Source organism: Salicibibacter cibi (assembly GCF_016495865.1).
GTDB lineage: Bacteria > Bacillota > Bacilli > Bacillales > Marinococcaceae > Salicibibacter > Salicibibacter cibi.
Genome location: NZ_CP054706.1, coordinates 230,686 through 346,028, shown reverse-complemented (window position 1 = coordinate 346,028; position 115,343 = coordinate 230,686). Strand labels below are relative to the sequence as shown.

General features: G+C 45.4%; 111 protein-coding genes, 2 tRNA genes and 8 pseudogenes (1 of these 121 running past the window's edge). 33 read left to right on the top strand and 88 right to left on the bottom strand.

What is annotated here, in order from left to right:
* Positions 1–304 precede the first annotated feature (304 nt).
* Positions 305–2,251, bottom strand: coding sequence for an aconitate hydratase (locus tag HUG20_RS01760; RefSeq protein ID WP_200087352.1), 1,947 nt, complete (start codon positions 2,249–2,251; stop codon positions 305–307).
* Between the two features lie 240 nt (positions 2,252–2,491).
* Here HUG20_RS01760 and HUG20_RS01755 point away from each other — a divergent pair.
* From HUG20_RS01755 to HUG20_RS01745, 3 genes and pseudogenes are all read left to right on the top strand, one after another.
* A pseudogene (locus HUG20_RS01755) lies at positions 2,492–3,581 on the top strand (IS4 family transposase).
* A gap of 166 nt (positions 3,582–3,747) precedes the next feature.
* Positions 3,748–4,017, top strand: a complete 270-nt coding sequence (locus tag HUG20_RS01750) for a helix-turn-helix domain-containing protein (RefSeq protein ID WP_200087350.1) — start codon at positions 3,748–3,750, stop codon at positions 4,015–4,017.
* 182 nt (positions 4,018–4,199) lie between these two features.
* On the top strand, positions 4,200–5,042 hold the full coding sequence (locus tag HUG20_RS01745) for an RpnC/YadD family protein (protein WP_200087348.1): 843 nt from the start codon (positions 4,200–4,202) through the stop codon (positions 5,040–5,042).
* 471 nt (positions 5,043–5,513) lie between these two features.
* Here the strand turns inward: HUG20_RS01745 and HUG20_RS01740 are convergent, their stop codons facing one another.
* Complete coding sequence (locus tag HUG20_RS01740; protein WP_200087346.1) at positions 5,514–6,524, bottom strand: hypothetical protein; 1,011 nt, start codon at positions 6,522–6,524, stop codon at positions 5,514–5,516.
* Between the two features lie 194 nt (positions 6,525–6,718).
* Here HUG20_RS01740 and HUG20_RS01735 point away from each other — a divergent pair, with 194 nt between their 5' ends.
* Positions 6,719–7,006 carry a UPF0175 family protein gene (locus tag HUG20_RS01735; protein WP_200087344.1) on the top strand — a complete coding sequence of 96 codons (288 nt, stop codon included), beginning with the start codon at positions 6,719–6,721 and terminating at the stop codon, positions 7,004–7,006.
* Positions 7,007–7,334: 328 nt separating this feature from the next.
* Here HUG20_RS01735 and HUG20_RS01730 read toward each other — a convergent pair whose 3' ends face one another.
* The 4 genes from HUG20_RS01730 to HUG20_RS01715 all read right to left on the bottom strand — a co-directional run bounded on the left by HUG20_RS01730 (position 7,335) and on the right by HUG20_RS01715 (position 10,236).
* Positions 7,335–8,327 (bottom strand): ABC transporter substrate-binding protein, encoded by a 993-nt coding sequence (locus HUG20_RS01730; protein WP_200087342.1) that lies wholly within the window; start codon positions 8,325–8,327, stop codon positions 7,335–7,337.
* A 17-nt stretch (positions 8,328–8,344) separates the two neighbouring features.
* Complete coding sequence (locus tag HUG20_RS01725) at positions 8,345–9,124, bottom strand: ABC transporter permease (RefSeq protein ID WP_200087340.1); 780 nt, start codon at positions 9,122–9,124, stop codon at positions 8,345–8,347.
* Complete coding sequence (locus HUG20_RS01720; protein ID WP_200087338.1) at positions 9,057–9,899, bottom strand: ABC transporter ATP-binding protein; 843 nt, start codon at positions 9,897–9,899, stop codon at positions 9,057–9,059. The genes HUG20_RS01725 and HUG20_RS01720 overlap by 68 nt, the downstream gene beginning before the upstream one ends.
* 145 nt (positions 9,900–10,044) lie before the next feature.
* A complete protein-coding gene (locus HUG20_RS01715; protein WP_200087336.1) occupies positions 10,045–10,236 on the bottom strand; it encodes a hypothetical protein in 192 nt (63 codons plus the stop codon).
* 371 nt (positions 10,237–10,607) lie between these two features.
* Between HUG20_RS01715 and HUG20_RS01710 the strand changes: the two genes are divergently transcribed.
* On the top strand, positions 10,608–11,795 hold the full coding sequence (locus HUG20_RS01710; protein WP_200087334.1) for a M24 family metallopeptidase: 1,188 nt from the start codon (positions 10,608–10,610) through the stop codon (positions 11,793–11,795).
* A 133-nt stretch (positions 11,796–11,928) separates the two neighbouring features.
* Positions 11,929–12,519: a Uma2 family endonuclease gene (locus HUG20_RS01705; protein ID WP_200087332.1), complete on the top strand. Its 591-nt coding sequence runs from the start codon at positions 11,929–11,931 to the stop codon at positions 12,517–12,519.
* A gap of 79 nt (positions 12,520–12,598) precedes the next feature.
* On the opposite strand, the gene HUG20_RS01700 is transcribed toward HUG20_RS01705, so the two are convergent.
* The 4 genes from HUG20_RS01700 to HUG20_RS01685 all read right to left on the bottom strand — a co-directional run bounded on the left by HUG20_RS01700 (position 12,599) and on the right by HUG20_RS01685 (position 17,277).
* Positions 12,599–14,077, bottom strand: coding sequence for an amidase (locus HUG20_RS01700; protein ID WP_200087330.1), 1,479 nt, complete (start codon positions 14,075–14,077; stop codon positions 12,599–12,601).
* A 23-nt stretch (positions 14,078–14,100) separates the two neighbouring features.
* A complete protein-coding gene (locus tag HUG20_RS01695; RefSeq protein WP_200087328.1) occupies positions 14,101–14,913 on the bottom strand; it encodes a serine/threonine protein kinase in 813 nt (270 codons plus the stop codon).
* Positions 14,914–15,105: 192 nt separating this feature from the next.
* Positions 15,106–16,314 carry a M20 metallopeptidase family protein gene (locus HUG20_RS01690; RefSeq protein ID WP_200087326.1) on the bottom strand — a complete coding sequence of 403 codons (1,209 nt, stop codon included), beginning with the start codon at positions 16,312–16,314 and terminating at the stop codon, positions 15,106–15,108.
* A 33-nt stretch (positions 16,315–16,347) separates the two neighbouring features.
* Positions 16,348–17,277, bottom strand: coding sequence for a bile acid:sodium symporter family protein (locus tag HUG20_RS01685; RefSeq protein ID WP_200087324.1), 930 nt, complete (start codon positions 17,275–17,277; stop codon positions 16,348–16,350).
* Positions 17,278–17,406: 129 nt separating this feature from the next.
* On the opposite strand from HUG20_RS01685, the gene HUG20_RS01680 reads away from it, so the two are divergent.
* Positions 17,407–17,655 carry a NifU N-terminal domain-containing protein gene (locus HUG20_RS01680; protein ID WP_200087322.1) on the top strand — a complete coding sequence of 83 codons (249 nt, stop codon included), beginning with the start codon at positions 17,407–17,409 and terminating at the stop codon, positions 17,653–17,655.
* Positions 17,656–17,690: 35 nt separating this feature from the next.
* Here HUG20_RS01680 and HUG20_RS01675 read toward each other — a convergent pair whose 3' ends face one another.
* On the bottom strand, positions 17,691–18,014 hold the full coding sequence (locus tag HUG20_RS01675; RefSeq protein WP_200087315.1) for a 2Fe-2S iron-sulfur cluster-binding protein: 324 nt from the start codon (positions 18,012–18,014) through the stop codon (positions 17,691–17,693).
* A gap of 91 nt (positions 18,015–18,105) precedes the next feature.
* On the opposite strand from HUG20_RS01675, the gene HUG20_RS01670 reads away from it, so the two are divergent.
* Both HUG20_RS01670 and HUG20_RS19320 read left to right on the top strand, forming a co-directional pair.
* Positions 18,106–18,666 (top strand): beta-class carbonic anhydrase, encoded by a 561-nt coding sequence (locus HUG20_RS01670; protein WP_200087313.1) that lies wholly within the window; start codon positions 18,106–18,108, stop codon positions 18,664–18,666.
* A gap of 185 nt (positions 18,667–18,851) precedes the next feature.
* On the top strand, positions 18,852–18,983 hold the full coding sequence (locus HUG20_RS19320) for a hypothetical protein (protein ID WP_281392491.1): 132 nt from the start codon (positions 18,852–18,854) through the stop codon (positions 18,981–18,983).
* A 94-nt stretch (positions 18,984–19,077) separates the two neighbouring features.
* On the opposite strand, the gene HUG20_RS01665 is transcribed toward HUG20_RS19320, so the two are convergent.
* Complete coding sequence (locus tag HUG20_RS01665) at positions 19,078–20,328, bottom strand: mechanosensitive ion channel (RefSeq protein ID WP_200087311.1); 1,251 nt, start codon at positions 20,326–20,328, stop codon at positions 19,078–19,080.
* A 143-nt stretch (positions 20,329–20,471) separates the two neighbouring features.
* Here HUG20_RS01665 and HUG20_RS01660 point away from each other — a divergent pair, with 143 nt between their 5' ends.
* The 7 genes from HUG20_RS01660 (at position 20,472) to HUG20_RS01630 (ending at position 27,484) form a co-directional block, all read left to right on the top strand.
* Positions 20,472–21,437: an MBL fold metallo-hydrolase gene (locus tag HUG20_RS01660; RefSeq protein ID WP_200087309.1), complete on the top strand. Its 966-nt coding sequence runs from the start codon at positions 20,472–20,474 to the stop codon at positions 21,435–21,437.
* 87 nt (positions 21,438–21,524) lie between these two features.
* On the top strand, positions 21,525–21,776 hold the full coding sequence (locus HUG20_RS01655) for a YkuS family protein (protein ID WP_200087301.1): 252 nt from the start codon (positions 21,525–21,527) through the stop codon (positions 21,774–21,776).
* A gap of 570 nt (positions 21,777–22,346) precedes the next feature.
* Positions 22,347–23,249 carry an LCP family glycopolymer transferase gene (locus HUG20_RS01650; protein ID WP_200087298.1) on the top strand — a complete coding sequence of 301 codons (903 nt, stop codon included), beginning with the start codon at positions 22,347–22,349 and terminating at the stop codon, positions 23,247–23,249.
* Positions 23,250–23,359: 110 nt separating this feature from the next.
* Positions 23,360–24,664: a hemolysin family protein gene (locus tag HUG20_RS01645; protein ID WP_200087291.1), complete on the top strand. Its 1,305-nt coding sequence runs from the start codon at positions 23,360–23,362 to the stop codon at positions 24,662–24,664.
* Between the two features lie 86 nt (positions 24,665–24,750).
* Positions 24,751–26,358, top strand: coding sequence for a gamma-glutamyltransferase family protein (locus HUG20_RS01640; RefSeq protein WP_200087283.1), 1,608 nt, complete (start codon positions 24,751–24,753; stop codon positions 26,356–26,358).
* A 12-nt stretch (positions 26,359–26,370) separates the two neighbouring features.
* Entirely contained in the window at positions 26,371–26,946 is a 576-nt protein-coding gene (locus HUG20_RS01635; RefSeq protein WP_200087281.1) for a chromate transporter, read from the top strand.
* Positions 26,947–26,953: 7 nt separating this feature from the next.
* Positions 26,954–27,484, top strand: a complete 531-nt coding sequence (locus HUG20_RS01630; protein ID WP_200087279.1) for a chromate transporter — start codon at positions 26,954–26,956, stop codon at positions 27,482–27,484.
* Between the two features lie 106 nt (positions 27,485–27,590).
* Here HUG20_RS01630 and HUG20_RS01625 read toward each other — a convergent pair whose 3' ends face one another.
* From HUG20_RS01625 to HUG20_RS01415, 43 genes and pseudogenes are all read right to left on the bottom strand, one after another.
* Positions 27,591–28,085: a DinB family protein gene (locus tag HUG20_RS01625; protein WP_200087278.1), complete on the bottom strand. Its 495-nt coding sequence runs from the start codon at positions 28,083–28,085 to the stop codon at positions 27,591–27,593.
* 18 nt (positions 28,086–28,103) lie between these two features.
* Positions 28,104–29,042, bottom strand: coding sequence for an MBL fold metallo-hydrolase (locus tag HUG20_RS01620; RefSeq protein ID WP_200087276.1), 939 nt, complete (start codon positions 29,040–29,042; stop codon positions 28,104–28,106).
* A 105-nt stretch (positions 29,043–29,147) separates the two neighbouring features.
* Complete coding sequence (locus HUG20_RS01615; RefSeq protein WP_200087274.1) at positions 29,148–29,513, bottom strand: DUF779 domain-containing protein; 366 nt, start codon at positions 29,511–29,513, stop codon at positions 29,148–29,150.
* A gap of 16 nt (positions 29,514–29,529) precedes the next feature.
* Complete coding sequence (gene exaC / locus HUG20_RS01610) at positions 29,530–31,050, bottom strand: acetaldehyde dehydrogenase ExaC (RefSeq protein ID WP_200087272.1); 1,521 nt, start codon at positions 31,048–31,050, stop codon at positions 29,530–29,532.
* A gap of 184 nt (positions 31,051–31,234) precedes the next feature.
* Positions 31,235–31,693, bottom strand: coding sequence for a GNAT family N-acetyltransferase (locus HUG20_RS01605; RefSeq protein WP_200087270.1), 459 nt, complete (start codon positions 31,691–31,693; stop codon positions 31,235–31,237).
* Positions 31,683–32,393, bottom strand: coding sequence for a type 1 glutamine amidotransferase (locus tag HUG20_RS01600; RefSeq protein WP_200087268.1), 711 nt, complete (start codon positions 32,391–32,393; stop codon positions 31,683–31,685). The genes HUG20_RS01605 and HUG20_RS01600 overlap by 11 nt, the downstream gene beginning before the upstream one ends.
* A 4-nt stretch (positions 32,394–32,397) precedes the next feature.
* The gene (locus HUG20_RS01595) at positions 32,398–33,144 is read right to left on the bottom strand and encodes an MBL fold metallo-hydrolase (RefSeq protein ID WP_200087266.1); all 747 of its coding nucleotides are present in this window, start codon (positions 33,142–33,144) and stop codon (positions 32,398–32,400) included.
* A 159-nt stretch (positions 33,145–33,303) separates the two neighbouring features.
* Positions 33,304–33,538: pseudogene (locus tag HUG20_RS01590) on the bottom strand (aldehyde dehydrogenase family protein).
* Positions 33,539–33,668: 130 nt separating this feature from the next.
* Positions 33,669–34,769: a Zn-dependent alcohol dehydrogenase gene (locus HUG20_RS01585; protein ID WP_200087264.1), complete on the bottom strand. Its 1,101-nt coding sequence runs from the start codon at positions 34,767–34,769 to the stop codon at positions 33,669–33,671.
* A gap of 412 nt (positions 34,770–35,181) precedes the next feature.
* Positions 35,182–35,517, bottom strand: a complete 336-nt coding sequence (locus HUG20_RS01580; protein WP_200087262.1) for a hypothetical protein — start codon at positions 35,515–35,517, stop codon at positions 35,182–35,184.
* A gap of 26 nt (positions 35,518–35,543) precedes the next feature.
* Positions 35,544–37,313: an ABC1 kinase family protein gene (locus HUG20_RS01575; protein WP_200087260.1), complete on the bottom strand. Its 1,770-nt coding sequence runs from the start codon at positions 37,311–37,313 to the stop codon at positions 35,544–35,546.
* Positions 37,314–37,513: 200 nt separating this feature from the next.
* On the bottom strand, positions 37,514–39,259 hold the full coding sequence (locus tag HUG20_RS01570) for an AarF/UbiB family protein (RefSeq protein WP_200087258.1): 1,746 nt from the start codon (positions 39,257–39,259) through the stop codon (positions 37,514–37,516).
* 31 nt (positions 39,260–39,290) lie between these two features.
* Positions 39,291–41,132, bottom strand: coding sequence for an AMP-dependent synthetase/ligase (locus tag HUG20_RS01565; RefSeq protein ID WP_200087256.1), 1,842 nt, complete (start codon positions 41,130–41,132; stop codon positions 39,291–39,293).
* 109 nt (positions 41,133–41,241) lie between these two features.
* The gene (locus HUG20_RS01560) at positions 41,242–41,472 is read right to left on the bottom strand and encodes a ferredoxin family protein (RefSeq protein ID WP_200087254.1); all 231 of its coding nucleotides are present in this window, start codon (positions 41,470–41,472) and stop codon (positions 41,242–41,244) included.
* Positions 41,473–41,542: 70 nt separating this feature from the next.
* Entirely contained in the window at positions 41,543–42,535 is a 993-nt protein-coding gene (locus HUG20_RS01555; protein ID WP_246476493.1) for an NAD(P)/FAD-dependent oxidoreductase, read from the bottom strand.
* Between the two features lie 628 nt (positions 42,536–43,163).
* Entirely contained in the window at positions 43,164–44,072 is a 909-nt protein-coding gene (locus HUG20_RS01550) for a R2-like ligand-binding oxidase (protein WP_200087252.1), read from the bottom strand.
* A gap of 101 nt (positions 44,073–44,173) precedes the next feature.
* On the bottom strand, positions 44,174–44,521 hold the full coding sequence (locus tag HUG20_RS01545) for an SCP2 sterol-binding domain-containing protein (RefSeq protein WP_246476492.1): 348 nt from the start codon (positions 44,519–44,521) through the stop codon (positions 44,174–44,176).
* A gap of 28 nt (positions 44,522–44,549) precedes the next feature.
* Positions 44,550–45,692, bottom strand: a complete 1,143-nt coding sequence (locus HUG20_RS01540; protein WP_200087250.1) for a thiolase family protein — start codon at positions 45,690–45,692, stop codon at positions 44,550–44,552.
* A gap of 51 nt (positions 45,693–45,743) precedes the next feature.
* Positions 45,744–46,586 (bottom strand): SDR family NAD(P)-dependent oxidoreductase, encoded by an 843-nt coding sequence (locus HUG20_RS01535; RefSeq protein ID WP_200087248.1) that lies wholly within the window; start codon positions 46,584–46,586, stop codon positions 45,744–45,746.
* A gap of 31 nt (positions 46,587–46,617) precedes the next feature.
* Positions 46,618–47,397, bottom strand: coding sequence for an enoyl-CoA hydratase/isomerase family protein (locus HUG20_RS01530; protein WP_200087246.1), 780 nt, complete (start codon positions 47,395–47,397; stop codon positions 46,618–46,620).
* Positions 47,398–47,409: 12 nt separating this feature from the next.
* Positions 47,410–48,624, bottom strand: a complete 1,215-nt coding sequence (locus HUG20_RS01525) for an acyl-CoA dehydrogenase family protein (RefSeq protein WP_200087244.1) — start codon at positions 48,622–48,624, stop codon at positions 47,410–47,412.
* Entirely contained in the window at positions 48,621–49,787 is a 1,167-nt protein-coding gene (locus HUG20_RS01520; RefSeq protein ID WP_200087236.1) for an acyl-CoA dehydrogenase family protein, read from the bottom strand. The genes HUG20_RS01525 and HUG20_RS01520 overlap by 4 nt, the downstream gene beginning before the upstream one ends.
* Before the next feature lie 39 nt (positions 49,788–49,826).
* On the bottom strand, positions 49,827–51,359 hold the full coding sequence (locus HUG20_RS01515) for a class I adenylate-forming enzyme family protein (protein ID WP_200087234.1): 1,533 nt from the start codon (positions 51,357–51,359) through the stop codon (positions 49,827–49,829).
* 164 nt (positions 51,360–51,523) lie between these two features.
* Positions 51,524–51,868, bottom strand: coding sequence for an SCP2 sterol-binding domain-containing protein (locus HUG20_RS01510; RefSeq protein ID WP_200087226.1), 345 nt, complete (start codon positions 51,866–51,868; stop codon positions 51,524–51,526).
* A gap of 75 nt (positions 51,869–51,943) precedes the next feature.
* Positions 51,944–52,588 (bottom strand): TetR/AcrR family transcriptional regulator, encoded by a 645-nt coding sequence (locus tag HUG20_RS01505; RefSeq protein WP_200087224.1) that lies wholly within the window; start codon positions 52,586–52,588, stop codon positions 51,944–51,946.
* 202 nt (positions 52,589–52,790) lie between these two features.
* Entirely contained in the window at positions 52,791–53,612 is an 822-nt protein-coding gene (locus tag HUG20_RS01500; protein WP_200087222.1) for an MBL fold metallo-hydrolase, read from the bottom strand.
* 26 nt (positions 53,613–53,638) lie between these two features.
* On the bottom strand, positions 53,639–54,145 hold the full coding sequence (locus tag HUG20_RS01495) for a hypothetical protein (protein ID WP_200087215.1): 507 nt from the start codon (positions 54,143–54,145) through the stop codon (positions 53,639–53,641).
* A gap of 990 nt (positions 54,146–55,135) precedes the next feature.
* The gene (locus HUG20_RS01490) at positions 55,136–57,007 is read right to left on the bottom strand and encodes a coiled-coil domain-containing protein (protein WP_200087213.1); all 1,872 of its coding nucleotides are present in this window, start codon (positions 57,005–57,007) and stop codon (positions 55,136–55,138) included.
* A gap of 33 nt (positions 57,008–57,040) precedes the next feature.
* Positions 57,041–57,379, bottom strand: coding sequence for a DUF6114 domain-containing protein (locus tag HUG20_RS19035; RefSeq protein ID WP_246476491.1), 339 nt, complete (start codon positions 57,377–57,379; stop codon positions 57,041–57,043).
* Positions 57,264–58,166 (bottom strand): hypothetical protein, encoded by a 903-nt coding sequence (locus tag HUG20_RS01480; protein ID WP_200087209.1) that lies wholly within the window; start codon positions 58,164–58,166, stop codon positions 57,264–57,266. The genes HUG20_RS19035 and HUG20_RS01480 overlap by 116 nt, the downstream gene beginning before the upstream one ends.
* A gap of 72 nt (positions 58,167–58,238) precedes the next feature.
* The gene (locus HUG20_RS01475; protein ID WP_200087207.1) at positions 58,239–58,844 is read right to left on the bottom strand and encodes a DUF6230 family protein; all 606 of its coding nucleotides are present in this window, start codon (positions 58,842–58,844) and stop codon (positions 58,239–58,241) included.
* A gap of 321 nt (positions 58,845–59,165) precedes the next feature.
* Positions 59,166–59,771: a DUF6230 family protein gene (locus HUG20_RS01470; RefSeq protein WP_200087205.1), complete on the bottom strand. Its 606-nt coding sequence runs from the start codon at positions 59,769–59,771 to the stop codon at positions 59,166–59,168.
* Between the two features lie 795 nt (positions 59,772–60,566).
* Positions 60,567–62,129, bottom strand: coding sequence for an AMP-binding protein (locus HUG20_RS01465; RefSeq protein ID WP_200087202.1), 1,563 nt, complete (start codon positions 62,127–62,129; stop codon positions 60,567–60,569).
* Positions 62,130–62,179: 50 nt separating this feature from the next.
* Positions 62,180–63,331, bottom strand: a complete 1,152-nt coding sequence (locus tag HUG20_RS01460) for an acyl-CoA dehydrogenase family protein (protein WP_200087200.1) — start codon at positions 63,329–63,331, stop codon at positions 62,180–62,182.
* 14 nt (positions 63,332–63,345) lie between these two features.
* Entirely contained in the window at positions 63,346–64,557 is a 1,212-nt protein-coding gene (locus HUG20_RS01455) for an acyl-CoA dehydrogenase family protein (RefSeq protein ID WP_246476490.1), read from the bottom strand.
* The gene (locus tag HUG20_RS01450) at positions 64,511–64,873 is read right to left on the bottom strand and encodes an AtuA-related protein (protein ID WP_200087192.1); all 363 of its coding nucleotides are present in this window, start codon (positions 64,871–64,873) and stop codon (positions 64,511–64,513) included. Before HUG20_RS01450 ends, HUG20_RS01455 begins: the two co-directional genes overlap by 47 nt.
* A gap of 22 nt (positions 64,874–64,895) precedes the next feature.
* On the bottom strand, positions 64,896–66,428 hold the full coding sequence (gene menE / locus HUG20_RS01445; RefSeq protein WP_200087190.1) for an o-succinylbenzoate--CoA ligase: 1,533 nt from the start codon (positions 66,426–66,428) through the stop codon (positions 64,896–64,898).
* A gap of 35 nt (positions 66,429–66,463) precedes the next feature.
* Complete coding sequence (locus tag HUG20_RS01440) at positions 66,464–68,032, bottom strand: class I adenylate-forming enzyme family protein (protein WP_200087188.1); 1,569 nt, start codon at positions 68,030–68,032, stop codon at positions 66,464–66,466.
* A 94-nt stretch (positions 68,033–68,126) separates the two neighbouring features.
* Entirely contained in the window at positions 68,127–69,479 is a 1,353-nt protein-coding gene (locus HUG20_RS01435) for an acetyl-CoA carboxylase biotin carboxylase subunit (protein ID WP_200087186.1), read from the bottom strand.
* Between the two features lie 14 nt (positions 69,480–69,493).
* The gene (locus HUG20_RS01430; RefSeq protein WP_343073194.1) at positions 69,494–71,029 is read right to left on the bottom strand and encodes an acyl-CoA carboxylase subunit beta; all 1,536 of its coding nucleotides are present in this window, start codon (positions 71,027–71,029) and stop codon (positions 69,494–69,496) included.
* An 18-nt stretch (positions 71,030–71,047) separates the two neighbouring features.
* Positions 71,048–72,412 carry an acyclic terpene utilization AtuA family protein gene (locus HUG20_RS01425; RefSeq protein WP_200087184.1) on the bottom strand — a complete coding sequence of 455 codons (1,365 nt, stop codon included), beginning with the start codon at positions 72,410–72,412 and terminating at the stop codon, positions 71,048–71,050.
* A 22-nt stretch (positions 72,413–72,434) separates the two neighbouring features.
* Positions 72,435–72,647 carry a biotin/lipoyl-binding carrier protein gene (locus HUG20_RS01420; RefSeq protein ID WP_200087182.1) on the bottom strand — a complete coding sequence of 71 codons (213 nt, stop codon included), beginning with the start codon at positions 72,645–72,647 and terminating at the stop codon, positions 72,435–72,437.
* A gap of 52 nt (positions 72,648–72,699) precedes the next feature.
* Positions 72,700–73,485, bottom strand: a complete 786-nt coding sequence (locus HUG20_RS01415) for an enoyl-CoA hydratase/isomerase family protein (protein WP_200087180.1) — start codon at positions 73,483–73,485, stop codon at positions 72,700–72,702.
* A 181-nt stretch (positions 73,486–73,666) separates the two neighbouring features.
* Between HUG20_RS01415 and HUG20_RS01410 the strand changes: the two genes are divergently transcribed.
* From HUG20_RS01410 to HUG20_RS19315, 4 genes are all read left to right on the top strand, one after another.
* Positions 73,667–75,793 carry a sigma-54-dependent Fis family transcriptional regulator gene (locus tag HUG20_RS01410; RefSeq protein WP_211199998.1) on the top strand — a complete coding sequence of 709 codons (2,127 nt, stop codon included), beginning with the start codon at positions 73,667–73,669 and terminating at the stop codon, positions 75,791–75,793.
* A gap of 58 nt (positions 75,794–75,851) precedes the next feature.
* Positions 75,852–76,424 carry an FAS1-like dehydratase domain-containing protein gene (locus tag HUG20_RS01405; protein WP_200087170.1) on the top strand — a complete coding sequence of 191 codons (573 nt, stop codon included), beginning with the start codon at positions 75,852–75,854 and terminating at the stop codon, positions 76,422–76,424.
* Between the two features lie 2 nt (positions 76,425–76,426).
* Positions 76,427–76,870, top strand: coding sequence for a hotdog family protein (locus HUG20_RS01400; RefSeq protein WP_200087168.1), 444 nt, complete (start codon positions 76,427–76,429; stop codon positions 76,868–76,870).
* Between the two features lie 175 nt (positions 76,871–77,045).
* Positions 77,046–77,177, top strand: a complete 132-nt coding sequence (locus HUG20_RS19315) for a hypothetical protein (protein WP_281392490.1) — start codon at positions 77,046–77,048, stop codon at positions 77,175–77,177.
* Positions 77,178–77,201: 24 nt separating this feature from the next.
* Here the strand turns inward: HUG20_RS19315 and HUG20_RS01395 are convergent, their stop codons facing one another.
* Positions 77,202–78,770, bottom strand: coding sequence for a LuxR C-terminal-related transcriptional regulator (locus HUG20_RS01395; protein WP_200087166.1), 1,569 nt, complete (start codon positions 78,768–78,770; stop codon positions 77,202–77,204).
* A 267-nt stretch (positions 78,771–79,037) separates the two neighbouring features.
* Here HUG20_RS01395 and HUG20_RS01390 point away from each other — a divergent pair.
* Both HUG20_RS01390 and HUG20_RS01385 read left to right on the top strand, forming a co-directional pair.
* A tRNA-Asn gene (locus HUG20_RS01390) sits at positions 79,038–79,112 on the top strand.
* A gap of 1 nt (position 79,113) precedes the next feature.
* Positions 79,114–79,189: transfer RNA gene (locus tag HUG20_RS01385), tRNA-Thr, on the top strand.
* A 92-nt stretch (positions 79,190–79,281) separates the two neighbouring features.
* On the opposite strand, the gene HUG20_RS19870 is transcribed toward HUG20_RS01385, so the two are convergent.
* From HUG20_RS19870 to HUG20_RS01375, 3 genes and pseudogenes are all read right to left on the bottom strand, one after another.
* Positions 79,282–79,419, bottom strand: coding sequence for a hypothetical protein (locus HUG20_RS19870; RefSeq protein ID WP_425504087.1), 138 nt, complete (start codon positions 79,417–79,419; stop codon positions 79,282–79,284).
* Between the two features lie 234 nt (positions 79,420–79,653).
* Positions 79,654–80,439: an aminoglycoside nucleotidyltransferase ANT(9) gene (gene ant(9) / locus HUG20_RS01380; protein WP_200087164.1), complete on the bottom strand. Its 786-nt coding sequence runs from the start codon at positions 80,437–80,439 to the stop codon at positions 79,654–79,656.
* Positions 80,429–81,070: pseudogene (locus HUG20_RS01375) on the bottom strand (GrpB family protein). Before HUG20_RS01375 ends, ant(9) begins: the two are co-directional and overlap by 11 nt.
* 287 nt (positions 81,071–81,357) lie before the next feature.
* Between HUG20_RS01375 and HUG20_RS19310 the strand changes: the two are divergent.
* Positions 81,358–81,492, top strand: a complete 135-nt coding sequence (locus tag HUG20_RS19310; protein WP_281392489.1) for a hypothetical protein — start codon at positions 81,358–81,360, stop codon at positions 81,490–81,492.
* 191 nt (positions 81,493–81,683) lie between these two features.
* Here HUG20_RS19310 and HUG20_RS01370 read toward each other — a convergent pair whose 3' ends face one another.
* The gene (locus HUG20_RS01370; protein WP_200087162.1) at positions 81,684–82,292 is read right to left on the bottom strand and encodes a hypothetical protein; all 609 of its coding nucleotides are present in this window, start codon (positions 82,290–82,292) and stop codon (positions 81,684–81,686) included.
* A gap of 413 nt (positions 82,293–82,705) precedes the next feature.
* On the opposite strand from HUG20_RS01370, the gene HUG20_RS19865 reads away from it, so the two are divergent.
* Together HUG20_RS19865 and HUG20_RS01365 are read left to right on the top strand one after the other, a co-directional pair.
* Entirely contained in the window at positions 82,706–83,026 is a 321-nt protein-coding gene (locus HUG20_RS19865) for a transposase (RefSeq protein ID WP_425504086.1), read from the top strand.
* Positions 83,005–83,853 carry an IS3 family transposase gene (locus HUG20_RS01365; RefSeq protein ID WP_425504085.1) on the top strand — a complete coding sequence of 283 codons (849 nt, stop codon included), beginning with the start codon at positions 83,005–83,007 and terminating at the stop codon, positions 83,851–83,853. Before HUG20_RS19865 ends, HUG20_RS01365 begins: the two co-directional genes overlap by 22 nt.
* 353 nt (positions 83,854–84,206) lie before the next feature.
* Here the strand turns inward: HUG20_RS01365 and HUG20_RS01360 are convergent, their stop codons facing one another.
* From HUG20_RS01360 to HUG20_RS01325, 8 genes and pseudogenes are all read right to left on the bottom strand, one after another.
* Positions 84,207–84,566 (bottom strand): hypothetical protein, encoded by a 360-nt coding sequence (locus HUG20_RS01360; RefSeq protein ID WP_200087158.1) that lies wholly within the window; start codon positions 84,564–84,566, stop codon positions 84,207–84,209.
* Between the two features lie 240 nt (positions 84,567–84,806).
* Entirely contained in the window at positions 84,807–86,105 is a 1,299-nt protein-coding gene (gene ltrA, locus HUG20_RS01355) for a group II intron reverse transcriptase/maturase (protein ID WP_200087156.1), read from the bottom strand.
* A 782-nt stretch (positions 86,106–86,887) separates the two neighbouring features.
* On the bottom strand, positions 86,888–87,091 hold the full coding sequence (locus HUG20_RS01350) for a hypothetical protein (RefSeq protein WP_200087154.1): 204 nt from the start codon (positions 87,089–87,091) through the stop codon (positions 86,888–86,890).
* Between the two features lie 118 nt (positions 87,092–87,209).
* The gene (locus HUG20_RS01345; protein ID WP_200087152.1) at positions 87,210–87,509 is read right to left on the bottom strand and encodes a type II toxin-antitoxin system RelE family toxin; all 300 of its coding nucleotides are present in this window, start codon (positions 87,507–87,509) and stop codon (positions 87,210–87,212) included.
* A complete protein-coding gene (locus HUG20_RS01340) occupies positions 87,509–87,835 on the bottom strand; it encodes a hypothetical protein (RefSeq protein WP_200087145.1) in 327 nt (108 codons plus the stop codon). The genes HUG20_RS01345 and HUG20_RS01340 overlap by 1 nt, the downstream gene beginning before the upstream one ends.
* Before the next feature lie 117 nt (positions 87,836–87,952).
* Positions 87,953–88,084, bottom strand: a pseudogene (locus HUG20_RS01335) (AbrB/MazE/SpoVT family DNA-binding domain-containing protein); the annotation flags it as partial.
* On the bottom strand, positions 88,085–88,462 hold the full coding sequence (locus HUG20_RS01330; protein WP_200087143.1) for a hypothetical protein: 378 nt from the start codon (positions 88,460–88,462) through the stop codon (positions 88,085–88,087).
* A gap of 271 nt (positions 88,463–88,733) precedes the next feature.
* Positions 88,734–89,024: pseudogene (locus HUG20_RS01325) on the bottom strand (Uma2 family endonuclease); the annotation flags it as partial.
* A 300-nt stretch (positions 89,025–89,324) separates the two neighbouring features.
* Between HUG20_RS01325 and HUG20_RS01320 the strand changes: the two are divergent.
* Positions 89,325–90,865: pseudogene (locus HUG20_RS01320) on the top strand (AbgT family transporter).
* 131 nt (positions 90,866–90,996) lie between these two features.
* Here the strand turns inward: HUG20_RS01320 and HUG20_RS01315 are convergent.
* From HUG20_RS01315 to HUG20_RS01250, 14 genes and pseudogenes are all read right to left on the bottom strand, one after another.
* A pseudogene (locus HUG20_RS01315) lies at positions 90,997–92,111 on the bottom strand (NAD(P)/FAD-dependent oxidoreductase).
* Between the two features lie 74 nt (positions 92,112–92,185).
* A complete protein-coding gene (locus HUG20_RS01310) occupies positions 92,186–92,923 on the bottom strand; it encodes an ATP-binding cassette domain-containing protein (protein ID WP_200087141.1) in 738 nt (245 codons plus the stop codon).
* Between the two features lie 11 nt (positions 92,924–92,934).
* Positions 92,935–93,702: an ABC transporter permease subunit gene (locus HUG20_RS01305; RefSeq protein ID WP_200087134.1), complete on the bottom strand. Its 768-nt coding sequence runs from the start codon at positions 93,700–93,702 to the stop codon at positions 92,935–92,937.
* 18 nt (positions 93,703–93,720) lie between these two features.
* Positions 93,721–94,716, bottom strand: a complete 996-nt coding sequence (locus tag HUG20_RS01300) for an aliphatic sulfonate ABC transporter substrate-binding protein (protein WP_246476488.1) — start codon at positions 94,714–94,716, stop codon at positions 93,721–93,723.
* A 71-nt stretch (positions 94,717–94,787) separates the two neighbouring features.
* Positions 94,788–95,603 (bottom strand): VOC family protein, encoded by an 816-nt coding sequence (locus HUG20_RS01295; protein WP_200087130.1) that lies wholly within the window; start codon positions 95,601–95,603, stop codon positions 94,788–94,790.
* Positions 95,604–96,271: 668 nt separating this feature from the next.
* Positions 96,272–97,390 carry a DUF418 domain-containing protein gene (locus HUG20_RS01290; protein WP_200087128.1) on the bottom strand — a complete coding sequence of 373 codons (1,119 nt, stop codon included), beginning with the start codon at positions 97,388–97,390 and terminating at the stop codon, positions 96,272–96,274.
* A gap of 120 nt (positions 97,391–97,510) precedes the next feature.
* Positions 97,511–99,229 (bottom strand): gamma-glutamyltransferase, encoded by a 1,719-nt coding sequence (locus HUG20_RS01285; protein WP_200087126.1) that lies wholly within the window; start codon positions 99,227–99,229, stop codon positions 97,511–97,513.
* 494 nt (positions 99,230–99,723) lie between these two features.
* Positions 99,724–100,404: a CAP domain-containing protein gene (locus HUG20_RS01280; RefSeq protein WP_200087125.1), complete on the bottom strand. Its 681-nt coding sequence runs from the start codon at positions 100,402–100,404 to the stop codon at positions 99,724–99,726.
* 265 nt (positions 100,405–100,669) lie between these two features.
* The gene (locus HUG20_RS19030) at positions 100,670–100,990 is read right to left on the bottom strand and encodes an HNH endonuclease signature motif containing protein (RefSeq protein WP_246476613.1); all 321 of its coding nucleotides are present in this window, start codon (positions 100,988–100,990) and stop codon (positions 100,670–100,672) included.
* A 76-nt stretch (positions 100,991–101,066) separates the two neighbouring features.
* On the bottom strand, positions 101,067–101,471 hold the full coding sequence (gene spx / locus HUG20_RS01270) for a transcriptional regulator Spx (protein ID WP_200087122.1): 405 nt from the start codon (positions 101,469–101,471) through the stop codon (positions 101,067–101,069).
* 37 nt (positions 101,472–101,508) lie between these two features.
* Positions 101,509–101,904 (bottom strand): hypothetical protein, encoded by a 396-nt coding sequence (locus HUG20_RS01265; RefSeq protein ID WP_200087120.1) that lies wholly within the window; start codon positions 101,902–101,904, stop codon positions 101,509–101,511.
* A gap of 74 nt (positions 101,905–101,978) precedes the next feature.
* Positions 101,979–102,338 carry a BlaI/MecI/CopY family transcriptional regulator gene (locus HUG20_RS01260; RefSeq protein ID WP_246476487.1) on the bottom strand — a complete coding sequence of 120 codons (360 nt, stop codon included), beginning with the start codon at positions 102,336–102,338 and terminating at the stop codon, positions 101,979–101,981.
* A gap of 20 nt (positions 102,339–102,358) precedes the next feature.
* Positions 102,359–103,471, bottom strand: coding sequence for a M56 family metallopeptidase (locus HUG20_RS01255; protein ID WP_246476612.1), 1,113 nt, complete (start codon positions 103,469–103,471; stop codon positions 102,359–102,361).
* A gap of 544 nt (positions 103,472–104,015) precedes the next feature.
* The gene (locus HUG20_RS01250) at positions 104,016–104,330 is read right to left on the bottom strand and encodes a phage holin, LLH family (RefSeq protein WP_200087116.1); all 315 of its coding nucleotides are present in this window, start codon (positions 104,328–104,330) and stop codon (positions 104,016–104,018) included.
* Between the two features lie 171 nt (positions 104,331–104,501).
* Here HUG20_RS01250 and HUG20_RS01245 point away from each other — a divergent pair, with 171 nt between their 5' ends.
* On the top strand, positions 104,502–105,335 hold the full coding sequence (locus HUG20_RS01245) for a DUF5067 domain-containing protein (RefSeq protein ID WP_200087114.1): 834 nt from the start codon (positions 104,502–104,504) through the stop codon (positions 105,333–105,335).
* A 128-nt stretch (positions 105,336–105,463) separates the two neighbouring features.
* Here the strand turns inward: HUG20_RS01245 and HUG20_RS01240 are convergent.
* From HUG20_RS01240 to HUG20_RS01225, 4 genes and pseudogenes are all read right to left on the bottom strand, one after another.
* Positions 105,464–105,676, bottom strand: a pseudogene (locus tag HUG20_RS01240) (Rieske (2Fe-2S) protein); the annotation flags it as partial.
* A gap of 32 nt (positions 105,677–105,708) precedes the next feature.
* Positions 105,709–106,812 carry a PQQ-dependent sugar dehydrogenase gene (locus HUG20_RS01235; RefSeq protein WP_246476486.1) on the bottom strand — a complete coding sequence of 368 codons (1,104 nt, stop codon included), beginning with the start codon at positions 106,810–106,812 and terminating at the stop codon, positions 105,709–105,711.
* Positions 106,813–106,977: 165 nt separating this feature from the next.
* Positions 106,978–107,490 carry a type 1 glutamine amidotransferase domain-containing protein gene (locus tag HUG20_RS01230; protein WP_200087110.1) on the bottom strand — a complete coding sequence of 171 codons (513 nt, stop codon included), beginning with the start codon at positions 107,488–107,490 and terminating at the stop codon, positions 106,978–106,980.
* 93 nt (positions 107,491–107,583) lie between these two features.
* Positions 107,584–108,483, bottom strand: a complete 900-nt coding sequence (locus HUG20_RS01225; protein ID WP_200087108.1) for a cation diffusion facilitator family transporter — start codon at positions 108,481–108,483, stop codon at positions 107,584–107,586.
* Between the two features lie 247 nt (positions 108,484–108,730).
* Here HUG20_RS01225 and HUG20_RS01220 point away from each other — a divergent pair, with 247 nt between their 5' ends.
* The gene (locus tag HUG20_RS01220) at positions 108,731–108,886 is read left to right on the top strand and encodes a hypothetical protein (RefSeq protein WP_200087106.1); all 156 of its coding nucleotides are present in this window, start codon (positions 108,731–108,733) and stop codon (positions 108,884–108,886) included.
* Positions 108,887–108,989: 103 nt separating this feature from the next.
* Here HUG20_RS01220 and HUG20_RS01215 read toward each other — a convergent pair whose 3' ends face one another.
* Positions 108,990–110,003, bottom strand: coding sequence for an aromatic acid exporter family protein (locus HUG20_RS01215; RefSeq protein WP_200087104.1), 1,014 nt, complete (start codon positions 110,001–110,003; stop codon positions 108,990–108,992).
* Between the two features lie 282 nt (positions 110,004–110,285).
* On the opposite strand from HUG20_RS01215, the gene HUG20_RS01210 reads away from it, so the two are divergent.
* The 5 genes from HUG20_RS01210 to HUG20_RS01190 all read left to right on the top strand — a co-directional run bounded on the left by HUG20_RS01210 (position 110,286) and on the right by HUG20_RS01190 (position 115,125).
* Positions 110,286–110,990 (top strand): GntR family transcriptional regulator, encoded by a 705-nt coding sequence (locus tag HUG20_RS01210; RefSeq protein ID WP_200087102.1) that lies wholly within the window; start codon positions 110,286–110,288, stop codon positions 110,988–110,990.
* Between the two features lie 6 nt (positions 110,991–110,996).
* Positions 110,997–112,193 carry a CaiB/BaiF CoA transferase family protein gene (locus tag HUG20_RS01205; RefSeq protein WP_200087100.1) on the top strand — a complete coding sequence of 399 codons (1,197 nt, stop codon included), beginning with the start codon at positions 110,997–110,999 and terminating at the stop codon, positions 112,191–112,193.
* 213 nt (positions 112,194–112,406) lie between these two features.
* Positions 112,407–112,646 carry a hypothetical protein gene (locus HUG20_RS01200; protein ID WP_246476485.1) on the top strand — a complete coding sequence of 80 codons (240 nt, stop codon included), beginning with the start codon at positions 112,407–112,409 and terminating at the stop codon, positions 112,644–112,646.
* A 2-nt stretch (positions 112,647–112,648) separates the two neighbouring features.
* On the top strand, positions 112,649–114,172 hold the full coding sequence (locus tag HUG20_RS01195) for a sodium:solute symporter family protein (protein ID WP_200087098.1): 1,524 nt from the start codon (positions 112,649–112,651) through the stop codon (positions 114,170–114,172).
* Between the two features lie 23 nt (positions 114,173–114,195).
* Positions 114,196–115,125, top strand: coding sequence for a hydroxymethylglutaryl-CoA lyase (locus HUG20_RS01190; protein WP_200087096.1), 930 nt, complete (start codon positions 114,196–114,198; stop codon positions 115,123–115,125).
* A 123-nt stretch (positions 115,126–115,248) separates the two neighbouring features.
* Here HUG20_RS01190 and HUG20_RS01185 read toward each other — a convergent pair whose 3' ends face one another.
* On the bottom strand, positions 115,249–115,343 hold the final stretch of the coding sequence (locus HUG20_RS01185; RefSeq protein WP_200087094.1) for an efflux RND transporter permease subunit. It continues 3,184 nt past the right edge of the window; the window shows 95 of its 3,279 coding nt (coding positions 3,185–3,279); its start codon lies off the right edge, out of view; the stop codon is at positions 115,249–115,251.

The following is a 115,343-nucleotide window of genomic DNA, read 5'->3' as shown; positions in this document are numbered from 1 at the left end:
ATACAGTTTTTAAGCCCGATCAGTCCTCAGTAGCGGGTTTGGAGGACTCAATATACAGTTTTTGTGCCCGATCAGTCCTCAGAAGCGGGTTTGGAGGTGTCTCATGATCACCGTTACGGAAAAACACGACACTTTTCTTGGGACCCAAGCTTTCCCACAGGCATCTCCGTGCTTTTCTTCCGCTAGTTAATGTCATTACCAATATTATTCACTTATATCAACCATAGATTTTGGTGAAGAACCATTGATTTAACGTGAAAAAACCAACCCCGCTCGGAGTTGGTTTTTGTACTCTCTATACATTTTAACTCGGCACTTCACCCTTCTTCACCCAGTTGATCAAACCGCCTTCGAGCAAAATTTCGATTTGGCGTTCGGACAAGCCGTGTTGGGCTTCAATCGTTTTTTTGCCGTTGACTTCGACGTTCATTTTATTGGATTGCTGGATGGATTCCCGCAAGTTTGTCAGCTTGATCACGTCGCCTTGCTGGATTTTGTCGTGATCGGCTTCGTTGACAAATGTGAGCGGCAACACACCGAAATTGGGGAGGTTTTGCCAATGGATACGGGCGATATCCTTCGCGATGACGACTCGCAGCCCTAAAAACCGTGGTGCGAGGGCGGCGTGTTCACGGCTGGACCCTTGCCCGTAGTTGCTGCCTCCAATGATGGCGTGACCGCCTTGTTCTTTTAGTTCCATTGCCCGGTCATAATAAGTTTCATCGACTTTTTCGAAGGTGAACTTACTAATTTCCGGAAGGTTGCTTCGATAAGGGAGCACCCGTCCACCACCGGCAAGAATTTCGTCCGTGGAAATATTGTCGCCGACTTTAAGGCCGACCGGAATTTCCAGTTCATCCGGGAGGCGGTCAAAATCCGGGATCGAAGCGATGTTCGGTCCTTTTTCGATCGTAACTTGCCGCGCTTGTTCGAGCGGAAGTGGTTCATCAAGCAAGTCATTGTTAATGGTCGGCTCCGGCATATCGACAGTTGGATAATCCATATCAAGATCACGCGGATCGGTGATTTTTCCGGTTAAAGCTGCCGCTGCTGCTACTTCGGGGCTGCATAAAAAGACGCTGTCTTCTCTCGTCCCCGAACGGCCGGGGAAATTCCGCGGCACCGTACGCAAACTGTTTTTCCCGGATGCAGGCGCTTGCCCCATACCGATACAACCGTTGCAACCGGCCTGATGCAAGCGTCCGCCGGCATCAATCAAATGAAACAGATTTTCCGTTTTGATGAGATCCGACAACGTCTGCCGCGATGACGGGTTCACGTCGAGGGATACGCCCTCGGCGATCGTGCGGCCTTTAACAATTTGCGCCACAATCGCGAAATCGCGGTAACCCGGGTTAGCGGATGAACCGATATACGTTTGGTAGACAGGTTCACCCGCGACTTCGCGAACCGGCACGACGTTGCCGGGGCTGGACGGCTTCGCAATGAGCGGCTCCAATTCGGACATGTTAATCTCTTCATTAATATCATACGTGGCATCCGCGTCTGCCTCCAACGCAGTCCAATCACCCCCGCGTTGTTCAGCTGTCAAAAAGTCTTTCACGTTTTCATCCGACGGGAAAACAGACGTCGTTGCCCCGAGTTCCGCCCCCATGTTGGCGATCACGTGACGATCCATCGCCGAAAGCTTTTTCACGCCGGGACCGTAATATTCAATGATTTTGCCGCTGCCGCCTTTAACATCGTGACGGCGCAACAATTCCAGAATCACATCTTTTGCGCTCACCCAATCCGGCAAATCGCCGGTCAGCTTCACGCCCCATACTTGCGGCATTTTTACATAAAAAGGTTTTCCGGCGGCCGCCATGGCAACTTCCATTCCGCCGGCACCGATGGCTAGCATTCCGAGAGAACCGGCCGCACACGTATGGCTGTCCGAACCTACGAGCGTTTTCCCCGGCTTGCCGAGTCGTTGCATATGGACCGGATGGCTCACCCCATTCCCGGCTTTGCTAAAATGGATGCCGAATCGTTGCGTCGCGCTTTGCAAAAACAAATGATCATCGGGATTTTTATGATCTTCCTGAATTAAATTGTGATCGACATACTGCGCGGAAACTTCCGTTTTCACCTGATCGATGCCCATCGCCTCAAGCTCAAGCATCACAAGTGTTCCGGTTGCATCTTGCGTTAACGTCTGATCAATTTTCAAGCCGATCTCTTCACCTTGTTTCATTTCTCCGGAAACAAGGTGATCGCTGATCAATTTCTGTGTAACATTCATTCCCATGAAAAAACCTCCTTGGGCTATGTCATCTCATAATTTTCCCTTTCCCTTATCGTGCTTATTTCAATCATATTTCATGCTTTTTTTGGGAAATTGATTGGGGACATACGAAAAAATATAAAAAGTTTACTAAGTTTAATCATGTGACACGCCTGTTGATTTCCCAATAAAACCCAAGGAAATCTATACAAAAAGAGACATCCTTTCGTAGAATGTAGGTAGGAAAACAACACTCAAGAAAGGATGTCTCTCTTGAATAAGTCTACCACATTCCCAAATCTACTCCAAAACCTTCATATTGATGATGAGTTGAAACCCTTGTTAGAAAAGGTTGGTTATAACGACACAGCACGAAAAGTGGATGTGTTCACGCTCCTCCAATATTTGACCAGTGCCTCCGTCCATGAATGGAGCGGTTATCGCCAGTCCGCCACGGAAGGCGGATCATACGGCTTGGCGGAGGTCGATCACACGGCTCTGTCTAAAAAAGCCAGACATGTTCCGTATACGATTTTCAAAAAGCTTTTCCACAGGGTCGTATCCATGTGCAATCGCACCACTCGCCGAGCCTTAAATTTGGACAAAGATCTTTTGGTCATTGATTCCACGACGATTACCGTAGGAGAGGGGCGTCTTCCTTGGGCGGTTTATCATGGGAAACGTTCGGGTGTTAAGCTCCACGTGGCTCATAAACCTTCAACCGGTAGCCCTTTCCAAGTCGAAGAGACCGGTGGCTTAAAACATGATGGACCGGTTGGCGAACAACTGGTCAACGCCGATTATACGCTCGTCGAAGACCGGGCCTATTTCAAGATTAAGCGTATCGATCGATTCATTGATGACGAGCAATCGTTTGTCATCCGAATGAAGGAAAATGTAGCGATCGTTCGACCTCAATCATTAAAACGCTTGCCACATGAAGAATCGCGTGTGACCCGTGATATCACTTGTCAACTCGGCTCTTCCCAAGTTCGATCCCAGAAAAGGCATCGTGTCGTGTTTTTCAATGATGACCACGGGAATGATCCGAGTCGTCACCGATCTCAAGGATGTCGCTGCGGAAAAAATTGCGGACATCTATCGCGAACGCTGGGCTGTGGAGTCCTTTTTTCGATGGATCAAACAATATTTGCATGTGCCCACACTGTTTGGAACCACCCCCAATGCGGTGTTTAATCAGCTTTATGCAGCCCTCATCGCATACGTCTTTTACGTTGGTTGTTCCAATGGACGGCGAAAATGCATGTATTCAAGCGTTTGTCATTTATTACGTTTACTAGACACCTTCTTGCTCAAAATTTGCCGGTGGATTGGGCCTCGGAGATGGCTGTGATGTTGAACAATTGGAAACGATTCTATAAGTTAGGTGTGTTAAATTATGGATAATCAACAGGCGTGATCATGTGATATAATAAAGATGGAGGTGACTGTGAATGGTTGACTCAACAAAAATTGCCCATGACATTATTCTTAAATTGGCTGAATAAACTGAAAAATAAATGGATTTGGCTGATCCCTATATTCAAAAACTGATTCTAGAACTGAATACGGCCGCACGCGTTCACTTATCCAAAATGAATATTAATTCAGAATATTATTCAGTCAAAGATGTCGCGGAACTTTTTGATGTGAATAAACAAACCGTCTATAAATGGATTGCAGAAGAGAAAATTGATTACAGCATCGATAACAGCCCCGGTAAAACACTGCGAAAAGGATACCGGATTCCGAAAAGGCAATTTCACGGAAAAAGACATGCAAGCCATTGACCCCACATTCAGAGATAGACGTAAAGAAGATATGAAGGAGATTCCTAGCAACGATTTTGATCAATGTGATATATCCCTTCCGGAAAGTGGCCATAAGGGTATCAGTTACGACCAAAACAGACGCAGAAACGACAAATGAAAATCAACCATGAATTTTGAGCTCAAAAAAGGAGAGAAAAAATATGTCGGAAGGGATCACGTATCACAATAAGGATGTACTATTTAAATTCCTGAGCGAACTCTACAAAGATGCTACATTTGATGCTTTTGGCATCGAGGCTATGCTTAAAATCAAACAATTGCTCCCCAACAACATGCCTAAGGTTCAGGCCGATGAAAGACGCACGGATACACAGTTTCTGCTCGAAGATGATTCCATTCTTATGTTGGAGTATGAAAGTAATAACCGCATCGCTGAAAATCACATCAAATACCTGAACTATGCCCATAGAGTATTGGATCGGGTATATCGTGAAGAGAAACTCATCAAGCCCATCCGGCTCATTGTCATATATACTAGTGATGTAGCGACGGTCGGAAACCAATTGAACGCCGGAGATGTAGGCATTCATTCAAGAGCTATTCTACTCAGTGAGCATAATGGGGATGTGATTTTGAAACAAATAAGTGCTAAAATAAGAAAGGGAGAACCCTTAACTCAAGAAGATCTCATGAAGTTGAGTATTCTCCCGTTAATGCACAGTACAAAGACGCGCGAAGAAATGGCGTGGGAATCCGTCAATTTGGCAAAAAATATACCCGACGAAAGAGAACAAGTCCAAGTGATTGCAGGCATACTAACAGCAACCGATAAGTTTGTTGATGATGAATTCGCGACCAAAATAAGGGAGTGGTTAAGCATGACAAAGGTCGGAAGAATCTTCGAGAAGGAAATAGAAGAAGCTGCACAACAAAAAGCGAAAGAAATAGCAAGAGAACTGCTGAAATCAACACCCCCTGACAAAGTTGCTAAAATAACAGGTCTTGATCTCGATGAAGTAAAGAAATTAAGGGATGAAGATTAGAAGCGTTGATCAGATTCTATTTTACAATCAGGTTGTCAAAATGAGACAACCTGTTTTTATATTTGATCAGGGTAGGTATGAAACAGCCATGCTTTGTGTGGCCGTGGCCACGTTAGTGGTCTTGATGATGAAACATGACGATAAAAAAAAGAAGTAACCACCCCTGGGCCGCAATCCAAGAGGGTGGCTACTTCATCTAAACAATAGGTGAACAAATCCCATGGTAAGGGTTGCTCTATTGGGAGACTGTCGGTGCAACCACACCGCGCAGTCTTTTTAACTATATACCTTTTCTAACTTCAGAATACAATAACATCTTTCTGATAGCAAATTAACGAGGTGTGATTGCTCAAACGTCATGGTCTTTCGATCATCTTGGACTACTCGAAAAAAGACATTTTAAAAAAACACACGCAGTGAATTGTAAATGGTTTATTTTGTTATCTTTGTATATTCGCATCTTGTCCTGATTTAAAACATATATTTCGGAAATTTGTTTCCCCGTTTGATATAGCGAGCCATGTCTTGCAGTGATTTCCTTGGCTGAATGCCCTTTTGGACAGCGGATTCATATTCACGCACCCAATCCTCCACCCGCTGATAAGCCATGACTTGCTTCAGCAAAATGTATAATTTCACTTCGTCATTTCTGGCCATGTGGTGCTTTTTGAAAAATGTACGAGCTTCTTCGTATTCGCCAAGCGCGCTTTGTGTCATCACGATCATCTCTACTAAATCGTTGATATACCGTTCATCGCGATACTTGACATGCTTACCCTCTTTCTTGCTGATATCCGCTTCTTTTTCCCGCACTAGATTTTCGGCTATATTTACCGCTTTTTCCTTGAGTGGGGCATTATCAAGAATCTCCAATAACTCTTCCGATAACGATCCTGTTAACGTTTCGAAGTCAATATCGTTTTCCATAATCAACAACAATGATTCCCGAATCCATCGGTCCGGATTCTCTTCTATCTGCTTTTTCAAAGAGATAACTCGTTTAAAAAAATCCGGCTGTGGAATTTTAATCGTATGGAATGGTTCGTCACTTGCAAATGTATAATAGCCGCAAGCATAACACAATAATTTATACAATTCTTCTAAATAGGCTGTACTCGCTTTGGCATTTTGCGGCTGAGCGGCAAGTGTTGTCAACTGATCAACGAGTCTTTTGGCGGTAAAACGCCATTGTGAACGTTCTTTTTTGGGGACAATCCGATTGGGAGCCACATAATTTTGTTTGTAGGCATTGTTAATAAAATTTTTCACTTCATCCTCGACGGTCGCAAAATCCGGCATTTGTACGGTTTTCTTGGCGTTTTGCTTCCTGGTTTTAAATAAATCGGGATTGTCGATCAGTTCGTCAATTTCCTTTGTTTCGCGCATCTTTTTGGGTATCTGTTTATACATTTCCACAATCAGTTCTTGTAACTCATCTTTCTTGCGGTTTTGCAGTTTTTGCCGTATCTCATTTACTTTCATAGATGATTATCCTTTCACCAAAATTCATAAAACGCTGTATGGGACAAGCGTATCACACCCTTCGCATTTAATGAATGAATCTGGGACTTTTAATACCTCCCGATCTTAAGCCAGGACCCTCCAAGTGTATACTTGCAAACCGGAAAAGTTGTATAATAAACAAAAGTAACTTATGCCTAAAAGAGGTGTTTTACATGTCATTAAACAAAAATGATGGCTTTCAGGTTACCATCCCCAACGATTTTTTACCAATACTGCAATTTCTTGATCATTCGGAGTCCTTAAATGATAAAGTTCGTGTTTCTTTAGCCATTTCACTCTTTATTGAAAGAGCAATATCTATGGAACGAGCTGCTGAATTGTCAGCCCTATCCATTGGAGGTTTCATGCAGGTTTTGCAAGACAAAGAGATACCATGGGGGGAATACACAGATGAACATCTCAAACAAGACCAAGTTTTTATCGAAAAGGGTCAACACTAAAATCAATGGTTGATATTCGTGATTAAATATGGTGATAACACTAGCGAGCGAAGGAAAAACACGTAGACGCCTGTGGGAAAGCGCAGGGCGAAGACCCCGCAGGAAAAAAGCGAACGTCTTTTTTCCGGGGAGACTGAGCTTGGGGCCCACGGAAAGCGTCGTGTTTTTCCGTAGCGGTCCCTGCCAATCATCATTTTTTTACAAAAATTATATAAACAGGTATTATGGTTTGTTGATGAACTTTAAGTTGGTAAATACGCGCTCGATTATTCTATAAGTTCCCAAAAACGACGAACCCCCGACCTTACGCCGGGGGCCTTCTCATTCATCATTCCTCTTCCAACACTGTATCTAAAAACTCTGTATTTACCAATCCGTCGATGTCGTCCGATTGCATGTATTCTGCTTCGTAGCTGATGGTGGCCATATCTTGGAGAACGTCTTCATTAATTTCGTACGTAGGATTTAGCCGGTCGCTGGCTTCCAGTGTTTCATCATAATCCAGCGAATCGCCGGTAATCTCTTCAATATGTTCAATGAATATTTCAACGGCTTCTTCTTGGTTTTCTTCAATAAAATCTACGGCTTGGATATGGGCGCGCATATAATCTTCGGTTAAATCCGGATTCCCTTCCGTAAATGCATTGCGAGCCGTAACGACCGTTGTTGTTGATTCGGTTCCCCAAGCGAATTCTTCTTCATCGAGGAGGATGTCAGCATCTGCTTGATTTTCCAAGTACACACCCCATGGTTCTTGAGTAGCAGCGGCATCCACATCATCCTGCAGGAAAAGCGTTGATGTATCCGCCGGCGCTTGCGGAACCATGCTTACCGTCCCTCCGGCATCCTCAACCTCCAATCCTGCATCGCTTAACGCTTCCCGCAACATAATGTCTTGTGTGGAACCGATCGTCGGAATGGCGACACTCATGCCATCAAGGTCTTCGACACTTTCAATGTTCGCACCTTCCCGCGTGGCAAGAACTGCACCCCCGTTCACGGCTCCGGCAACGATTTCATGCTCCGGATTCCGCTGATACGTCGTCGTTGCCGGTGACGGGCCAACCGTCCCAATGTCAAAATCCTCTGTGGACATGGCTTCCATAAACGCACTGCCGTCTGGGAATGTCGACGTTTCAATATTGATATCGTCTCCGAATTCTTCTTCAAAGTAACCATTTTCAAGAGCCACAACCGTTGTAATATGCGTGAAATTCGGGAAATAGCCTATGTGAACTTCCTCGGCATTTTCTTCTGAACCGCCGCATCCGGCAACTCCCAATAAAAGAAAAGCACCGGCGCCGGCCATTATTTTTTTCATGTCATTCATCCTCTCCATTAAGTTCCAAGTCCCCATTTTCTGGCGACGGAGCGCTCCATTCTTAAAAATACTTGATTATCCATAATCGTCCCAATGATTCCGATCACGATCATGATCGACAGCACGAGATCCATCGATTGCAACGAACGACCCATATCTAATAGATAGCCAAGCCCTCCGGCTCCCCCGAGCAGTTCACCGGCCATAATCGCTCGCCACGCAAACGCCCAAGCGACACGAAGACCGGAAATGATGTGCGGCACCGAAGCCGGCAAAATCACCGTCCGTGCCAAATGCGTCCCCGATGACCCCAACGTGCGGGCAGCATTTAAGTAAATGCTCGGTACGTTTTTAAAACCGGCACTGGAGTTCACCGTCATCGTCCACGTCGCGCCAATGGCGACAATAAATAAAATCGCCACATTCCCGAGTCCAAACCAGACGATTGCAAGCGGAAACCAGACAATGCTCGGAATCGACTGCAAGGCAGTGACAAAAAAACCAAGCGTGTCATTGACCCATTTAAAACGAGCAATCAAAAAGCCAAACGTAAGACCGAGCACTACCGCAATGGCAAAACCGATCAATAAACGCCCAAGCGTCACCCCTGTCGCTTCAAGAATCTGCCCCGTGATGAGGCCGTCGACGAGTGTGCCCAATACAGTAATCCCGCCCGGATCATTTGGGATCAGCAAAGGAGGAAACATGAATGTTGGGAATAGATTGGTTTTAGATATAATCTCCCATATGGTCACGATCACGATCACGAACAGCACTCGTCTTAAGGCGGTAATCATCCCCAAACTCCTCCTTCAACACTTTCTCCATCTCTTCTTCCAATTCGCTCATGATGCGTTTTTCCAAGTTTACCAGTACGCTATCGGCAGGATCCCTCGGCCGCGCCGCCTGCACGGTAAACGATTGTTTGATTTCCCCCGGACGCGTGCTCATTAATAATACTCGTTCCGAAAGCGTCAATGCTTCACGAATATTATGGGTAATAAACAAAATTGTGTTTCCGGTCTTTTGCCAAATCTCCTGAAGCTCTTGATGCAAAATAATACGTGTTTGTTCATCAAGCGCGGCAAAAGGTTCATCCATTAAAAGCACGTCAGGATCCATGACGAGCGAACGCGCAATCGCTACCCGTTGTTTCATTCCGCCTGAGAGCTCATGAGGGAAAGCTTTTGTGAAATTGCCGAGATGTACCATCCGTAACCCTTCCATTGCTTTCTCTTCCGCTTCTTTTTTGCTCATTTTTTTCAAATGCAAGCCATATGTAACGTTATCCAGCACATTCATCCACGGAAACAGCCCGCCCTGTTGAAAGACGACTACCCGATCCGTTCCGGGCCCTTTTACTTTTTTATCATTTACCAGTACCTCGCCGGAAGTGGGACTGTCCAAACCGGCGATTAGGTTCAAGATCGTGGATTTCCCGCAGCCCGAAGGGCCTAACAAAGAAACGAACTCCCCTGCTTCAATCTTGAGATCTATATCATGGAGGACGTGGAGCGAATCATCTTTGCCTTTGGGAAACGTTTTATTTACCTGCTCCAAATTCACCTTCATCGGTAATCTTTCCTCCTTTATCACTTATAATCACAAGCATTCTTATAAGGATTATATATTAAATGCGAAAAAGGCGTCAAGGGTAACTTTTTTAGCATAAAAAAGAGCATGGGCATTCAAGATACCGTCATACTCATTTGTTACGCTATTCATTTGTATTCCGGTCCAGAAAAAACTTTACGATGAAAAGAAGAACATAAACCCCGAAGATGATGATCGCGAACCAGTTCATCGCGGTCATATTATTAAAATCCATTGTAATGACCAAAAAGATGAGCAATACAATCACGACGATATCGACCCAGGAAAACAATTTATTTTTTTGTTTCTCTGCCATACGTACCCTCCTTGCGAAACGTCCTGCCACAATTATAATGTTGATCGATGGATTTGCAAACGTTTGGTATAATCTTGGTAAAACCACGAAGGACTGATGCCTGATCGACCCTTTACTTCGAAATGGTATGCTTTTAATGTTTTCCGGCTTCGTTTTACTCTTCCTTTTACTCTGGTTCCCCGACATGAGTATGTTACTGTGGCTGATGATTTTAGCCGCAAGCATTGTCGCGAACGTTGCCGGCGTGATTCGTTTGATCAAATTCGTACGGAAATCCTGAAACGTGCATTTGCGCGATACTGGTTTATTTTTTCGGTATAAGACGACAATCAGATCATATAGCTGTTTTATACAGTCACATCGAGGAGTGGATGTTTATTACCAAAAGAACATTCCGGTTCCATCTGTCCGAGTACAGGGAAAGGCTTTATCATACGAAGAAAAAGATGCAGGATAAAGGGATGGATGTCTTGCTCATTACCGATCCGGCTAATATGAATTATCTCACCGGCTATGATGCCTGGACATTTTATGTCGGTCAAATCGTAGTGGTGAGTGTGGATGAAGAAGAACCGATGTGGATCGGGCGAGATCAAGATGCCAATGGCGCGCATATAACGGCGTGGATGAATGAAAAAAACATTATTCCTTGCCCCGAGGAGTATTATCATTCCGATCAAAAACATCCGATGGATTTTTTTGCTAAGCTCGTTCATCTTATGGGGAAATCCAACCGGACGATCGGCGTGGAAATGGATATGTATTATTTCACGGCTGCAACCTATGAAGCATTAAAACGAGCGTTGCCAAGCGCCAAACTCAGGAACGCAAATGCGCTCGTAAATTGGGTTCGCCTCGTGAAATCCGATCAAGAAATTGCCTACATGAGAATGGCGGCAACATTGGCAGAAAATGCGATGAGCGTAGGCATTGAAAAAATAGAGGCCGACGTACGCGAAAATGATGTCATTGCCGAAGTATACCATGAATTGATCGCCGGCACCGATGCATTTGGCGGCGACTATCCGGCGGTGGCACCGTTAATTCCATCGGGAGATGATACGAGCTCCCTCCACGTCTCGTGGAGCGACCGAAAATTCCATGCGAATGATTTCGCCATTTTGAAACTATCCGGCTGTTCTGCCAGGTATCACGCACCACTGTCGCGAACCATCGCCATCGGTGAAACGCCGGAGAAAATAAAAGAAGCCGGAAAACACTGTGTAGAAGGATTACACGCAGCGCTTGATACGGTCAAACCAGGAGTAACATGTGAAGAAATTGAATACGCTTGGCGACAAACGGCGGAAAAACACGGCGTTTTAAAAGATACCTTCCTTGGTTATTCCATCGGCTCTAATTACCCGCCCGATTGGGGAAGCCATACCGCGAATTTACGGCAAGGGGACCGAACAGTGTTGCAACCGAACATGACCTTTCACATGATCCCTAGACTCTGGATCGATGGTTCAGGCATCGAAGTAAGCGAAACGTTTCAAGTGACCGAAACAGGGTGTGAAACGTTGACGGATTTTGAACGGAGGTTGTTTGTGAAATAATCAAAGATCAAACTGGTTCGGACACTTTCAGGTATGCGAAGAGAAAGTGTCCGACGTGCATCCCATCCTATCAATTCCCACACCACAACCCGGGTGAAAATCCTATGATATACTATGGATGGAGGTGAAATAAATGAAGAAGCCGCAAGATAAAAAATCGACCATCCAAGAACAACCCGCGACTTATGATGATTATGCACAACTTCCCGATGACGGTCGTCGTTACGAATTAGCCGCCGGTGCTTTAGAATTGATGTCACCCGCTCCCACGCCCAAGCATCAAGTGATTTGCTCCAGGTTGCTATCCACCCTAATGGGAAGTTGTGAAAATGAATACATCTCAGTTGTCTCGCCCATCGACCTTATTTTAGCAAACACGGAAGTTCGTCAGCCTGACCTTATTATGATCCACCGTAACAATAAGGAAATCATCACACAGCGAGGCATTGAGGGCACGCCTGATTTGGTGGCTGAAATCTTATCCCCGCATTCCATCAAAAGAGACAAGCAAGATAAACTTTACACATATGAAGACTACCAAATCCCCGAGTATTGGATTGTCGATCCTGCCAACGAAACATTGGAACAGTATGTTCTGACCGAACAGCATTATAAACTTGAAAATATCTTCGAAAAGAAAGATAATGTCCATTCCGAGCGTATTCCATGCGTCTTTTTTGCCATGGAGCAAATTTTAGATGCAGCGGGTGATTTGCCGGGTTAAGGCGAATTATCGCATTACCGAGTGAACCTTGTGAACGAACACCTCTGAAAATTTTTCCATTTCCCTAACTTAATTACGGTCACTCCCCAAAACACACACGACTTTCCCAAAGATCTGATTGTTCCAATTGATGAGCAAGGCGCAAAAGAAGATCCTCATTGCCTTTCGCCGCCATCGCCTGCACACCGATCGGCAATCCATTTCGTCCGACATGAACAGGCATCGATGCTGTCGGTTGTCCGGTTAAATTCGCGAGCTGGGAAAATGGCGAATACTTAAGACTTGGCAAAAACATATCATAAAGCACCGGCAGCGGATCGTGTTTTTCATGTTCGATGGCTTGGATGAGTTTCTGACGTTCAGCTTCAGAATGCGTGAGCTCACCGACACTCGGTGCTGTAAATGCGGTTGCCGGTGTTAGATAAAGATCGTATGATTCGTGGAGTTCCGCCATTTTCGCCGCAGCCGTATCCCAGGCTGCCAAGCTGCGCGTGAACGTTGCCGCGCTCACCGCTTGTCCCGCTTCACTGAGCACCCACGTCTCGATTTCAATATCATCGGGCGTAAGCGCACGTCCGAGCGATTCTTCGATACTCACCCTCAGCGCGGCCATTTCACCGCTGTTCATAAGGTAATACTGTTCCATTAGCGCAACACCATCAATCCCATTATCAACGTCTTCAATCTCATGCCCTTCCGTCTCCAGAAACGTTACGACTTTTTGGAGCGCTTCCTTCGCATCTTCTGAGACTTCGGTTCCCACAGGCGAGCGGTTTGAAAAAGCAATCCGCAGCGGCTTCGCAAAGGGATTGGACATATCGTCTGCATAAACCCCTTCATATCGAGGCCAATGAAAAGCAGCTTCCGGTTGTAGGACTTGCAGACCATCAAGGAGTGCGGCACTGTCACGAACTGTCCTCGAAAGTACGAAATCAATGGCCGCACCCTGCCATTGCCTTCCCGTGCCTGGCCCGACCGGCATACGCCCTCTCGTTGGTTTCAAGCCGAATAGTCCTGTCAAAGAAGCGGGAATTCGAATGGATCCGCCGCCATCGCTTGCACCTGCAACCGGCACAATCCCAGAAGCAACAGCAGCCGCTGACCCGCCGCTTGATCCTCCCGGAGAATGGTTTACGTTCCAAGGATTCCGCGTAGGACCATAGAGCCCAGGCTCCGTAATATTTTTCAACCCAAACTCTGGCGTATTCGTATAACCTGTGAAAACAAACCCTTGCTCACGCAACTTTTGGACCAAGTAGCTGTCCTGCTTCGCAATATTGTTTTTCATTACCTTCGCCCCTGCTGTCATCGGCTCCCCCTCGATCGATTGGGAAATATTTTTTAAAAGAAGGGGCACACCGGAAAAAGGACCACGCAAATGCTGTTGCTCTTTCGCGCGATTGCTTCGGTCATAAATGACGGCGTTCAACGCCGGATTCACTTTTTCTTTCCGATTCGTGCTAGCATCAACGAGTTCAGCCTGGGTGACATCTCTATTTTTGACCATTTTCGCCATTTCCGTGGCATCCAAGGATAAGTATTCATTTTGAGCGAGCATAGCGGCACCTCTTTTAAAAAATATTAATACCCCCACACCTCCATCGTAACGTCGAGGGCTTTTTTCCACACTTCGTGGAACGTTTTAACCGTTTGGAACCGTTGTTCTTTTTGTTTGCTTGTGGCTCTTTTCGCGACTTTGTGGATGGGGCTTCCGGCTAAGTTTTGGTCCTTCCCCAAGAATGCGAAAGCGGCTGCGCCCATTCTATAGACATTCGTTCGCTCATCGAGAATTTCGCCAATGTGGAGCTCCTCCGGTGCCAGGAAACGCCTTGAGCCGGGCGGGCGTTCCAAGTCATTGGTGAACGGTACTCTTTCGTAATGATCAATATCACAAATTTTCACCTTTCCGGCGTCCTTATCATAAATGAGGCTCTCATCGTGGAAACCGATCGATACAAAATTCTTTTTCTCGACAAATGCGTGAAAAGTATAGATCGTATCCAATATGTTCAATCTTTCTTGAAAAGACAAATGATCAATGTTCAGATGTCGCATATTCTCTCCCTGTGCCCAATCAAATTGGAGAACATAGCCGTCTTTTAATTCTTCATGATGAACGAGCCTGATGAGAGAAGGGTGTTTCAAAAATTCATAGTTTAATTTCGCCCGTTTTAACCGTTCAACTGCATCTTCCGGTTTTCCGGAATACCTCAGCGGCTGAGCGCCGGCATACTTAATAAACCGTTGCACACCGGTCGATTTAATACCAAAACAGAGGTTGCCGGAAGCTTGATCATCAAACACGGTAAAAACTTTCCCGAACTTCTTTAACCAGCGAAAATCATGTTTTTCTGTCAATGCGAAAGTGACACCGTCCGTTTCATGCCAAATCACATTAGCCCCTCCTCGCCATTTTCTTCGACTATACCATATTGAACAAAAATTACGCCGCATTTCCCTTCAAAATCTTCGATTTAGGTGGAGAGGTTCACAACAATTGATAATGCATCTTTCGTTGCACTCTACACATAATATGCTGACTTCCATAATATAGAAGCCAGCAATATAGACCTTCTGTGCACTTAGTCAGGGAAACTTCGGAAATGACGACTCACTATCTCCATCTCTATTATACTTCTCCACAATCCCCAAAAACAGCTTTCCAATATTCAGCAACCCTTCTTCATCAAAATTAAAGCGCGGGTGATGGTGGGGATAATGAGTGCTTTCATCGTTCGTTCGCGCCCCTACGTGGAAAAACACCCCCGGTCGTTCTTGCAAATAAAAAGCGAAGTCTTCGCCGCCGAGATGAGCAGGCCTGGAAATCAGGGCTTCTTCGCCAAGCGCCTCTTCCACCACTTCGCCAAGCATGCCCGTTTCCTGCTCATGATTCACAAGCGGCGGATAGCCATTCAAATAATCCACCGTACAGTTTACATGCGTCGATGTTTCCACACCCTTTACGATCGAACGGAGTTCCTCCTCGATTTGCTCACGTGTTTCTTGGTTGAACGTCCGCACGGTTCCCTCGATATGCGCCGAATCTGCAATGACGTTAAACGCCGTTCCCGCTTGAAAAACACCAACGGTTACGACCGCTGTATCCATCGGATCTACACGCCGGGCGACGATTTGCTGGAGTTCAGTGACAAGCTGCGTCCCCGCGACCACAGCATCTTTCGTATGATGCGGTCGCGCACCGTGACCGCCTGTACCCTGAACATGAATGGTAAATGCATCTACCGCCGCCATGATCGGCCCGCTCGTGACGTTGACTTGCCCAAGAGGAATGTCGGAAGCAACATGGGCGCCAAAGACAGCATCTACCCCGTCAAGGCAGTTATCATTAATCATTTCACGCGCCCCACCCGGCGGCTGTTCTTCCGCATGCTGAAAAAGAAACACGATCGTCCCATTTATTTCCGGGTTTTTTTCCGCCAAAACACTTGCCACGCCGAGCAGTGCCGCCGTATGGCCATCATGGCCGCACGCATGCATAACGCCGGGGTTTTGCGACTTATAGCTGACATCGTTTTCCTCTTCAATCGGCAGCGCGTCAAAGTCTGCGCGAAGGGCAATCGTCGGACCCGGGTTTTCACCACGTAAGTAAGCCACCACGCCACGGCCACCGACGTTTCGTTTCACGTCCAACCCTAACGTCTCCAGTTTCTCAGCGATAAACACCGGTGTCTCTACTTCGTGAAACGATAACTCCGGATAGGTGTGCAAATAGCGTCTCCACTGCACAATATCTGAAAATAAAGCTTCCAGTTTTTCAATGTCGGTTACGGTCATTTTTATGCCCCCTTATTCATAACGTTTCCGTGATCAATGATCGGAATTTTTTCGGTTCCAATAGTTTGCAAGAATTGGACCTGAAATATTGTGCCATACGCTAAATATTGCTCCGGGCAAAGCGGTCAAAGGGCTAAAGTGAGCAGCACCGAGGCCGGAAGCGAGCCCGGAGTTTTGCATGCCGACCTCGATGGAAACGGCTCGGCATTGCGCGGGATCAACCTTTAACAGTTTCGCAATCCAATAGCCCAACAAGTAGCCTCCGCAATTGTGAAGAAATGCTGCAGCGAAGATCGGCAGGCCAACTTCAATGATTTGTTCCGCATTTGCCGCCACAACCCCCATCACGATAAGAATGATCGCTGTCACGGATACAAGCGGAAGTGCCGCTGTCACCTTTTGAACGCCCCTGCTAAAGAAGGAATTAAAGATAACACCGAGAATAATCGGAATAAGGACAATATGTGTAATGGAAAGAAAAAGATCAAATGGATCCACAGGCAGCCAGTTATTCGCAAGCCCGTACATGATCAACGGAGTGGCCACCGGCGCGAGCAATGTGGAGAGCGTCGTCATCGTTACCGATAACGGAACATCCCCTTTTGCCAAATAAACCATCACGTTAGAGGCAGTTCCGCCGGGCACCGATCCCAAAAGAATAATTCCGATCGCTATTTCAGGCGGAAAACCAAATAACCAGACGATCAACAATGCAAGCAGCGGCATCACCGTAAATTGCAATAAGACACCAATAATGACATGAGCGGGTTTTTTAAAAATCATCGAGAAATCCGTCGCCTTTAACGTTAGACCCATGCCAAACATAACGATCCCGAGAAGAATATTTACCGCATTGGACAAGACAGCTAATTCCGTAAAAAAATAAGCAAAAACTGCGGCCACGATGACAAGGGGGGCAAAGTATTTGCCGGTCCAGTGGCTAATGTTTGTAAGTGTGCGCAATGCAGTGTCGCTCCTTGTGATATAGTAGATAAGGCACCTAAATCAAGCGTCCGACGTATGCTTCGTTTAATTTTCTTTCACAATAATGTTATGATGGGTTCAGGATAAAATAAGGAGGGACAACCCCTGATGAATGTACAAGCCGAACCAACCCCGAATCCGAATGCGATGAAGTTTACTGCTGACCAAACGATTTTTGAACAGAGCACATCACTGAAAAAAGGGGAAGAAACGGAGCATCCGTTCGCAAAAAAATTGCTCGTTATCGAAGGTGTCGACAACATTTTCGGCATCAATGATTTCGTTACCGTCAATAAAACCGATGATGCCAACTGGGATGATTTGTTGCCCGAAATTGAAAAAGCATTCGAAGACTAATTAAAAAACGGGAGAGCCGCAGTGGCTCTCCTTTTTTAATCTTCCGGACGCTTGCCCGGTTCCAAACCCGTCGTGGCCGTTGTTTTCACCGGTTTCACCGTAAGGTTGGAATAAACACGGTTTTGGCAAGAAAGTCGAATCTTCGGATCAATGATTCCCTTATCGTCAAGAATCGCCGCTTCTGCTTCCCCCTTCGAGGCTAACTCTCCTTCCAACACCTCACACCGGCATGTTGTACACTTTGCATTCCCACCGCATCGGTGCAAAATATCAATGCCGTTGTCCTCCAACGCAAGTACAAGTTTTTTTCCTTCTTCCACTTCAAACGAATGCTTTCCATCTACATGAACCGTTGGCATAACTTCTATCGCTCCTTTATGTATGTTATATAAATCCTAACACATTCTTGTAATTTTTGATAAAATATAGCTAAAGGAGTTGAGATCCCGCATGTACCTAGACACTATTCTTGATTACAATCAGCAATTTGTCGGTTCAAATCAACACGAACCTTATAAAACAAGCAAACTGCCAAACCATAAATGTGTGGTATTGACGTGCATGGATACACGACTGGTTGAATTATTGCCGGCAGCCATGAACATCAAAAATGGCGATGTGAAAATGATCAAAAATGCCGGAGGAATGATTACAAGCCCTTATGGCAGTGGCGTTCGCAGCCTACTTATCGCGATTCATGTCTTACAGGCGGAGGAAGTGCTGATCATTGGGCATAAAGATTGCGGGATGCAACAACTTGATCCTTCATTCGTGATGAAACAAATGAAAGCAAAAGGGATTACAGAAGAAGAAATTCAATCCGTTACAGACGATGGCATAGATGTAGAAGAATGGCTGGCGGGTTTTGAAACAGTGGAAGAAGCAGTAACAAACAGTGTGGATATTCTCAGAACGCATCCTTTATTTCCGACAGCGATCCCGGTGCACGGCCTCGTCATTCATCCGGAAAGCGGGGAGCTTTCCATCGTAACGCGCGGATACAGGCAATGAACGCGGGGGCGGAACCGGGATTTGCGGGTCAACTATGAAATGGCTGATATTTTGTTAGGGACTGCTGAATAACGGAAAAAGATTGGCACATAAGCATTTTCCGTTGATGTTGTCAAAACTGGATGCAAGAAAATCTATCCTAAAAGCAGAAAACCCTTGCACGTCTGGCAACACACGGAGGGACGGTGCTGCAATGGCGAGACTCCAGCGGAAAAACGGACGCGTCAAGACCCCGCAGCGCCGGTTTTGCGCGAGGAGGCTTGACCGTTCGTCCGCGGAAAGCGAAGCCATGGAAGCGGCATCCCGACTCCAACTAATATATGTAAGTTGTTCAGCAATCCCTTGTTAGTTTTGGCTAATAAAACCGAAAAAAGACGCGCATAGGAGATTTACTCCAGCGCGTCCTTTTCATTATGAATCCCGGTCTTCTTCCTCAGCATCTTTTTTCTTCAAACGGTTCTCAAACTTGTCCAACTGTCTCGTTGCGAAGTCGCGTCCGCCAATCCCGAAGGAAATCGCGAAGGCGATGGCCAAGCCGCCGAGAATCAAAAGGAAGGCAATGTTTACGATTGAGCTTGCAAACCCGAGCTGCTCCAATGTCATAAATACGGCGAAGAGCAGGATGGTATATTTTACGATCAGCCCCGAAAACGAGCTGCGCGTATAGCGAACAATAGCTTTTTCAAGGAAATTACCGGCGATAAGGCCAAGCCCGATGATCAACAGTGCACTGATGAGCATTGGCAGGTAGATGATGATGGCATTTCCTATCTGATTGAGCACATTTAAATCAATGACTTCCAAAGCTTGAACGGTGAAGAACAGGATGATCAACACTTGGACAATTTTGCCCAGAACATCCGGAAGATCAAATTTCTGGTCCTCCCGTGGACCGAAGCCGATCGCTTCGTACACGCGATTAATATTCGTGCGATTTAATAAACCAGTTAACAGACGAGCGACAAAGGTAGCAATATAATAACCGGCAATTACAAGAATAATTGCGACAAACAAACTCGGAATGATGTTCACTATCGTGCTCAACACAACAACAACCGGTTCGGAAATCGTTTCTATGCTTAACGCTTCCAAGGCAATGATGATAATTGGAATTAAAACGATCACCATGACGATATTTGCCAGTGTCGTGGAAAGCTTCGCTGCGTCCGGTCTCTCCGCTTGATTGGATTGCAATTTATCGAAAAAACGATCAAAATTAACGGTATCCAGTGCACTTTGCACAAGATTGCGGACCAAACGGGCGATTAAAATGCCAACGATTAAAATAATCGCCGCCAGTAACAGATTAGGTAAAAATAGAAGCAACGACTCCATCATATTTGAGATTGGCTGTGCCACGGATGTCATATTCAATGCATCCAAAATACTGGGCACAAACAGGATGAAGACTAAATAATAGCCGATCGATCCGGCGGACACCGCCAATTGTTCACGACTGTCTTTATTTTCATTTCGCTCGCTCCTGCTTCCATTTGCTTCTTGTTCCTTAAACTCCGGCAATTTTATTTTCCGGATCACAGTTGAAATAATGCCCTTTACAATTTTGGCGATCACCCACGCCAACAATAATAACAAGAGTGCCGTTATAATATTAGGCACGGCTTGCAAAAGTTGTGAAAGCATATTTTCCATTTCATTCATTTCCATTCACTCCCATTATAATATGTAATATAATATAGAGTTACCCCAGTACTATATTTGATAAACATAAATAATGCGTTTCAAATAAAATTTTTTATGATAAGATGAATTGAAATGATTTTTTTAGAAAGTTGTGTTTAATCTTGAAGATAGAGAAAAGAAACCATACGGTCTATCCCATTATCGTTCCCGTGAACTATAATCTAAAAAGCATTAATTTTTACTTATACCAATCAGATAACACGCTCACCTTGATCGACGCAGGGTTAAACAATGAAGAATGTTGGAATGCCTTAGCGGAAACTTTGAAGGCAAATGAATTTTCGCTACAAGACATAGCGCAAATCTATTTAACCCATCATCATGTTGACCACGTCGGCCTCGTCGATCGAATTGTAAGCGAGCATCCGATTCCTGTATATGCCCACCCCTTTTCCATTCCCCGTTTGAAAAGAGAACGGGATTTCATGGAGCGAAGGGTGAAATTCTTTGAAACATTATACAAGGAAGCCGATTGCGGTGAAGCCGGTCAAACCCAAGTTCGTTACTTAAAGAATGCCTTGCAAAAAAATGAAAAGAAGGCGATGCAGACGGACATTATTCCCTTCGACCAAGCGCAATTAGATCTGGAAATCATGGAAGTCCCCGGCCACGCTCCCGACCAAGTTTCATTTTTCCACGAGGAAACAGGTTGGCTGTTCGGCGGAGATTTGCTCATTCAACATATCTCCAGCAACGCGTTGGCCGAACCCGATTTCGAAGGACGAAGGCAATACCCGTTATTGCAACATATGGATTCGATGAAAGCGGCAGATTCCTTGCAACCGACGACTGTTTATTCGGGTCATGGCGAAGTCATCCAAAGCACTTCCAATTTAGTGCAAAAACGATTCCAAGAAATCGAGGACAAAGCGGATAAACTCGCGAACCTTATCGCCGAAGGATTAACGACGGCTGCTACCCTCGCAAAAAGCTATTATGAAAAAAGGTATGACAGTCAGTTTCCGCTGGTGATGTCGGAAATTCTCGGACATTTGGATTATTTGGAAGCAAAAGAACGGATTGAAAAAGAACAAAAGTCAGGGGTATGGCATTATCATTTGACGTGAACCCATTGAATTCTCCCCATTGTTAAAAGAAAAAGCATAATGAGACGGAACCAGGGAAAGCTGAGCCGGTAAGGGGGTGTGGAAATTATGGCCAGAATCGGAGTGGAAGCCTCACTATCGGATATACAGGCTGCCCTGGAAGAGAAGGGGCACGACGTCGTCCCTCTTCAACAAGAACAAGACGCCATGGATTGCGACTGCTGCGTGACCACCGGGATGGACAGCAATGTCATGGGGATGAGCGATACGGTTTCGCAAGCCCCTGTCGTTGAAACTCAAGGGTTAAACGCCGAGCAAGTATGCAATGAGGTGGAAGATCGCTTAAATCGCGAAGAATAGGGAACCCGAGCCAGGGTTCCCTATTCTTGGTAGATAGGAAAGTTATCTACATAGGGACTGCTGAATAACGGAAAAAGCATGGCACATAAGCATTTTCCGTTGGTGTTGTCAAAGCTGGATGCAAGGAAATCCATCCTAATAAACAAAAAACCCTTGCACTTCTAACAATATACGGAGGGATGATGCTGCTAATGGCGTAGACATCAAAACGGACGCGTCAAGCCTCCGCAGCGCCGGTTTTGCGCGAGGAGGATTGACCGTTCGTCCGCCATGGAAGCGGCATCCCGGCTTCAGCTGATAGCTGCATGTTGTTCAGCAATTCCTACATAAGTTGGGCGAAGGCTTTCGCCATAAAAGCTTGGCGAAAAGCCAAGTTTTCCAACCCTCCCTTTCCGGTGCATGATAGCTTATTTGTCGATTTTGATTTATTTTGCGCTTCCCACCCTTTACCCAGGACCGCTAATTTGACATTGCCCCTTCCCATAATGACGAATCTTCCAATCAAATATCGGCATACATCGCCTCAGACAAGCATATCATTGTGCAGACTATGAATTGGGGAGTTCTATTATGAAAAAAGCGCTGATCATCGCTCTGATCGTTGTTTCCGCTCTTATTTTGGTTGTAGGCGGCTTCGCGCTTTATCTTTATGTTTCGTTTTCATCGACAGCTGATGATATGCTTGCGCCGATTGACCGTGAAGGTTCAAGTATCCGCTCCGAAGAGATTAATTTTGAAGATAACGATCCTGTTTCTTTTTTATTGCTCGGCTTGGACGCTGAAGAGGTGGATTACGGACGAGCGGATACAATCATCGTTGTAACCGTGAACCCCGGCGAGCAGTCCATTAAGATGCTCAGCATTCCTCGCGATACAAATACAGAACTCGCCGGAAAAGGTTGGAATGATAAAATCAACCATGCCTATTATTACGGCGGAGAAAAGATGGCGATGGACACGGTAGAACATTTTTTGAAGGTGCCCATCGATTATATCGTTACGGTCAATATGGATGGATTTGCAGAAATGGTCGACGCGATTGGCGGCATTACCGTCAACAATAATCTGGGATTCGAATATGACGGAGAAACGTTTAAAAAAGGAGAATTGGAATTAAGCGGAAAAGAAGCCCTTGCATTCGTACGCATGCGACAAGACGACCCTCTCGGGGACTCGGGGAGGAATGACCGCCAACGCCAAGTCATCGAAGGCATCCTGCACGAAGGGGCCAACCTGTCATCCGTCACAAGCATCGGATCCATTCTTGATGCGATTGGCAAAAATGTACAGACAAACATGGAGTTTCAGGATATGATCGACATGCAAAGCTATGAATCCGGCATTCACGATCTTGAACAACTTACCCTAAGCGGCGAACATGGACGTTTGGACGGTGTGTACTATTATGTCGTCGATGAGCTGGATAAGGAACGTGTATCAAATACGCTACAGAGACATTTGGAACTTGAATAGCAGTGACTTGTTCGTTTTTTATTGACGGATACAAGCACATTGACTCCCTTCTTCTCTTTATTCGTGATATACTCTTCGTAACACATGCGATTATAGGGGAGAATGTACCGTTGAATATTGGTGTTAGTGTCGTCTTGTTTGTTTTTTTACTCGTTGCAACAGCGTTTTTTGTGGCTGCGGAACATTCCATCTCGCGAATGCGCAACACCCATCTCGACGCACTCGCTGCTGAAGGCCACAAAAAAGCTACACTCCTAAAAAAAATGACCGCACATCCCGAAGGATATCGCTCGGCTGCTCAACTCGGAATTGCGATGACGACGATCGGCTTGGGCTGGCTAGGCGCACCTATGACCGAAACGATTTTGGCGCCGCTCCTTACCTCCTTAAACGTGCCGACGGAAACAAGCACCCTTATATCTTTTATTATCGCCTTCGTCTTTATCACTTTTTTTTACATCGTGATCGGGTTGCTGACACCCAAAACAGCTGCGATGCAACACTCGGAGACGATTAGTTTTGCTGTCGCGCGATTGCTTCGTTTTTTTTATTTCATTGCTTATCCGGCAATCGTTGTCCTTAACGGGGTGGCTAACGCTTTTGTGCAATTGTTCGGCCTGACGCCGGCGAAACATCTGGATGAAGCCCACACGGAGGAAGAATTGCAAGCACTGCTCACGGAAAGTTTGCGACACGGAGAAATCAATCAAGCCGAGTTCGGCTACGTCAATAACATTTTCGCATTCGATGAACGAAAAGCGAATGAAGTCATGGTTCCGCGTACGGATATGGTTTGCATCTATCGGGACGAACCCTTAGAAGCGGCAATAAAAAAAATTACAGATAAGCGGTTCACACGTTACCCGATGGTTGGCGAAAATAAGGATGATGTTATCGGCTTTATTAATACAAAAGAGTTTTTGCTGGTTAATTTGGAAAGAGAACAAATAAACATCGATGAGATCACACGCCCCGTCCTCACCGTTTCCGACCAAACCCCGATCAAACGGCTGTTGAAAAAAATGCAAACCGAGGGCGCACACTTAAGTATTTTAATCGATGAATACGGCGGAACGGCCGGAATGGTAACGATTGAAGACATTCTCGAAGAAATCGTCGGTGATATCCGCGATGAATTCGACGAAGGGGGAATGCGCGAAATTGAAGAGATCGCCGAAGGCCATTTCCTCGTCGACGGGATTGTACTCATCGACGATATCAACACATATCTCCCCGAGAAAATCGAGGAAGACGACTTTGATACGATCGGCGGTTGGTTGTTTTCCATGAACCCGAACATCCACGAAGGTGAAAAATGGGAAATAGGAACGATGAAAATACGCGTCATCAAGCGGGATGCGTATCGCTACCGAAAACTGGAAATTGTTATGGAAGAAAAGGAAGAGAAAGCATAGCGAAGGTTGTCCAACAGGACAGCCTTCTTTCTTTCATGATAGAATGGTAGACAATATTTTTAAAATAAAGAGGTGGCGATCCCATTATGTTGCAGTTTGATCCGTGGTATCATCCTTATCCTTCAAAACGAAGCCCCATATATAGCCAGCGCGGAATGGTTGCCACTTCGCAGCCGCTCGCATCCGAGGCCGGACTTGAAATGCTAAAAAAAGGCGGGAATGCCGTGGACGCCGCAATAGCAACGGCCGCAGCATTAACCGTCGTTGAACCTACATCCAACGGAATTGGCAGCGATTTATTCGCCATTGTCTGGCTGGACGGAAAAATGCATGGCATGAATGCCAGCGGTCGGTCCCCAGGCGGCATTTCAATTGATGCTGTGAAAGCGCGCGGGCACGAAAGCGTTCCCAGAAACGGTTTGATTCCGGTGAACGTCCCCGGTGCTCCCGGAGGTTGGAGTGCGCTATCGGAACAATTTGGGAGATTATCCTTGAGGGAAGTGCTTGCTCCGGCCATTCGGCTGGCTGAGGAAGGTTTTCCGGTGAGTCCTATCGTATCGAAACATTGGAAAGCAGCGGTTCATTTATATCCGGCTGACGAGCCGGCGTTCAAACCTTGGTTTGATACGTTTACCCATCAAGGGAATGCGCCCGATCCCGGAGATGTTTGGCATTTCCCCGACCACGGCGCTACATTGCGAAAAATCGCAAAAACAAACGGAAAAGCTTTTTATGAAGGAGAAATTGCCGAACGTATCGATCATTTTTCGCGTGAACATAACGGCTTTCTACGTGGAGAGGATATGGCTCGTTTTCGTACAGATTGGGCTCAACCGCTATCGGTACATTATAAAGGCTATGATATTTGGGAACTTCCACCGAATGGTCAAGGGCTTGTGCCCCTCATGGCAATGAATATTTTGAACGGGTTTGATTTGCCGGCAAAGGAAAATACGGAGGCATACCACGTGCAAATGGAAGCACTTAAGCTGGCTTTTAGGGAGGGATATGAACACATTACCGATCCGGCGCACATGCGCGTAACTCCGGAAACGTTGCTCGCTTCGGAATACGCAGCTGAACAGCGAGCGCTGATCGGCGAAAAAGCCATCGATCCGTATGTCGGCACGCCACCACGCGGAGGAACGGTTTATTTAGCCACTGCCGACGGAGACGGCAACATGGTTTCCATGATCCAGAGCAATTATGCTGGGTTCGGCTCCGGCATCGTTATTCCCGGCACCGGCATCAGCATGCAAAACCGCGGCTGGGAATTTAAGTTGGATGAAAATGCCGTAAATGCATTGGCACCGAATAAACGGACATATCATACAATTATCCCGGGATTTTTAACAAAAGGCGGCGAGCCTGTGGGACCGTTTGGCGTTATGGGCGGATACATGATGCCGCAAGGCCATTTGCAAGTGCTCGTCAATGCTATCGATTACGGGCTAAACCCACAAGCCGCCCTGGACGCGCCACGTTGGAAATGGATCGGAGGCAAAAGCCTTGAAGTGGAACCCCATTTCCCTGCGGAGATCGCACGGAAACTCGTACGCAAAGGCCATCATATCCGGCCGACGTTGGAAGCCGGAGGATTTGGCCGTGGGCAAGTCATTTGGCGAAACCAGGAAACCGGCGTACTCGTAGGCGGAACCGAACCCCGGGCGGACGGACATCTTGCGATTTGGTGAGGGGTGATTAAGATGGATTTTCGAAAACAGGGGCATATTTTCGTCGCCATGTTACGGGCGAATTTGCTCGGCTATGGCGGAGGTCCGCCAACCATCCCACTGCTCCATAAAGAAATCGTGGGGACATACAAATGGATGGACGATGAAGAATTCAGCGATATCGTTGCCCTGGCGAATACATTACCCGGACCGATTGTCACAAAGTTAAGCGGCTACATCGGCCATTACGTCGGAGGCGTCACCGGTATGATTAACGCCATTATCGCGGCTGTTTTTCCGACGGCGATTCTGACTATTCTTTTGGTCGGGACGCTTGTTTCTTTTCAAGATATCCCTGCCGTGCAAGGAATGACCCAAGCGATCGCACCGGTGGTAGGCGTCTTGCTCATCGTAATGACCTATAATTTTTTAAAACAATCCAAACAGAAAGTCGGGTTTTGGGGCACGTTTATTTTAACGATTGTAAGTTTAGCCGTGCTTGAATGGCTTAATGTCCATCCTGCCATATTGATCGTTCTCTTAATGGCCATTGCGCTTAGCCGAAAGCCAAAGGCTGCACCCGAACGGAAACAAGAACAGAAAGGATAGCCCACCCATGGTTTATTGGCATTTATTCGTCGCATTTTTAATCCCCGGTGTCGTTGGCTATGGCGGGGGACCCGCTTCCATTCCCTTGATCGAACATGAAGTCGTCCATCGGTACGACTGGATGAGCACGCAGGAATTCGGCGAGGTTCTTGCGCTCGGAAACGCCCTCCCTGGTCCAATCGCAACGAAAATGGCCGGCTTCATCGGCTTCGAAATCGCAGGAATTCCGGGCGCACTCATCGCGATTTTTGCCACGGTGGCACCCAGTCTGGCTGCCATGCTTTTGCTGATGAAATTTTTATTAAAATACAAACATCATCCACGCGTCCAACAAATGACCGCGCTCATCCGCGCTCCCATCGCCGTGTTGCTCGGGGTGCTAGCGTTTCAGTTTTTCACCATGTCATGGGAAGACTCCGGAATGGTGCAAACCGTGATACTCGTCGGCGCAAGCCTGCTGCTTTTGGAAAAATTCAAGGTGCACCCAGTAATCGTAATTGGGGGGGCGCTCGTGTACGGAGCGGTGGTGTTGGGTTAGAGACATGGGCGGTGGCGTTATTCTGTCGGATTGGCGTTAGAATCTGGTGGTTTCTCTCGTTATTCTGGCGAATCTGGCACTTCCAGCTCTGAACGATTAACGTAACTTATAGCTCCACCTTCAATTCTTCAATTTGCAGCAAATGTCGGCGTTCGTGTAAACCGATGAATTCAACCCATTGTGCCAGATCCATCGTTCCGAACGCCGGGTGCTTGGCTGACTTTTGCGACAAAATCGCTTCATCTTCGACCGTTTCCAAAGCCTTCAACAATATTGCTCGCGATTGGCTAAGCCTTTCTTTTATTTCCTCGAATGTCATAAATTCATTTGATGGTTGAAATGGCTCCGTTGCCTCTACCTTCTGAACGGAGCGATCCACCGTGAGTTCGATCGGTTTCTTTTTGCGGGCGGGTTGGCTATCATCATTCTCCAGTTCTTTCTGAATAATGGGAGCTGCTAATCCCCGTTCTATTAAATAAAGATGCTCCAACACTTGCGCGATCGTCCAGCGTCCTTCCTCCACTTCACGGTTCAATTGGTCATCAGTCAAATTTTCCGCGCTAGCCAGCACTTCTTTTCTCGCCTCTTCAATTCCTAACATTTTGTACCCCTCCACTTCTTAACGCGAATAATACCAAACACCATGCACTACTTCTCGCTTACAATCTCCTCCATAGCGAAGATACTCGAGGTGCGCGAGTGTTTCGCCAATAGCAAATCTTGTTTCATGAACCGTCAACACTTTTGGAAACAAATGCTGACAGAGATCGTAAACCGTAGACGGTTCGCCCAAATGGCTATGCAACGTTTCCAGGCGCTCGCTATGGTGGTCACGAATTTCTTTCGCTCTTGCATTGGCGCCGGTAAAAGGTTTGCCGTGGGAAGGAATGACATATTCAGCATCTAACGTCTCGATTTTTTTCAATGAATGCAAATACGATTTCAACGGATTTTGATCGCCATGAAACCAATAGGAAATGTTGGGCGTGATTTTCGGCAGCAAGTGATCGGTCGAGAGCAAAACACTTTTTTCGCGATTAAAAAAAACAATGAGGCCGTCGGAGTGACCGGGCGTAAACATCACTTCATATTCGTATTTCCCTATTTGTACTTTTTCCCCTTCTCGGAAAAAGTGATCGATCGTCGGTAACGGTTCCACGCGCGGCACGAACTCTGCCGTATTCGCACGCATCTCATCGGCTTGATGATCAGGAATTCCGGCGCGGTTGTAATATGCGCGCATCTCATCCAAAAATTCACTCGTCCATGCATGTTTCCCCGCTTCAGCGTCGGTTTCCGTCATAAATACACGGGCGCCGGTCTTCTTCTGCATGGCACCGACGTAACCGAAATGGTCGGGATGATAATGGGTCACGAAAATACGATCCACTTTTTTATCCCGTAAAATAGGATCCCAAGCAGCCACCGTTTCATCATTATGTAGGCCGGCGTCGATCACCGTCCAACCGTTATCTCCTTCGGCATAAAATACATTCACGTGATTCAATCGAAATGGCAAGTTCAATCGTAGTGTCTCAATTCCAAGTTCTGGCTGCATGTTTGTTCGTCCTTTCTAAGATGTAAAATAAAGTGTCACTCCCTGAGCGTCGGCCCGAAACACCGGTATAACACCCGGGAGCCTGCTCCCGGGCGGGCAAACATTCTAATTCGCTGTTAGTTGCAGTTCCGCTCGTTCTTCTTCCGTAAACACGCGGGATCGAAGCAGAAAACGCACACCTTCCGGCCCCTCGACGGAAAACATGCCGCCGCGCCCTTTTACAACATCGATGATGAGCTGCGTATGCTTCCAATACTCATATTGATCCTTTGCAATATAAAACGGCGTGCCGCCGATCTCGCCGAGATAACGATCGCTTTTGCCGACCCTGAATTCATCTTTTGGAAAACACATCGGGGAGCTGCCGTCACAGCAACCGCCCGATTGGTGAAAAATAAGCGGGCCGTGTTTCTTTTCCAGTTTTCGAATGAGGGCAATCGTTTCATCGGTGGCTCGGACTTTTTCCACCATATACGGATGCCTCCTTTTAAAACAATCCTTGTGGTTCCTCGCTATAGCTTACGAGCAGATTCTTCGTTTGTTGATAATGATCGAGCATCATTAAATGATTCTCGCGCCCGATACCGGATTTTTTATAACCGCCGAATGCTGCGTGCGCCGGATATACGTGGAAACAATTCGTCCAGACGCGTCCGGATTGAATGGCACGCCCGAAACGGTAAGCCGTATTCATGTTGCGCGACCACACACCTGCACCTAGGCCGTACAACGTATCGTTCGCGATATCTAAAGCTTCATCGTGGCCGTTAAACGTCGTAACCGAAACAACGGGGCCGAAAATTTCTTCCTGAAAAACACGCATTTTATTGTGTCCTTTGAATATCGTCGGCTCAACGTAATATCCTTCGGTCTGATCGCCTTCATATTTTTTACGGTTGCCGCCGGTAATCACTTCCGCGCCTTCTTGCTTGGCGATGTCAAAATAAGAAAGGATTTTTTCCAATTGTTCTTCAGACGCTTGCGCTCCGATCATCGTATTCGTATCGAGGGGATCGCCGCCCTTAATTTCTTTGACTTTTTTCAAGGCACGATCCATAAATTCATCATAAATGGATTCATCGATGAGCGCCCGTGATGGACACGTGCAAACTTCCCCTTGGTTAAGAGCAAACATAACGAAACCTTCCAACGCTTTCTCAAGATAACCGTCATCTTTATCCATGACGTCGGCAAAAAAGATATTCGGCGACTTCCCGCCAAGTTCAAGGGTTACCGGGATAATGTTCTCGGAGGCGTACTGCATAATCATTCGACCTGTGGTCGTCTCACCGGTAAAGGCTACTTTATCGACTTTATCGCTTTGAGCCAATGGTTTCCCGGCCTCCAAGCCAAATCCTTGCACGACATTGAGAACACCCGGCGGCAACAGGTCTTGCACCAACTCCATCCAAATGTTGATCGATGCCGGTGTCTGTTCCGCCGGCTTCAAAACCGTGCAATTCCCGGCTGCCAGCGCGGGTGCCACTTTCCAGGACATCATGAGGAGCGGAAAGTTCCAAGGGATAATCTGCCCGGTCACCCCGAGCGGTTCATGAAAATGATAGGCAACGGTATCTTCATCAATTTGCGATATCCCGCCTTCTTGGGCACGAATGACACTGGCAAAATAGCGAAAATGGTCAATCGCGAGCGGAATGTCGGCCGCTAGTGCTTCGCGCACCGGCTTGCCGTTATCCCATGTTTCCGCAACAGCAAGTTTTTCCAAATTCTCTTCCATGCGATCGGCAATTTTGTTTAAAATACGGGCGCGATCAGCGACAGGCGTCGCTCCCCAAGCTGCTTTCGCCTTTTGAGCGGCATCCAATGCCCTGTCCACGTCCTCCTCTTTTGAACGGGCAATTTCCGTGAACACCCGGCCGTCAACCGGACTTACATTCTCAAAATATTCCCCATCGGCGGGGGCTACCCACTCCCCTCCGATAAAATTACCGTAACGGGATTCGAAATGGACGATTGCGTTCGTTGTTCCCGGTTTTGCGTAATGCATTCATGTTCCCTCCTTCTCATTTATTGAATGCGCTTACATTGATTGCAAGCATAGGTTTATATGTTTATTACCCGATTTCTATGAATGTTAAACATCGGACAAACGCGGAGGAGATCGGGGCGACGAGGAATGCGCACGATGATTATAAACCCAATCCGGCCAGAGAAAGCGAGCGACCTCCTTCCTACAGCGTTTGTGACAACCGTACCATATCCCGGATGCGAAGACCGTTTTCATAAAGTGGCATGTCATAATTTCGCAGAAAATAATCCACTTCCACACCGACCATGCGAAAGCCGCATTTCTGATACAAGTAAAGTTGACTCGTCCCCGTGCTGCCCGTGCCAATCTCTACGGTCTTATAGCCGAGATTTCGGGTTGTCTCGAGGGCATGACGCAGCAGTTTTTCGCCCAAGCCTTTCCCTTGCATCGTTTGCGTGAGCGCAATGTTCATAATTTCCACTGTATTCGGGCGTGTTGCCAAGAGCACATAAACGCCGATAATGTTGCCGTCGTGCGTCATCAGAAAACTGCGGCTGCGATGGATGTAGCTTTCGATCATTTTTTCTTCAGGATCGGCAATTAACAGCAATCGCATCGGCACATCTTCAGTTTTTTCGCATTCAAAAATTTCATATTCCATGCGGGATACCATCCTTATGGCGGGCAAGCCAACGGTCGAGGAGCTCAAACAGGTGCGATTGGTTGGCTGCATAGTGTTGGTCCATGCCCTTCATGGTCTCGAAATCAATCACCGGCTCTTTTTCACTTTGAAAAATAAAGTCGTCAACGCTGTGTTTCGTCATTTCGGGGTGAAAGTGCAGCCCGATGTGTCGGCTATCTTCGCTAATGAATGCCTGCTGTCCGTATTCTTCACTGCACGCTAAGGAAATGACGTTTCGCGGAGACTCGAATGCTTCCCCGCGGCGGTGAAGGGCAATCATTTCAGCAGGAAATATGGAAAAAAAGGGATGTGAATGCGCACTTTCATTGAATGTCACCGGGAACCAGCCGATTTCACTTTCAGCTTCCCGATAGACGCGTGCGCCATATTGCTCGGCGAGCAGCCGGGCACCGAGACCTATGCCGAGAATGGCTGTTTTTTTATTAGCGATGGCTTTTTTCAAAAAATTTTTTTCGTCCGCGAGCCAAGGGTGTTTTTTTTCATCATGGACGCTCATCGGGCCGCCTAATAGAATGAGCAGATCGATATCTTGAAGATTTGGAAACCCTGTATTTTCCGGGAGAAACGTGCTTGTTAATGTATGTTCTTTTTCTTCTGCCCATTGGAAAATAATGCCTGGTGTCTCGAACGGAGCATGTTGCAAATAATGGGTGTTCATGCATTCAGCCCTTTCCTATACGATAAGTTTTCGCCGGATCAGCAAGCGTGACTTCACCTGAAAATACATCTTTAGCTTCGGTCACGAGATCGTCTACATTTCCATATTGGGGCAAATGCGTAAGCAACAAATGCTCAACATCCGTTTCATGCGCCAATTGGCCCGCCTGCCGGCCACTTAAATGGCCCGGAATTTGATCAATCATAGACTGATAGGTACTCGCTTCGCTGACCAGTAGCTCACTTCCATTTATAAAGGGAAAGAGATCGGACGTCCAGGCTGTATCAGCGGTAAATACGACCGATGCATCGTGTTTATCCGTGAATTTTAACGCCAAACAATGAACAGGGTGGTCCGTCTTACAAAAATCGACGTTCCACGGCCCAATCGTCTGTGTTTGCTGCGGAGAGACAGCGGTTGCGCTCATGTATTTTCCGTACTGCAGGTTGGAAAATTGATCTTCGTCGTCGGCATGAGCGTAGACTTGAAGCGGTTGGCTACGCTTATCCAACAACGTTTCAATCATCACCCCGTGCTGCAGGACGCCGACATCCGCGATATGATCGGGATGATAATGGGTGATGACGAGCGCGTCAAGGTCGTGGAGGGCGATACGGGTTTGCAAGGCAGACAACACGCCGCTACCGCAATCAACGAGGCACCGGAAACCTTCTTCTTCTACTAGAAACGCAGATGTTGCTCCATTTGCTTTCGGGTATGCGCCCCAAATACCCAATGGTGTTATTTTCATTAAGGATCATCCTTTTTGGGGCATTATACCATTTGTGGGGCGTAGGGGGTTAAATTTTTCTTTTTTGAAGCACGCGTGGGTGCCGGATTCTGGCACTTTTCCGCATTAATCTGTCACATCTTCTGTATGAGAGAGCCGAATCCCCGGCTCTCATCCTATTTAAAATAATGTCATCGGCCGTTCATTTAGATCCGCGATCACCGATTTCGTTTCGAGATAAGCATTCAATGACTCGATACCCAAATCACGGCCGATGCCGCTTTGTTTGAATCCGCCGAACGGTGCTGTCGGGGGTAAGCACTTGATAGGTGTTAATCCAGAGTGTTCCGCTTTTTTCCCGTTGCGCCATTCGCAAACCTCGTTTGATATCACGCGTCCATACCGCAGCTGCCAAACCGTAGATCGTGTCGTTGGCGATGCAGACGGCTTCGTCGTCATCATCGAATGCTTTCAACGGATGCAGCCATCTCCGTCAATGAACAATGCTGTTTCTTTTGTTTCAGCTGAAATCAAGCCAGTCCCCCTTAATCAAAGCGAATAACACCGCGAATGTTTTGGCCTGATTTTAACTGGGCAAGACCTTCATTCACATCTTCAAGCGTATATGTTTGGCTGACCAACGCTTCCATCTTCAATTTTCCGGCTGCATTCAAATCAAGCAGTTTCGGATAGTCCACGTGCGGATTCCCTTGACCGAGCCATGAGCCTGCCAACGTTTTGGATTGGGAAGGTAAAGAAAATGCATTAAAGGAAACGCTTTCATTTGGAGCCGCAATACCGACGACAACAGCCATCCCTGTTTTTCGCGTCATGTTATATGCATTTTGAATGGTTTCTGGACGACCAATCACTTCGAATGCGTAGTCGACACCGAGCCCTTCTGTCATCGAAAGGACGGCTTTGACAGGATCTTCTTCTTTAGCATTGATCGTATGGGTAGCACCAAACTCTTTCGTCATTTCCAATTTTTCATCCAACACATCAATGGCAATAACTTGTTTTGCTCCGACCAATGCGGCGCCCTGGATCGCATTAAAGCCAACGCCTCCAGCACCGATTACCGCAACCGTGCTTCCCGGCTCAACCTTTGCCGTATTCATGACCGCACCAACGCCGGTGATAACGCAACAGCCGACGAGTGCCGCCAATTCGAACGGAACATCTTTATTGACGGGAACAGCCGCGTTTTCCGGTACGACTGTGTACTCGCTGAACGTGCCTGTCAACGGAAATTGGTGCACTTTCTTTCCATCGACAGAAAATCGGGTCGTCCCATCGAGCATCGTTCCCATTAAGGCCGTTTTCGAAGCTTCGTCACACACATCCGGTCGTCCGATGCGGCAATAATGACATTTCCCGCAAGAAGGCACCCAGTTTAATGCCACGTGATCTCCTTCTTTGACGCCGGTGACTCCTTCTCCGACGGCATCAACAATCCCCGCGCCTTCATGGCCGAGCACGATCGGTACCGGTAGCGGCAGGTGGGCATCAATGACGTGTTGGTCACTGTGGCAAATGCCGGCCGCTTTCATTTTCACCCGCACTTCCCCTTTGCGCGGTTCTTCCAAATCAACATCCTGAACTTTTAGGTCTTGTCCATAATTGTGTAATACAGCTGCTTTCATCTGCTCTCCCCCTCAAATTATTATCTTTCTATTTTATCATTTTCTTTAATAAAAAATAGTACGATATTTATAGGAAAGGTGAAAAATCAATCCCCGACAAATGACGGGGGCCTCTTTACGTGCCCGTTTTTGCCTCTGCCTCAAGCAACGCGATTGGTGCTCTTTTCGCAACCAAGAACTTAACGACTAAATCAAGATGATCACATTCGGAAAAATCACCGACATGCTCCGCACCATCGATAATCGCGGAATTATGGGGGACGAGCCCATCGTTCAGAAAACGAAGGTCCAGCCAGCCAAAATAACCTCGCCCAACGTCCCCAATTATCCCGGAGTTTCCCTTCGGCGTTTCTGCGGTTCGTATACATTTTCCATTAAATATTATGGATGAGAACGATATCCTGTGCGCCTCTCATTTTGTCATCTCTTCTTCTTTTTTTAACGCTTCGATGAGTTGCTGGACGTCGTCTTGCTTTTGAGCGTTTAAATATTCCTCCCAGCGATCCTTTAGGTCAAACCTCATTCTCAAAAGCCACATGGCAATCGGTTTCGTCGAATGATCATTCAGAAACGCTTCTATAAACGCGTCTTTCGGTTCTTCTTTTTCCCCCGGCGCCCCGTGGTCTTTGCCATTCTTCAAATGCTCATCCAGGATTCGTTCAATGTCCGGGTTTCCGGGACCACCGCTTTGCCTGTAAAAGTAATCACTTCGTTCTTGCATGCTCATGTTTTCATTTTTTTCAGACATTATGAATGCCTCCTCCATCGATTTTTTCATAATAACGATCGGTGTTTTCGTGTTCGCACTAAGCGCCAAAGGATGAAAAGGACGAAAATAAGCGAAGTCACCAATCCGATATTGGCTACCGTCACCGCGCTCATACCCAAAAAGGTTCCTCCCGGCACACTCGCAATAATGAAGCCGCTCGCTACGATAATGCCGAATGTGATCAATGCCAAAGACAGACGGTTGATGACTTGGTTGAGCGTATTGCGCATAACCGTGTCCGGTTGCAATTGCATGTTCATGCGAAACTTGTTTTCCGCGAGATTTTCCATCACTTTTGTTGCCCGGCGCGGAAATGTGGCCACCATTTTTGAGGATTCAGCTACTAAACTTGCATTTGACCGATAGTTGAACCGCGATCGAAGGATATTTTTTAAAATCGGGATTTCATAGGCTTCCACAACTCTCCCGTAAGAGATTTCCGGTGCAACCCAGCGGGCTGCCCCTTCGGTTGCGGAAAAGCCTTTTGCCCACAGCGCCAAACTGTTCGGGACTTTACAATAATTACTGATGCCAATGGCTGTCGACTGCATGACTAGCTGACCGTAATTGTAACGATCGCTTCCCTGCGCGGAGTTAACGTAATGAAGGGCCAGGCTTTGTATTTCGTCTTTCAGTTTAACCGGATCGGTATAAATCGTCGGATTCATCAGCTCCATAAACACTTCAGCAACGTCTTCAGCCTGGTTGGACTGAATAAGCATAATCACTCGCATGAGCACAAATGCCGAGACACTGTCCATCCGTCCGGTCATTCCCCAGTCGATGACGATGGCTTTTTTTCTGTGTTTATCGATCATGATGTTCGAACCGTGCGCATCCGCGTGATAATGCCCATCCATGAGTTGTTGAACATAAAGGTGGACAAGGTCGATCATAATCTTCGTTCGTTCTTCAAATGTAAGGAAGTCAACCGGAAAATCTTTTAGCATCCAACCATCGATGTGTTCCATAATCAAGACATTCTTCGTCGCCTCGTAAACCGCCGGAACGTCTACATACGACGTACTTTTCCGGTATTTTGTCATTTCCCTCATTTTTCCTGCTTCTTCTATCATGTCCAATTCGTCCATCGCGCTGCTGTAATAATCCTGAATCAATGATCCTATATCGATGGCTGCCGCCAACTCCGGAGACAGGCGATTTTGCAGTAACCCACTCATTTTCTTAATGACGGAAATATCGGTTTGAAACAATTTTTCCACTGTCGGCCGTACAATTTTCAAGGCAACTGTCGTTTTGTCTTTTCGTTTTGCTTTGTAGACTTGCGCCAATGATGCAGAACCAAGCGGTTCTTCGTCAATCCACTCAAACAGGTCCACGCCCTCCTGAAACTCCTCTTCAATGATACACTCCATGTAGTTATATCCAATCGGAGGGACTTGATCAAGCAGCTTCTCGAGTTCCTGCGTGATCGGAGCCGGCAAGAGATCCTGGCGGGTGACCAATACCTGCCCCAGCTTAATAAAAGTCGGTCCCAGTTCTTCAAAAGCTGTACGTATCCGTGCGCCGATTTGACGAAGGTGTTCATTTTCCTGCTGGCTTCGTCTTTGCTTCCCCATCATTTTCCATAGCACAGTGTCTTTCAGTAAAAACGTCAACCCGTGCTTGGCAAAAACGGATACGATTGTTCTGCGGCGTTTCCCTTTTGTGATCTTCGCCTTTTCCTTCTCAACGTCCTGACGGACAGCTTTCACTCTCGCTCCCCGTTCTTCCCGGCTCTCTTTTTCTGCAGTTTGTTCTTTTGCAATTCCCATTGCCTTTATTTCTCCCCTCCCATTTCAGCGAGATACCATGGTCCGCTCTTCATTTGTTAACGCTTTCATTTTCTGATGCCCCACTCGAAGGAGCATGAATCCCCTTGTTCTTGTTCATAACATATCACTAACGACGATAGATGAACACCCTACATATGACGTATCTATTACTATAGGACCCCAACATATGACGGGGGTCACTATAAAAGAGATCGGTGTTTTCGCGTGCGAATGAATCGCACAAACATAAAAACGACCATTACGATGGACGTGCCTAACCCTATATTCGCGATCGCTTCCATTGACAATCCCAGAAATGTGCCCTCCGGCACACTGCTCATCACAATGCTGCTCGCTATAATAAGCGCAAACGTAACGAAAGCAAGTGCCAATCGGTTGGCCATTTGATTGAGGGTATTGCGCATCACGGGATCAGGCTGCAGTTGGGTGTTCATATGAACATTGTTGTCTGCAAGGTTTTCCAGCACTCGATTTGCACGGCGCGGAAGCGTGGATGCCAATTTGGACGATTCCGCCACAAAGCTTGCGTTCGTACGGTAATTGAACCGTTTTCCAAGGATGCTTTTTAAAATGGGAACTTCATACGCTTCCACAACTTGTCCATACGAGATCTCCGGACAGATCCAACGTGCTGCACCTTCTGTTGCGGAAAAGCCTTTCGCCCATAGCGCCAAAGCATTTGGCACTTTGCAATAGTTTCTAATTCCGATCCCCGTCGATTCCATCACGAGCCTTCCATAATTGTAGCGGTCACTTCCTTGCGCAGTGTTCACATAATGAAGCGCATTGCTTCTCAACTCGTCCTTCAGATTCGTAGGATCGGTATAAATCGTCGGGGACATGAGCTCCATAAACACTTCCGCAACGTCTTCGGTCTGGTTGGATTGAATATGCATAATCACCCTCATCAACACATGGGCCATGACGCTGTCCATCCGTCCGGTCATACCCCAGTCGATGACAATCGCTTTTTTCCGGTGCTTATCGATCATGATGTTCGAACCATGGGCATCGGCGTGGTAATGCCCGTCCATCATTTGCTGAATATAAAGGTGGATGAGGTCAATCATGATGTTCATCCGTTCCTCAAAGGTCAAAAAATCTACCGGATAATCTTTAATGAGCCAACCATCAATGTGTTCCATCATCAAGACGTTTTTCGTCGCATCATAAACACACGGATAGTCTACGTGAGAAGTGGTATTACGGTATTTCGCCATTTCATTCATTTTGCGGGATTCTTCCACCATATCGAGTTCATCCATCGCACTGCTGTAATAATCCCGAACCAATGCGCCGAGGTCAAGAGCGGCAGCCAATTCCGGGGACAATCGCTTTTGCATAAGAGCGGTTATTTTTTTAATCACAGTGATATCGGTTTGAAATAATTTTTCCACAGTCGGACGCACAACTTTCAAAGCAACTGTCGTCCCGTCATTTAGTCCGGCCTTATATACTTGCCCCAGCGAAGCGGATCCAAGCGGTGTCTCATCAATCCATGCGAATCGATCCACCCCTTCGGGTAATTCTTCTTCGACGATACATTGAATATAATCGTATCCAATTGGAGGTACCTTGTCGAGTAGTTTTTCCAATTCCTGTGTGATCGGAGCAGGAAGCAAATCTTGGCGGGTAACCAAAACTTGGCCAAGTTTAATAAATGTTGGGCCAAGTTCCTCAAACGCGGTGCGCATGCGCGCACCGATCTGTCTGAGGTGTTCATCTTCTTGTTGGCTACGCTTTTGCTTTCCTGCCAGCTTCCAACTTAAAGTATCTTTGAACAGATATGTTAATCCGTGTTTTGCAAATACGGAAAAGATTTTTCTGCGTCGATTCCCAATGGTTATTTTCGCTTTTTCTTTTTCGATTTCGGCACGGATGTCAGCTGTTTTCGCTTTTCTTTCTCTCTCCTTTAAAACAGCCATGGCGTGTTTCTCCCCCTCCTCGTGTTATCGCCTATTGTGCTTCTGCAGCTACTTCTTTTGCAGAGGTGGACGCTTCATCGTACGCTCTTTCAATGTGTTCGCTATATTTCTCCTCTATATTTTTCATTCTCAGTGATAATTTCGGGGTCAATTCTCCGCCATCGACGGTCCACTCATCACCAATGGTGACCACCTTCTTAGGCCTTTCGTAATCAGCGTAAGATTGCGTTTGACGCGCAACTTCATCCATCAACAGTTGTTGCACGTCGTCACGTGCGCACAGTTCCACTCTCGATACGGTTTGAATTCCTTGTTGTTTCGCCCACGGAAGCAGGTTTTCCATATCCGGAGTGACAAGCGCGGATACATATTTACGGCCGTCCCCGATCACAGCGGCAAATTCGATATAACGGCTTTCATTGATCGCGCTTTCAATCGGAGCCGGGGCTACATTTTTCCCGGTGGACAATACGAGAATCCGTTTCTTTCGGTCGATGATTTTCAAATAGCCTTCTTCATCGAATGTTCCGATGTCTCCGGTATAAAGCCAACCGTCCACGATGTCTTGGTCCGTTGCTTCCTTATTTTTATAATAGCCTTGCATGACGTTGGGCCCCTTTACGAGTACCTCTCCATCGGGAGCGATACGCACTCTGCAACCAGGAATTGGTTTTCCCGTCGTCCCAATTTTGGCTCTTGTCATCGGGTTTGTCGTCACAACCGGGGATGTCTCGGTTAAGCCGTATCCTTCCAGTATTGGAATATCAAGTGACCAAAAAAACTTGGCAATGTCAGGATTCAGGCTTCCGCCGCCCACGACCATCCCGCGCATTTTGCCGCCAAGCCGTTCTTTAATTGTTTGATACACCAAGCGGTCGGCGCGAGCCATTTTGCTTTGGAGCTTTTTCGGCATTGGTTGAAGCACCAACTCATGCACGGGCGTATTTACATAGTAATCATATCTTTCTTTCCCGACATCAACCGCCCAATTGAAAATTTTTCGTTTCATCGGTGAACCGCTTTCAATCTGATCGACCACTTTCGCGTACACTTTCTCAAACAGACGCGGCACGCTCGTCATGATCGTCGGCTTCACTTCTTGCAAATTATCCTGAATCGTATCAATGCTTTCGGCGTAAGCAATTGTCGTTCCGGCCATAAGAGGCATAAAATGTCCTGCCATTCGTTCGAACACGTGCGATAGCGGAAGGTACGAGAGGTGAATATCTTCCGCTCTTAATTCGATCACCCAAAATTGAATGGCTTTCATTTGACTCAGGAAATTGTCGTGGGTAAGCATAACCCCTTTGGGAGGACCAGTCGTACCGGACGTATGAATGATTGTCATTAACTGGTCACCCTTAATCGCCTTCCACTGCTCTTCCCAATCTTTCAAAGGATGATTGGCACCGTCTCCTTCCAGAGAAGAAAAAGAGGAAATGTTGTCAGTGGAGGTGAAACCTGAGCCGGGTTTCATTACAATCGAATGTTGGACTTTTGTGTTCTCATCCTTGAATTTTTGCAACTGTTCATCATCTTCGGCAATGACAACCGTGCAGTCCCCGTTGTTCAGAACATATGAAACCTGGTTGGATGGAAGTGTCGGATAAACCGGAACGCTAATCGCCCCTATACTGGCAATGGCAAAGTCGGAAATCGCCCAGCTCTGACTGCTTTTTGACAAAATGGCCACTTTGTCCTCCGGCTTCACGCCAAGCCGATGCAAACCGGACGCTACATTGCGGATTGTCTTCCAGAATTCCCGGTACGTCATACTCGTGTAACTGCCGCTCTGTTTCCACATTAATGCCTCTTCGTCCGGATAACGATTAACGGTTTGACTTAACATCTCCACTAAATTATTCGGGTCCATCGAAAGCCCTCCTGTATATTGTGTCGGGCTTCTCTCCAATCCATTTCTTCATCTTTTTAGAAAACTTGGCTTTTCGACAAGCTTTTATGGCGAAGACCTCCCTTATCTGCTAAAAGTAGTTTCGATTGATTTCGATGTACTTTGCTTCTTGTTCAGGCACTTCGTCTTCAGGATAAATAGCCTCCACCGGACAAACCGTCTCGCACGCACCACAATCTATACAAATATCCGGATCAATATAGAACATCTCTTCTCCTTCTTCGATGCAATCGACCGGACATACATCAACACAAGAGCTATTTTTTTCATTTTCGCACGGGGATGTAATGACAAATGCCATCTTTTTCTCACCTCAACCATACGTTCCTTAAGGAATAAATTACAAATAAATGCTGCATTTTTCACACCGACTAAAACATATGCGTACTATGCCCGGGTTGCAAGCGAGCGTTAGGGTCAATATAGGCTTTGGCGTTACTAACAGCCATCGGAGCTTCGCCAAATCCGGTAGCAATCAGCTTTACCTTGCCATCAAAGGAGGTAATATCCCCGACTGCGTAAATCCCCTCGATATTTGTCTCCATGCGAGAATTTACGATGATAGAGTTCTTTGTCGTATCGAGTCCCCACGTTTTAATGGGACCGAGAGATGAAATAAAGCCATAGTTTACAATTACATTGTCAACGTTAACTACTTTTTGATCCGTCCCCTTTACTTCTTGTAGGACGACTTGTTTAATTTTTTCACCATTGCCTCGAAGTTCGCTCACTTCAAAAGGCGTGTGCAAGTTGACGGGAGCCGATTGTAATTCGGCGACGCTATGCTCATGCGCGCGAAATTTATCACGACGATGCGTAAGCGTAACATTTGCTTCATTGGCAAGCATTAGCGTCCAATCAACAGCAGAATCTCCACCTCCGCAAATAAGGACTTCTTTGTCTTTGAAAGCGCCCAGATTTTCAACAAAATAGTGGAGATTTCTGTTTTCATATTGTTCGGCTTCTTCGATTTTGAGTTTGCGAGGTTGGAAGGCGCCGACACCGGCGGCAATAATAACCGTCCGCGAGTAATGCGTCTCTTTATCGGTTTCAATTTGGAATGTCTGATCGTCCAGCTTATTGACGTTCTCTACGGATTGATCAAGCGCAACGGTTTGTTCAAACATTTGCATTTGTTCAACCAAATGGTCGACAAGGTCTTGAGCGCGAACCTTCGGAAAACCGGCAACATCGTATATATACTTCTCGGGATAGAGAGCAGAAAGTTGCCCGCCCAGTTGTGGCATACTCTCAATAATCTTCACTTTTGCCTGGCGCATTCCCCCGTAGAACGCGGTAAACAAACCTGCAGGTCCTCCGCCAATAATGGTTATATCATAGAGGTCAATGGCATTATCGTTCAAGATGCGGCACCTCCTAACTTTATAACTTTTTTCGGTGCTGCCTGAATGTTGATGATGGGGCTTCTCTCCACTCCATTTTTTAATTTTTTATGGCTAAAACGTCTTCTCTGCCGTTTCTCTCTAAATACGCCCTGAACATGGGGTGCATTTCTCAATTTGCGGCAATGCTTTAAGCGCTTTCGCAAGCGGTCCTTCTGCTTTGATCTGTTGGCGGGCCATTGCTTGTTGCAAATTCAACTCCCCGAGCCAAAATTGCAGCCCAATATCCGCATCTTGCGTGAACTTGAGTTCCGCACTTTAGTCTGTTTCTCCCAATTCCATTTCGAATGGATGATTTTCCCTTTCGTAAAAGGTTACTTTTCCTTCGGGACCAGTGTACACGAACTGGCAATAAGCATCGTATCCATCATCCGGGGAAAGCATTTGCATCATTTCCCGAATCGGTCCACTGTTCTTGATTTCTTTTAGAAAACTTGGCTTTTCGCCAAGCTTTTATAAAAGAAAGCCTTAGTTGCACTTATGCAGGTAAGAAAGTTGATTTATACTTCCTTACCTGCCAAAAAACCCCGATAAGTTCATAGATCTCTTCTTCATTATTGAATACAGCCACTTTGAGCCTCCTCCCGTTTTATTGTTTTGTCGCCGCTGCTTCCAATTCGGCACCGCTTTCATATTTTCGTGCCCGTTCGATTTTGCTTTTGCGAGTGTCAAATTGACTGCGCGCATACTCTTTCATCAAGTTCGGATCCACTTTTAATGTCATATCGACCCATTCATGCTTTCTCGTCTCCTCAAACAAACCGGTTAAATAATCAACAAACCCAAACGCGTAAGGGGATAATTCATCCATATAATCGTGAAAGACTCTAAACAGCTTGTCGTTGCCGGCCACAAGGCGTTGAATAGTGAAAATGCCAAATTGAAGATGGCGGCCTTCATCGCGGTTCAACAAGTCGATGCCTTCCAAAATGCCTGGCATCAAACCCGCTTCTTTAAAGATTTGCCGGAACGCGTGATACCCCGATTCCGCAAGGGTGCCTTCCACAATCATGTTATAGACTGTCGCGGCGCGAATCACAGCCTCCGGAGAGTCATCGGTCTTCAAACGATCCATCTTCTCCGGTAACTCTTGATAAAAAACGCGTTTGTAATCATCATTATGGAAGTTGTGTAGATCCAAGTCCGCGACGCCAACCGCTGTTTGCCAGCGAGAAAACATTTCCGTGTGCTTTGCTTCATCATGCAAGAAAGTGGTTAAAAACATCGTGTCTTCGAGACGACCTTGTCGAGCCATGACTTCGAGCATCGGCAAAATGTCAAGGGTGACTGCTTCTTCTCCCGCGGCAAAAGCACCTACAAGCGGCAAGGCAAACATTCGATCCATGGAGGACATGCTCTGATAATCTTCTTGGTCTTGGCTAAAATCAATTTTGGCTGGGTCCCAGTAATTATTTTTGGCCTTTTCATACAATTTGTACATTGGTGCATTCCAATTCAATTGGCTTTCTACCGTTTGGAATTTTTCGTGTTGTGCCATTTTTTCCCCTCATTTCTATAAGGTTATGAAACATTTTTTCTAAAAAATACTCATGCTTTTTAAATAATTGGGAAGGAAGTCGACCTTCCCACCTTTTGGCCTTAAAAAGAGAACGTGTTGAGCACGGTTTGCAGTTTCATCGCCATGCCCATGTCACCGTCAATCGTCAGCTGCCCGCCCATAAAAGCTTCGGTCGGGTTGAGCGTACCCGCGACCATTCTCTTATAATCATCTGCTGTTATCTCCAGCGTACAGTCCGGTTCTTTTTCTTCGCCTTTCACGGCACGGGCACTGTCACTTTCGATAATCATTTGATACGTCCCGCCGTCATCACCGGTGAGGTTGAACTGGTACACGCCTTCGGCGTCTTCGGTTGCCGAAGGATCTGTTTTCAACGCCGCGTCAATCATTTGAAAAACTTTTTCCGTGCTTTGCGTCATCTCTGCCATTGTCAATGCCTCCTTAAGGTTTTTTGATTTACAGTCGCTCAATAATCGTTGCCGTCGCCATACCAAAACCGATACACATCACTTGCAGCCCATATTTTCCATCTGTATCTTCCAAGTAATTGAGTAGAGTCGCTGTCAATTTCGTGCCACTGGCGCCGAGCGGATGCCCAAGAGCAATCGCGCCCCCGCGAGGATTCACCTTACTCATCTCCGGTTCAAATTCCCGTTCCCACGCTTTTACGACAGAGGCAAACGCTTCGTTGACTTCGATGCCATCCATATCATTCAGACTCAATCCCGCTTTTTTTAATACTTTTCGTGTCGCCGGAATAATCCCGGTCAACATGATCACCGGATCCTCACCGACAACCGCCCGAGCAATAACTCTGGCACGAGGCTTCAAGCCGGATGCTTTGGCTTTTTCCCTCGACATGAGCAAGACACCTGACGCGCCGTCGCTGACCTGACTTGCATTACCGGCGGTGACGACCCCATCTTTCGGCTTGAAGGAGGGCGTGAGACCGGCGAGTTTTTCCATGGATGTTTCCCTGCGGATCCCTTCATCCTGGTCAAGGGTTTGCTTGCCATCTTCCGTTTTCACTTCCAGCGGAATGATTTCCCGTTTGAATGCCCCGTTATCAGTCGCTTTGGCAGCCCGTTGATGGCTTTCCAGCGAGAATTCATCGAGTTCTTCACGTTCCAGGTTCCATTTTTCCGCGATCATTTCCGCGGACAATCCTTGAGGAACGATGTTGAACCGTTTCGTCAAATCCTTGCTGAATTTGCCCATGTCCGTCCCCATTTTAATACTCGTCATATTTTCAACTCCACACGCGATGGCGACATCAGCGTCTCCGGCGATAATTTCCTGAGCCGCGGAATTGAGCGATTGTTGACTTGAACCACACATGCGGTTCAAGGAGTAGGCCGGCACTTCAACCGGAAAGCCGGCTGCCAATACAGCCTGGCGTCCGATATTACCGCCTTGCTCTTTGATCATGGTGACACAGCCAGTGGCGACATCCTCGACTTCACCGGCTTCAATGTTGTTCCGATTTACTAGTTCCTGAAGCACCGGTACGAGTATATCGACAGGATGCATTTGCGACAGTGACCCTTTTTTGCGCCCGACGGGTGTTCGTAACGCATCGACGATGACTGCTTCTGTCATGAAGAACCCTCCTTTGTATACGGAAAAACAAACGTATTTCGTATGCTCGAATTAGAATGTAAACAGGTCAATTCCGCCGGTCACGTTCAGGCCGACACCGGTGATGTACTTGGCTTTGTCCGAGACGAGGAAGGTGATGGCATTGGCGATGTCATTCGGTTCGCCCGGGCGTTTAAACGCCGTACGTTCAACCATGCGGTCGTTCATTTTTTTATTGCCCATTTTGAAGGCTTCCGTTCCGATAATTCCGGGGACAATGGCGTTGACGTTAATGCCGTGTTTCGCACCTTCCAAAGCCATGCTTTTCGAGAAGCTGAGCAGCCCGCCTTTTGTGGCCGCATAGCTGGCCTGGCCGAATCCTCCATTTATTCCGACGATCGAAGCCATATTAATGATGCGACCGTATTCCTGCTCTTTCATGTACGGCCAGACCGCTTTCGTACAGTTATAAGAGCCGGTCAAGTTCACCTGGAGGTCCCGTTGCCATAAATCATCATTTTGTTTTTCAATTTTTGAAACATGATCAACCGTTCCCGCGTTGTTAACGAGAATATCGATTTTGCCGAAATCCTCATAGATCTTTTTAAAAACTTCATTAATTTCATCAACATCTGTAACATCCATTTTCATCGCTACGGAACGACGTCCCATATCACGAATTTCCTCGGAGGTTTTTTCGGAATACACCACTTTCGTACTTTGCATGACTTGTGCAATCGCTCCGTATTCCTTTGCTTTTGATGAGCTTTCCTCATCTGACTCCATAAGAATGTCGGTGATCACGACATCGGCCCCGGCTTCGGCCAAAGCCAATGCATCTGCTCGCCCAAGTCCCCGGGAAGCGCCTGTTACGACCGCTACTTTCCCTTCCAATAAGTTATCCCAAGAAGACATGCAAATCCCACCTTTATGCTAAGTTGCTACATCATTTAATAAAATTAGGTTTTTTCTTTTGAAAAAAAGCTTGAATTCCAACGCCTGGTTCCCCTGTATTCAATGTTTCCGCAAACGCTTCTGCTTCGACTTTCAGCCCATCTCCGATCGGGCCTTCAGCTACATTGATGGCGCGTTTCGCCAACCCCATTGCTTGAATTGCACCTTCGGCCAAGTGTTCGGCAAACACCGTCGTTTCCGTCTTAAGGTTTTCCGGAGCAGCCGCTTGGTTGATCAATCCGACTTCAAGCGCTTCTTCAGGCTCGAGCCGCTTGGCGTTAAAAATCAAATCCGTTGCTTTTGCACGACCCAACAAGCGAGTCATCCGTTGTGTGCCACCGGCTCCCGGGAGCAAGCCGAGGTTGGTTTCCGTTAAACCGATCTTCCCTTTGGACATGACCCGGAAATCACATGCAAGTGCCAATTCGCAACCTCCGCCCAGGGCGTGACCATTAATGGCGGCGACAACCGGTTTCTCGAGTGTAGCAAATCGGTCAAAACAGGCTTGCATTCTTCCGCTTTTTTCTGCGACACTTTCTCCTTTGCCGCTGCCTTGCATCATCCCTTTTAAGTCTGCGCCTGCAAGAAACGTTTTTTCATGTGCAGACGTAAGGACGACAACGCGAGCGTCTTTGTCTTTTTCCAGTGCATCGGCCACATTCACGAGTTCTTCCATCAATTGATCCCCGATAGCATTGGCGGGAGGATTATCGATGGTAATCCACGTGACACCTTTGTTTTTTTTCTCCACTTGAATGGTTTCGTAAGCCATATTGTTCACTCCCTAAACCCTGACGCCATAAGGTTGATATTGACGTCGGGCGGTTACGAGATGTTGGATTTCATTGGTTCCTTCGAAAATATCGAAAACTTTCACATCGCGGAAAAGCTTCTCGACAATGTGCCCATCCAAACCGACAGGACCCAGAAGTTCCAGGCATTTCACGGTGACATCATGTGCCATTTGCCCGGCGTACGCTTTACACATGGCTGCTTCTTTGGCGTTTTCTTTTCCAACGTCCGCTTTCCAGGCCGCTTCCCATGTGAGTAATCTTGCGGCATCAATATCCTGCTCTGTTTCTGCCAACGTTTCCGCTGCCAAGTGATAGTAACGGCCTTGTTTCGGGTATTCCCTTTGCACAATATCGACCGTATATTCATAAGCGGCACGGGCAATGCCAACAGCCATTGACGCAACAATTGGACGGGTACTGTCGAACGTTTTCATCGCCACTTGAAACCCGGACGGACTTGAACTGCTGCTGCTTTGCTCATACAGTTCTTCTCCGCCGAGAAGGTTTTCATAAGGGACAAAGCAATCTTCCAATAACAATTCCGCTGTCTCATTTGCCCGAAGCCCCATTTTATGGACCAATCGTGTGCACGAGAATCCCGGCGTTCCTTTTTCAACAACGAACGCCCGCTGCCCGGAACGGCCAAGGCTTGGATCAACAGTGGCGAACACGACGACCCAGGACGCGCGTCCTCCATTGGTAATGAAGATTTTTTGGCCATTTAACACGTATCCGCCATCCACTTTCTCGGCAGATGTGCGTACGCCCGATGCATCCGAGCCGGCTTCCGGCTCCGTCAATGCGTAGGCACCCCAGCGTGGCTCATCTTTTGTGAAAATGGTCAAGAAGCGTTCCTTTTGTTCAGGAGTGCCGCTGCTTTGCACGGGCGGCCCTCCAAGACCGGCACCGGGAAGCGAAAGGGCGATTGCCGGACAGCCCCATGCCATCTCCTCAGTCGCGAGGACACCCATGCGGTTGCCTTCTTTTTCTTTTTTCTTTTTGGAGGATTTGTCTTTTCCGCCGCCACCGCCGAACGATGACGTGTTCAAGTGAATTCCCATTTTATTCACTTTATCCAGCCAATCATCCGGGACACGTTCAAGGCGATCCGCTTCCATCGCAATGGGCCGAATTTCATTTTTTGCGAACCAATGGGTCATTTGCTGAATTTGCTTTTGTTGTGGTGATAACTCAAACGAGATCATTGCAAAACTCCCTTCTTCGCCCCTGTTGCTCCATTTACAATCTGTTCGCCGCGGCGAGTAAGCAAATCATGCTCCCTGCCATACAGACTGGCTTGTGCCTGGGCGTCACGTGCCCATTTCTCCACCGGGAATTCATCGACAAATCCATGGCCACCGAGGAGTTGCACAGCTGCGTCCGTAACGAAAAGCGAGGAACGATGGGCGCGATATAATGCCCGCAATGACATCTCAACGGCATCGTTCTTGTCTGCGTCCGCTTTTGTTGCCGCTTCCAAAACGAGGTGATTTGCAATTTTCGTTTCAATCGCCATTTCCGCGATTTTAAATGAAACCCCTTGAAATTGCGCGATCGTTTTGCCGAACGCCTTGCGCTCCGCTGTGTATTCCGTGGCATACTCGAGCGCGGCTTGCATTAAGCCAACAGCTTTTGCTGCCTGTAATATCCGAATGCGCGTTTGCGCCCCGGTAATCAATCTTCGGGCTTCATCGCCTGTGGCGATAACTTCATTAGCGTGCGCCTCGGCATGATTAAATTGAAGCCTGGCAAGGCCTGCGCTCAGCAGTCCGAGGCGATAATCTCCTTCTGCTGCCGTCCAACGGTCACCTCCCAGCGTATTATGGAGCCATAACACTACCGGTTCATTGTCTGTATCAACAGCGGCCACAACCACATATTCGGCGCCTACGCCCAAACGTACAGGGCGGGAAACACCGTATAACGTATAACCATCGCCATTTTTGCTGATTTGTAACTCCTCGGCCCACGGTTGTCCGAGATCAAAGGCATCAATGAACGCAACATTCGGCCAAGACCTTCCCCGTCCTGCTTCCTTATAAGTTTCAAGCACTGGGTTTTTTTCCGCAATCCGAATGATAGAGGCCGCATCGCCGGCGCCCGGCAAGCCTTGCACAATTCCCAAGTCCCCGTAACTGAGGGTTTGAAACATTTGCACCTGGGAAATTAAAGGCAATTCAAGTCCATCCCAACTTTCGGGAAATTCAAGGGAGGCTACGCCAATCTCCTCCGCTTTCGCGATAATCGCTTCATCAACTGCTCGATGTTTTTCACACTCCCTTGCCTTGGGGCGAATAACGTCTTTCGCAAATCCTTCGGCAACATCAACGAATGCTGTTTCATCTTCGGTAGGCGAAAATGAGATCAATGGGTATTCCTCCTTTTTCGGTTTCACAGATAATATCGTTTATTTTGATGTGGCATGAAAATCCTTCGCCCATTCGCGAAGTTGCTTTTTATCTATTTTTCCGATCACATTTTTAGGAAGGTAGCCGACGATTTTCAAAAATCTAGGCGTTTTGTACTTCGCCAAATGTTCTTGGCAAAAAGCGATAAGCTCCTCATCTTTTATGTCAGATCCTCGTTTTTTCACTACATAGGCGCCAACTTCTTCACCCATTTTTTCAGAGGGAATACCGATCACACCCGCCTCAGACACCTCGGAATGGCTCAATAACAGCTCTTCCAGATCTTTCGGATAGATATTGAAGCCTCCGCGAATAATGACATCCTTTTTGCGGTCGACAATGAAAACATAGTTTTCCTCATCGATCCTGGCCATATCCCCTGTGTATAACCAGCCGTCTTTCAGGATTTTTTCGGTTTCTTCCGGTTTTCCGTGGTACCCTTTCAGTACGTTGGGACCAGAAACAATCAACTCTCCGACTTCATTGGCAGGCAACCGCTGGTCATGTTCATCTACGACCGCAACTTCAATATCCGGTAGTGGCTGCCCGACGGATCCCGGCTTGATTTTCTGCCTTGGATCGGTAGCCGTCACGATTGGCGCCGCTTCCGATAATCCATACCCTTCCAAAACGAGGCAGCCAAATTTCTTTTGAAATCCTTCGGCGATAGGCTTCGGAAGTGCTGCCGAACCGGAAATACAGGCAAAAAATGTCGACGTATCATATTTGTCTGCGTCAGGATGATTGTATAAGGCATGAAACATAGCGGGCACCATCGCTGAATGGGTGACTTTGTATTTTTCAATTGCTTCCAGCACTTTCACAGGTTCAAAATAAGGCAAGAGGACATTTTTATCCCCGAGCATGAACGCGACATTCATCATCGTATACCCGAATGCGTGTGAAAAAGGCAAGATACTTAGGCTAACCCGTCCCGTTTTAAGTTTAAGAATTTCTGCTTTTTTTGAAGCAGCCACCGCGTTGGAATACAAATTTTTATGCGACAGCATAACCCCTTTCGGAGCACCGGTTGTTCCTGCGGTGTACAAAAGTGCGGCATCGTCATCTTCATGAATGTGCCCATCGGGTGCCGTTGCCGGCGCTTTTTGCATGGCTGCTTGCAGAGCGTTTTCTTGTTCCGATTCTTCCAATGTAAAAATTTGCGGCGGTGATGCGAGATCTTTGCTTGCTTCCTGCACTTTGGAAAAAAGCGTGTTTGTCGTCAAAACAACTTTGGGCGTGCAGTCATCCAATATATAACGAAGTTCTTGTGTCTGCAAAAGCGGCATTACCGGGACAACCGCCGATCCGTTTTTTATGACACCGCCAAATGCGACAACAACTTCGGGGCAATTCGGCATCGTGACAACGACTTGGTCGCCCTTTTCCACACCCATGTCCCTTAACGCGTGCGCCAATTGCGAAGAAGCTTCATCCAAGTGCACATTTGTATACGCTTCCCCTTCATAGATAAGAATTGGATACTCTCCGTACTCATCAATGTTATCACGCCATATTTTGCTTAAATTCATCCACGTAGCCACCTCCTTGTTTTAGAAAAACTTGGCTTATCGCCAAGAATAGCGAAAGTTAAAAATCTTTTCTTATTCATCCGAACAATTTATACATTCTGATAGTGTAAAAACAAGTCGGCTAAACATGTGGCTGCTTCGCCGACTTATGAAAATCATGAAACTTATTTTTGCTCGGCGTTGTACGCTTCCAACACTTCTTGGAGACGCAATGCCAATCCCATGTCTCCGTCGATTTGCAACTGCCCGCTCATAAACGCTTCCGTTCCGTTCAGTTCTCCTTCCGCCATTTTTCCGAAATCCTCGGAATCGAGTGTTAGCGTGCAATCCGGTGTTTCTTGTTCCCCTTCTTGTGCGTATCCTTCTCCGGATTTCAGAACGACCTGATAGGTCCCGGCTTCATCTCCACTCAAGTTAAACTGGTAAACAGCTTCTACGCCTCCTGCCCGAGATGGATCATCCTTAAGACCTGCGTTTATTTGATCAAAAATCTCTTTTACTTTTGCCATTTTGGAAAACTCCCCTTCTTTTAAATGTAAATAAATATTTAATTAAACGTACCTTCATCATCATTTCACCGTAATTTACAACCGCATCCCCCCTTTAAATGACATTTGATTTTCCGCGAGCATCGTAAACGCTCCGATGGCAATATGGTTTAACAAATGCGCCAATTCATCGATGTTTTTTTTATTCTCAACGATAATTTTGTGAATCACGACTTCATTAATGGCGCCTACCATTGCTTGCGCTGCGGTATGGATTTGGTCGTCGGAAACCAATCCTTCCTGCTCAATTTCTACTCGCACACTTTCATAGATAAAAATGGCGAATTCAACGTGTGCTTTGTGTCGCACCTCTTCGACTGCCGAACTCAACCCTGCGGATGAAACCAGTAAAAGACGGGCGACGGGACGATGATCGTTGCAAATTTCCAGGTAACGGCGAATACCGGCAAATGATTTATGAGCGATGTGCGTCTCTAGTTCTGCTGTTCGTCTTACCTCTTGCAAAACTTCTTCAAGCAAAGACTGAAACAATTGGACGAGCAAATCTTCTTTGCTGTTGAAAAAATGATAAAATGTCGTTTTCGACACCCGTGCCCGTTCAACAACTTCCAACACCGACGTTTCTCTAAACCCTTTTCCGGTGTATAAATGCAATGCAGCATCAAGTAGTTTATTTTGCGGATCTTTATAGGATTGATGATGGAACAGCAGAGAAATCATCGGTATTCACTCCTGCAATACTGATACGTATCCGTACTTTTTTAATCGCAGTATTCGAAATTCAACGAATGTAAGCGGTTAATTATAATTGTAAGGGGTCAGTCACTCGCTGCCTATTCCCCTAAATGTCGGGTTTTTATTGTTTTCAGCGTGTGACCATACGTAAAATATAGGGGGTACATTTTTTTTCGGAGGAGGATATTTATTGTTCTCGAATACAAGAACGGATCATATTCAACCGTGAAAATGTGCCGAAAGACCGTTGTTCCAGCTTCACTTTGTCGGGAAACAGTTTCTTCATGATCGTTCGGTCTCTCCATCCCATTCGATGCATGCGTACAACCTCATCTCGGGTTTTCTCTAAATACTCCAGTTTGCGATTCATCATTTCTTTTCCGTTGCGGATGACACCCTCATGAGCACAAAACACGGTCTGATATTCGAAACGATTCAATTTGTGCAATGTTTCGATGTATGCAGAGATCGATTCTTCCTTCAAAAAAACCTTTGGATAGGGGGTGATATAGAGATCGCCGGTAAACAGCCAACCATTTTTCGGTTCAAATATACAGACGTGATCATTGGTATGACCGGGCGTCTCCATCGGGTAAAAGCGGTATTTGGACGTTTCAATCACATTCGGGTAGGCTTTGGCACTGAATGGGAGGCGGCGTCCGGTGAAAAATTCTTGATACCATGGCACTTGTGCTGTCTCCTGCGCGATCGGAATCGTTTTTTCATGTACGAATATCTCCGCTGTCGTGTTACGCGCGATCCATGATGCCATCCCCGAGTGATCCTCATGGTAATGGGTTATCGCTACCCGCTCGAGCTCCCATGAACGGAAAAGGGGGATCAAACGCTTCCGTCTTTTGCTTGGCCCGGTATCAATAAGCAGTCCGTCAATATAGTAGAGATAGACAGATATTAAAGGAAAATATGGATTGACCGATATTTTTATGATTTCAACTTGATCGTGCTTACTTTTTTTTATTGCTTTATCGTTATGCATCGCCGACGCCACTTGCCTTCCCTCCGATGTTTTGCTTTTTATAACATTCTAAGCAACCGTTCTTCGCCTATAAGCTCCAAATAACGAGGATAAAGGGCAAATGCCGGCGCAATTCGCGGCAACAACTTTAATGCCTTTTGTTTAGAACCCTTTGTTTTGATCTTGCCTGTCATTATTGCAGCCGTGACACTTACGTTCCCGGCCCAAAATTGATGAGCCATATCCCCCGTGGTTTTTACGCTTAATGTCACGGGAATAGGGGAATGCCCCAAATAAATGCTGAATTGTTCTCCCTTTTTTGGGTTTTGGGCATCCATACAAATAAGGGCTTCCGGCTCCGAGAACACAAACTCTGCACTCATTTTTGTCTTGGCAACCTTTCGCCCGATATCGTTGATGAGATCAATTTCATCCCCTTCCTCATGATACGCCGAATTCGCTCCCCACCATTGCCGCAAATCTTCATATGTTCTCGGGTGCGTCGGAACTTGCAAAAACTCACCAACCACTCTGTACAAATGTTCCGAATCACTGAAAGCCTGCATATGGCCCATCTCCTTTATCCCATTATCTTTTTATCATAAACAGCAATAGGATGCCAATCAATTCCGTTAGATTGCAGCGCATGCGAGATACCCCCCACAAATGTTGGGGGGGAGCCTGGATAATGGGCACCGCACTACAAAAAAAGGGGGGTGGGTGGCTCAGAAATTTTTTCTCCCTTTGTTTGCCATACCCGTATTTCATCCTGAGTGCCAATGCCAAAATCATAAATCCCAGCCATGACAGTTTAAAACCTAATGACATTTATCGTCCTTTTTTCCGTTAAAGCAAAATGATGGACATGTGTCTTCATCTGTCAATGATCAAATTCGGTGATTGGCCGTCATTTGGCGTGGTTTTCTTCTGAGCAGGGCACGCGTAATTTCATGGAAATATATGGTGAACGAAAGCCTTTGTCTTTTCATTATTGACGCCATCATAATCAAGCGTAGGAACTTTCATGGTGTCATTGTTGCCCATGGTGGACGCCATTCAATGTACACATGCGTTGTTTTATGGCGTCATAACTATCCAGATGACGCCATTATATAATGGATTCTGTCGATTCATGGCGTCAAACGTTTGTACTCTGACATCATTTGTAAACACGCTTTTCATTAACGTTTCGCTACTCTAAAGCTTCATTTTAATTTTGGCAGAGGCTCCGATGGTACTCAAACCCATTCTGAGAGGAATGGGGATTAAAAATTACTTCTCTTGTTCCTCTCGGAGCAGCTCGACCTCCGTTTGAGGGATTACTTTGCTTAGTTCGCTTTCCCCCCGTTTGAGAGACTCGCGCTGCCGCACCTGGATAGGTAGCGATACCATTTAAGAGAAACAATTTCTAAAATACACCACTAGCTTCCGCTCCTTATAATGGCATTTCTGGTCATCCTCATCCTTATGTCCGACGTCAACGTCGCACACCATTCATATACCATTTCCATTTTTCTCCGCTATGCGATGTGAAAAAACCGGAAAGGCGGTCGTCATCACCCTTCCGATTTAAGCTCTTCGTAATCCTCTGAGAGGGATTCGAAATCTTCCCGCACCGCCTCAAGCATTTCCAAAAACGCTTCATCATCTTCTTCAAGGTCTTCAAGGTCTTCAAGGTCTTCACTTACACTGACATTTTCCTGTTCATCCTGCAGCTTTTCTTTTGCCTCACTGAAGCGTTCTTCTAATGCTTCCTCGACATCATCAATTCTGCCTTGCATCTCTTCATACTGTTCTACGCCAATCGCTAGATGATCTTCAATCTCATAGCTATCTATCTCTTCATCCTCGTATTCTTGCTGTTTCTTTTCAAGATCTTCTGCATCCGATGCATCGTTATCCAATGTTTCTTCTATTCGGTAGAGTTCCGTCACTGCGTTTACAAACGTGTCATCTTCCTTCGCTTCCTCTGTTTTTTCTTGTAACAACTCCAAAGTCTCTTCCTCTAATGGATGTTCGAAAGCCTCCTCAACGGGCTCGATCCACTCATCCTGAAGATCACTTTCCAACTCGGTGAACTCCTCCTCCGTTTCTCCCATGTCCTGAAGCCATTCTTCTGCATCTGATTCCAAAGCCTTCAGCTCGTCTTCATTGTCGTCAGAACGAGGCTCCATATCTTGATCTTCAGCATCGTCATCTTCGGAACGAGGCTCCATGTCTTGATCTTCAGCATCGTCATCTTCGGAACGACGCTCCGTGTCTTGATCTTCAGCATCGTCATCTTCGGAATCAGACGCTTCTTCCGAATCTTCCTCCCGCTCGAAGTCCAGATCCTCCATTTCTTCTCGAAGGACATCCAGCCGGTCACGCACATCTTCATTCTCATCTTTTAGCGTCTCCACTTGTTCACTTGCTTCTTGAATCCTATCTTCGACCGCTTGCAGCTCGCCCTCGGTTTCCTCCAGTTCTTCATAGCTCTCCGACCATCCGTCCAGTTCCAAGTCCTCTAAATACTCATGCCTGTCCTCAACGGTTTCACGGAAGGATCCCAAACCATCTTGCACGTGCTGCAGTTGCTCGTCAACTTGCTCAACGACTGCAGAAAACGATTCCGATTCCGTCGTCAATTCATCGTGTTGTTCACTCATATTTTCCTGCATTTCTTCAAAATCAGCTTCATCAACCAACGCATTGGCTTCATCGATCATTGCTTCCAAGCTGTTTATTTGCCCATCCGTTTCTTCATGCTGATCTTGCGCTTCTTCAATCAAGTCATCCAGCTGATCCATTTCTGCTTGCAAATCAGAAACGTTGTCGATTTCGTTGGACAACTCTCCATCTTCAGCATCATCCACGGCCGTAATGAGTTTTTCCAGTTGTTCTTCATCATCCTGATCTTCCAGCATTTGCTTTTGTGCTTCCACTTCCGCTACATCGTCCGGATCAAAGCTCGTCCGCATCGTTAAATTCGGAAGCCCGGCACTGCTCGATTCTAATTCTTTGGCGTCAATGATCACATCTGACAAACAGACATCCAGGAGTCGTTCCGGAAAGCATAAACCTCCAATATTTAATGAGTTGACAGTGACGTCCATCCAGCTAACATCAACAGGCACTTCCGGCGTCTCCGATTCAATCGTCAGCACCATCGTGCCTTGATCCGTTTCCTTCAATGTTGATAAAGATAATCCTTCTGCCACTGCACTTGTAAAAGATACCTGTGTATCAACAATAATTCCGGGTCTCAATCCGAGCAAATTTATTCTTCCCGAAATTTGATCTACCGTCAGCACAAAACCATCGAAATCCCCGTATTCTTCCTCTTCTATTTCCGCGTCAGCTTGATCCGTTCCTCCCGGAGGATGGCTATAGGCAACGATAAGTACGATAATAAGGCCCAATATCTTCACTTTTTTCCATAGTTTCATAGTAATGCCTCCACTGACCGATCACGGTTGTTATTACCCATTTACTGTATGCGGGGAAGCAGAGGAGATATCTTGTGATCCTTCTTCCATTTCGTCATAATCATCCTTTTTCGGAACAGAACCATTCCAGGCCGCAATTAGTATACCGCCTGCGATGCCAAGCAGCCCTCCGATGATTAATCCCCCGGCCGCACCGATAAAGGACAGAATGGAGAAAATAATGATCGAGGACCCTGTAAACACATTCAACTCCGGCTTAGTCAAACTTACAAAAGATAACATGACCATGAACAAACCAAAAATCAGCCCGGCCCACATTAAACCGCTTCCCGGCAACAATAGCATAGGAGCTACACTGATGCCGAAAGCCAATACGGCCAGACCGCCGACGAGGGAAAAGACCGAACCCATTACCGGGCGATTTGAATTTTGAGCCGCCAAATATCCAAACGAAAGCGGCACCGGCCACCAAAGTTTCTGACAAAACGATGCCATGATGAACGAAAGTGATTACTCCCGTTATCGCAATACCCAAACCTACCGACATGATCAGCAACAACCTCCTCGCCTTAAATGCCATACGCCAACTTTCCAATTGTCTTTTTTTCACTGCTAATCCAACAAAACAAATGGCTAAAACGGTTCCAAAAACGATGACGCTCGTCATTAACAAGGGGAGTGCGGAAACAACCGCCTCGAAATCCACCATCCGGCTTGTGATTCCGACCACTTGAATCATTATAAATGCGCTAATCGTACCGAGGAAAAACACCACTAAATAATGCCCCGGATACAATACGTAGCGTTCTTTTTTGACATAGTTTTGAATGATGGGGTCAAGAACAGCAGCAAAAATAATGGCGTTTACCGTTCCAAAGGTAATCGCGCCGAGGATGCCAAAACCCATAAGTTGGGTACCTCCGATTAACACTCCGGGCAAAATTCCAATGCTGGCATATTTTACTTTTCTGTTTGCCACCTCCCATTCCAAAAAATGAAACGTCAGTGTAAATAACACAAGAAAAGCTGCTGCCATTATTCCTCCGGCAATTCCTCCCGGCATGCCCAGCCCCAGAACGAGCCCTCCAACAAAAAAACCGGTAAGCAGACCTATAATCGCCATGCCCAGAGCATCTAAAATCAATCCCAATTTTGCCATAAGAGTTCCCTCCCGATCGTTTTGGTAAGGTCATTCATTTCGGGGGAAATAGGAGGCTAAGCCATGTTAGCCTTAAAAACCTCCAATGCTTCCATCTTCCGTGTTAGAAATGACCTGAACCTGCAAGCCAGGTATGCCGATGCTGTCAGCGGACAAGAAATGCGTGTTTAATTCTGCATCCTCAAGCAGTAAATCCGGTGCAGATAAGTCAAAGGAATCCATCGGATCGTCGGTGTAGTATTCCGCGACCTCCAGGCCTCCAAATTGAGAATCAACAGCATCTATGCCGGATACCATCAGATTTAGATTATCCCCTTCAACGACACCTGAAGATGTCACTTGCACATCAACGCTATTGACCCCATAAGCGCCAAGCGCATCTTCCGTATCAATGTTCTTGGAAAGGACTAGGCCGTCAATGTCAGCGGTCCCCAGATCAACACCCGCTTGTGCCCATTCTTGGTTTTGCTCCGTTTCACCAATTGTCGGATACAGCGAGAAATCTGTCCCATCAATTTCATCGGCACTAATCGTAAAACCGCCAATCCCGGCTAACGGAAATGCAGCGAATAACGACCCTGAGATGAACAACGACAATAACACTGCGATCAGCCCTGTACCTGCCGCAGCCCCAATCATTCCCAAACGCTTCTTGCTAACGTTCAGCGCGTTTGCCATAAATGCTCCCTCCTCATAATGCCTTAGCCCAACTTATGCAGATAAGAAAGTTGAGTTATACTTTCTTATCTGCCAAAAAGACCATCCTATTTCCCCCAAGATAAATACCTTCACGCAAAGAAAAGGATTAACATAAAATTGTGAAATGTTTTCGCTTACATTTTTTTTAAAATTTTTGGTTTAAGTTAAAGCTTTTACATGACTGGTCGATATAAGAGATAGGTAAAAAGGATTGCAATTTCCATCGATATAAAGTCCCTTTAATAGAAGTGAAACCCATCAGTCATTTTGGGGGAAATAGAAGGCTAATCGCGCCTTACTTTAAAAGCCCCCGATGCTCCCATCATCCGTGTTAGAGATGACTTGAACTTGCAAGCCCGGGATTCCGATGCTTTGCGCAGACAAGAAATGCGTATTTAATTCCGGATTGTCAAGGGTTAGTTCGGGCGCTTCCAAATCAATGACATTGAGAGGATTATCGGTGTAATGCTCCTGTACTTGCAATCCTGCAAATTGCGAGTCTTCGGAGTCAATGCCCGATACGCGCAGACTTAATTCATCCCCTTCGACAACGCCTGAAGATGTCACTTGCACATCCACACTATTGACCCCATAAGCCCCAAGCGCATCTTCGGTGTTAATGTTTTTCGATAATACTAATCCATCGATGGCAGCCGTTCCCAATTCAACAGCGGCTTGAGCCCACACCGGGTTCTCCTCCGTTTCACCGAGGACCGGGTACAGTTCGAAATCCGCTCCTTCAATTTCATCAGCGCTGATCGTAAAGCCACCAACCCCCGCGATTGGAAATGCGGCAAATAACGAACCAGACAGGAACAACGAAAGCAACAACGCCGTGAGCCCCGCTCCTGCCGCACTCGCTATAATCCCTAAACGTTTTTTGCTAATCTGTAATGCGTTCCCCATATGTTCCCTCCTTATTCCTCTCATACCTCCTATTTCCCCCAAAATAAATACCTTCGCCCACACGTTTCGATTTAGAAACTTGGGAAGATATACTAGCATCATAAGCCTAGTTCTATTTAACCACAATCCCCCAAAATGTCGGTATTTTTAAAAATAACTGTAAAAAACCTACCTACACACCCCCTATATATACTTCCCAGGCCCTCCACAATTTGAAGAGTTACGAAAATTATATCGTTTTAATCATGTTGTAATAACCCCGTAAAATGTAGGTTTTTTTCATTCTGCTTTCACACAATTACGGGATAATAGCAAGACTCCGACAATGAAGCTGGCTAAAGCCAATGCCGTGACGTTTGTTCAGGGTTATTTTTTCGGCGCGTTGCAGACTTTGTCACACATCGTCCATGGCTCGCATCGATCCTCTCTTGTCAAAGGACACTGCGATATACAGGATGGATTACTTATGCATGTATTCCATTACAAAGGTAGGTAAACACATGCGAACGTTTGATTCCCCCGCAAATGTAGGGGATGCACCTAGTAGTCACTGTTCAAGAAGACGTTTTGCCGAACATCAACATAATGCTTGATTAATAAATCAAGATGGATGTGGATCATTACCACCGTGAAATAGGGGCGGAAAAAGCAGTTCAGGCATAACATTTACCAACTGCGGAAACATTTTTTGAAACGACGGGAACGGAATGGATGAGTCATGCGCAAACGACATCATTCGGGAGGAAATCGCTCTCGAATGATGTCGTTACGCGCCACACTGTATAGATAGTGATTTTAATGCGAAGGGGCTTGGAGATAGTGATTTTTATATTCTTCGCGCAATACATTCTTTTTCACTTTTCCCGTTGTTGTCGCGGGCAACTGCTGTAAAAAAATCACGGATTTGGGGACCTGAAAAAAACCCAAATGTTCAGCGCAATGGTCGATAATCTCCCGCTCGGTAACGCTTTCGCCCGGCTTTGGAGTGACAAAAGCGGTAATCGCTTCGATCCAATGCTCATGGGGCAGACCGGCAACAGACGCATTGGCCACTTTTGGATATAAAAAGAGTGTTTCTTCCACTTTTATCGATGCAACGTTTTCTCCGCCGGTTTTGATCATATCTTTTTTACGATCGACAAACACCATTTGTCCGTCCGGATCCCAGTAACCGAGGTCACCTGTGTGGTGCCAATCAAATTCCCGGCTTTTTTCCGTTGCTTCTTCCTTATTAAAATACCCATTCATCACCGTCGGGCCGCGGTGGACGATTTCGCCAACTTCCCCATCGGGAACAACGCTTCCATTATCATCCATAATAGCTGTGTCGACAAGCAGAGAAGATTCGCCCCAATAAGAACCGAATCGCCTCAATTGCTCTTCAGGTTTGAACATCATGGTCGCGGGATACATTTCCGTTTGTCCTGTTCCAAGGAAGAAATCTGCATCAAAGGCTTCAATGAGCCGCTCAAGTGTCGTCTTATCCATCGGTGCCATGGCATACATGCATTTTTCCAATGAGCTTAAATCATATTGCGCCCGTTTCGGATGATCGAGCAACACCCGATACATGAGGGGCAGGGCAAGCATTCCCGTCACCCTGTGTTTCTCCACTGTTTGCATAAACACTTCCGGGTCAAATCCCTTTAAAATGACAATCGTATTGCCGTGATGCAATGACGTCGTCAGCATCGCATGTTGGGCACAATGGAACATAGGCATCATAGCAAGAGCTACGGAATTCTGCTTATAACCGCTTTCAATAATGTTTCCCAAGCTGGAAATATAAACCGATAAGTGACTGATCATCACCCCTTTGGGGTTGCCGGTCGTTCCACTCGTGTACATGATTTGCGCCACATCCCGGTCTTCGATATGGACATCGGGTTCTGATTGATCCTGATGTTCCAAAACATATTGAACGGTATTTCCCGCACCATGGGAATCTTCATCAGCGAACAGAATGAATGGGCAAAGTTTGGATAATTCATTAAACGAACGTTTGATGAATGCGGCATCACCGATCAATAGTTTCGGCTCTGTTTCGTTTAGGATATACGTTTTCTCGTCCAGTCCAACGCCTGGGTTGATCGGCACCCAAATCATCCCTGCTTTAGCCGTGGCATAAGAGACAACGGCGTGTTCAATGGAGTTGCCGCAAATCGTGGCAACCTTATCCCCTTTCACCAAGTCACTATCAAGCAAATAATTGGCAAACCGATTACACATCTCATCGAGTTCTTTAAAAGTCAAGATCCGTTCATCTTCTATCAGAGACGGCTTTTCCGGAAAACGGCGCGCGCTCCTGCGGATAATATCTCCAATCGCCACGCGATTCACAACAGAAATGTCCATCATCCCTGCACCTCCAAGAAATATTCGCGCGTCTCCCACCCCATATTTCTATATCAATTTATGATCCCTAACCGTTTTACCAAAATTTCATTCATGACTTGTGTCGTTCCGCCGCCGATTGATTGGATTCTTCCGTCACGCCAATAACGTTGCACCGGGTATTCCATCATATAACCGGCACCCCCATGAATTTGCACGGCTTGATCCGTCACGCGATTAATCATTTCCGAGGCATACTTTTTCGCCATGGTTGTTTCTTTAAGTGCATCTTCGCCATTTTCATAGAGATAAAGCGCGCGGTAGGTTAAATGTTTCGTTTTTTCAATTTCCACGGCCATGTCTGCCATTTTATGGCTTAACACTTGAAATTTGCCGATGGGGCGACCAAATTGTGTCCGCTCTTTGCTGTATTTGACCGCAGCTTCCAACGTTATATCCGCTAAGCCGATACAGCCGAGCGCCATAACGAGACGTTCCCATTGAAAATTAGTCATAATATAGCGAAAACCTTTGTTTTCCTCGCCTATCAAATTCTCAGCAGGCACGTTCACATGGTCAAAAAACAACTCGCCTGTGTCTGAAGACCGCCAACCTAATTTTTTTAACTTTTTTCCGGTTGTAAAGCCTTCCGTTCCTTTTTCCACAATAAAAAAACTGATATTTTTATGCTGCGGTTCTTCTTTTGTTTTTGCAGCAATGACTGCGAAATCCGAATTGACCCCATTAGTAATAAATGTTTTGGATCCATTTAGCACATAATAATCCCCTTCCCGTGTTGCGGTCGTCTTCATGGAAGCAACATCAGAACCTGCTTCTGGCTCGCTAATGCCAAGGGCTGCGATCTTTTCACCTTTAATGCCCGGGGCTAGATATTTTTCTTTTTGTTCATGACTTCCAAAATTGGCGATGACAGGTAACGCGATGTTCGTGTGCGCCCCGATGGATGCCCCGACACCGCCCGCACCCGCTCGAGCCATTTCCTCGGTAAGAACCGCTGCCGTCACGAGATCCATATCGCCTCCACCGTATGCTTCAGGAAATTTAATCCCGAGATAACCGAGTTCACCGAAACGGTGAAATAAGCTTCTTGGAACCTCCCCATCTTCTTCCCATTGTTCGACGTTAGGCGTCATTTCGTTGGCAACAAATTTTCGCACCGTTTTACGAAACAATTCATGTTCGTCTGTAAAAATCCAGTGTCTCATCGTATCCCCCCATTTTATAAACCGATTTGTTTCGCTATAATTTGTTTCATGACTTCATCGGTGCCGGCTCCGATTCGAGCCAGGCGGGAATCACGCCAGGAACGTGCGGCCGGATATTCTTCCATGTAACCGTTTCCACCGTAGATTTGCAAGGCACGATCCGCGACCCAGTGAGCCATTTGTGAACAAGCCAGTTTTGTGATCGATATTTCTTTCGTTGGCACTTCTCCCTGTTGAAATCGATAGGCGGTGGCATAGGTCATTTCACGGCACAGCTCGATTTCCGTTGCCATTTCTGCGAACAGATGGGCGATCACTTGATTGTCTACGATCGGACGACCGAATTGCTTGCGATTTTTCGCATAGTCAAGCACCTGGTTATAGGTATGTTCGGCTCCGGCAACAGCTCCCGCGGCGCTGATTAAACGCTCTCCTTGCAGTTCCCACATAATCTGATAAAACCCTTGACCTTCCACGCCCAACAAATTTTCATGGGGAACTCTGACATCTTCGAAAATCAGTTCTGCCGTGTCCGATGCGCGCATGCCGACCTTATCCAATTTTTTGCTGACAGAAAAACCTGGGCGATCCGATTCAACGAGAAATAAACTGATGCCCTTATAACCCGGTTCATCCGATGTTCGGGTGACCAATGTAATAAAGTCAGCGCGCGGTCCGTTTGTAATGTACGTCTTCGCACCATTAATGACCCATTCATCGCCTTCTCTTCTTGCCCGAGTCTCAATGGACGCCACATCCGATCCGTGGTTCGGCTCCGATATACCGATGGATGCCATTTTTTCGCCTTTCAAAGCCGGTTTCAAAAACCGCTCATGCTGATCTTTCGTCCCGAATTTAAGGATCGGCGGTGTCGCCATATCGGTCTGTACGGCCGTTGCCATGGAAACACCGCCGCTTCCGCAGGCATGCATCTCCTCGGCAAAAACAAGCGCCATAAAATAATCGCCGCCCTGGCCGCCGACTTCCTCAGGGTAGTATAAGCCGAGAAAACCTAAGTCCCCCATTCTCTTAAAGATATCGCGGGGGAACTCACCTGCTTCCTCCCATTCATCCGCATGGGGCCTGAGTTCCTCTTTTACGAATTTTCGTATTGTTTTTCGCATTTTTTCATGCTCTTCTGTAAAATATGGTTGACGTGTGATCGCGCTCATCTCCTTTTTAGTTGAATACTTTTGCGTTTGCTTGCAATTTTTCCAATAACTCATCTGAAACCTCGATGTTCATGCGCAAGAGAGCGGACCCAAATGTTTTCCCCAAATTATCGATTCGTAGCGACGCTGAGCCTCCCCCATTCAATGCGTCTTCACACACAAATTTTAACGCTAAAATGTTGGGCAGCTCATAACGGTAAACATCACCAAAGACCAGTCCTTGGAAATGATCTTTTACTTTTTCTACAGTGACCTGTTGAAGCAATACATCGTAAAGTTCTTTATCATTAACGAAAAGTCCGAGATCAACTTTATTACCTTTGTCTCCAGACCTAGCTTGCGCAACATTTTTTAACTGGATGGTCGACATTTTTTCACCTCTTTTTAAATCATTACTTCACTTGATCCTTTACGCCTTTGCGTAACGCCGTTTTCAACACTTTTCCCGTAGCATTGCGCGGTAACGCCTCGATGATTTCAATGACTTTCGGAATTTTAAAGCGTGCGAGTTTGCCTTCACAAAAGGATTCAATGTCTTCCAAGGTCATTGTCTGATTCTTATCTTTCAACACGACAAAAGCTTTCGGCGTTTCTCCCCATTTTTCGTCCGGAACCCCAACAACACCCGCCTCCTTAATATTCGGATGTCGAAATAACACCTGTTCGACTTCAATGGGATACACATTTTCCCCACCGGAGATGACCATGTCTTTTTTCCGGTCCACAATATAGAGAAACCCTTCGTCATCCAACGTTGCCAAGTCTCCACTATAAAACCATCCATTTTGCAATGCTTCTTTTGTTTTCTCCGGCTTATTCCAATAGCCGACAAATACATTCGGTCCTTTAATCAACAGTTCACCTACTGCTCCCGTCGGTACTTGTTGGCCATGCTCATCAACAATTTTGACGTCCACATGGAATAACGGTTTCCCTATAGAGCCATTTTTTCGAAAACTATTTTCCGGATCTAATAAACTAACGCTCGGGGCGGTTTCCGTAAGGCCGAACCCTTCATAAAATGGTATATTTCTTTGTTGGAAAAATTCAATGACCGTTACGGGACACGGGGCACCACCGGAAATATTGTACTTTATTGAGCTTAAGTCATAGTCGTCAAAGTTGGGCACCTGGGTCATTGCCATCCACATGGCCGGCACCATGAATAAACTCGATAATTTTTCTGTTTGCACCAATTCCAGCACAGTACGAGGATCGAATTGATCTTCCAATACAACGGTCCCGCCTTTATACAAGAGGGGCGTTGCCGACACACCCATGGCGCCGATATGAAACATGGGAGCAACGGCCAACGTTGTATCTTCGGCATCTATAGACCTAAAATGGATGCTATTGATTGCATTCCATAAAGTATTGCCATGGCTGATCATGGCACCTTTTGGATTCCCCGTCGTCCCTGATGTGTACATCATCATATGGACGTCATCCAAGCCAATGTCAAAACCCGGTTCTTCATCTTTCGCCCCAGCCAAAAGTTGATCATATTGTAAGTCACGCTTATGAGGATGCTGTCCGACGTGAATCCAGTCGCTAATGAACGTCGTTCTTTCCCGTAATTGATCAACCAACGGTTTCATTCTCTCATCATAAATAAAGTGGCGCGGGGAGGAATCCCGAACAATATATTCCACCTCATCCACACTTAAACGATAATTAATAGGCACATAAATAGCCCCTATTTTCGCACAAGCAAACATCGCTTCCAACATCTCATTCGTATTGAACAAGAGGGCGTCGACACGGTCTCCCTTTCTTACCCCTATATCCGACAATGTGTTTGCCAGTCGGTTTACCCTGACATTGAGCTGTTCATAGTTGAATTGCTTTTCTTTGTAAACAATCGCTGTCTTATCCGCAAAACGATCACAATGCTTAACAATCCATGAACCAACACCGTTTGTCATGATTCCAGCCCCTTTATCAAAATTTACGGATATAGCTATTGAAGGGATGCAAAATATTGTTCTTTCAAAAGTGATTTTTGAATCTTACCTGCTGGAGTCAGAGGGACGTCATCCACAAAAACGAACTGTCTCGGAATTTTATAATCAGCCATCACGCCTGCACAATAGTTTTTTAATTCTTCCTCTGAAAGCCTCGCGCCGGGAGCGAGAACAATATAAAACCGTCCGACTTCCCCTAGAAAATCATCCGGGACTCCGAATCCGGCAGCCATTGAAACTTCGGGATGCTCCACTAATATATTTTCCACTTCCACCGGATAGACATTATAGCCGCCTTGAACGATCATTTCTTTTTTCCGTCCCTTATAATAGATATAACCCTCGTCATCCATATAGGCCATGTCCCCTGTATACAACCAACCCTTATGCCCAAAACTTTCCTTCGTCTCATCTATCATATTGTCATAACCTTTTGCTACGCAGGCACCTTTAACAGCTAATTCACCGATTTCTCCGTTAAAAAGTGTCTTTTTCTCCTCGCTTACAACTTTTATGTCGAAATCACCAATAGCTACACCGATACTAGCCTGCACTTTCTCTATATCATCCGTTGACTTTGAAAGCACACAAGCACCTGATGTTTCACTTAATCCGTATAAGTTTGAAAGCCTCGCATTCGGTAAGGCGCCCGTTATGAGTTCACAAAGCTCCGGCTCAACGTTCGATCCGCCGGCAAAGCATAGGCGGAGGGAGTCTAAACGGTAGACCTTACGTTTGTCATTGTTCAATAACATTCTGTACATCGTTGGAACTCCGCCAAAAATTGTCGCTTTATGATGATGGATAGCTTCAAGTACTTCATCAGGATCAAAGGCCGGGACCAAAACCACACTACTATGACTTAATAGCACCACTGTTACGCAACAGGAAATACCACCAACATGGTTCAAGGGCATGCTACCGATGGTCACATCTTCTTCCATAATCCCAAAATGATCCATTTGTGCTTTTGCAGAAGCGATGACACTATTATGGGAAATCATCGCTCCTTTCGGTTTTCCGGTTGTTCCTGAGGTATAGATAACGAGCGCGGTATCCGTCGGACGTACGCGTGCCTTTGCTTCGTTTAACAATTGATTGGCCGCTGGTTCATCTAGCATTTTTACAAATGATCGACTGCCATTAAATCCCTCCCCCATGAAAATATAATGTTCAACACTAGGAATCTTATTTTTAAATCCTTCAAAAAAATCACTGTAGCTAAAATCTCCCAACTCATTTAAGGATACAATCGCTTTTACTTCTGATTGGTTAAGCATGTACTCAAACTCGGCAGCACGATACCGAACATTTAAAGCTACAACACCTACACCAATTTTCATTGCCGCAAAATATGTGTACAACCATTCCAACTGGTTTAACGCGATAATCCCGAGCTTATCCCCCTTTCGAAGCCCATCCTTTATAAAAGCTGTTGCCAATTGATCCGTAACATTATCCAATTCCCGAAAAGTAACATTTTTTGGTCCTTCGTGAAGAAAAACGCTATCCGGTACCGCCGAAACCGCATTTTCTAACATATGAGCAACAGTCGGTTTTTCCATGTTCATCGCCCCCCTAAATGATAAACGCAGAAGTTTCTCCATCGGCATTTACGACCGGGTCATTCACAACCAAGAACTTTACCTATACCCTCCATTATGCTTTAACCCCTATTTGCAAGTGTTGTTTCAAAAAATTTGTTGTGGTATCCCCGTCTTTAAAAGCCGCGTGGGCGAATACATTCTGTAACATGGGAACGTTCGTCTTAATTCCATCCACTTCATATTCGTCAAGCGCCCGCGTCATATAATCGATTGCCTCTTCCCTCGTATTGCCTTTTACAATTAACTTAGCAATCATCGGGTCATAAAAAGGCGTGACCTTGGATTGTCCGGTGACGGCAAGTTCATGACGTATATGCGATCCATGCGGTATGCTCAATTTCGTGATTTGACCGGGTGACGGGAAAAATGTCTTTGGATCTTCGGCATAGATTCGCACTTCGATGGCGTGGCCCATTCGTTTAATCCCCGGTTGCTTAAAGGGCAACGTTTCTCCTGCCGCAATGTTTATTTGCTGTGCAACGATATCCAAACCGGTGATTTCTTCGGTCACCGGGTGTTCCACTTGCAAGCGCGTGTTCATTTCCAGAAAATAAAAGTATTTCTCTTCATCCACGATAAATTCAATCGTCCCTGCATTACTGTATCCAATGGCATCTGCTGCTTTAACAGCCAATTCCCCCATTTTCTTTCTCGTCTCTTCATCAAGAAATGGGGAAGGCGCTTCTTCCACAACTTTTTGGTGGCGGCGCTGAATGGAGCATTCTCTTTCCCATAAATAAACGGAGTTCCCTTGATGATCCCCTAAAATTTGAATTTCAATGTGGCGTGGATGTTCGATAAATTTTTCAACATACATGGACCCATCGCCAAAAAAGTCATTCGCCCGCTTTTGATTCCCTTCAAAAGCCTTTAAAATGTCCTCATTGTTATGAGCCACCTGCATGCCAATGCCACCGCCCCCGGAGGAAGCTTTCAACATGACCGGATAGCCGATTTCTTCTGCAACCGCGGCCGCTTCATCGGCATCTTTCAACGCGTGGTTAATCCCGGGCACCAATGGTACACCTGCATGATGCATCGTTTTCCTCGCTTCTATTTTGCTTCCCATCTGCGCGATGACGTCTGGTGAAGGTCCGATAAACGTAAGTCCCGCTTCTTCACATCGACGGGCAAAGTCAGGATTCTCCGATAACAAGCCATAACCCGGGTGGACGGCTTCTGCACCTGATGTTTTTGCGACCTCCATAATTTTATCGATATTCATGTAACTTTCATTGACAGGTGGTTTCCCGACTAAATATGATTCATCAGCCATCACTACATGGGGAGCATCAGCGTCCGCCTCCGAATAAACGGCCACGGTTGCAATTCCCATTTTTCCACACGTTCGAATAATTCTTGCCGCTATTTCTCCGCGATTTGCGATTAAAATTTTATTGAACAACATCTTCACTCCCTTTAGTCAATAATCGTACCATGTTTTTTTCTCGGGAGAGGGAACTCTTTGTTTTCAAATGTATCGTAACGGGAGATAAGTTCATTCCGCAGCTCGCTCGGCACGATTAAATCATCAACGACAAGGTCACCGGATAACTTATAAACATCATAACCGGCACGGTATTCATCGCGGAGTTTCTGCATCGTTTCCGCCCGCTCTTTCGGATCCTCAATCGCTTGCAATTTGTTGGCATAAACAGCATTGATGGCCGCTTCCGGACCCATGATGGCAATTTCTGCCGATGGCAGGGCGATCGTCGTATCCGGTTCATACGCCGGGCCGGCCATCGCGTAAATGCCTGCCCCGTATGCTTTTCGCACGATGACACACATCTTCGGAACATTGGCATTCGAGCTCGCGTAAATAAAGTTGCGTCCGCGTCTGAGAATGCCTTCTTGCTCTACTTTGGTACCGACCATAAACCCGGGCGTGTCGCATAGATACAGCAACGGAATGTCATACGCGTCGCACGTCCATACGAATTTTGCCCCTTTGTCGGCCGATTCGGGGAAAATAGTCCCGCCTTTCACTTTCGGCTGATTGGCGACAACGCCGATTGTTTTTCCATCAAGCCGGCCAAAACCGACGACGAGTTCTTTTGCGTACTCTTTTTTCACTTCCATGAAGCTGTCGCCGTCGACGATCGATTCAATTAACTCCAAAACATCATACGATTTGTTGGGGTCTTGCGGGATCAAATCATCAATGTCACGCGAATCACGGCTTGGTTCAACAGCGGGTTGTTCCGGCACCTTCGCTTCAAAATGATCGGGCAGATAAGACAATAATCGCTTCGTAACCGCTGCTGCCTCCTCTTCGGATTCAACGACAAAATCCGCCGAGCCACTTTTCGTCGCGTGCATCCTAGCACCGCCCAACTCTTCCACGTCCACCTGTTGACCGGTCGCCATCTGCACCATGCGCGGGGAGGCGATCGCCATCCCCGCTATTTTGTTCACCATGATATTAAAATCGGAGAACACCGGCATATAAGCGGTACCGGCAAAACACGGACCATACATAACAGCGATTTGCGGAACGCGCCCGGAAAGCACGCTGTGATTATAGAAAATTTTGCCCCCGGAATATTTTTCGACATGATAGCCACCAGACTCATCGATCCGACCGCCGGATGAATCAATTAAATAAAGAATCGGCCTTCGACCGCGAATGGCAGCTTCTTGCATACGTAATATTTTTTCCCCGTGGAATTTTCCGATTGATCCGGCTTTTACGGTGTAGTCACTGGCGATAAAGAATGCTTTTCGTTCATCGATTTTCCCGGTGCCGGCGACAACGCCGTCAGAAGGAAGTTTTTCTTTCATCGCATTCGCAAATAATCCTGTTTCGTAATATGGTTTATTTTCATCAAAAAATAGTTCAAGTCGATCTCTGACAAACAGTTTACCGATTTGTTTATTTTTTTTATGGTTTTTTTCCGGACCGCCTTGTTTGATGCGTTCCATTTCTGCAAGCACTTTATTTTCCCTTTCCACATGCCTCACCTTCCTTGTTTAAACTTCATTCATTTGAATTTCGATGTCTTTTTCAATTAACTCACGCGGGATAAGGCTTGACCACATCCCGATAAGCTTACGAGGGGGGATATTTCCGACCGCTCCTCCCATCGATGGTGGACCATCCAGAGCTAAAGGCGGGAACATGCGACTTAACTTTGCCGCATCTTTTTTCGTTTTCGCCCGCACCGCCATCCGTAAATACACTTCATTCAACGGTTCGTTCGGTTCCTCTGCCACCGGTCCGAGAAGGGAATTATAGCCAACGTAATCCGTACGGATTTCGTCATATTCCCACCCGTACCGCTTCATTTGCGCGCGAACGATTTCATCTGCTTTTTGCGCCTTGTTCAATGCATCGGGCCACGAATAACCAATCATCACTTGCCCCATGTATCCGTTTTCATAACCGGCGACCATTTTCAATTCGTCCGGTTTCGGTTTGCCTTTTGTTCCGGTCACCTTCACTTCATTTTCAGCAATGGTTTCCAACTTCACATCGGTTAAATCAACGACCACATCCGGGGTAACATACGCGGACGGATCGTGAATTTCATACAACATCTGTTCCTTGACCGTATCGACCGTTACCAACCCGCCGCGGTTTTCAACTTTACTGACAACGAAATCGCCATTTTCCGAAACCTCCGCGATCGGATAACCAATCTGCTCCATCCCCTCAACATTCCACCATTCGCCACTGAAATTTCCGCCGGTGGACTGGGCTGAACATTCCAACAAATGCCCCATAAAAATGCCGGAAGCCAAGTGATCCCATTCTTCTTCGCCCCAGCCAAATTCGTAAATCAAAGGGGCTAAAAATTGGGCAGTATCCGTCGTTCGCCCTGTGATAACAACATCGGCCCCTTGTTCCAACGCTTCAACGATAGGGCGCGCGCCAAGGTAAGCATTTGCGAAGAGTAAATCATCCTTCACCGTGTCGATCGCTTCTTCCGTCTCCAAATGATCGAGGGAAGCGCCATTATCGATCAGTTCATCGATGCGGTTTACGACGTTATCCCCGGTAATAACGGCGATTTTTAACCCTTTAATACCTAGCTCCTTCGCCACAGCCATGACAGCTTCTCCGGCGGCCACCGGGTTGATACCGCCGGCGTTCGTCAATATTTTCATCCCTTTTGAATTCACAAAAGGCAGCAAATATTTCATGTTCATCGGCGTATCTTTCGTATATCCCATAGTTGGATCCTTTTCTTTGTCCTTCGTAAGGATGGACATCGTCAATTCAGCGAGCGCGTCAAAACATAAATATTGAACATTTCCTGCTTGTGCCGTAGCGACCGCAGGTTCAATGGTATCCCCGTAGAAACCTTGCGCCGCCCCGATCCGTACTGTTTTCATGACGTGTGCACCTCCCCCGATGTTATTCTTCAATCTTCATAACGATGTCGTCTTCCTGTATAAAATCACCTTCGCTGGCCGTTATGCTGCTAACGGTTCCGTCTTTTTCCGCCTCCACCGGAATTTCCATCTTCATCGATTCCAGGATGGCAACAACCTGTCCGACTTCCACCTTGTCGCCTTCCTTGACTTCTATTTTCCACATGTTTCCTCCCATTGGTGACTTGATTTCCATGTCATCAACCTTCTTTCCATAAGATAATCTGGCACTTTGGTATGCACAGCCTTTATTTCCCTTTCCATTCCGGTTTTCGTTTTTCCAAAAAAGCCGTCGCCCCTTCCTTCAAATCTTCGCTGCGAAAGGACACGAGGCGTAATGTTGACAAATAATCGAACGATTTCTGCAAGTCCATTTGTTCTGTCGTATAAAAAGCATCAAGGGCGAGACTCGCCGCAAGCGGGCTGTTGGAAGCTACTTTTTGTGCCAGTTCCCATGTTTCTTTTTCCAAATCTTCATGTTCAACGACACGGTGGACAAGATTCCGTTCCGCTGCCTCGTCAGCACTCAAAATATCGGCACTTAACATCATCTCCATCGCTTTTCGATCCCCGACCGCGCGCCGCACCCACGGAAGAATGACATAAGGCACGATGCCAAGTTTGAGTTCGGTTAACCCTAGTTTTGCTGTTCTTGAAGCGATCGCAATGTGAGACATGGCGACAAGCCCGGTACCACCGCCAAGTGCCGCACCGTTCACGGAAGCAATCAGAGGGGTTCGGAGCGTTTCCCCCATCTTGAATAATTCCGTGCTTTTTCTCCCATCAAAATGGAGCTCCGGTATCGGCTTTGTGAAGTTGCTTTTGAATTCCTCCAAGTTTCCGCCAGCCGAAAACGATTTTCCGGCTCCCGTGAGGATCATCACTCTTACGTCTTCATCCTCATCCGCCCGTTGCATCGCATCCATCAATTCCGTCGTGAGCTGGGCCGTTAGCGGATTTCTTTTATCCGGTACATTAAGCGTGATCGTTGCAATATGTTCGTTAACTTCATAAACAATCGTTTCGTAACTCATCGGTTCCCTCCCTCCCCCTTTAAAAATGCAATTTTTATTCCACTTTTTAAAGCAGGGAATTGTCTCTTGCGCTCCTAAACTATGTTCAGAAAATCAAACAGTTGGTTATCCATCCGCACAACTGTATTGACTTGATTTCTTCATTGGCTTAATATTTAGTTAATTAAAAGGGGGTGACATGGTGCAAGTTGGAGAACTCTCAGCGACAACGTTCGTAAAACTTCAGCCGGACACAACCGCACGTGAAACGATGGAACTATTTTTACAAAACCGCCAGGATATCGGCTGTGTCATGGAACAGCATCATTTTCTTGGAATTGTGACAAAGTATTCTCTATACCGTCTCCTATTGGAAAGCACTTCGATGGATGTAACAATACAACCGGCGATCAAAACAAACATCATTTCTCTGCAAGAAAACGAAAGCGTTTACCATGCAAGAGATATCCTTTTGGAGAAAGGTGTCGGACATGCAGTTGTGCTAAATGTCAACGAAGATGTCGTTGGTGTTTTGGCCACTTCAGATTTAATCTACGGATTACTTGCCGGCACGGACCATTTAATGACCCGATTGCAATCGCTTGTCGATAATTTGCAAGAATCCGTTATTTCCGTGGATACCGAACGAAACATCACCGCCATCAACGCCTCTGCACAAAAACTTTTCAGGCTTGAAGATACCGAAATAGTGGGGAAGTCCTCGGAAACATGGTTCCCCACGTTAGATGACGATTTATCGAACGCCGTCCTGCATGGCAAACGAACGGAAGTTAAAAAAATCAGCTTAAGCGCAACCATTGTGATTGCTTCGATTATCCCCATCCAAGAATGGGGAAAGGTTAACGGAGCCATGGCTGTGTTAAAAGACATTACGGAGCTCGAAAAAATTGCAAATGAATTGGAATCAACAAAACGAATTGAAAAAATACTGGACAGCGCATTGGCAGTTGCCTACGACGGAGTCATCATTACCGATCATGTCGGCCACATCACGAAAGCTAATCACGGTTTCATGGAACTGTACGGAGTCACTTCTTTTTCCAAAATCGAACATCAGCCTCTACAAAACATAGCTCCCGAAATCCACAAACAGCAAAGCAAAAATAGAAAAGGTGAATTAGAAGCGGAAATTATTCAAATCAACCAATACAAAGCCATCGTCAGCCAAACGCCAATCGTACAAAACAATAAAACCATCGGTTCTATCTATAAAATTATTTACCAGCACTTACACTTATGGAAAGATTTATTTAATCAAATAGAGAAATTAGAGCGAGAAATTTCTTACTATCGCGGTGAATTAAATAAAAATAATGATCCATTCACACCGCTCATTTCCAATAACAGAAAGATAGAGCAATTGAAAGCAGATGCAACAACGGTTGCCCCTTCGTTATCCAACCTATTGATTAACGGTGAAAGCGGGACCGGGAAAGAATTGCTTGCAAATGGCATCCACCTTGCATCCAACCGTCAAGGGGCATTCATTAAAATTAATTGCGCAGCCGTCCCGGAAAATTTAATTGAATCGGAACTGTTCGGATACGCGGACGGGGCTTTTACAGGAGCAAAAAAAGGCGGGCGCCCGGGAAAATTTGAACAGGCGGATAAAGGAACATTGTTTCTGGACGAAATTGGCGACATGGCTTTACCTTTGCAAGCCAAATTGTTAAGAGCAGTCCAGGAAAAAGAAATCGAAAAAATCGGGGATACCCAAACCCGAAAAGTGGACGTTCGCATCCTTGCTGCGTCCAACAAAGACATAGGAAAGCTCGTTCAAGAAGGCGCCTTCAGGGAAGACCTTTACTATCGGATAAACGTCATTCAATTGGAGATCCCGCCCCTTCGTGACCGTCTGGACGACATTCCGCTGCTGACGAACCATTTTATGAAAAAAATGCAAACGAAACTTGATAAACCGGGCATTACCGACATAAGCGCCGAAGCAATCGAAAAACTCCGGAATTATCATTGGCCCGGAAATGTCCGCCAAATGGAAAATGTGATGGAGAGAGCCTTTTTATACGCGCAAACGAACCGCATCGAAACCAATCATATTCTTATCGACGCCAAAGATCCGACCCCAACAGAGCATTCCAGCTTACATGTAGCAAACGAACATATTCCCGTAAAAGCAAACCGCAAAAAACGTATGGAAGAAACCGATAAAGTTACCATTCTGGATGCGCTGAAACAGGCGGGCGGGAACCGTACAATTGCCGCCAAAGCACTTGGGATCAGCCGCTCAACCTTATACCAAAAGTTAAAAAAATACGGGATCAAAGAAAAATCAGAGTTTTTTCTTTGATTTGGCATAAACGTTGCATGATTAAAGGGGGAAGAACTTGTTAGAAAGGAGCACTACTATGGAGGGTTGGAAAAAAGATTGGCAGCCAATGATGAACGCGATTGGGAAGGATTTTAGTGACGGAGAAAAAATATGGGGAGCAGATCCGGTGGAAAAAGGGGCAATTCGTCGATTTCTTGAACCTTTGGAATTTGACTGCCCCCTTCATTATGATAAAACCGTCGCCGATGAATATGGTTACTCGGATGTGATCGCTCCATACAGCAGCCTGTTAACATGGACCATCTCTGCTCATTGGAATCCAGGAGAAAAGATATTTACCAGTTCCGAACGAAATGCACAACCTGCCCACAATCCTGTAGGAGGAGTGCAAACAGATTTGGAACCGCAAACGGCTGGCTTTTTTGCCACGGATATCGAGTTCGATTATTTACAACCGGTTAAAGTCGGAGATTGGCTCTGCAACAACGGGAATGTATTGCTTTCGTGTGTTCCTAAAGAAACAACAGTGGGACGCGGGGCATTTTTGGTTTGGGAATCAAGCATTTGCAACCAACACGGGGAAGAAGTAGCAAAGATGCGCATCGGAACCTATAAGTACAATCCGCATACAACGAAAATGGAGGCATAATAATGAAACCACGCTATTGGGAAGATGTTTCTGAAGGGGATAAAATCCCAGCTGTTGACTTTCCGCTTACAGCTTACAGGCTCGTTATGGAAGCCGGCGCAAACCGCGATTTCAATTCCATTCACCATAATTCGGAGTATGCCCGTGAAACCGGAGCACCGGAAATGTACGCAAATAATATTTTTCTGCAAGGCATGTGGGAGAAGACCGCCCGCGCATACATTGGCCTGGCAGGAACAATCAGAAATTTGAAAGGATTTCGGATGAAACGCTTTAACACTGTTGGAGACACAGTTTCCACAGGAGGACGGGTCAAGAAGAAATGGCAAGAAGGAACCGATCATTTTCTCGAACTGGAAATGTGGTCGGAAAATTCAGAAGGAATATCTGTGGGGCCCGGAACAATGGTTGTCACCTTGCCAAGCCACACAGGAGAAAACAATTGAAAGCGGAAAGGGAACTATACCCCTTCCGCTTTCTTCTCTTTAGATGGAGATTGTTTAATAACAGAAAAAGACTGGCACATAAGCATTTTCCGTTGGTGTTGTCGAAACTGGATGCAAGGAAATCTATCCTATAAACAAAAAAACCCTTGCACTTCTGACAACGTACGGAGGGACAGTGCTGCAATGGCGAGCCTCCAGCGGAAAAACGGACGCGTCAAGCCCCCGCAGCGCCGGTTTTGCGCGAGGAGATTTTGCCGTTCGTCCGCGGAAAGCGAAGCCATGGAAGCGGCATCCCGGCTTCAGCTGATAGCTGCAAGTTGTTCAGCAATCCCTAGATAAACCCTTGTTGAATAGCGATGGCTACGGCGTGAGTACGGTTCCTCCCATTCACTTTTTTTATGGAGCTGGAAATATAATCTCTTACGGTGTATTGGCTGAGATGCAAAGCAATGGAAATTTCGCTGATGGATCTCCCGTTTTTGACAAAATTCATCACCTCAATCTCTCGCGGCGAGAGGCGAGATGAAATTGTATTTTGTAAATTATCGTACTGAGAGTCTTGATATTGCATCAACATCTCCCCGACATGGTGGCCCATTTTCACCAACACATTCATCAATTCATCGTTAACCGAAAATTCCTGTCCTTCCCCTTGATCCAAAAAGACAGCCCCTATGTATTCTTTTTTCGACAGTGAATAAATGGGAGACACGACCAAAGAATTCAGTTTAAATTTGTTGATATAGTACTCCGGAAGGGCATCAGATGCATCATCGATAAAAATGGGGCGGTACGTTCGCATCTTATTCAAAAATTCCCGAACCGCAGAGGAACTCGAGAAATGCTCCGTGATATTCTTGATCTCCTCGACGTTCAGATTATATCCCGTCATGCCAACACCCTTTTTTTCCTTCGGCAAATATAAAAAAAGCGCACAACGTTCAAATGGCAAGTAACGCACGTACCCGGAGGCAATGTGCTCAAAGGCATCTTCCAACCGCCGCCCTCGCATCACCCATTCAAAGAAAAGAGCCACCAATGCATTCCAATTTATTTGATTTTCAGCATTGGAAGCGGCCTCCCGAATGTCTTCGTACATATGGAAAGCAAGCTTTAAAAACCATTTTGTACGTGAAATATTCTTTTGGGGAACGTAAAACAAAAGCAGTTCATTTCGGATTTCTTGTGTGATAAATACATGTTTTCCAGTTGCTTCATCCTCACTCCCCATCAAACGTAATACGGCTTTTTTTAAAAGTTCGATTGATTCCGTCCGAATACTTTGCAACATGTTTAGCCATCCAGGATCCATGGAGTCCCCGTGTTTCTCCATGACATCTTTCACCTGAAAAATGGAGTTTTCCGTGCGAGCACTCACGATAAATTGCACGGAAAACTCGGGAAGTGAAAACAAATAATTTACATACGATTTCAAATTTATTGCATCTAAACGGTAAGGCGTCAAATATTGGCTCAGCACTGTAAAAAAATGATGAACCGCCTGATGATTTCGGAATGTAATTCCGGAACCGTCCGGTGTATGTATGGCTTTATGGGTAGCATTCTCCAATAAATGACAAATAAAAGTAATTTCATGTTTATCAATGTGAATGTCCTCTGCGCGCCACGCCATTTTTACTTCATTTAAGATCATTTTTCCATAGATATCTTCTTCAATATCCTTTTTTTCACCTAAAAATAATTGAGATTTCAGGCATTTTATCATCGTTTCCAGATGTGACTTCAATATTTCTTCATTCCATTGCATTACTTGCCCCTCTTTAATAATTTGGCGACGAAGCAATTGCTCCCATTCCTTAGCAATGGAACGTTCATTCATTTGGAGGATCGCAATACCTTCATATGTTAACTCATCGATCCGTTTATACACCTGCATCATCGATCCCTCCTCGGTGATTGAATATTCATTCATTATATAAAATAACATTACTTCTAAAGAAAAGGCTATTTTTATTATTATAACAGGAAAGGAGCAATTATAAAATTATAAATAATCCTAAAGTTGAAATCTGCGTTATCAGGGGAGACCAAAAATGTATAAACCAAACCATCTCCTGAAACAATAGAAAAGCGGCTGTTTATGTCACTTGCTACAAGCAGGACAATATGATAATATACTATCCGTGACCAACGATATAATACATATTCCACAGTAGCTCAGTGGTAGAGCAACCGGCTGTTAACCGGTAGGTCGCTGGTTCGAATCCGGCCTGTGGAGCCACGCTTCCTTAGCTCAGTAGGTAGAGCGCATCCATGGTAAGGATGAGGTCGCCGGTTCGAGTCCGGCAGGAAGCTCCAGTTATGCCAACGGTTACAGCCGTTTTGCTCTGGTGACATTTGCAATCGCAGTGACGAGACAGTGACGACATGACCCGCTTACCCTTACCTTTTCACGCATTAAAGAAGTTCGAGAAACGTTCCGCAGAATCTTGATGCACCTGTGGGCGGACGTGTGAATAAATGTCCATCGTGGTTTCAGCTTTAACGTGCCCTAAACGTTGCTGAACGATTTTTACATGTTCGTTCATTTCTAGCATTAAAGTAGCGTGCGTGTGCCTGCTTCATCATCAATTTGAATATTTACAAAAGGCGTATTACTCATTGTAATGACCTCTCTTTTCATTTTCCAAAATGATTCACACTCCTTCATTCATAAATTTATTACATTTATTTTGACATATTGGAAGCTTCTTTAGTAATGCTTTTTTAGGTCAAGACATATTCTGCTTATGCCATTAATGCGCTTCGAGGAAGATCGTGGCTCAGGTACTAAAATAAGCCTCTATTTTCTCTTTCATATGACTGACCAACGACATGACTTCGGCTTCCATTCCGTCCCAATCATCATCATACTCGCCAAGATAAGCTTTTCTAGCGATATCGAGCACTTCCAATTGTTGCTTCGGTAACTTAGGGATCGCCCATTGTGCAGCCACATCTTTTGGAGAAATTGTACCTTCAGCCATTGTTTGCCACATGCGAGCGAGCGTTAATAGCACATTACGTTCGTCACCCTTAATATCATCAATTAACTCTGGCAAAGACGCCTCTATTGCTTTTTGAATATCTGTGATCGGAATGGGGTCAAGTATCGTTGACAGATCAGACCCAAAAAGTGAAACGCTATGCTCTCGTGCTTGTGCTAAAACAATAGCTAAATCAGGATCAACCGTTGGTTCTGGAATTTGACCATCCTCAAATTCAGACCTAAGCCATTCTCCATAGACCAATTCCTTCCTTGGTGGATATTGCCAAGGTACGTTATCTTCTTCATTAATAACGATTAATTCAAGGTACCGTATCCCCTTTTCATTTCCTATTTTTCCCGATATCGGTATTAAGCGTTCTATTAGTTTTCTTCGAGTAGCTTCAGATAATCGCTGATTCACGACAACGAGGACATCGACATCACTATTGATGCGTAACCCGCCGCTTACTGCCGAACCATAAAGAGACACACCAACTAACTTGCTTCCGAATACATTCTCCGCAATTTTTAATGCGTCAAATGCTTCCTTTGGTATTTCTTCATTAGTCCTATTGCTCATCAGCGACAAACCCCTCTGCTCGCTCCATGATTTCCTGGACGACTGAATCTTTGGCATCCGCATAGTGCTGTACATGTCGCCATTCACGCTGAGACAGACGACGTTTGACAGATGCATATTGATCTCGATCAGACGCATTAGCTCGAAGCTAATCCCGAAATCTCAACATTCTTTGAACTTCAGATACACCTTTGCTAAATACGTGTAAATGAATATCTGTACCGGGACCTTTGAACATACGGTGCTCAAACCACTCGGGTTCCCGAATACGTAGCGTGTAGCCTGCTTCCTCCAAGTCCGATACATAGGTCGCCTCGTCAGCAGTGTCATTTACAACTAATAAAATATCTATAATTGGCTTGGCACACAATCCCGGCACTGACGTTGAGCCAACATGTTCCACTTGCAAGGCCGTGTTGCCAAGTACAGAACGTATCCGATTGGCCTCTCGTTCAAATAGCTCTGGCCACCGGGAATCATATTCATGGAGGGTGATGGGCGCATTGTGAGGTTTACGTTCTCCAACTGTAGCCTTCTGAAGATCTTCATCACTTTTAGGTGTTGAATTTGAACCATCCTGCCTCGAGGGCAATTCATCCACCTCCTCGTTATTATTTTTATTTCTTAGCATTTGTACATACCACAGCTGTTTGTAAAGTTACAACAGTCAGCTTTTTATTTTTCTTGACCAATTTATCCTTGACCTCAGGTTAGCTGGCTTTTTTGTGTTCTGTGCGAACGGTGAGCAATCACCCCTGGATAAGCTGTTTATTGTATATCTATTTTATCATAGGGACTGCTGAATAACGGAAAAAGACTGACACATAAGCATTTTCCGTTGCTGTTGTCAAAGCTGGATGCAAGGAAATCCATCCTATAAGCAAAAAAACCCTTGCACTTCTGGCAACGTAAGGAGGGATGAAGCTGCAATGGCGAGACTCCAACGGAAAAACGGACGCGTCAAGACCCCGCAGCGCCGGTTTTGCGCGAGGAGGCTTGACCGTTCGTCTGCGGAAAGCGAAGCCATGGAAGCGGCATCCCGGCTTCAACTAATATATGTAAGTTGTTCAGCAATCCCTATCATAGTTCAGAGCATTGACGCTTACCATTCAATATTGATGCATCAAATGCTACAAAGGTAAAGGAAGTTTTGAAACCAGATGACGTTGAATGTCTCAATGCGTCTTCGATCTTTACGATTTCAGCCTTTTTTTCTAAGACATGATCCAATCCCACCATAAAGTTCAGGATTGTTCTTCCGCGTAATTGGTGACATTGGGCGGATCAAAATTGTCATTATCTCTTAGGTAATAATCAATGTCACGGTACATATCTCTCAATTCTTTAACCAACTCATCCCTTTTTTCATCATTATCAATGTTATCTTTTAAATCCAATGTCAATGCCTTAATGTCTTCAAAATCTTTTTTTAAGTTGTCATTATCTACGATATCCATTAAATCAGGAATGCAGTCCTCAACCATTCTCTCTCGGTCTTGTACTGGTTCACAATCCAAATCCCTATGAACATCATCTTCTAATCTTCCCAATGTGTAATTTTCATCATCATATCCATAGGAATCATAAGCCGTCATATCCATGTGATTATCTCTCACAAAATAAGAGATGGCGGGGTTCTCAATATTATTTTTGTCTATACTAGGATCATAATCCTCTGATTCTTGTTCTGGTTGATTTTCAACATCCTTTAATTTCTCTTTTTGTTCTTCAACTGCTTGCGCTGACTCTTTTTCCTGATAACTTAAACTATCAGATTCTTCCGTTTCTTCAGAGCAAGCTGATAATAAAAATACAGTTGTTACCATTACCACATACGTAATTATATTTTTCACCGTAATCAACCCTCCTACTCAAAAACCTATTTTACATATATTGAGAAGAATTACAAGTGGGTTTTTCGAAATCACTAATGAAACAAAAAGGACACCGTCATGTCGCCCTTTTTGTTTACCCCGGCTCAGAATGTGTGAATTGAGTGGAAGAAAACATACCATACGGAGTGTAAAAATGAATTGAAAGTCACTTCACCACAACATTCAGTATTAAAGGTAAAAGCATCATATACCCATTGCTGTACCATTCATTTTGGTTTCCCATCATCACCACCCTTAAAAAACAAAAAAATACGCCAAAAACAACGGCGTAAAAGATCATCATTTTATTTTGCTGTTATTTAGCATGTGGAAACTATACTGTAACCAGGGTGTTGGACACAAAATGAGAAAAAATAAGATAAACTATAGCTATGAGTAAACAAAGAAGAACATACAGCCCAGAAGAAAAAGCCAAGATAGTTTTGGAAGTTTTGAGAGAGGAAAGCACCCTCAAAGAGATATCCCAAAAATATGGGGTGAGCCAACAGTTGATCAGTCGATGGCGGACGGAATTCTTGGATAATATGCCAACCGTCTTTGATAAAAAAGCTGCCAAAACCGAAAAGCTTAAACAGGAGCATGAAGCTGAAAAGGAGGAGCTCATCAATCAAATCGGAGAGCTTACGGTAGAAATGAACTGGCTCAAAAAAAAACAAGAACAGGTCTCGGATTGGAGGAGAAAAAAGCATTAATCGAGTTTGATCATAGCAAGATATCCGTAAAGCGTCAGTGTCAACTCTTGAAACTATCCAGGTCGACGGCTTATTATCCGATCAACGTTAAGCAGCCTGATCAGAGGGAAATTGCAATTAAAAATGCCATCGACCGAATTCACTATGATGAGCCTGCATTTGGCTGTCGCCGCATTCGCGGAGAGCTGCATAAACGTGGCTTCAGCGATGTTGGGTTCAAACGTACACGCCGATACATGGAGGAGATGGGCATTGTCGCCTTTTATCCCGGTCCGAATTTAAGCAAACGGGATTTACAAGCTCGAACCTATCCCTACTTGCTTCGGGGTGTGAGCATCACTCGTCCCAATCAGGTCTGGGGGATTGACATCACGTATTGCGGCACACCTACAGGCTTTATGTACCTTGTGGCCACCATCGATTGGTTCTCACGGCTCGTTGTGGGTTGGGCCTTGAGCAACACGATGCATACCGATTTTATCATACGCGCCGTAGAGGAGGCGATCCAAGCGTACGGTAAACCTGACATCATCAACAATGACCAAGGAAGCCAGTTTACGTCCAACGATTACATTAACTTCATCAAAAACTATGAAACCGTGAAAATTAGCATGGACGGGAGGGGGCGCGCGACAGACAATGCCCGGACAGAGCGGTTTTTCCGGAGTTACAAATGGGAAAGACTCTATCTTCTCTGCCCGGAAACGGTCTCGGAATTAAAGCAAATGACCAAGCTTTATATGACTCATTACAACTGGAACCGGCCTCATCAAGCTTTGGAAGACCATACACCGGCACGCATTTATTTTGGCGAATGTGGTATGTAAGCACCCGTTCTAGCGAAAGAAACAGACGCTACAAGATGCCCGTTCTCGCCTTGCTGGGAGCCGCCGAAGGGTACCATTGACAGCTGTGTTCGCTTCCGCGATCCGGCGGTTGGGGATCGGGGCCCCCGGCCGCAGGATCGGGTTGAAGCGATGGGTTCGTGGTAACCTTCGCATGCGGCTGATGGCTCTTTGAGCTTTTTTCACCCAGCCGCCATCACATGCACACCACGAACCCAAACAGCTGTCAATGGCGGCGGATCTGGCTGGTGAAACTGGGCGGAACCAACAAATACCAGAAGCCAAAATGATGAGCTATATGAAATCCAAATACAACACATTTTAGAGGGGAGGATTTATCTTAAAAAATCAATTTTCGTGTCTTGACAAAGGGTTACATTACATTTTCCGGTGGAGCGCATTTTCCAAACAAGACACCCGGTTAAATAAAGCTCATCTAAAACATATACACCTTTCTCTCGGAACCTTTTTGTTTTAGCCGATATTTGTTGTAATTCAAACAGTCTGTTGGTCACAGTCAAAAAAGTCACTGAAAGCTCAGTGCTGTACAGCTTCTCTTCCCGTTCATCAAAAAACTCTCTTATCGGATTAAATGATCTGTGCTCATAGGCGGCAATTGTACTCGGCTTGAAGTTAAAAGTTCTCAGTTGCTCAATAGCATTTTCGATTAGCTGAGATACGTAAATCTCCTTCAAACTAACTCCTCCTCCTGACTTTTCAATATTTTGATGTTGTCAGGAGAATTATATATTCCTATTGCTATTGATGAATAGATATTTCAGAAAAATTATCCCGACTTTTGGGATGGCGGTGGTATTGAAAATGCCTATGTTTCAATACTAACAGTGACACCAAACGCAAAAGTCGGGATAACAATTTTGTCGGGATAAGATCTGTTATTCCTATTTCCGGATAACAGATCCACACGTGCGGGTCTACGCATGTGGCTCCTCCCATTTATCCCGTTTAGGGATAAGTTTCTGGTAAACAGATGTTAAGCTAACAAGATTTAATTGATGAAGGTAATCATTATCGAGGGCGACGTGAACCATCGGACTTTTGGAACTTCGCCAGGCGAACATGCGAATCCCTCGCAGTTCATCCTCCTTCCATCCTTTGTGTCTTAATACACGATGGAGGCTTTTCACATGACGCCAGCTTCGTAGCTGTATCATGCGCAATCGGCGACGAATCCACGCGTCCCATTTTTGAAATTTCCCTTTCACATGTCCACGACCAAAGTAATTGGCCCATCCTCGGATATACGGGTTCAATCGGTCGTGAATGAGTGTCTCAAGGTCAACCGTTTGGTTCCGTCTTGTGATTTCCTTGACTCTTTTCTTGAATTTCGCTTCCTTCTTCGGATCGATTCTTCGGATATGCTTATAGAACTCAAAGCCCAGGAATGTAAACGGTTCTTGGTTGACATCAACGACCTTGGTTTTCGTTGGATGCAACGTTAATCCCAAGTCATTTTCAAGGTAACGGGTGACACTTCTCCTCACTCGTTCGGCACCTTTCTGGCTCCGACACAGAATGACGAAGTCATCCGCAAATCGAACAATACGATGCCCGCGCTCACTCATAAGCTGATCCAGCTGATGCAGGTAAATATTGGAAATTAATGGACTCAGGACGCCCCCTTGGGGCGCGCCCATCGGTGTGTCTTCATACAAATTTCCTTCCATCACACCTGCTTTCAGAAATTGCTTGATGAGTTGAATGACGGAGCCATCCGTGACTCGCTTACGGATTTGCGTTTCCAAACGGTCATGCGGAATCGTGTCAAAGTAGCTTTGCAGGTCCGCATCAATCACATACTCATACCCTTTCCGAAGGTGTTTACTCACTTGGTCTAGGGCCATGTGTGCGCTGATATTCGGGCGGAACCCATAGCTACACGGAAGGAAGTCTTCTTCAAAGATTGGCTCAAGAATGTTTCGAATCGCCGCTTGTACCACTCGATCTTCCACGGTTGGGATACCGAGCGGACGCTTCTTTCCATTTTCTTTCTCAATCATCTTCCGACGGACCGGCTTGGGGCGGTAACGCTTTTCCTTGAGCTTTTGTTGGAGCACTTCTAGATTGTCCTCCAACGACATTTCATAGGCTTCAATCGTCACCTTGTCTACACCGGGAGCCCCTCCGTTCTTCTTCACTTGAACGAAGGCATCTCTTAGGTTGGCTTTAGCGAACACTTTGTCGTACAAGCTGTACCACACGCGTCCTTTCATCTGGCTACGCTCCTTACGTCACTGCTTTCCGTTCTCTCGCTGTTTCTGTTTCTCCTTGTAATGGCGCTTCTTGTAAGGCAATTAGCTCTTGGCAGTCCTTACTTTCACATGCCATCGGCGGTGGACGGTGTACCCTTCTGTTCGACCCTGGCATCAGTCCTCTTTGACGCTTGTCCAGTTTCTGCCCACTTCCACAGACATCCGAAAGTCTACTCGCATTGATCTTCATGGGTCACGCCCTTCGCATGAAATCCTTGCCTTTTGGGTCAAGGTTTCCAACTGTAACAATGCACAGTTTCACTCATGTGCTGTCCTCGTTCCTGTTACCAGGAAGTCTTAGGCACGAGCTTCTTCACTACTATGGCGATCTCTGACTTCTCCCTCTCATCTCAATATCCTTGGCATCGCCTTGCGATATCAATACCTCTATGAGGAAGCAGGGAGATCTCAATGGGTCACATCATACACTTTCTCCCTAATCCAGCCCTCTTAACACTTTGAGCGATCAGCTATTTGGACTTCCTGTTTTCTTGCACAGTCATCCCGCTCGCGTGCCAACATGGGAACCATCATGGCTTTCAACTCTGTTCAGGGATTTGCCTTCAGATCCTCCGCACGATACCTCACGGTCATCGCACTATCTGTTAGCTATTGCTTACCGGCTGTTCGGCTGCATTCGGGACTTGCACCCTTTAGCGTATGTGCTGCCACTCGCGAAAAAAATCGGTAGCGGGGTCCGCTACCGATGAAACTTATATCTAGTTCACAAAAAATCCTCGGTTTCACTCCGAGGATTTATGGCGATTCTCTTTGTATTTTCGAATAAGCTCGCGTGTGATTTCCATTTCTTCTTCGGTGTCCTTGCCACGGCTATCGGCGTAGACGCCACCAAAATGATCATCAATATATTGCTCATCGGGGTCAACTGGTGTCATGGAACGGCGTTGTTTTTTCGGGTCGATATTTGGGTGATGGACACGGTTCATCGTGATCACGCTCCATGTTTTAATTATAACGTAATGAGCCGCTCACATGCCAACCCTGCTGCCTAAAAAAAAGAACCGACCGCCGATAAAGGCGACCGGTTTAAATCACCAGCACCGTTTATAATCGCTTGTGGGCATCCTTATAAATTTTTTCATCGGTACGTTTCCCGATCGCAATAACCGTTATGACATTCGTTTGCTGTTTTTCTTCGCGGAAGATCATTCTTAAACCAAGCTTCCGGTGTTTTACTTTCTTATACGTCTGTAACCGCGCATATTTGGTGTTACCTAACGGTTCTCCGATGCCTTCGCCCCGCTCCTTCAGTTTTTGGATGGCAGCGTCGACCCATTGTTTTTCATTGCCAGCTAATCGATCATACTCTTTGGCAGCTTCAGCGATAACATAGACCTCAAACATCAATCAAACAATTCCTCGTCGCTCAAATTAGCATAAGGGTTATCCGTCAAATCGGAAGCAACCATCTCATCGGCATTGACCCATTCGGCGCTTTCTTGTTCGGCTTTCAACGCACGAACATTGGCAGCAGCTTCAAATACTTCTTCTTCTAACCGTTCGATTAAGGCATCTTTCCGTTTTAATTCCTCCAAACTAATAATCGCTGCTTGCACTTGGTCCCTTTTAATAATATACGCAGGTTCCTCTTGCACGGAGTTGAGAATTTCGGATAATTTTCGTTTGGTTGTAGACACGTTAAATAAGCGATCATTATCAATCAGCGTCATGATGCTCACATCCTTTCTGACTCCCATTATACGCTTTTCATCTTATTTTGACCATAGGAATGTTCATGATTAAGAGCTTAATGAAGACCACATAGAAACCCTTTTCTTCTTAGTGTTCCCGATCGGCGAGTTTTTTTTGAGGAAGATGCTTTCATCATGGTCCACAAACATTTCTAATTGCTCATTTTTACGAAAACGAAGCGTTTTCCGAATCTCTTTGGGAATAGAAATCCGACCTAAGTCACCCATTCATCGAACAATCGAACAATACCAGTCGCTTTCTTCCAACCAGAATAGGGCGTCATTATTTTCCTTATCTGTATCGTGACCGGGCGTTGATTTATGAACGTGGTCTGCATACTTTTGAATACTGAAGAATAGGATCAATCCAATTAATCCAACAAAATATAACTCGCTTTGCATGGCTAATCGACCATATTCTTCATGAATCATCGCTTGTTGGTCATGCAACGTTGGAAGGAGGTAAACAAAGACGTAAGATACGGCCAGCCCCCCTGAAAATGACATCCATTGTTTTCGTCTGATTTTGTTGGTGGGAATAATCTTGTCGGCGAAAAGAAAGACGCTCATGTACACAAAGCCTATAAAGAAAATATCCCATGACACTGTTTACCCCTCCATCGACAGAAACCGGCTCTTCATGAATAAAATCTGACTAAATAAGATATTTATACCATTTTTCTAAAACAAGCATGGGAGTCTCCCAATTGGCTGTCTGCTGCTTTATTCCGTCGAACCCTCATTGCTTTTCTACCGTTTAACCTAAACCCTGAAGGTCGTTGATTTGTCGCCAAAAATTAGACGCAGCAATCCAACCCGACATCCGTTGCGCTTTGCGTAGTTTGTTCGTCAATGTATATAACCGGTCTTTTTCTTATTTCGCTTCATCAAAACCACTTTTATCGCAAATCACAGATAAATCCGGTATAACGATTTTCGCTCCTTCCATCTCTTCATTTTTTAGCTCTATATCAAAAGAAGCAGGGAACACTTCACAATCCGATTTCTCTAAATGCTGAAACAGTCGTGCGTGTAATCTTGAAGATATTCTTTGGTGTTTTGTAGAAGGTGTTGGAGACATATAAACAATTCCATCAACATATTCGATCAATTGTTCTGCACCTTCTCGGTTTCCTTTTTGAAAATGTTCATTTAATCCTCTACTAATTAGTTTCTTCCTCTTAATCTAATTCATCGGCACCAATTGCTCCCGTGCCGATAGCTGCTGTTTACGAACCGGGACCCAATCCCTCTTTTCAGATTTCTGAATACTTATTATATATCATACCACAGTAATTGTACATACAGAAGATAAGGAGGCATTTAATGGTTCCATATAACAATAACCCATCACCCCTTAGATCCCTTCTTCAGGTCTCGAATCTTGACAATAAAGATGAGCGCTCATTATAATATGTATTGTTTTGAAATTTGTATATATTTAATCAGAGAAAGGAAAGCTACTGTCATGAGGCGGGAAAGTAAAACGATTCGTGCGCTTAATTATATTGAGAAAAAAGGGAACATGATGCCTCATCCCATAACGATTTTCGTTATTTTTACGTTAATCGTCATTGTGCTCTCACATATTCTCTATCTCGCGGGAACGAGTGTGACCTTTGAAGGAATTAACGATGAGACGATGGAAACAGAAATGTTAACGATTGAGGCAATCAGTTTGCTGAGTGCTGATGGAATTGCATATATGTTTTCAACCATTGTTTCCAACTTCACATCATTTGTGGCTCTTGGTCCTGTTCTCGTTGCTATGCTTGGAGTCGGCGTTGCCGAAAAAAGTGGCTATATTAGCGCGATCATGACCAATACTGTGACGCGAGCACCTCAGAAACTTGTTACGCCAATTGTTGTACTTATGGGGGTATTATCGAACGTAGCAGCCTCTGTTGGATACGTTGTATTGGTGCCTTTAGGCGCTATTATTTTCTTGGGATTTAATCGGCATCCATTAGCAGGATTGTCTGCAGCATTTGCCGGAGTTGCGGGCGGCTATTCCGCCAATCTATTCCTCGGTACGAACGATCCGATATTAAGTGGCATCTCTACTGAAGCTGCTCATATTTTAGATGCTGGTTATATCGTTCATCCTACAGATAATTGGTTCTTTATATTTGTCTCTACGATATTAGTCGTTATCATTGGTACGCTGATTACCGATAAAGTCATCGAACCGAAATTAGGAAAGTACGTACCCGATGAATCGGCTGAACCGGGGAGTGTGAAAAATACAGTTTCCGCAATTGAAAAGAAAGGTTTACGTTGGGCGAATAGCTCGATTTTACTAACAGCGGCGGCGATTGCCTTACTTGTCCTCCCGGAAGGAGCGCCTTTACGCGGTGAGGACGACAGCATTATGGAGTCGCCATTTATGAACAGCATAATTTTTCTTATGATGTTGGTTTTTCTAGTACCTGGTATCGTTTATGGTCTGGTTACGAGATCGGTTAAAAATGATAAAGATGTCGCTAACCTCATGACCTCTTCCCTGGAAACATGGCAGGATTTATTGTATTAATTTTCTTTGCCGCGCAGTTCGTTGCCTTTTTCAACTATACGAATTTAGGTACGATTCTAGCTGTCAATGGAGCGGAAATATTGCAGGCAATACAACTTGATGGCGCACCATTGCTCGTCGCGCTCATATTCATTACAGCGATAATCAATATATTCATTGCTGCAGATTCCGCAAAATGGGCAATTATGGCACCTGTATTCGTTCCGATGTTCATGCAGATGGGAATATCTCCCGAGGTCACACAAGCAGCTTATCGCATTGGAGATTCAACAACAAATATCATATCGCCCCTAATGCCATTTTTCCCATTGGTTGTCGCATTTGCACAACGATACGGAAAAGAAAATGGTGTAGGTACGGTCATATCACTCATGTTGCCGTATTCGGTCGTCATTCTCATTTGTTGGTCGATCTTTTTTTTCGTATGGTACTTGCTCGGAATCCCTGTCGGTCCCGGCGCGAGTCTTAATTATTAACTAAGGAGAATCGCGCACTAGCCGGAGCGTTCCTATGTATAATGAACACCTGCTAGAGTGACACCCCAAACTTATCCGTTAGTTTGGGGTGTCACCTAAAGTGCCGGTGATCCGTTATTGCATTCGGACTTTTACCTTTCAAACCGAAGCGGGTTATAAGGGGACAGATCAACTTCAACTTCCTTGCCAAGAACAGCGTCACTCATCTGTTTACCAACGTAAGGGCCCATCGTTAAGCCTGAAGGTCCGAGGCCGTTGGCAACGCTTAAGCCTTCAATTCCCTTTATGCTTCCCATTAATGGAACGTCATCCGGGCCCATGGGACGAAAGCCAATACGAGTTTCGAGCACCGTGCTTTCTGCTAATCCGGGAGCCAACGAAAGTGCGTTTTCCAGTATCTTCTGAATGCCTGCGGCTGTTAGACGGTAATCAAAACCTACCCCATCTTCACGGGTTGCGCCGACTACCACGCGGGAACCGTTAAAGCCGAGCACGTAATAACCCTTTCTCGGGGCAGCACCGGCCAATCGGATGTATCGGTTTCCGGGATGTGCAAATGAATAATCTGTCCTCGTTGCGGTTGGATGGGAAGGGAGACACCTATAGGAGCAAGAATGTCTGGAGCCCAGGCACCGGCAGCAACAAATACATGATCCGCTTCATATACGTCTTCATTTATATATACGCCACTCACCCGTTGTCCTTCTTTTTTCAGTTGTGCTTCGCCATGAATAATGGTTGCTCCTTGTTTTTCGGCGCCGCGTTGGAGAGCATCCTTTAATAGCCGACCGTCTACGCGTGCTGCTCCAGCGATATGTACCGCATCCAAATGGGCCCCTAATGGCGGAAAAAGGTCTCTGGCTGCAGCATTTGTCATACGTGTGATTTCTCCCACTTCCGGAGATGTTTGCCGGGCGTCATGGGCTTGTTTTTCAATTTGATCGAGTTCTGCCACGTCTTCGCTTACCGCAAGCGCGCCCACGCGTTTGAATCCCCAATCATCTTCCCCGTCTGCGTGTAACATCTCGACTAACGTTTCGTAGTAATGAGCACCCCCGCGCGCCAATTCATACCAGGGTTGATTTTCTTTTCGCTCCGATATCCATGGACAAACAATCCCTGCGCCAGCGGCAGTGGATTGTCCTTCGTGTTGTCGCTCCACAAGCGTTACATTCGCCCCTTCAAGGGCGAGATGGTAAGCAGCGCTTGCGCCCACAATTCCTCCACCTACAACGATTACGTTCATGGTTAGCCTCCTCTATGGTGTGCATCTAATCCCGTTGTGACCGAAGCACCGTAAAAACAGCTGTCTCCTTTTGTTTATTCTTCTTTCAAAATCCTCGAGAACACTTGCTTTTCGAGCGCAACCATTCGTTCATTTGAAACATTACGTGGGCGAGGTTCCGAATTGGTGAGATCAAGCGTAATTTCACCATCTTCAATCAGAAGTATACGATCCGCAAGTCGCACCGCCTCACGGACGTCATGGGTAACGAGGAGAGCGGTGAAGCCATTGTCCAACCAGATTTTCTCAATCCAATCCTGCATCTCGGTACGTGTTAAGGCGTCGAGTGCGCTTAATGGCTCATCGAGCATGAGTAATTGCGGGTCACGAACGAGTGCGCGCGCAAGGGCAACACGCTGTTGTTGACCACCGGAAAGGGTCGCAGGCCATTCATTGCTAAATTGTGTGAGACCTACTGCTTCGAGCACTTCTGTGGCGTGCTCCTTCCATTTTCCTTTTAAGCCAATGCCCACGTTGTCGATCACTTTTTTCCAGGGAAGCAGGCGTGAATCCTGATACATCATGGTTACGCTCGCTTGGGATTTTCGTGGCTCCTCATCATTAAAGAGCAGCGTGCCTTCGTTAATTTCCTCGAGACCGGCAATGAGGCGCAGCAATGTACTCTTCCCGCTACCGCTTTTTCCAACGATCGCAACGAACTGACCTTGATCAACGGTGACGTTGATATTGTGGAGGACTTCGTTGTTCCCGAATGACTTATGGATTTGTTCCAACTTGATTTCTATCGCGTTTTCATGTGTTTGTTGTGCCAATGCACTCTCTCCTAATTACGATAATTCGGATGCCAGCGTAAAGAACGCTTCTCTCCAAACTGGGCGATGACATCGGCCAGTTTCCCAAAAAGGGCATAGAGAAGGACGGTAACAATGATGACATCGGTTTGCATAAATTGACGTGCATTCATGGCGAGATAACCAAGTCCCTCACTAGTTGCAATTGTTTCCGCCACGATCAATGTTAGCCACATGACTCCTAATGCATAACGGAAACCAACGAAAATGGATGGAAGTGCCCCCGGCAAATAGATATGGCGAAATAATTGCCAGCCGCGTAAGCCATACATTTTTCCCATTTCAATAAAACCCGGATCCACACTACGGATGCCGTGTAATGTATTGATGTATATCGGGAACATGACACCGAGGGCGACAAGGAAAATTTTCGACGTTTCGCCGATTCCCATCCATACAATCGCTAATGGCAAAAGGGCAAGGTGCGGGATATTCCGTACCATTTGAATGGACGTATCAAATGTTAAAAACGAGACTCTCGACCACCCATTTAAAACACCCAGTATTAGCCCGATGACGCCTCCAATAATGAGGCCTACAAAAGCACGGTATAAACTGATTTGAATGTGTTCAAGAAGTTCACCGCTGCTCAACATTTCCCATAGAGACGCAAGGACTACTGTAGGTGCAGGAAACAAGCTTGGTGATACGATTCCAACCATCGAAGTAATTTGCCAGATTCCCAAGACGAGAATAGGCAAAATCCATGGCAATAGTTGTGATTGAAATTTTTTCTTCATCAGGGTTCACCTACTGTACTATTCTAGATTGTCAGATGTCCAAGGTGCATCAGTAGGCATAACTTCGGAGACATCTATTTCATCTTCAATCAAGTCAATTTCATAGTAAACATCCGCTTGCTGTTGTTGCGCATCAATGATGTCCTCATCGATATTTTCAACTCCAAAAGTTCGACGATCAATGGCGCGTTCCATGACACTTTCATCCATACCGACCATACCCGCGAGCAGTTCCGAAACATCTTCGGGATTTTCGTTCGCCCACTGATCGGAACGATTGGTTTCTTCCAAAATCATTTGTACAACTTCCGGAGATTCTTCCGCGAATTCGTTGGTAGCAAAATAGAAGGTACGGTTTGGATAGTCGGTCACATCATGATCTAACGTCCGTACATTCAGATTTTCTTCAACGGCTGCGAAGAATGGATCCCAGGAAGCGAGTGCATCGACCTCATTGGATTCCAATGCAGCTTGACCTTGAGAAGCATCGTTCACATAAGTGAAATCAACATCATCAAATGATAATCCTGCTTCTTCCAATGCTAAAACTGCAAGATAGAAGTGATTACCGCCTTCTGTCGCTGCAATGCTCCTACCTTCCAGGTCAGAAACGGAGTCAATATCGGAATCCTCTTGCACCATAATGCCAACACCCTCTTCGTGCGGCACACTTCCCCCGGTATAAACAATGTCGTGGCCAGAAGCTTGGGCGAAAATCCCCGGCCCATCCGCAGCATTGCCATAATCAATATTTCCGCTTGCAAGAGCTTCCATCAAGGCTGAACCGACTTCAAACTCGATCCACTCGACGTCATACCCTTCCTCTTCCAAGCGTTCATCCAGGTATCCAGTTTCCATTAATACATTCAACGTATTCCCTGTTTGATATCCTATCGTCACGGTGTCACCGTTTCCCTCTGCATCGTTCGTGTTTGTATCGCCACAGCCGGCAAGGCCGAGGCTCAATAAACCTGCGGTCAAACCTGACTTTAAAAAGAATGATGTTTTCGTCAAAACTCCTACCCCTTTACTCTTTTTATTTAACGTGATTTTCCCATGACGTTCACTCGCCATTTGCCATAAAGCTACTTGAAACGGTACAAACCACCGCGGAGCTCTTGGTCATTGGTATTCTCCGCACCTTCGAAAGCCAATAAAAACGGCCGTTCCCCACGTTTATTTAAAGCATCCGATACCATTCCTGTTCCTGTTGGTTCCGCGAAAAGCAGATCACCGCCCGGCAAATGAAGTTTTCTCACTTTCGCGTTCAACGTGTCATCACTTGTGGGCACATCCGCTTCTAAATCAAACCATTTCGACCATTTTTTCACTGTTTCATCAACATCATTAACTGCCATAGCAAGATAGGCAATCGATAACGGTCCGGCTTCATGTGTTGTAATGATATCTTTGTGCTTTAATTCGGTGCGTCTTTCTTCATCGCTCTTCTGCCAGTCAATGAAGAACGGCAGAGGCAAATCACTATGCGGATCTGCAGCGAAAAGTAACGACCATTCAAGCATTTTGCCATCTGGTTGTTTCCGGCTAAGCGGCACAGGTCCGTTCACCGACAAGCCTTTGCGCTGTAATTTTTCCGCCAAAGCTTCCAAGTTGCGCGTGCGCAACGCTACTCGTGAAAAACCTTCCACAAAATGGTCTTTTGCAATCGTGGAAAAAGGGCTGTGCGTAATCTCTTGAGCCTTCGAACGTTTGAATACATCATCATCATCTATGCCCAAATATTCAACGTAACTTAAATCAAAATGGAGCAATGTATTGTATGTTCCACGGTGTTCGTGCCGTCCACCGTTCACTGCGTGAAGACCCTGTGATTGCAACGAATGCTTGATGTCATAGGCATCATGAACATAATGAATCACATGGTCGAATTGTAAAGTCATGGTTGAACACTCCATAATATCTTATTAAATTCATAGGATTTATACAGTATAATATTCTATGTCATTGATCCACGCGTGTCAATTAATAAAACTCCACATGTAGAAAAACTTATCCACATTCGTGTCTACACAAAGGTTATGGGTGTATATGTGCCTATTTCTCTCTATGATGATTCGGTCTATTTTCCAGAAATCCCGCCTTTGTTGATTCATCTTTTTAAAGATGAATCCCTTCCAATGCACCTCATATTGAGAATTATTCTTTTTTAGAGACGATGTGCCTTCCTACGTCCCCCAAATTGAGGTTTTTTCAGGCGCGTGGATTTACCTTAAAATACCTTCTGGCATGAAAAGAGAAAACTGTTTATTTCAGATAAGTCCTATCGAACATGATCGGAGGACTCAAAACGGTGCTCAGAAGCCAGAGGAATCCCCAGTCCCGGGTTTTGGGGACCCGTAATGGCTGCCGAATGCCGAATTAGTCCGCAAATGTATGTAACATAACACAGTATATTTAATATCCTTTTCGTCTAAGCCCTTTTGTTGAAAAATATGGATAATCAACGCGCCTGATTCATATGTTTCAACCATTGATTTTGGTGTTGATCCATCTTTCTTATCTACTAAAAAAATCACATTCGCAATGAAATGTGATCTTTTCATCCCCCTTAAATTCTCCTTTTCAACGGAACGACTTTTCCATACGTCCCGATCCTCCAGAGCCATTCAAACGGACCATAATAAAATTTTTGTAGCCAAAAGTGGCTAAAAATCATTTGTGCTACAAATAAAATGACACCTATACTGAGCGCAAATAAATAAGTAGGTTCCGTCCATATGCCGATGCCTGTAAAAATCGATCTCCCACTTAAATGAAACACACTCACGAACACAAGGGATTGCATGAGATAATGGGTAAAAGCCATTTTACCGATGGCAGAAAATGGAAAGGGAGCCTTTGAGATGAATGTTCTGCTTGTCCCCAACAGGATAATACACAGGATCATGCCGATGGTCAAAACAAATGGATAAAAAGCGTCCAAAGGATTGAGAAAATCATCATCATAAAGGCTTGTCTTCCCTGCTAAACCGATGGCAAGAAACACAAAAGATAGGAACCACATCAACGTTCTTCGCTCCCCAATGAACGACAACAGCCCCTTACGATAGGCATACATCCCAAAAAGGAAAAAACCTAAATGTCGCATCATCGAAGTGAACTCATTAATTAAATACTCTGCTCCTGTTGGAGGTTCTCCCGAACCAAGTAAGAGATGTTTCAGCCATCCATTAAGGGAAAACTCATAGGGCGAGTAATCGTTCATAACATCGATCCCTACCGTATATCCTAACCAAAAAAGCAAGGCGGCTGTGAGTAACCACTTTGCAGTTAGATTCATAAACAGCAACAACACAAAGCCGGCCATGGCGTACATGAGTAAAATATCTCCCGACCATACGACATAGCCGTGAATAGCCCCTGCAAAAGCCAACAATAAAAGCCTTCTCACTAACGTCGAATACGGACGCAAATCTTTATTTTTTAATTTACTATAAATGAGGAGCAGACTTATGCCAAACATAAACGCAAACAATGGCCTTGCACTATCGTCCAGTACAATGGATAAAAAATCGTATACGACCTGATTTGCGGAGGACTGGCCATCCGTATCTACTTGCGCCAGGCCAGGCACATTTGCCAAAAAAATGGCTAGTAAAGCCAACCCTCTCATTTGATCTAAAATAGCAATTCTTTGATATTGATCTTTTCCATTTATCGGTGCCATAGAACCTTCCTCTTTTTAAAAATGATGACGTTGGAGGAAAGCCCGCGTGAAATACGTGAAGAAAAAGTCGGGATTAAACAACGTCCAAGGCTAGATTAGGGTTCCCTGAATGCTAAAAGCTTAATCTGTTGTTTCCATACCCCAGTCCCCTTCACGCCGGTGATCGGTTACTCCTGAAAGCTCATCGGTTTCCCGATCGATAGCCAAAGCCTGGATCGATCCAAAGTAGAGCGGTGTAGGGGGTTCACGAATCTCGCTATAACCGATGTCAAGCAATGCTTCCCGTTGGTCAGATTCAGGTAGTGGTTCCTCCATGATGAGTTCATTTTCATCCAAATGAAAACGCTGGGCTTCCACGGTTTCGTCAAGATCCGTGCCCCCGGCCCAATCGGCGACCACTTGCGTAAGCATGATGGGAATTCGCTCGCCTCCGGGACTTCCAATGCCCATCACCGGCCCCTCTTCATCAGCAATAATCAGTGGAGAAGACCATGTCACCGAACGTCGTCCGGGCTCCGGTTCATTTTCCTCCCCCTCGCCGATGCTGAACCTCGCCATCTGGTTATTAAGGAAAAATCCTTCGATATATTCTCCGGCTCCCCAGAAATCTGTAAGCGTGTTCGTCATGGAAACAACGGTTCCATCATCATCAACGACGGTAATATGGGTCGTATTGGGGTCAGCATCTCCGTAAGACTGTTCAGCATCCATCGGCAATAGACTGTCGCTGGATATTTCTTCTGCCCAAGCAGCATTACGCTCAGGGTCGTTTATGTTATCATCCGGATCATCCACATAATCAGGGTCACCGAAATCTGTTTCAATAAACTGTCGTGCAAGCCTCCATGACATGGCAATGTCATGAATAAATGCGGTGCTGTTTCGTTCTTCCTCTAAAATGTCTCGTTCTTCGCTGATTTGCAGCATCTGAATGACGCTCGTTCCGGGAAGTGGCTGGGGAGCACCGATCATTTCATACCCGGCAAATTCTCCGGTAACCGGATCATGGCGCCCAACATCATAGTCTGACAGAGAATTCATGTTCAGGCCTTCCACATCGGAAGCCAATGTTTCTCCGATGTCTTCCTCGTAGAAGGCTTCTCCTCCACGATCGCGGATCTCCCGCAGTGTATCAGCCAATTCCGGCTGTTCCAGATTGGCATCCTCCGCTAATGGCACTCCACCGGGATAGAAATGCTCAAGCTGCTCTGTCGGCAACCGATCTTGAGCGGATTGAAGCTGCTGGGCGAGCGTTTCTGAAACCTCAACACTTTCAGCTAAATCAATAGACGGATCCATTAGCTCTTGCCAATCAGCCACCCCATGGTCTTCATGTAATTCCACCATTCCGGCCACAAACCCCGGCACACCAATATCAGATGATGGTATTCCTTCCTCCGGGACAACCTCACGATAATCATAAGCCTGAGGTTCTTCCCCCTGTTCTTGAATCAGTGCCACACCTCCGCCGCCGATGCCGGAGGCGAAGGGTTCCACAACGGATATAGCATAAGCAGCAGCAATCGCAGCATCTGCTGCACTTCCCCCGTTATCCAGAACTTCCTTGCCTGCATCGACGGCTTCCGGGTGCCCGGCACTCACTCCGTAGGCGTCTGGAACATCAGACGCATCGTCTGCTGACTCATCATCGGTTTCATCTTCATCGTTTTGCTCATCTGGGGGCGTATCATTTTGATCTTGCGTTTCAGAGGGTTCGGTTTCATTATCTGTCTCTTCTTCCGAGGCACATCCACTAAGCACAAACGATACGGTTGCAATAGCGGAAAAAACAAAGCCGGTATGACGATTGAATTTCGAATATATCATGTTTCGTCTCACTAACACACCGCCTTGGTCGAAGATAAACACATCTATGAAGCAAGTATATGAACTGCGCACGATACTCCCAATTCTCCTGAATGCTTTTATAAGAGGAAAACGGGAATATCGAAATCATTAAAAACTTGATGGTGTACGTGGTTCTCTTTTTCTCTATTTTTAAAGGGCAACACTAAAATCAATGGCTGATATTCGTGATTAAATATGGTGGTGACACTAGCTAGCAAAGGGAAAACACGTAGACTCCTGTGGGAAAGCGCAGCGGGAAGACCCCCGCAGAAAAAAAGCGAACTTCTTTTTTCCGAGGAGGCTGAGCTCGGGGCCCACGGAAAGCGTAGTGTTTTTCCATAGCGGTCACTACAAATCATAATTGCCCCTCCATAGATTTTATTGAAGAGCCTTTTAAAAAACTACATTATGTAGTTTATTAGATTCTACAGGTTGTAGTTTATTAGGTCAAGGGTGGGACCACAAAAAATACAATGATTTTCTGGTTATTCCGTTAAGAACATTTGCGTCCAGTATTCTCCGTAGCTGCCACCTTCAACATGGCCAATGCCAATGTGTGTAAAGTCGTCGTTAAGGATATTGGCCCGATGTCCGTCAGAATCCATCCAGGCTTCAACGACTTGTTCCGGTGACGGTTGCCCCGCGGCAATATTTTCACCGGCAACTGTAAAGTCAATGCCATGATCACTGATCATATCAAAAGGGGAACCATGCGTCGGGCTTTCATGGGAGAAATACTCATTATCCCGCATATCTTCGGATTTTACCGTCGCTACCTCAGCGAGTTCTTCGTGCGCTTCTAATGGCTCTAGCCCTTGAGCTTCTCGTTCTTCATTCGTCAGGCGCACGACTTCCTGCTCGAAATCGCTGCCTACTTCGATATCCTCGTCACTCGTTTGAGCGCTCCCCAATGTTTCATCTTGTTCAGATGACCCATCATCAGCGGATTCTTCCTCCGTATTTTGATCTCCCGGAGGTGGTTGCATTTCAATATTATCGAGATCGATATCAAAGAGGTCTTCAATCATTTGGGCGATATCATTCCAAATGTTTTCAATCGTCCAATCTGATCCATCCCTATCTTCAGTATTGCTTCTTTCTTCTTGCGCCATCGTCCCCGATGGAATGAGTAAAAATACTAATAATACCACTAAAAATTTTTTCATCTTAGGGCTGTCGGAGACTCGTGACTTTAGTCATGAGAGGAGACAGCCTGCCCCCTCCTTTTTGGGTTTATGTCAATAATGTGCTTGCTCTCTCAATAGCTCTCAATTTTTTGTAATTAGCACTCTTGTGGACACAAGTACCATCCAATAATCTTAAATCAAAATGTCCAGTTGCTCTTCGGCCAAAGATGAAACAATCTTTTCGTTGAATTGAACTTTGTCGAACAGCTGAAAAGCTTTAGATAAACCAACGCATCGCGGTCATTTATGAGGCGTCCCGCAACGATGGCGTTTGTCTTTTAAACAGATGCTCTTTTCCTTCTTGATGAATCATTTTATGGCATGTTTCGTATAAGCAGATGAGATTATCAGGGCTGTCTCCGCCCATTTTTCTGGAATCAATATGATGGACATTTAAGCATCTTTTGATTTTCCTTTGCAATGTTGGCATGTGTGATTGTCGCGGAACAATACATATTCCCGTACATTCCAAAAGCAAGCCTAATTGATCACCTTTTTGGTATAAATCCCTGGATATGGATGGTTTTTTGATTTTCTGCGTATCAAACTGCGCCACCTCTATCACGATATTTTTGATCGGAAGGATCTCATGAACGAGATCAATCACTTTGGCGTGCGTATCTACAAATCAGCGCTTAACTTTATTCGACTATTTTTTCTATTTTCCGCGCTTCATGCAAGAGATAGGAACGAACCTGTCTAGGTAAGAATTGGCGCATTTCCTCTTCATGATACCCGACTTGCAGCCGTTTATCATCAAAAATGATCGGTTTTCGCAATAAACCGGGATATTGACTGATCAATTTAAACAAATGCTGTAATGATAACGTATCAAGGTCAACGTTTAATCTTCGAAATGTTTTGGAACGTCTAGATATCACATCATTCGTCCCATCTTCGGTCATAAACATAATCGTTTTCACTTCTTCAACGGAAAGGGGTTCCGTAAAAATATTCTTTTCCGTAAAAGGGATATGATGGGCTGTCAACCATTCTTTTGCTTGCCGACAGGAGGTACAACCCGACGTTGTCAGTATATGAACCAATGAAACCCTCTCCTTCTCATTCGCAACTTAAATGTCATTAAACGTTCCAACCATGGGAAGGCTCACCGTAAACACCAATGCGGTAATGATGATACAGTAAAGCATACTGCCCCATGCACGTTTGTGAAAAAAATAAACCGCAAAACCCATGAAGATGATCAATATGGTTAGAGCAGCATCCATCCCTTTCACTCTCCCGCTTAACATTCCTATACATAGGGATTGCTGAATAACTTGCAGTTATCAGCTGAAGCCGGGATGCCGCTTCCATGGCTTCGCTTTCCGCGGACGAACGGTCAAGCCTCCTCGCGGCGCTGCGGGGGCTTGACGCGTCCGTTTTTCCGCTGGAGTCTCGCCATTGCAGCACCGTCCCTCCGTACGTTGCCAGAAGTGCAAGGGTTTTTTGCTTATAGGGTGGGTTCCTTGCATCCAACTTTGACAACACCAACGGAAAATGCTTATGTGCCAGTCTTTTTCCGTTATTCAGCAGTCCCTACATATGATTGATCACTCTCGCATTTTCTTCATGATGCTTTCGATATCTGCTTTCGTTAAATCACCATTCTCCGTGAGCGTCTGCAGAAAACCGGATAATGAGCCTTCGTGTACGTCATTGATAAACTGTTTGGTCTCCTGAGCCCGGTATTCTTCCTCCGTGATATAAGCCTCATAATGATTGGCCCGACCGATCCGAGTGGCTCTTACACATTCCTTTTCAATCAAACGCGCCAAAAATGTAATAACAGTATTTTGCTTCCACGCTTTCTCGTCAGGCAGTTGCTGTAAAATCTCAGCTGTCGTTAGTGCTCGGTCATTCTGCCAAATAATCTCCATGATCTGTTTTTCAGAACGAGAAATTCTCTGCACCGTAAGTCCCCTCCTCTCTTTTATTTCTTGTTATCAGTATCATTGTCGCCTCCCTTTTTATTTTTTGATTCTTTCTTTTCATCTTTGCCGTAAATATCATGCCACTTGCTTTTTTCGCCTTTAACATCTTCTTTATCGATCGATTGAGCAACCAAATAGCCTCCGTTCACTGCTGAATCTTCACTTATATGATGCTCAACTGTTTCAACATGGGCGTTTGCCGTAAAGCCTGCTGTTGTTCCTAAAGCTACTATCAATACCGTGAAGATTGTTCCACACACCAATATTGTTCGTCGCCACCTGGCTCTACTGGTGGAAATGGCCTTCAGCCTTCGTTCCAAATGTTTTCTTCCTTGGCTCATCGCCGCATAATGACCTTCTTTTTGGTCGAGAACGTTCCAAAGAACGACAAGCAAGAGTTCACAGTACCTCGTTTTTTCCGTTTGGTCCATATGCTTGGTGATCCGTTCGTCGCAGGCAAACTCGCCAAAACGATCCATATCCTGTCGGGCCATGTAAACCACCGGATTGAACCAATGTATCGCTTGAATGATTAAGCTCATCGCTTTTGTTACCAAATCGCCACGCTTATAGTGGGTTAATTCATGAAGAAAAATATGCCTAAGTTCTTCCTGGCTGAAATCAAGTTTCGGTATAACCACTTTCGGCTTCAAAATGCCGTAAATAAAGGGCGTGGTCATATACGGGGAGATGTAAACAGGGATGTTTCGTTTAATGTTCAATGTTTGCTTAGCCCGTCTAAACGCCATAAGGTGATGATCATCGAGGGATTCTTCACACGCGAATTGTAACCATCGGTGCATTTTCACATATCGGTACCCATGGAGCCCCAAAAAAAGGACGGTCCCCATGAGCAACACATAAGGAATCATATCTATAAAAAATAGTGTATCTGCTGCGTTATTCACAGGGATGAAGACGGTCGCCGTAGATAATGCAGCATTCGACTGAAACCAAGCGTAAATAGGTAACGCAAACAGGGAAAACAGCATCATGGAGGAGTAATAATGCCACGATGCAGGAAGATATTTTTCCGTCGCTTTATTTGCCACCTTCATGATAAAGAAACCAATACTTGCTACAACTGTCATAATGAAAATATGTATATACATTTCTGTCACAGGAGACACCTACCCCAGAGTTTCTTCCTCGTTCCTTTTTTCACTCGCTTGAGCGTCAGCATTGTTAGCCACTCCATTTCCGACGCAAGGAACCTCAGGCCAGGACCCTCGCCGATAATTCATGGCCGTCTATGTCTTCGATTTTTCCTTCGCTTGCATTCCCGTAAGCCATTGATTTCAACTACCGAGTGTAGTTTATTCAATCCTACAGCCTGTAGGTAAGGAAGTCAAGAACTGAACGACTACCGGATAAAACCGATAGTCATTCAGAGCTTTCCTGTACCATCCTCGAATAACTGATCGCCCTGATGAATATCCAGGCGATTTTTCCGGTGTGTGGCATTTCACAGGCCGTTGGCGCATGGGCGGCCAAATACCTGGCCATAGCAATGAACATCGTCTCTTTGGCTTTCTGCAAACAGCGATCCGCTTTCTTTTTCCCAGTGATTATACTCTGCGCGTAAACGGCTTTATACATTTAATAACTATGAAAATTGGCGTCTTCACGTAATAAGGCATGGCCTAATTGAACAGGTTATCTTTGTTTTCGTTGCAATGCACACAGAAGCGCTTCTTCATCAAATGGCATATAGGGTTCCGCAAGCCATGCAGTCGCTTCTTCAAACTTGTCTGCACCTGCCTGCCCTTCAAATCTCGATTCCATCAATTCGACGGCTTCTTCTGCTAGCCATGAGATGATGTCTGAGTTACTTTCTTTTTTGATAGTTTTAAGTGCATCCTTTACAAACGGATATGCTTTCTTACCGGCATAACCCAGAAAAGCCAAAAACGCCGTAACAACTGTTTCAATCAACCTGAATCTTTCAACAAACTCTGTAACAAATTCCATTTCTAAATCTCAATATTTCAGAAAAGGAACCCCAAAAGAACCAAAACTATTGTATAAGGATAATGAAGAATGAAACACCTTAAAGTTGGTAATAGTTTCTGCGTATTACTACAAAAGTTTTAGATTATATAGTATCATATCATTTGTAATGAACTATAGGGGGTTAATATTATGAGTGAAGCAACAGCTAATACCACTATGCCGGAAAAAAATTCAATGGCTACGGCGGCATTGGTGTTAGGGATTGTCGGGTTAGTTATAGGTTTCATCCCTTTTTTAGGGTGGTTCATGTTCCCGGCTTGGGTTATGGCAATTATTTTTGGCATCATTGGCAGGAAACAAATGTTTAAAAAGACAAGCGCTACTGTCGGCATGATCTTAGGTATTATTACAATTATTTATAAGTTTGGGTTTTGGATACTTATAGCAATGTTGCCAACAGATGAAGAACCTGATTTTGCGTCTGACGAAGATAACGAAAGCGAAGAATCTGAATCAGAAGAAGAGATGGACGATGTTACAGAAGAAGTGGACGCAGGAGCAACAGAGGAAGAAGAACAAGACACTGAAGAAGGCGTTAACGAAGAAAATATCGAGGAGGCAGATGATGAAAACGCGGAGATTGTTATAGGAGAATCGATGGAGATTGATGATTATACCTTGACCGTTCAAGATTACACCTTGAGCACCGATCATGATGGAGATGACGTCCTTGTTATTGAGTACGATTGGGTAAATAATTCTGATGAAAACGCGTCTCCGTTTATGACATTTATCTTTACTGGCTATCAAGATGGTGTCGAAACCGACAGCGAGGGCATAGTCGAAGACGTTGATTTAGAAACTGGTCAAAACGATGTACAGCCCGGAGGAGAAGTAGAAGGAGCTGAAACAACGGTCGGCATTAATGACATGGACGAAGAACTCGAGTTAGAGTTGGACGTGCTACTTTCTTTTGACAGCGATCCGTATACAACAACGATTGATTTAGAAGATTTAGAGTAAAGAGTACACAGCCCTTTCAGTAGGGCTTTTCCTTCAACCAATAATCGAACATAAGTTTTAGATAAATAACCTGGATGCTTCAATTAGAATCTCGAGGCTGTATGGTGTGGTTAAGCAGGTTTTTTAAAACTTGTTACATCAAAACGTGCATGATGCCAGTGATAGGTGAGTATGCCATCGAAGAGGCTCCCCATGTGAAGCGGGAAGCCCATATGCGGACAGCGATTGTCCACGGCATAGACCTGCGCTTCGTGGCAAAAAACTGCAATTGCGCCTTTGACCACTTTTGCTTTATCTTCTTTTAAAGATTCCAAGAATCCTACGTGTAACCAGTTTTCCATTTAAGCGCATCCTTGTATAATGAATATGAACCTCAATTCCCCAAACGCAACAAACGGTCATCGTCTTCGTCCGGATCCCCGCGGCCGTCCGTATTGTTCGTGATCACATAGAGGGCGTCTCCATCAATGAGAACATCACGCAATCGACCTTCGCCTTCGAATACCGTTTCCATTTCGCCGTTGTCGACATCAAAACGCATTAGCTCTTCCCCAGCGAGTCCAGTAACGTAAAAGTCACTCTCTCCCGCGAATGCCGCACCTGATGGCGCCCATGTGTCATCACCGGATTCGAAGATGGGGGATTCCATTCCTTCAGCCTCCTCGTCCCCGGTAATTTCGGGCCAGCCGTAATTGCTTCCGACCTCGATTTCATTCACTTCATCTTGGGCGGTCGGTCCGTGTTCGGAGCTAAACATTCGTCCATCTCCCGACCAATCGATACCCTGCGGGTTTCGGTGCCCGTATGAATACACATAAGAATCATCGAAAGGGTTGTCTTCAGGAACCGATCCATCCAATTCCATACGTAAAATGTTTCCTGCAAGGCTGTCGGTATCTTGAGATAATTCCTCTACGTCAGCGTCTCCAGTCGTAGCGTACAAATGATCATCGGGGCCAATGGCGAGGCGTCCGCCGTCATGGATCGTATCTCCGGGGATGTCGTCAAGGAGCACGTCGGTTTCCTGCCAACCTTCAGCATCCCGTTCAATCGCGACAATTCGATTCAACACCGTTCCTTCGTCATCCTCGTACGTGTGATATACGATCGCTTCCTCATCGCCTTCCGGAACGAGCACCATCCCGAGAAGACCGCCTTCTCCTTCATCCCACACCTCTTCGTTAAGATTGATATCTTCTTGTGTGACCTCTTCTCCATCAATATGAACGATCGCGCCTGCCCGCTCCGTGATAAAAAATTCATCATCATCGGCCCTCACGATCGACCAGGGCGCTTCAAGTCCGGTGGCGATTTCTTCATATTCCCCGTCTTCGACGTCAAAGGCTTCCCCATCCTCATCCGTTGTTTCATCTTCCTGATCATCAATATCTTCGCCAGTTTCAGATTCCGGTTCCTCCTCATCAGGGGCACAACCTGCCAATGCTATGACCAAGCCAAGTGCCATGTATTTTTTCATGAAAGATTACTCCTCCTATGCCTGGATATTTAATTTTAATCAAAACGTGCATGCAGGAACAAGAGATATTCATAAAAACGATAAAATAGGGAATTTTTAATGAATTTTATTGGGTAAAAATAAAGGGAAGCTGCGTCATTAGCAACTTCCCTCACGATTCAAAGATTATTTCTCCAAAAGGTTTAGAGATTCGCGATTGAATGCAGGAAGATCATCAGGTGTTCTGCTTGTTACAAGGTTTCCATCTACGATAACCTCTTCATCTTTTACCGTTGCCCCTGCATTTTCCAAGTCTTTTCTTACGGAAACAAAGCTCGTTAGCTCTCTTCCTTTTAGTAGGTCTGTATTGACGAGGAACTGCGGACCATGGCAAATTGCAAATACTGGTTTGTTATCTTGCAAAAATGCTTTTGCAAACTCACTATTCTTTGGATCAATACGAAGTAAGTCCGGAGAAAAACCGCCGGGAACGAGCAATGCATCATAATCATTTGCATTCACTTCATCTATTCCCCGATCTGCTTGTATTTCGTCTCCATTTTTGCCATTGATTGTTTTGTTTCCTTCATTGCTAATAATATCTACCGTGTGACCAGCTTCTTTATAAGCTTTCACAGGATCGGTTAATTCAATTTCCTCTACCATGTCTGTAACGAGAACAGCAACATGCTTACTCATATAACTCAGCCTCCTTATGACCATCATTTTCTATTGTACGGGCTTTACATAAATTTGTAAAGAATCCACTATCATCAAATTTTTCCACTATCATCATTCCGCCCATTTCCTCTCTTTTGTAAAAGCAATGGTGACCCATGGGACAACGTCATATTGATCCAGTTGTTGTTGAAATTCTTCTCGAAACATATCCGAATCTTCTATGGTTGAAATAGTTGAATCATTACTTACGATGATATCGATGTCCAGATACAAAACATCGCTCATTTTAGCCATTCGTAACCAAGAATCCTGAATGTTGTATTTTCGCTCCAGGATCGCCATTTCAAAACGAATATTGTTGAATAAATCTTGATCAGGTGTCATCATGAGAAGTTCTTTTCCATTTTTACGAATCAGCTTGATGGGAACAGATAAAAAATATAAACCGGCTAATAACACCATCGTTGGATCTATATAATCAATGATGAACGCCCATGGCGTATTATCGAGGAATAACGCTATAAGAAAACCGATAACAACGGCTAAACTTAGAATCGTGTCCATAAACCACTGGGCAGCTTCTGAACGAATAAATTCCGATCGATGCTTGTTCTTGCTAAAGAAGAGCTGAACTGCAAAACAAAAGACCAATGAAAAAAAACCATATAATAGGGCGCTTCCTACAGCGATCTCTCTCCCGCCGGTAAGCAATGCAATAACGGATGAAGTGAGAGCAGAAACGCATAACAAGCCCATAACGATGGCTTGCATGACTACTATCATGGGTTGAATGGCTGTTTTTCCGAAGGGAAATTTTTTCTCATCATCTTTATTGATGTATTGAGACGCGAGAATAGCCATTAACGACATGACTAAGCTGATGATCGAATACAGGCCATCGAATAGAATCATTTGTGATGAACTGTATATCCCCCACACAATACCAATCACAGCAAAGGTAAAAGCACTAGCTGTCGAGACGAATAAAATACGAGAAACAGATGTATTCACTTTTTCGTTCTCCTTACAGTTTACGTCAGTTTGTGTACTACAAGTCAACCTTTCATATCCTATCATAAGTTAGTGAACGTTTGCCACTGGCTTTTCAAAAAGTGGATTATGTTACTTAGGGACTGCTAAATAACGGAAAAAGACTGGCACATAAGCATTTTCCGTTGGTGTTGTCAAAGCTGGATGTAAGGAAATCCATCCTATAAACAAAAAAACCCTTGCACTTCTGGCAACGTACGGAGGGACGGTGCTGCAATGGCGAGACTCCAGCGGAAAAACGGACGCGTCAAGCCCCCGCAGCGCCGCGAGGAGGCTTGACCGTTCGTCCGCGGAAAGCGAAGCCATGGAAGCGGCATCCCGGCTTCAGCTGATAGCTGCAAGTTGTTCAGCATTCCCTGCTTAACTTTTGCAACCAAACAGTGTGAAAAAAACAGCCATAATCCCCTTTGTAGATAGGGTTACCGGCTGTTTTCCTTTGTCAAAAAGTTGTAGTATAAAGCGTTCTTTTATTGATTCTTTTTCTCTCTTTTTCGCAGCGTCCGTGCTCGCTTTTTCCTTTTTAAATCGAGCGTACGTTTACGGTCCGGTTTAAACATATCTTTAATCAGCAAGTATTGCTCCAGCTCATGCAGAATGTAAAATAGTGATGCCCGCGTTTCGAATTCAGTCCGGGTTTCCGGGAGTGGGTGTTGCTTAAACGTTTCCCTGAGTTCTTTCAACTCTTCCAAATAGTAGCTTGCAGTATTCCCGGGCTGGACGGCACTGCTTAACCCATCCATAAAGTTGGCCATAAGTTTTCCTTCATCAACTTTATCCAAGGCAGATACAAACGGTAAAATCCGTTCAATAATGGCAAATTGACGCCCTCTCATTTCAAAGTAATGGTAAAAATAATTGTCGTGCCGCAAAAAGTAGTTATCCATGCTTCTTAATGCTTTTGATTTTCCATCTTCGATGAGTTCACTTGCCCGCGTGATCTCACGGCCATCCCAATCGACACGTTGATCCCGCAAATAACGGGCATATTCTTTCCATATCCTTGAAAACTGCTCTTCCAGGTTCAGTTGATCCTGATAGAGATCCTCATCAATGCTCGGCATATAAATGTTCATGATTAGCCCGACTGTGCCGCCGATAGTGATGAGAAGAAATTCGTTCATAAGAACACCGGGGGTAATTTCTCCTACCGTATACACGTGAGAGATAATTACGATGCTATTAATGACCCCTTTTAAAGCTTTAATTTTTTGCAAGGTCGGAATGAACACTAATATTAAGATCGCGATCGATAACGGATGATATCCAATCATTTCGAAAATGACCGCGGAATAGAGCAATCCCGCACATGATGCAAGAAACAGTTCCCAGGCTTTACTGACCGATCCTTTTTTTGTAACGGTGATACAAAGAACAGTAATGATCGCCGCCGATGCAAAAAAATCAAGTTGAAGCCATTGGGCAATCAATAAAGAGATGCCCGCCCCTACAGCGGTCTTAAGTGTCCGATACCCAAAAAACATTCGTCTGCTCCTTTTTACAAGCTGTTATAAGGATATCAAAAGAGAGATTGAAAAGCATGCATCCAGTATTATCGTTCCTAGCAATATAACTGACATGAAAAGGACTCGTATTTCATGTATCTGCACCTCCCCGATATTTATGGACTTCTATTCGGTTTTTAACTAGAGAAAACAGTTATGTTCACGTTCCATTGGATGATAAGTTTTTTGATGAATGATCTATGGTTAACTGTTGACAAAAAACAGGAAACCGTTTACCCTTTATTGAAAACGCTTTCAATTATGCTGTCAGCAGAAAGGACTAGATCAAGAAAAATGGATGCTATTGTTAAATCTGAACCATTTCATATCCAAGCATATAAACAAATTCATACTTATTTACTGAATAAGGAATTTTCCCCAGGTGAGAAATTGACCGAAACCGGACTGGCAACAAGGCTCGGAATCAGCCGCGGTCCGGTCAGGGAAGCAATAAGGATGTTGCTTCATGATGGATTACTCGTGCAAAAGGGAAGCCATGTGTACGTCTATGAACCAAATTTTAATGATGTCATCGACCTTTATCGTTGCAGAGAGAGATTGGAGTCCCTCGCTGCAGAACTTGCTGCTGAATATATGACTAATGACGCCAAGAAAAAATTATTCCACTTTGTTAATCAAACGGAAACTGCGTTAAACAACAATGAACCAGACAAAAAAATAGCTTCACTGAATAAAGCATTTCACGAACACATCGTTCATTCCTCTAAAAATGGGCACTTGATTCAATTCATGGATCTGATTCATTCTAAAAACAACTATATGCGTAATGTACTTTTAAGTGACCGGACAAGAAAATGGGTATTTATTGACGAGCATAGGCAAATCGCAGAAGCAATCAGTGAAGGCAAGAAAGAAAAAGCTGGATTTGCCATGAAAGAACACATACAAAAGGACTTAGTTGCGTGGAAACAAATGTTACAATATTCAAGCGAAGAGGAAGGATGATCGCAAATGGCTTCACCACTCGAAGGGCTAAAAGTGATTGAATTAGGAACCTTAATCGCAGGGCCATTCGCCGGCAGACTGTTTGCAGAATTTGGCGCAGATGTTATTAAGATAGAGGCACCGGGGAAGGGAGACCCCATTCGTGAATGGAGATACATTTATGAAGGACAATCATTATGGCATTCCCTTCAATCAAGAAATAAAAAATCTGTGACCATTGATCTTAAATCAGAGGAAGGGCAGCAAATTGTCAGATCTTTGGTGAAAGAAGCAGACATCGTTGTTGAAAATTTCCGGCCCGGTACGATGGAAAAATGGAACCTTGGCTATGAGCAACTTTCTGAAATAAATCCGGGGTTAATCATGGTAATGGTTTCCGGTTACGGACAATCAGGCCCATACCGTGACAAGACAGGTTTCGGTAGTATCGGTGAATCCATGGGAGGGATTCGTTACATAACAGGATATCCCGATTCTCCACCCCCAAGAGTCGGTATCAGCATCGGCGATTCATTATCTGCATTATATGCGGTTATCGGTGCCATGATGGCAGTGTATCATCGCGATGTACAAGGCACTGGCGAAGGCCAGATGATTGATGTCGCACTCTATGAATCAGTATTCAGTATGATGGAATCCATGTTGCCCGAATATGATAAATTCGGTGTGGTAAGGGAAAGAACCGGGGCGAAATTGCCTGGAGTCACCCCATCGAACACCTATCAATGCAAAGATAAAAAATATATTGTCATTGGCGGAAATAGTGATGCTATTTTTAAACGTTTAATGTATGCAATCGGACGAGAGGATATAGCAGATGATCCTCAATTTAAAAACAATCAGGGTCGTTCGAAAAAAGCCGATTTCCTTGATGAAGCAATCGAAAACTGGACCAAAAGCATCGATTTGCAACCTGCATTGGACATCATGGATGAAGCCCAAGTTCCAGCAGGAAGTATCTATAATATTGAAGATATCGTCCAAGACACGCATTATCAGGAAAGAGAAATGATTCAAAACTTCATGTTGAACGAGACGGATTCCCTTAAAATTCCTGGAGTCGTTCCGAAAATGAGCAAAACACCAGGAAAGACACAATGGCTAGGTCCAGAACTAGGCGCGCATACCAAGCCTATTTTAACCGATTATTTAAATATGAATGAAGAAAAGATAAAAGAACTTCAAGACAAAGGCATTATATAAACCTTTGACACTTGTGTTTCGCCAGGCGTATGGATCACCTAAAAATGAAGGCACCGCAGCTACCATAAAGATACACCAAAGGAGCGATGCCTTCCTATCCGTTAAAATGAAAAACTGTTCACCCTTTTTGGATAGTAATTATACCTGTTCCCTTAATTATTATTACATGGGAGAAAACCATCTTAAACTTTTTTAAATGAGAGGTGTGAAAAAGTGAAAGAACCGATACGAAAACCTTGGATTTGGGTCATTATGGGTTTATTAATCATTTTTAATGCCCCTTGGTATTTACCGGAAGGGAGCATTGAACCGATGATTTTCGGCATTCCATATTGGGCATTGATTTCACTCCTATTATCCCTTCTTCTTTCTGCTTATTTAAGCTGGGTTTGTTTGACGCAATGGAACGTTATCGAAGAAGAAGAAGCAAACAATGAGGAAGAAGGTGATTAGCTATGCAAGACCTAAGATTTTCTGGTATCGATTCCATTATTATTTTACTGGCTTATGCGGTAATCATGGTAATCATTGGCTGGTTAGCCGGCAGAGGAGAAAATATAGGGAAGAGCGTTAGTAAATATTATCTTGCCGGACGTAACCTTGGAATAATCACACTATTCTTCACTCTTTACGCTACGCAATACAGCGGAAACACCATTATTGGTTATGCGCCACAAGCTTATCGCGAAGGATTTTCATGGATTCAGTCCGTTCCAATGCTAACAATTGTTATTGGCGTTTATTTATTATATGCCCCACGCTTGTATACGATCGCCAAAAAGGCCAAGTTTATTACACCTACCGATTGGGTTAGATATCGCTTTCAATCTAAGCAAGTGACCATTCTGGCAATTATCCTCATGCTTTGGGGGATTGGGAACTTTTTCCTAGAGCAAATCGTTGCAATAGGTACCGCGGTTTCTGGCTTAACAGGGGGGACGATCCCTTACGGCGTCGCTGTTATTGGATTTATTATCGTGATGCTTACATATGAATGGCTTGGGGGAATGAAGGCAGTTGCAACGACTGACGTATTGCAAGGGAGTATCTTATTAATAGGAGTCATTGTCATGCTCATTGGGGGTATCACGCTTAGCAGTGGAGGGGCAACAAGCATAAGTGAAAATATCGCTGCCATTGATCAGGAAAGAATTGGCGTTCCTGACCTATTTACGAATATAAATTGGATAAGCATGATTGTTTTAGCTGGCTTCGGAGCCGCGCTTTACCCGCAAGCAATTCAAAGAATTTATTCCACCAAGAGTGAACGAACGTTTAAAAAATCATTGGCACGATTAGCTTGGATGCCGCCAATTACTGTCGGAGTAGTATTCATCTTGGGAATCATTGCGATTCAATTATATCCGGGTCTGAGTGTTACAGAGTCAGAAGAAATTATTGGCCTGCTTGCAAATGATATCGCCGATCTCAATTTATTCTATTATTGGATGATGATTATCTTTTTCGGTGCCATTGTTGGAGCGATTGTTTCCACTGCTGATTCTGTATTGTTAAGTTTTTCCTCGATCATCTCACACGACGTTTACGGAAAATACATCAATTCGTCAGCATCTGAAAAACGTAAAATTAAAGTAGGAAAACTTACAGGCATTGTCTTGGTAGGTCTAATACTGTGGATAGCGTGGAATCCACCCGGAACATTATACCAAATATTTGTGTTGAAATTAGAATTTCTTATTCAGCTAGTTCCTGTTTTCATACTTGGACTTTACTGGAAACGATTGTCATCCGGCCCGGTTTTTTGGGGGATGCTGATCGGAGCAATTGTCGCGGCAGGAATGACCATTGCCGGATATGAAACAGTTTTCGGTATTCACGGTGGTCTCTATGGTTTAACAATCAACATTATTATCTGTGTGGTCGGTTCACTGATGATTCCAATGAATCAAGAGAAAAGGAAAAAAGCGGAAATATTAACAGCAATCAAAACTAAAACAAACAATGATCTTTCAACCTAAAAGTAAGACCGGAGGGAATTAATATGAACTGGAACTTTAGTGATTTTGTGGAAATACAAGATGTATGCCCCCGTGATGGACTACAAATGGAAACGAACATTATCTCAACGGATAAAAAAGTGGAGTTAATTAATGCGTTATCCAATACTGGCATCTCTGCTATTCAGGTTACATCCACTGTTCATCCAAAGGCAGTGCCTCAATTATCGGATGCGGAAGAAGTAATGGAAAAAATAAACCGAAAACCAGGAGTGTCTTATAGTGTATTAGTACCCAATGAACGTGGAGCAGAACGGGCGATACCCATGAAAGCTGACGAATGGGAATTGATGTTGTCTGTAACTGAATCCCATAGCCTTTCCAATGCAAACAAAACAGTTGATGAAGGGATTAAAGAACATGAAAGGGTTGCACGTCTTGCTAAAAAGAATGGGGATATAAAGATTCGAGGAGCAATGGCCACGGCTTTTGGATGCCCTTTTGAAGGAAAGGTCCCGTTTGAAAATATCTTATATGTAGCACAAGCTTACTATTCAATGGGGATACGATCAATGGCCGTTGCAGATACAATTGGGACGGCAGATCCAAAACTCGTTTATACAGTGATGGAGAAGTTGAAAAACCATTTTCCGGATGTTGCGTTTAGTCTTCATTTGCATAATACAAGGGGGTTAGCCATTGCAAACATTTTAGCAGGTATTGATGCAGGTGTACGTTCGTTCGATGCAGCTCTTGGGGGGATTGGTGGTTGCCCTTTTGCCCCGGGGGCTACCGGAAATGTTGCTACGGAAGATGTTGTGCACATGCTCGATTTAATGGGAATCAACAATGGCATTCATCTACGTGATCTACTGGAAACTGCGAATGAATTGAAGCAAACTGTCGATCATGATCTTGATAGTGCGGTATATCGCGCAGGCCCTTCTCATTCTCGTCTTTCCACACTCAAATAAACGGGGCGACACCACAGCACTTGCTATTCATACAATAAATTGTAACCGTCGTGTCGACGTGCAATTGGAAAGCAGAAAGCATTAACGGTCCCCTGAACATCTCAGGGGACCGTTTCATGGCAATTATTTATCTCGTTTTCTGCGGCGAAGAATTTCCTCTAATGCATCCATAACATCATCATTGGATAGATCTTTTTCTCGTTCATCGCTGGATTGTT

Coding starts and splice junctions, on each gene's coding strand:
- HUG20_RS01725 (WP_200087340.1), bottom strand. CDS start 9,124: ATGATTACCGCCTTAAGACGAGTGCTGTTCGTGATCGTGATCGTGACC.
- HUG20_RS01215 (WP_200087104.1), bottom strand. CDS start 110,003: ATGTTTTTTGGGTATCGGACACTTAAGACCGCTGTAGGGGCGGGCATC.
- HUG20_RS01745 (WP_200087348.1), top strand. CDS start 4,200: ATGTCGGAAGGGATCACGTATCACAATAAGGATGTACTATTTAAATTC.
- HUG20_RS01210 (WP_200087102.1), top strand. CDS start 110,286: ATGCTGTCAGCAGAAAGGACTAGATCAAGAAAAATGGATGCTATTGTT.
- HUG20_RS01450 (WP_200087192.1), bottom strand. CDS start 64,873: ATGTCGACCATCCAGTTAAAAAATGTTGCGCAAGCTAGGTCTGGAGAC.
- HUG20_RS01720 (WP_200087338.1), bottom strand. CDS start 9,899: ATGAAGGTGAATTTGGAGCAGGTAAATAAAACGTTTCCCAAAGGCAAA.
- HUG20_RS01715 (WP_200087336.1), bottom strand. CDS start 10,236: ATGGCAGAGAAACAAAAAAATAAATTGTTTTCCTGGGTCGATATCGTC.
- HUG20_RS01525 (WP_200087244.1), bottom strand. CDS start 48,624: ATGATCTCGTTTGAGTTATCACCACAACAAAAGCAAATTCAGCAAATG.
- HUG20_RS01580 (WP_200087262.1), bottom strand. CDS start 35,517: ATGTCTGAAAAAAATGAAAACATGAGCATGCAAGAACGAAGTGATTAC.
- HUG20_RS01205 (WP_200087100.1), top strand. CDS start 110,997: ATGGCTTCACCACTCGAAGGGCTAAAAGTGATTGAATTAGGAACCTTA.
- HUG20_RS01560 (WP_200087254.1), bottom strand. CDS start 41,472: ATGGCATTTGTCATTACATCCCCGTGCGAAAATGAAAAAAATAGCTCT.
- HUG20_RS01615 (WP_200087274.1), bottom strand. CDS start 29,513: ATGGTGGAAAAAGTCCGAGCCACCGATGAAACGATTGCCCTCATTCGA.
- HUG20_RS01290 (WP_200087128.1), bottom strand. CDS start 97,390: ATGGCACCGATAAATGGAAAAGATCAATATCAAAGAATTGCTATTTTA.
- HUG20_RS01230 (WP_200087110.1), bottom strand. CDS start 107,490: ATGAGTAAGCATGTTGCTGTTCTCGTTACAGACATGGTAGAGGAAATT.
- HUG20_RS01535 (WP_200087248.1), bottom strand. CDS start 46,586: ATGTCTTCTTGGGATAACTTATTGGAAGGGAAAGTAGCGGTCGTAACA.
- HUG20_RS01710 (WP_200087334.1), top strand. CDS start 10,608: ATGTTTATTACCAAAAGAACATTCCGGTTCCATCTGTCCGAGTACAGG.
- HUG20_RS01750 (WP_200087350.1), top strand. CDS start 3,748: ATGGATTTGGCTGATCCCTATATTCAAAAACTGATTCTAGAACTGAAT.
- HUG20_RS01515 (WP_200087234.1), bottom strand. CDS start 51,359: ATGAATTTAAGCAAAATATGGCGTGATAACATTGATGAGTACGGAGAG.
- HUG20_RS01495 (WP_200087215.1), bottom strand. CDS start 54,145: ATGCAGGCTTTCAGTGATTCGGAACATTTGTACAGAGTGGTTGGTGAG.
- HUG20_RS01395 (WP_200087166.1), bottom strand. CDS start 78,770: ATGATGCAGGTGTATAAACGGATCGATGAGTTAACATATGAAGGTATT.
- HUG20_RS01740 (WP_200087346.1), bottom strand. CDS start 6,524: ATGAAAGTAAATGAGATACGGCAAAAACTGCAAAACCGCAAGAAAGAT.
- HUG20_RS01505 (WP_200087224.1), bottom strand. CDS start 52,588: ATGATTTCTCTGCTGTTCCATCATCAATCCTATAAAGATCCGCAAAAT.
- HUG20_RS01630 (WP_200087279.1), top strand. CDS start 26,954: ATGGTTTATTGGCATTTATTCGTCGCATTTTTAATCCCCGGTGTCGTT.
- HUG20_RS01465 (WP_200087202.1), bottom strand. CDS start 62,129: ATGATGGACATTTCTGTTGTGAATCGCGTGGCGATTGGAGATATTATC.
- menE (WP_200087190.1), bottom strand. CDS start 66,428: ATGACAAACGGTGTTGGTTCATGGATTGTTAAGCATTGTGATCGTTTT.
- HUG20_RS01295 (WP_200087130.1), bottom strand. CDS start 95,603: ATGACTTTACAATTCGACCATGTGATTCATTATGTTCATGATGCCTAT.
- HUG20_RS01680 (WP_200087322.1), top strand. CDS start 17,407: ATGAATGTACAAGCCGAACCAACCCCGAATCCGAATGCGATGAAGTTT.
- HUG20_RS01490 (WP_200087213.1), bottom strand. CDS start 57,007: ATGAAACTATGGAAAAAAGTGAAGATATTGGGCCTTATTATCGTACTT.
- HUG20_RS01345 (WP_200087152.1), bottom strand. CDS start 87,509: ATGTTTGAGGTCTATGTTATCGCTGAAGCTGCCAAAGAGTATGATCGA.
- HUG20_RS01565 (WP_200087256.1), bottom strand. CDS start 41,132: ATGGACCCGAATAATTTAGTGGAGATGTTAAGTCAAACCGTTAATCGT.
- HUG20_RS01640 (WP_200087283.1), top strand. CDS start 24,751: ATGTTGCAGTTTGATCCGTGGTATCATCCTTATCCTTCAAAACGAAGC.
- exaC (WP_200087272.1), bottom strand. CDS start 31,050: ATGCATTACGCAAAACCGGGAACAACGAACGCAATCGTCCATTTCGAA.
- HUG20_RS01425 (WP_200087184.1), bottom strand. CDS start 72,412: ATGAAAACAGTACGGATCGGGGCGGCGCAAGGTTTCTACGGGGATACC.
- HUG20_RS01735 (WP_200087344.1), top strand. CDS start 6,719: ATGTCATTAAACAAAAATGATGGCTTTCAGGTTACCATCCCCAACGAT.
- HUG20_RS01605 (WP_200087270.1), bottom strand. CDS start 31,693: ATGGAATATGAAATTTTTGAATGCGAAAAAACTGAAGATGTGCCGATG.
- HUG20_RS01475 (WP_200087207.1), bottom strand. CDS start 58,844: ATGGCAAACGCGCTGAACGTTAGCAAGAAGCGTTTGGGAATGATTGGG.
- HUG20_RS01700 (WP_200087330.1), bottom strand. CDS start 14,077: ATGCTCGCTCAAAATGAATACTTATCCTTGGATGCCACGGAAATGGCG.
- HUG20_RS01635 (WP_200087281.1), top strand. CDS start 26,371: ATGGATTTTCGAAAACAGGGGCATATTTTCGTCGCCATGTTACGGGCG.
- HUG20_RS01655 (WP_200087301.1), top strand. CDS start 21,525: ATGGCCAGAATCGGAGTGGAAGCCTCACTATCGGATATACAGGCTGCC.
- HUG20_RS01235 (WP_246476486.1), bottom strand. CDS start 106,812: ATGAAAAAATACATGGCACTTGGCTTGGTCATAGCATTGGCAGGTTGT.
- HUG20_RS19865 (WP_425504086.1), top strand. CDS start 82,706: ATGAGTAAACAAAGAAGAACATACAGCCCAGAAGAAAAAGCCAAGATA.
- HUG20_RS01575 (WP_200087260.1), bottom strand. CDS start 37,313: ATGGGAATTGCAAAAGAACAAACTGCAGAAAAAGAGAGCCGGGAAGAA.
- HUG20_RS01195 (WP_200087098.1), top strand. CDS start 112,649: ATGCAAGACCTAAGATTTTCTGGTATCGATTCCATTATTATTTTACTG.
- HUG20_RS01400 (WP_200087168.1), top strand. CDS start 76,427: ATGAAACCACGCTATTGGGAAGATGTTTCTGAAGGGGATAAAATCCCA.
- HUG20_RS01550 (WP_200087252.1), bottom strand. CDS start 44,072: ATGGCACAACACGAAAAATTCCAAACGGTAGAAAGCCAATTGAATTGG.
- HUG20_RS19310 (WP_281392489.1), top strand. CDS start 81,358: ATGAAGCTGCAATGGCGAGACTCCAACGGAAAAACGGACGCGTCAAGA.
- HUG20_RS01570 (WP_200087258.1), bottom strand. CDS start 39,259: ATGGCTGTTTTAAAGGAGAGAGAAAGAAAAGCGAAAACAGCTGACATC.
- HUG20_RS01690 (WP_200087326.1), bottom strand. CDS start 16,314: ATGACCGTAACCGACATTGAAAAACTGGAAGCTTTATTTTCAGATATT.
- HUG20_RS01620 (WP_200087276.1), bottom strand. CDS start 29,042: ATGCAGCCAGAACTTGGAATTGAGACACTACGATTGAACTTGCCATTT.
- HUG20_RS01415 (WP_200087180.1), bottom strand. CDS start 73,485: ATGAGTTACGAAACGATTGTTTATGAAGTTAACGAACATATTGCAACG.
- HUG20_RS01255 (WP_246476612.1), bottom strand. CDS start 103,471: ATGTATATACATATTTTCATTATGACAGTTGTAGCAAGTATTGGTTTC.
- HUG20_RS01530 (WP_200087246.1), bottom strand. CDS start 47,397: ATGGCTTACGAAACCATTCAAGTGGAGAAAAAAAACAAAGGTGTCACG.
- HUG20_RS01420 (WP_200087182.1), bottom strand. CDS start 72,647: ATGGAAATCAAGTCACCAATGGGAGGAAACATGTGGAAAATAGAAGTC.
- HUG20_RS01625 (WP_200087278.1), bottom strand. CDS start 28,085: ATGTTAGGAATTGAAGAGGCGAGAAAAGAAGTGCTGGCTAGCGCGGAA.
- HUG20_RS01600 (WP_200087268.1), bottom strand. CDS start 32,393: ATGAACACCCATTATTTGCAACATGCTCCGTTCGAGACACCAGGCATT.
- HUG20_RS01340 (WP_200087145.1), bottom strand. CDS start 87,835: ATGACGCTGATTGATAATGATCGCTTATTTAACGTGTCTACAACCAAA.
- HUG20_RS01545 (WP_246476492.1), bottom strand. CDS start 44,521: ATGGCAGAGATGACGCAAAGCACGGAAAAAGTTTTTCAAATGATTGAC.
- HUG20_RS01510 (WP_200087226.1), bottom strand. CDS start 51,868: ATGGCAAAAGTAAAAGAGATTTTTGATCAAATAAACGCAGGTCTTAAG.
- HUG20_RS01190 (WP_200087096.1), top strand. CDS start 114,196: ATGAACTGGAACTTTAGTGATTTTGTGGAAATACAAGATGTATGCCCC.
- HUG20_RS01455 (WP_246476490.1), bottom strand. CDS start 64,557: ATGAGTTATTGGAAAAATTGCAAGCAAACGCAAAAGTATTCAACTAAA.
- HUG20_RS01470 (WP_200087205.1), bottom strand. CDS start 59,771: ATGGGGAACGCATTACAGATTAGCAAAAAACGTTTAGGGATTATAGCG.
- HUG20_RS01440 (WP_200087188.1), bottom strand. CDS start 68,032: ATGGAAAAACCGACTGTTGCTCATATGTTAGAAAATGCGGTTTCGGCG.
- HUG20_RS01245 (WP_200087114.1), top strand. CDS start 104,502: ATGAGTGAAGCAACAGCTAATACCACTATGCCGGAAAAAAATTCAATG.
- HUG20_RS01460 (WP_200087200.1), bottom strand. CDS start 63,331: ATGAGACACTGGATTTTTACAGACGAACATGAATTGTTTCGTAAAACG.
- HUG20_RS01280 (WP_200087125.1), bottom strand. CDS start 100,404: ATGAAAAAATTTTTAGTGGTATTATTAGTATTTTTACTCATTCCATCG.
- HUG20_RS01305 (WP_200087134.1), bottom strand. CDS start 93,702: ATGAAGAAAAAATTTCAATCACAACTATTGCCATGGATTTTGCCTATT.
- HUG20_RS01675 (WP_200087315.1), bottom strand. CDS start 18,014: ATGCCAACGGTTCATGTAGATGGAAAGCATTCGTTTGAAGTGGAAGAA.
- HUG20_RS01760 (WP_200087352.1), bottom strand. CDS start 2,251: ATGGGAATGAATGTTACACAGAAATTGATCAGCGATCACCTTGTTTCC.
- HUG20_RS01705 (WP_200087332.1), top strand. CDS start 11,929: ATGAAGAAGCCGCAAGATAAAAAATCGACCATCCAAGAACAACCCGCG.
- HUG20_RS01665 (WP_200087311.1), bottom strand. CDS start 20,328: ATGAATGAAATGGAAAATATGCTTTCACAACTTTTGCAAGCCGTGCCT.
- ltrA (WP_200087156.1), bottom strand. CDS start 86,105: ATGAAAGGACGCGTGTGGTACAGCTTGTACGACAAAGTGTTCGCTAAA.
- HUG20_RS01585 (WP_200087264.1), bottom strand. CDS start 34,769: ATGAAAGCAGCTGTATTACACAATTATGGACAAGACCTAAAAGTTCAG.
- HUG20_RS01595 (WP_200087266.1), bottom strand. CDS start 33,144: ATGAAAATAACACCATTGGGTATTTGGGGCGCATACCCGAAAGCAAAT.
- HUG20_RS01250 (WP_200087116.1), bottom strand. CDS start 104,330: ATGGAATTTGTTACAGAGTTTGTTGAAAGATTCAGGTTGATTGAAACA.
- HUG20_RS01730 (WP_200087342.1), bottom strand. CDS start 8,327: ATGAAAAAAATAATGGCCGGCGCCGGTGCTTTTCTTTTATTGGGAGTT.
- HUG20_RS19870 (WP_425504087.1), bottom strand. CDS start 79,419: ATGAACGAACATGTAAAAATCGTTCAGCAACGTTTAGGGCACGTTAAA.
- HUG20_RS01480 (WP_200087209.1), bottom strand. CDS start 58,166: ATGGCAAAATTGGGATTGATTTTAGATGCTCTGGGCATGGCGATTATA.
- HUG20_RS01670 (WP_200087313.1), top strand. CDS start 18,106: ATGTACCTAGACACTATTCTTGATTACAATCAGCAATTTGTCGGTTCA.
- HUG20_RS01405 (WP_200087170.1), top strand. CDS start 75,852: ATGGAGGGTTGGAAAAAAGATTGGCAGCCAATGATGAACGCGATTGGG.
- HUG20_RS01540 (WP_200087250.1), bottom strand. CDS start 45,692: ATGACAGAAGCAGTCATCGTCGATGCGTTACGAACACCCGTCGGGCGC.
- HUG20_RS01650 (WP_200087298.1), top strand. CDS start 22,347: ATGAAAAAAGCGCTGATCATCGCTCTGATCGTTGTTTCCGCTCTTATT.
- HUG20_RS01350 (WP_200087154.1), bottom strand. CDS start 87,091: ATGAACCGTGTCCATCACCCAAATATCGACCCGAAAAAACAACGCCGT.